Source organism: Arhodomonas sp. AD133, assembly GCF_051195215.1.
GTDB lineage: Bacteria > Pseudomonadota > Gammaproteobacteria > Nitrococcales > Nitrococcaceae > Arhodomonas.
The window spans coordinates 1-115,343 of record NZ_JBNAZM010000011.1 but is presented as its reverse complement, the minus strand read 5'-3'; the positions used below and the strand labels follow the sequence as shown (position 1 = coordinate 115,343).

Below are 115,343 nucleotides of genomic sequence, written 5' to 3'. Positions count from 1 at the left end.
GTTGGACGGGCCGGCCATGGTCCGCTCCACCGCGGAGAGGTCGAAGGTGAGTGTGCGCTCGTACTCGGCGGTTTTCAGGGCATCGCCCCACAGGCCGGCCTCCTTCGCGTAGGTCTCGACGAGCTTCACCCGGTCGTCGTCGCGGCCGGTGAGCGTCAGGTAGTCGATGGTCTGGCGGTCGATATGGAACATCGCCGCGGTGGCGCCGTACTCCGGGGTCATGTTGGAGATGGTGGCGCGGTCTCCCACGGTCAGGGCCTCGGCGCCCTCGCCGAAGAACTCCAGGTACGCGGAGACCACGCGCTCGCGGCGCAGGAACTCCGTCAGCGACAGGACGATGTCGGTGGCGGTGATGCCCGGCTGCGGCTTGCCGGTGAGCTCGACGCCGACGACGTCGGGCAGGCGCATGTAGGAGGGCTGGCCGAGCATGACGCTCTCCGCCTCCAGGCCGCCGACACCCACGGCGATCACGCCCAGCGCGTCCACGTGGGGGGTGTGGCTGTCGGTGCCCACGCAGGTATCGGGGAAGGCCACGCCGTCGCGCGCCTGCACCACCGGCGACATCTTCTCCAGGTTGATCTGGTGCATGATGCCGTTGCCCGGGGGGATGACGTCCACGTTGTCGAAGGCCTTCTTGGTCCAGTCGATGAAGTGGAAGCGGTCCTCGTTGCGCCGGTCCTCGATCTCGCGGTTCTTCCTGAAGGCGTCCGGGTCGTAGCCGCCGCACTCCACGGCCAGGGAGTGGTCGACAATGAGCTGGGTCGGCACCACCGGGTTCACCTTGGCCGGGTCGCCACCCTTCTCGGCGATGGCGTCACGCAGGCCGGCGAGGTCCACCAGCGCTGTCTGGCCGAGAATGTCGTGGCAGACGACCCGTGCCGGGTACCAGGGGAAGTCCAGGTCGCGCCGGCGCTCGATGATCTGGGTGAGCGCGGCGGTGAGCTGTGACGGATCACAGCGGCGCACCAGATTCTCCGCCAGCACGCGCGACGTGTAGGGGAGCTTGTCGTAGGCACCCGGGCGAATGTCTTCGACCGCGGCCCGGGTGTCGAAGTAATCGAGGTCGGTGCCCGGCAGGGACTTGCGGTATTGGGTGTTCATGGCGTCGTTCTTCCAGCTTCCTGGCCGTGCGGACCGGCGTGGCCGCCGGCTCGGCATGTACGATCAGGGGCCCGGCGCGGCTCCCTCGCGCCGGCGGCCCGCTTGCCCCGGATACGTGCCGTCCCTGGCGGACCCGGATGGGTGGCGTGGCTCGGTGCCGCACGCGCGGGGGAGATTGGTCAGTCGCGCTCGTCGATGGGGATCCACTGCTGCAGATCCGGGCCGGTGTAATCGGCGCTCGGGCGGATGATGCGGTTGCTCGCGCGCTGCTCGAAGACGTGGGCGCACCAGCCGGTCACTCGCGACATCACGAAGATGGGAGTGAAGAGCTTGGTGGGAATGCCCATGAAGTGATACGCGCTCGCATGGAAGAAATCGGCGTTGGCGAAAAGCTGCTTCTCCCGCCACATGACCGCCTCCACCCGCTCGGAAACCGGATAGAGCACAGTGTCGCCCACCTCCTCGGCGAGGCACTTCGACCACTTCTTGATGATGGCGTTGCGCGGGTCGTTGTCGCGATAGATGGCGTGGCCGAAGCCCATGATCTTGTCCTTGCGCTCGAGCATGCCGAGGATTTCGCGCTCGGCCTCGTCGGGGTCGGACCACTGCTCTATCATCGCCATCGCCGCTTCGTTGGCGCCGCCGTGAAGCGGCCCCCGCAGGGAGCCGATGGCCCCGGTGATGCAGGAATGCATGTCCGAGAGCGTCGACGCGCACACCCGTGCGGTGAACGTCGAGGCGTTGAACTCGTGCTCGGCATACAGGATGAGCGAGGCGTGCATCACCTTCTCGTGGGTGGCGTTGGGCGCCTCGCCGTGGAGCAGGTGGAGGAACTGCGCACCGATGGAGTCATCGTCAGTAGCCGGATCGATGCGCTCACCGTCGTGGGAATAGCGATACCAGTACGTGATGATCCCCGGCAGTACGGCGAGGAGGCGATCGGCGACCTCCTGCTGCTCGTCGAAGCTCTGCTCGGTCTCGAGGTTGCCGAGCATGGAGCAACCCGTACGCATCACGTCCATCGGGTGCGCGTCGGCCGGGATGCGCTCGAGCACCTCCTTGAGCGCATCGGGGAGCTGGCGCAGCCCCTTGAGACGGCGCTTGTAATCGGCGAGCTCGCCGCTTGTGGGCAGCTTACCGTAGAGGAGCAGGTAGGCCACTTCCTCGAACTCGGCGTGCTCGGCGAGATCGTGGATGTCATAGCCGCGGTAGGTGAGCCCCGTTCCCTTGATACCAACGGTACACAGGGCGGTCTCGCCGGCACTGGTGCCGCGCAGGCCGGCACCCGTTTTCTTCTCTGCCATGTTGCCTCTCCTTCGCGATCGATGTTCGGATCCGCGCCGCGGCGCGATCACCGCGCGTGGATCAGTCGTCGCCGCGCGCGAACAGCTCGTCGAGCTTGCGCTCGTAGTCATGGTAGCCGAGCACGTCGTAGAGCTCGTCCCGAGTCTGCATCATGTCGGTGACGCCTTGCTGCGTGCCGTCGCGGCGAATCGCCGCGTAGACCTGCTCTGCGGCGCGACTCATGGCACGGAAGGCAGACAGCGGGTAGAGCACCAGGCCGGCACCGGCGTCGCGCAGCTCGTCCACGGTGAACAGCGGGGTCCTGCCGAACTCGGTGATATTCGCGAGCACCGGAACCGGCACCCGGCCCGCGAACGCCTGGAACTCCTCGAGGGTATGCAGCGCCTCCGCGAAGATCATGTCGGCGCCGGCGTCCACGTAGGCGTTGGCACGCGCCACCGCGGATTCCAGCCCCTCGCTGGCGTGCGCGTCCGTGCGCGCCATGATCACGAATTCCTCGTCGACGCGGGCATCCACGGCGGCCTTGACGCGATCGACCATCTCGCCGGTGGACACCAGGGCCTTGCCGGGGCGGTGGCCACAACGCTTCGCCTGCACCTGGTCCTCGATATGCACGGCGGCGGCACCGGCGCGGCCAAGCTCCCGGATCGTTCGGGCGATGTTGAAAGCGCCTCCCCAGCCGGTGTCGATGTCCACCAGCAGGGGCACGTCGCATACGCCGGTGATACGGCGCACATCCTCGGCGACGTCGGCGAGCTGGGTGATGCCGAGATCCGGCAGCCCATAAGACGCGTTGGCGACGCCGCCGCCGGAGAGATAGATGGCGCGGAAGCCGGCGCGTTCGGCCAGCAGCGCCGAGTAGGCATTGATGGTGCCGGCGACCTGGAGCGGACGCTCCTCGGCGACGGCCTGACGGAAACGGCGGCCGGCTGACTCGATGGTAGGCATGGTTTTTTCTCCCTCGTCACGGGGCGCAGCGCGCCCTGGGGATCAGCGGCGGATGGCGCAATCCGGCGCAGCCGCCGCAGCGTCGGATCGCCAGTTTACGCTAACGTAAAACCGTTTCCCAAATCACTTTAAAAACAATGTCTTAAAAAACAATTTGAGGGATTATCCGCTTACACCGGATCGCATGGATCTATCGGTATTGGAAAACACAATAATGCGCGAATCCGTGCATTGACGGCGGCACTAACTTCTCTTGCAAAATACTAATCCGATCACAGGTAATGCCACGCTTTCGCCCACAAAAAAGCCGCCCGAAGGCGGCTTCTCCACGGTCGGTGCGTTTTCAGCCAACTCAGTTCGCCTTGTGAATGGCCCGTTTGTCCACCGACAGGGCGGCCTCGTGCACGGCCTCGGAGAGCGTCGGATGAGCGTGGATGGTGCGCGCCAGATCCTCCGAGCTCGCCGAGAACTCCATGGCGACCACTGCCTCGGTAATGAGCTCCGACGCCTGGGGGCCACCGATGTGTACGCCCAGGATGCGGTCGGTCTCGGCATGGGCGAGGATCTTCACCATGCCCACGGGGTAATCCATCGCCCGGGCACGGCCGGTGGCGGCGAAGCCGAAGGTGCCCGACTTGTACGGCGTTCCCGCCTTCTTGAGCTGGGCCTCCGTCTTGCCCACCCAGGCGATCTCCGGATGCGTGTAGATCACCCAGGGGATGGTTTCGTAGTTCACGTGCCCGGGCTGACCGGCGATCAGCTCGGCAACCATCATGCCTTCCTCGCTGCCCTTGTGGGCGAGCATCGGGCCGCGGACCACGTCGCCAACGGCGTAGACGCCCGGGATGTTGGTCTCGCAGTGGTCGTTGACGTGGACGAAACCGCGCTCGTCGGTCAGCAGCTCCACGTCGTCATGGGAGAGGCCCTCGGTGTTGGGCCGGCGACCCACGGCGACGATGAGTTTGTCCACCTGGATGTTCTGCTTGCCGTCCTTGTCCTCGTAGTGCACCGAGACGGTCTTGCCCTTGCGGGTCTCGGTCACGCGGCAGCCAAGTCGGATATCCAGCCCCTGCTTCTCGAACTGGCGCTTGGCGTCGCGTGCGACCTGCTGGTCCACCGGCGCCAGGAACTCGTCCTGGGCCTCGAGCAGCACCACCTTGGAACCGAGCCGGTTCCACACGCTGCCCATCTCCAGGCCGATCACGCCGGCGCCGATGACGCCCAGGCGCTTGGGCACCTCGGAGATCTCGAGCGCAGCGTCGGAGGTGAGGATGCGCTCCTCGTCCACCGGCGCCGCACCGATGTCGATGGGCTTGGAGCCGGTGGCGAGGATGACGTTCTGTGCCTGCAGGGTCTGCGCCTTGCCCTTGTGCGGCGTGAACTCCACACGCCGCTCGGTGAGCAGCTTCCCGTGGCCCTGCAGCCACTCGATCTTGTTCGCCTTGAACAGCTGCCGGATGCCACCGGTGAGATCGGCGACGACCTTGTCCTTGCGGCTGATCATCTGCGGAACGTCGAGGCTCACGCCCTTGACGTTGATGCCGTGCCCGGCGAGCTCCTCGTTGACCTTGTGATACTGCTCGGAGGAGTCGAGCAGCGCCTTGGACGGGATGCAGCCGACATTCAGGCAGGTGCCCCCCAGCGCCGGCTCGCCGTCCTTGCGGCGGAATTCGTCGATGCAAGCGACGTTCAGCCCCAGCTGCGCGCAGCGGATGGCCGCGACATAGCCGGCCGGCCCGGCGCCGATGACGATGACGTCGTAGGAATTGGCCATGTTGTCTCCTGTTGTCTGGTGTCGTTCCGTGCGCTCGCTCAGACCTCGAGCAGCAGGCGTGCCGGATCCTCGAGCATGTCCTTGATCGTGACCAGGAACTGCACCGCTTCGCGGCCATCGATGATGCGATGGTCGTACGAATGCGCGAGGTACATCATGGGTACCGCCTTGACCTCGCCATCGACCACCATGGGCCGTTCCTGGATCTTGTGCATGCCGAGAATGCCGCTCTGGGGCGGGTTGATGATAGGCGTGGACAATAGCGAGCCAAAGATGCCGCCGTTGGTAATGGTGAAGGTGCCCCCGGTGAGCTCCTCGATACCGATCTTGCCCTCCTTGGCGCGCTTGCCGAAGTCGGCAATGCTCTCCTCGATCTCCGCATAGGAGAGCTGGTCGGCGTTGCGCAGCACCGGCACCATCAGCCCACGTTCGGTGGACACGGCGATGCCGATGTCGTAATAGCCGTGGTAGATGATGTCCTTGCCGTCGATGGAGGCATTCACGGCGGGGAAACGCTTCAGTGCCTCCACGGCAGCCTTCACGAAGAAGGACATGAAGCCCAGCTTGATGCCGTGGGACTTCTCGAAGCGGTCCTTGTAGCGCCCGCGAAGCTCCATGACCGGCTGCATGTTCACCTCGTTGAAGGTGGTGAGCATGGCGGCGGTCTGTTGCGCCTCGACGAGACGCTCGGCGATGCGCTGGCGCAGGCGGGTCATGGGCACGCGCCGCTCGGGGCGCTCGCCGGGCGCCTCGGTCGCGGGGACTTCCGGCGAGCGCTTGGCCTGCGGCGATGCATCACTGCGGCGCCCGGCGGGCTCTGGCTCGCGCGGGCGACGCTCGGCGGTCTCGGCCTCGGTGCTCGCCTCGCCCCCGCCATTGTCCAGATAACGGACGACGTCCTCCTTGGTGATGCGCCCTTCGCGACCGGTCCCCTCGATCCGGGCCGGATCCAGATCGTGCTCGGCGACCAGACGGCGTACCGCCGGCGAGAGCTCATCGTTGACTTCCGCCGGCGCGGCGTTCGCCTCGCTCGCCTGCGACGCAGATCCAGCCGCTTCCGCCTCGGGCCCCTGGGACGCCGCCTGGGCAGTTTCCTCGGCCTTGGCTTCTCCGCCACCGGCAGCCGCCGCCCCGCCTTCGCCCAGGGTGGCGATGACTTCGTCGGCGGTGACCGTGTCCCCGTCATTCTTGAGTATTTCGCCGAGCACGCCGTCCTCCGGCGCCGGGACCTCGAGCACGACCTTGTCGGTCTCGATGTCCACTAGGTTCTCGTCGCGCTCGACGGCGTCACCGGGCTGCTTGTGCCAGGTGACCACCGTCGCCTCGCTGACGGACTCGGGCAGTGCGGGTACCTTGACTTCGATGCTCATCGATTCCTCGCTTGTTATCCCCTGTGGCCTGGCGGCCAGGCCTCGATTCGTCCGGCGAAATACTCAGTCGAGCGCCGTTTCGACCAGACGGCGCTGTTGATCGTGATGCAGCTTGGCGTAGCCGGCCGCCGGGGACGCCGAGGGGTCCCGGCCAGCGTACGCAAGCGTCTGCTCCCGCGTCAGGCAATTCACCAGGTGGTGACGGATCTGATACCACGCGCCCTGGTTCTTGGGCTCCTCCTGGCACCAGACGATGTCCTTCGCCCCCTTGTAGCGCCGCTTGAGCAGGGCAGCGAGCTCCTTCTCGGGGAAGGGATAGAGCTGCTCGACGCGCACGATGGCGACATCGGTCTGCTCGCGCTTGCGTCGCTCCTGAAGCAGATCGTAGTAGACCTTGCCGCTGCACAGGACGACGCGCCGGATGTCCTTCACCTTGAGATCGTCGATCTCGTCGACCACCACGTGGAAATGGCCGCGGGAGAGATCGTCGAGCACGGAGGTGGAGAGCTTGTGCCGCAGCAGTGACTTGGGCGTCATGACGATAAGCGGCTTGCGTCCGGGCCGGAGCAGCTGCCGACGCAGCATGTGGAAGAACTGCGCCGGCGTGGAGGGCACGCACACCTGGATGTTGTGCTCGGCGCACAGCTGCAGGAAGCGCTCCAGCCGGGCCGAGGAGTGCTCGGGTCCCTGGCCCTCGTAGCCATGGGGGAGAAACAGGGTAAGGCCGCACAGCCGGCCCCACTTCGCCTCACCCGAGCTCAGGAACTGGTCGATGACGACCTGGGCACCGTTGACGAAGTCACCGAACTGCCCCTCCCAGACCACCAGGGTTTCCGGATCGGCGGTGGCGAAGCCGTATTCGAAGCCGAGCACAGCCTCCTCGGAGAGCAGCGAGTCGATCACCGTGAAATTCGACGGGTCCGTGGAGATGTCCTTCAACGGCACGTGGGTGCTGCCGTCGCGGGCATTGTGCAGCACAGCATTGCGATGGAAGAACGTGCCGCGACCGGAGTCCTGGCCGGTGAGACGGACATTCCAGCCCTCTTCCAGAAGGCTGGCGTACGCCATGGTCTCGGCGAAGCCCCAGTCCATGGCGAGCGCACCGGCGGCCATCTTGCGCCGGCTCTCCATCATGCTCGCCACCCGCGGGTTGAGCTCGAAGCCCTCGGGCAGGCGCTGAAGATTCTCCTGTAACGCGCGGATACGCTCCAGCGACACCGCAGTCGCCACCTCCCGCTCGCCGCCGTCGTTGAAGTACGGCGTCCAGTCGACGGCGTACTCGTTGTGCACGGCATCGAGGATGCGCGGCGCGACGATTCGGCCCTCGTCCAGGGCGTCGCGGTAGTCGCGCTCGAGCTGCTTGACGATGTCGGCCTCCACCGCTCCGGCCTCCTGGAGGCGCTCGGCGTAGCGCTTGCGCACCGGGGTGTGCTGCTTGATCTTCTGATACATCATCGGCTGAGTCGCCGACGGCTCGTCCGCCTCGTTGTGACCGTGCTTGCGGTAGCAGATGAGGTCGATGACCACGTCGCGCTTGAAGCGCTTGCGGTAGTCCATCGCGAGCTGGGTGACAAACAGCACCGCCTCGGGATCGTCGCCGTTCACGTGGAAGATGGGCGCCTGCACCATCTTGGCGACCTCGGTGCAGTACAGCGTCGAGCGCGTATCCAGCGGGTTCGAGGTGGTGAACCCGATCTGGTTGTTGACGATTACGTGCACCGTGCCACCGGTGTAGAAGCCACGTGCCTGGGAGAGCTGGAAAGTCTCCATGACCACGCCCTGACCGGCGAAGGCGGCGTCACCGTGAATGAGCACCGGCAGCACCTCGTCGCCCTCGAAATCGCGCCGGCGCTGCATGCGCGCGCGCACCGATCCCTCGACCACGGGATCGACGATCTCCAGATGCGAGGGGTTGAACGCCAGCGCCAGGTGCAGCGGGCCGCCATCGGTCATGATGTCCGAGGAGTGGCCCATGTGGTATTTCACGTCGCCGGCGGTCGCCTTCTCCAGCTCGTAGTCCCCCTCGAACTCCGCGAAGAGATCCTTGGGCGACTTCCCGAGCAGGTTGACCAGCACGTTCAGCCGGCCACGGTGGGCCATGCCCAGCACCAGCTCCCTGACCCCCTGTGCGCCGCCGCGCTGGACCACTTCGTCGAGCAGGGGGATCAGGGTCTCGCCACCCTCCAGCGAGAAGCGCTTCTGCCCGACGTACTTGCTGTTCAGGTATTTCTCGATGCCCTCGGCGGCGGTTAGCCGGCGTAGCAGCTCGATGCGACGCTCGGCGCCGAGATCCGGGCGCGCACGCGGCTTCTCCAGGCGCTCCTGGATCCAGCGCTTCTGCACCGTGTCGGTGATGTGCATGTACTCCGAGCCGATCTTGCCGGCATAGACCTCCTCGCACAGGGCGATGATCTCGCGCAGCGTCTGCCGCTCGGCGGTGAACAGCGACCCGGTGTTGAATGTCCGGTCCATGTCGGCCTCGGTGAGACCGTGGTAGACCGGGTCCAGATCGGGCACCTCGGGCTTCTCGCGCAGCTCGAGCGGATCGATATCCGCGAGCTGATGCCCCCGGAAACGGTAGGCATTGATCAGGCGCAGCACCGACGCCTGCTTCTGTGCGACTTCCGGCGCCATCGCTTCGGCAGCGGCACCGTTACCGCCGCGCTGTCGCCCGATGCGCTCGAACTCGGCGACGATGGGACTGTGCGGGATGTCCTTTCCGGTTACGCCCTCACCCGCTTCGAGTCCCTGGAAGTATCCCCGCCATTCGGCGGGCACCGAGTCGGGATCGCTGAGATAGGCTTCGTAGAGCGCCTCGATATACGTCGCGTTGGAACCGCTGAGATACGAGTTGCGCAGAAACCGTTCAAAAGCACCATTCATGGGAAGTTCACCTGGCGATTTGCGCGCGTGTGCAGAGGACGACTACCGATAATGGTAGCCCGGCGCCCGGGCTTGCCGGCCGATGCGGCAGGACCCGCACGCGAGTGGGAGAGAGGGGAAAACCGCCGGGGCAGCTGCCCTGCGATCACGGGCTGCCGGCCCGGGAGGGCCGGGTGCGGCCGTTCGCCGCCGTCCGAATCTTCGGGACCGGATGCACTCGCTCCGGAAGCGCTCATCTCGCTGTGTGCCCGACGTTTGCTGCCCAGGAAGAGTGGCGCGCGCTCAGCACTCACCCAATCTCCGGGAGCGTGCTCAAGCGCAACACACCCTTAATACGATACGCGGGGCCGACCACAGGCGCAACAGTGGCGCGGGTTTAGGCGCAACATGCGACCTCTGACGGAGCCGCACCCGATCAGGGGCGACCGAATTCTTACCTAACAGTCAGCTTTCGGTCGCTTTGTCGCCAGCCGCTGTCGGCAAAAACCGGGAGAAGATGAGCCCTAGCTCGAAGAGAAGCCACACCGGCAGCGCGAGTAGTATCTGAGAGATGACATCCGGCGGTGTGAGCAGCATGCCGACGGTGAACGCGGCCACGATGACGTAGGGACGCTTGGCCCCGAGGTCGGCGCGGGTGGTCACGCCGCTGCGGATGAGCAGGATCGTGGCGATGGGCACCTCGAACGCCGTGCCGAAGGCGAAGAACAGCGTGAGCACGAACGAGAGATACTCGCCAATGTCGGTCATCATGGCCACGCCCTCGGGCGTGACCCCGGCGAAGAAGCGAAACACCAGCGGAAAGACGACGAAGTACGCGAACGCCATGCCCAGGTAGAAGAGCACCACGCTCGAGCCCAGCAACGGCCAGACCAGTCGGCGCTCGTGGCGGTAGAGTCCCGGGGCGACGAAGGCCCACACCTGATAGAGGATATAGGGCACGCACAGGAATAACGCCGAGACCAGCGCAAGCTTCAACGGTATAAGGAAGGGCGTCGCCACCTGTGTGGCGATCATCTGTCCTCCCTCCGGCAGCACCGCCTGCAGCGGGCCGGAAAGCCAGTGATAGAGCGGCTCGCGTACCGGATAGAGCAGCAGGAAGACGGCGAGCGTCACCACGACGATCCGCAGCAGCCGGCTGCGCAACTCGAGGAGGTGACTGAGCAGGGGACGGTCCTCGTCCACGGCGTGTTCGTCGCGAGGGTCGGCGCTCATCGCTCGGCCTGGTCTCCTCGGTGTTGCGTGGCATCGTCATCGCCGGTGGATGTGCCGGCCTGGTTGCCGGCCTGCGCCGCACCGGCGGCTTCCTCGACGCCCTGACGGGCGCGCTCGGCCTCGGAGCGCACACTGTCGGTCGTGCTCTGCACGCCTTCGCGGAGGTCGCGCTCGGTATCGCGTAAAGCGCGCTGCGTATCGCGCAGACCCTGTGCATTGGCCTCGCGCTCGATTTCGTCGCGCACGGAGTAGAACGTGGCGCGCGCCCGACCCACCCACAGGCCGAGCGTTCGCATCAGCCCCGGCAAGCGCTCCGGGCCGACCACAATCAGCGCGATCACGCCGATGACGAGCAGCTCCCAGAAGCTGACGTCGAACATTGCCAGCCGCCGACGCTAGGAGGTGTGGTGGCGATCGCGAGAAGCGTCGGTGTCGTGACCGGCGTTCGCCTCGCTCTCGTCACCGCCTTCCAGACGCTGCTCGCTGGGAGCGTCGCTGTCGCGCTTTTGCTCCTGCTCGCCCTCGTTGATGGCGCTCTTGAAGCCCTTGATCGCACCGCCAAGGTCGCTGCCGACGTTGCGCAGCTTCTTGGTACCGAACAGCAGCAGCACGATGACCAGGATGAGCAGGAGAGACCAGATGCTGATACCACCGAAACCCATGGGGAACCCTCCTGAGGGAATACGGCCGCTATCAGGCAGGCGGCGGCCGATGTGTGTTGATGGGGCCTGTGTCGATCAGTCGCTGCCCTCGTCGCGCGCAGCCTTCTCCTCGAGGCCGGAGAGGCCGAATCGACGACCGAGCTCAGCGAGGACGTCGGCCGGCCCGAGATCATAGTGGGCCAGCATTACCAAAGTATGGAACCACAGATCCGCGGTCTCATAAACCAGATGCTCACGATCCCCGTCCTTGGCGGCGAGAACCGTCTCCGTGGCCTCTTCGCCGACCTTCTTGAGAATATGGTCAGCGCCCTTGGCGTAGAGCTTGGCGACGTACGACGCCTTCGGATCATCGCCCTTGCGCGCCTCGAGCACGGCCGCCAGACGATTGAGAACATCCTCGTCGCTCATCCATCGCCTCCGTAGATCGACTCCGGATCCCGCACCACCGGATCGGCGGATGCCCAGCCGCCGCCGTCGAGCCGGCGATAGAAGCAGCTGCGCCTTCCAGTATGACAGGCAATGCCACCCGCCTGTTCGACTTTCAGCAACACAACGTCGCCGTCGCAGTCGATTCGAAGCTCGCGCACGCGCTGCACGTGTCCGGACGATTCACCCTTGTGCCACAACCGCCCGCGCGAGCGGGAGTAGTACACCGCCTCACCGAGCTCGGCGGTGCGGGCAAGGGCCTCGCGGTTCATCCACGCCATCATCAGAACGCGGCCGTCGTCGGCGTCCTGGGCGATCGCCGCCACCAGGCCGTCGTCGTTGAAACGTACCTCGTCCAGCCAGCTCATCGCCGCACCTCGATACCGCGTTCGGCCATGTACGCCTTGGCCTCGCCGATGGAGTACTCGCCGAAGTGGAAGATGCTCGCCGCGAGCACGGCATCGGCATGACCGTCGAGCACCCCGTCGACGAGATGCTGGAGAGTGCCGACGCCCCCGGAGGCGATGACCGGCACACCGGTCGCCTCCGAGATCGCCCGTGTGAGCGCGCAGTCAAAGCCGGCTTTGGTGCCATCACGGTCCATGCTGGTGACGAGCAGCTCACCGGCACCGAGCTCGGCCATGCGCGCCCCCCATTCGACGGCATCGATGCCGGTCCGGCGACGGCCACCGTGGGTAAACACTTCCCACCGGGGCGGCTCGCCATCGGCACTCACGCGCTTGCCATCCACCGCCACGACGATGCACTGCGAGCCGAAGCGCTGCGCCGCCTCGGCAACGAATTCGGGACATTTCACCGCGGCGGTGTTGATAGCGACCTTGTCGGCACCGGCGTTGAGCATGCGGCGCACGTCGGCGACCTCCCGGATACCACCGCCGACGGTCAACGGAATGAATACCTCGCTCGCCACCGCCTCCACCACGTCGACGATGGTCTCGCGCTCCTGGTGGCTGGCGGTGATGTCGAGAAAGGTGATCTCGTCGGCCCCGGCACGGTCGTATTCCCGCGCCACCGCCACCGGATCGCCGGCGTCGCGGATATCGACGAAGCGCACACCTTTGACCACCCGCCCGGCGTCCACGTCCAGGCAGGGGATGATGCGCTTAGCCAGTGCCACGGGTAAGCTCCAGCACGGCGCGCTGGGCCTCGGCGAGATCCAGGCTGCCTTCGTAGAGCGCCCGGCCGACGATGGCGCCGTCGATGCCGTCACCGGCAGCGTCGCAGAGAGCGCGCACATCATCCATGGTGCTCACGCCGCCGGAGGCGATAACGGGAATGTTCACGGAACGCGCGAGTGCTGCGGTGGCGGCCGCATTCACGCCTCGCATCATGCCGTCGCGGCCGATGTCGGTGAACACGATCGCCTCCACGCCGGCCGCCTCGAAGCGCTGCGCCATCTCGGCGGCGGTTCGCGTGGAAACCTTCTCCCAGCCGTCGGTGGCCACCATTCCGTCCTTGGCGTCGAGGCCGACGATGATGTGGCCGGGAAACTCGTCGCAGGCGTCGTCCACGAACGCCGGACGGCGCACGGCCTGGGTACCGATAATGACGTAGTCCACGCCGACGTCCAGATACGTCTGGATCACGTCGAAGCTGCGGATGCCGCCACCCACCTGAAGCTCGACGTCGGGATACGCCTCGGCGATGCGGCCGATGATATCGGCATTCACCGGAAACCCGGCCACCGCGCCGTTGAGGTCCACCAGGTGGATGCGCCGGGCACCGGCCTCGATCCAGCGCCCGGCCATCGCCACCGGATCATCGGAGAAGACGGTTTCATCGTCCATGCGCCCCTGGCGCAGACGTACGCATTTGCCGTCCTTGAGGTCGATTGCGGGAATCAGAAGCATGGTCTTGTCCAGATCGTTATACGGTTCCGTCCCATCGGAGGAAATTGGCGAGCAGCGTCAGGCCCGCATGGTGACTCTTCTCGGGGTGGAACTGGGTGGCGAAGACGTTCTCGCGGGCGAGCGCGCAGGCGAACTCGCCGCCGTAGTCCGCCGTCCCCACGACGAGAGTCGGGTCGGCGGGCTCGGCATAGTAGCTGTGAACGAAATAGAACCACTCGCCGTCGGCGACCCCGGCCCACAGCGGATGATCGCGGCTGTGGCGGACCCGATTCCACCCCATGTGCGGAATTTTCAATCCCGAAGCGACATCGAAATGCTCACGGAAATGCCGGATGCGCCCCGGATAGCGCCCGAGCAGCTCCACGCCGTCGTTCTCGTCGCTCCACTCCAGTAGCACCTGCATGCCCATGCAGGCGCCGAGAAACGGCTTGCGCGTCATGGCCTCGCCGAGCACGTCCACGAGCTCGTGGGTATGCAGCGCACTCATACAATCACGGGCCGCACCCTGGCCGGGGAAGACGACCCGCTCGGCAGCCGCGATGGTCTCGGCATCATCGGTCACCCGCACCGCTTCGGCACCGGCGTGTTCCAGTGCCTTCGCCATGGAGCGCAGGTTGCCCATGCCGTAGTCGACGACAACCGTGGCCCCCATGCCTAGGCCCTGCTGACGCATCGCGGGCACGCCGCGCCGGCGCCCTGTTGGCGCAAGTCAAGGCGGCGCGAGCGTAGCGTAGCGGCACTACGTAAGGGAGCGCCGACGTAGGATAGCGCCAACTGGGCGCCGGCCCTCCGGGTTTGGCTTGTCAGCCGCCCAGGCGGCGTTGCTCGTCGCTTATTCAGAATCACTAAACTTCACTCCTTGCGCCTTCCTGCACGGCTGACAAGCCTAGCGCGGCGCACTCGCAATACGTCAGCAGGTCCTACAGCACGCCCTTCGTGGACGGCGTGGCGCCCGCGAGACGCGGATCACTCTCCAGCGCCATACGCAGCGCCCGCCCGGTGGCCTTGAACACCGTCTCGGCGATGTGATGAGCATTGCGGCCACGCAGATTGTCCACGTGCAGCGTTATCCAGGCGTGGTTGACCAGGCCCTGGAAGAACTCGCGGAAGAGATCGACGTCGAACTCGCCGATCCGCGCGCGGGGAAATTCCACATGGAACTCGAGCCCCGGTCGGCCGGAGAAGTCCACCACCACCCGCGAGAGCGCCTCGTCGAGGGGGCAATAGGCGTGACCGAAACGGCGGATGCCCTTCTTCTCGCCCACTGCCTGGGCGAGCGCCTGGCCAATGGTGATGCCGACGTCCTCGACCGTGTGGTGCGCGTCGATGTGGAGATCGCCCTCGGCCTCGACGGTCAGATCGATAAGCCCGTGGCGGGCGATCTGGTCGAGCATGTGCTCGAGGAAGGGCACCCCGATAGCGAGCCGCGATTCACCGCGGCCGTCCAGGTTGATGTCGACCCGGATGCGGGTCTCCAGCGTGTCACGCGCGACGCTTGCGCTTCGATCAGCCATGGTTGAAGAATCCAAAGAATCCGCAGGACTGCTTGTCGCGCGGAGCATACCACGCCGCGCACAACAAGGGCCTGTTGACCTGCCCCGGTCATTCGCGTTGCCGACTGCCGGCGCCCGCACGGGTGGCTGCTTCGCGCCGCACGACGATACCCATGACCGGCCTGGGAGCATACTAATCTTCTCAGAGGTATTGTCGTGCGTCAGCCGGACTGTGCGCCGATGGGGCAAGGCGCGAGGCGCGCGGTGTAGCCGGGCACCATGAGCGGCGAGCAACGCAGACCCCATCGGCGCACAGTCCGGCCCGAAGGGAGCGCCACAGCGGCCCGGTGGCGGCGTTGCGCTCGCTTGACGTGACCCGGCCACGCCGGCGCGAGCGCGCCTTGCCGATAGACCTTCTGAACAGTGTTGACGGCAGTCTGCGTGCGCGAGGCGATCAGCTGGCGGCCGCAGGGACCTGCAGCCGGAAAGTCACGGGTCCGTCGTTGACCAGCGCCACGCGCATGTGGGCACCGAAGCGCCCGGTCGCCACGTGTCGGTGACGCGCCCGCGCCGCCTCCACGAGCACGGAGAACAGCCGCTCGCCCTCATCCGGGGAGGCGGCAGTGGAGAAACCCGGCCGGGTTCCTTTGCGGGTATCGGCGGCCAGAGTGAACTGAGGCACCAGCAACAGACCGCCGTCGACATCGGCCAAGCAGCGGTTCATGCGCCCCCACTCGTCCTCGAAGACCCGGTAACCCACGAGCCGCTCGGCCAGCCGCACCGCGGCAGCATCGTCGTCACCGCGTTCGACCCCGACCAGTACCAGCAAGCCGTGGGCTATGCGCCCGACGCAGTCACCAGCGACGGTGACCTCCGCTTCGGTGACCCGCTGCAACAACCCGATCATCCTGTATTCACTCTGTAAGTAATTTCTTACATTGGGTGTCAATGTTGCCCGACAGCGACACCCGGACCACCGTGGCATTCTACTCCTGCACTTGCCAGAGACGGCGAGTCACCGCGGCAGCGGAGGCTGCGGCAAGAAGAACAACGACACACGGACGTGGCGCACGCCCGGCAGGAGCCCCCCAACCTCAGGACGAGGGCGCGCGCAGATCACCTCCAGCCAAGTGAACCTGACCGCCGGTGCACGGAACGCGCCGGCTTTTTTCTTTCCGGCGCCTGCCCCCATTGTCCTTTTGTCCTTTCAGGAAACGCTGAACAGTACTCGTCGTCCCCTGAGGCGCGATCGTCACCGGTGCGGGGCGACGGGGGCCAAGCGCTGACCCCCGAGCGCATCATCACTGCTTGTCGCTGTCGCTATCGCTATCGCTGTCACCACCGGTCGCCGACGTCGCCTGCTTGGCAGCCTGCTCCCAGGCGTCGAGAACCTGCTGGGCGTTGCGATACCAGGGCATATCGCGCACCGCCGGCTGCATCTGCTCCGTGCGTTCCAGCCAGTTGCGCCAAAGCTCGCTCTGGGCCTCCGTCCACGCACGCATCATCTGCTGCATCTGCGTCGCCCAGCCACTGGGATCGGCGCCGCCAGAGAGGCCGCCGATCCACTGCTGCTGGCGCTCGAGCGCTTCGCGCACAGCCTCCTCCCAGGCCTCCACCTGGCGTTGCTGCACCGCGCGCATCTCTTCCCAGGAACCCGTGCCGGCACCACCGCCGCGCATGGCTTCGAACCACTGGTCCCAGAGGCGACGCTGCGTCTCGGTCCATGTCGACATCGCCTCTTCCATCTGTTTCTGCCAGTCCATAACGCCTCCTTCGCTGATTGCCTCTAGAGCAAGTAGAGCCATAGGGCAAGTGTAGAGCAGAGGCCGGGGATCTGACGGACTCGGTGACTCAACCCTCGCGCTCGAGCCGCCGCAGACGCACCTCCAGCTCGCGGACGATCTGCATGTCACCACGCTCCCGCGCGGCGGTCAGCCCCTGCCGGTAGCTCTCGGCAGCGGCATCGAGCTCGCCGGCCTTCTGCTGGAGCCGGCCGAGCGCACGCCAGGCTGCGGAGTAACCGGCGTCCTGCGTGACCGCGGCCCGCAGATGCGACTCCGCCCGCTCGCTGTCCCCGGCCTTGGCATAGGCATTGCCCAGCGTCAGGCGCAGCATGGCGCTGTCCTGACCGCGGGCGAGCATGGCTTCCAGGGCGTCGATGTTCATAAAGGCCAGTAGAAAGTGAAAAGTGGAAAGTTTAAAGCGCTAAAGTTCCCTGTGGGGGTCTCATCAACCGCTTTCAACTTTCGACTTTAGACTTTTAACTCCACTCTCTAGCGCCGCCAGAACGCCGGCGTGAAAAGCACGAGCAGCGTAAAGATCTCCAGCCGGCCGAGCACCATGGCGAAACACATCAGCAGTTTCGGGCCGATGCCCACGCTGGCGAAGTTCGCCGCAACGTCTCCCAGCGCCGGGCCCAGGTTGTTCATGCCCGATGCGGTGGCGGAGAAGGCGGTGACCTGGTCGAGGCCCATCGCCATGAGCAGCAGCATGATCGCGGAGAACAGGGCCACGTAGGCGCCGAAGAACCCCCACACGGCGTCGGTTACGCGCTCGTCCACCGGTTTCGCGCCAAGCTTCACCGGCAGTACCGCCTGCGGGTGAATCAGGCGCAGGATCTCGCGGCCGCCCTGGCGCATGAGCAGCAACACGCGCACGACCTTGATGCCGCCGGAAGTGGAGCTGCCGCAGCCGCCGACGAAGGCGAGCAGCAGCAGCAACACGGGCACGAATGCCGGCCATAGGTGATGTCCCGTGGTGGTGTAGCCGGTGGTGGTGGCGAAGGAAACCACCTGAAAAATCGCGTGGTGCCACAGATCCGGATCTTCAATGCCATGGCCCGACTCGTAGAGGAACAAGCCACCAGTGACCAGCACGCAGGCAGCGATCACGAGGCCCACGTAGAAACGCAGCTCCGGATCCCTCAACCACGGCTGCACCGAGCGCCAGCGCCAGACCAGGAAGTGCAGCGAGTAGTTCACCGCCGAGATGAACATGAACACCACGGCGATCATCTCGATGAGCGCGCTGTCGAAGTAGCCAACGCTCTCGTCATGAGTGGAGAAGCCTCCGGTGGCGATGGTGGAGAACGCGTGGCTGATAGCGTCGAAGGCATCCATGCCCGCGAGCCAGTAGGCGAGGGCACAGACGATGGTAAGCCCGAGGTAGATGTACCACAGCGCCTTCGCGGTCTCGGTGATGCGCGGCGTGAGCTTGGCGTCTTTCACCGGGCCGGGCAGCTCGGCGCGATAGAGCTGCATGCCGCCGATGCCGAGCATGGGGAGAATGGCGACGGCCAGCACGATGATGCCCATGCCGCCGAGCCACTGTAGCTGCTGGCGGTAATAGCGGATGGACATCGGCAGCTCGTCGATACCGACGATCACCGTAGCGCCGGTCGTGGTCAGTCCCGAGATACTCTCGAACAGGGCATCCGCCACGCTCATGCCCGTGCGCTCATCGAGCAGAAACGGTACGGCCCCCGCCATGCCGAGCACCACCCAGAAGAGGGCGACAATGAAAAAGCCGTCGCGCGTGCGCAGCTCGCGCTGGAGCTTACGCACCGGCAGCCACAGCGCGGCGCCGATGACCACCAGCAGGCTCGCGGTACTGATGAAGGCGGTGACGGCGCCGTCGTCGATCAGCGCGGAAAGCAGCGCGGGCGGAAGCATGGTCAGGCTGAAGACCATCAGCAGCACGCCCAGAATGCGCTGAACGGCGTCGAAACGCATCAGAGGAACGTAACTGCGACCTGAAAGAGCTTCTCGACGTCAGTGAGGCGGGTCTTGTCCACCAGAAAGAGGATCACGTGGTCTTCGGACTCGATCACCGTGTCGTGATGGGCCATGATCACCTCGTCCCCCCGTACGATCGCACCGATGGTGGTGCCCCGCGGAAGACGGATCTCGTCGATGCGCCGGCCGACCACCGCCGAGCTCTTGGCGTCGCCGTGGGCGACCGCCTCGATGGCCTCGGCCGCCCCACGCCGCAGACTGTACACGTTGACCACGTCGCCGCGGCGGATGTGTGCGAGCAGGCTGCCGATGGTGGCGTGCTGGGGCGAGATCGCCACGTCGATGTCCTCGCTGGACTGCACCAGATCCACGTAGGCGGGGCGATTGATGAGCGCCATGACCATGCGCGCACCGAGCCGCTTGGCGAGCATCGCCGAGAGGATATTGGCCTCGTCGTCATTGGTCAGGCCGCAGAAGACATCCGTGTTCTCGATGTTCTCCTCGAGCAACAGATCCTCGTCCGCGGCGTCCCCGCGGAGAATGATCGTCTTCTTGAGCTCTTCGGAAACCAGTCGGCAACGGCGGTCGTCGCGCTCGATGATCTTGGTCTGGAAGCGCCCCTCCAGGGACTGCGCGAGCCGTTTGCCGATGTTGCCGCCGCCGGCGATCATGATGCGCTTGACCGGCTTCTCCAGCCGCCGCAGCTCGCTCATGATGGCGCGAATATTGCGCCGCGCGGCGACGAAGAATACCTCGTCGCCGGCCTCGATCACGGTGTCGCCCTCGGGAATGATGGCCCGGCCGCGCCGGAAGATTGCCGCCACCCGCGCCTCGATGGCGGGCATGTGCTCGCGCAGGGCGCGCAGCTCGTGGCCCACCAGAGGACCACCGTAATACGCGCGCACGGCGACCAGGCGCACGTTGCCGCCGGCGAAGTCGAGCACCTGCAACGCCCCCGGGTGCTCGATGAGCCGTTTGACGTACTGGGTGACGAGCTGCTCCGGACTGATGATCACGTCGATGGGCATCGCGTCCGGGGAGAACAGCTGCGGACAGGAGAGATACTCCACCGCGCGCACGCGGGCGATCTTCGTGGGGGTATTGAACAGCGTATCGGCGACCTGGCAGGCGATCATGTTCGCCTCGTCGGAATCGGTCACCGCGATGATCATGTCTGCATCGTCCACGCCGGCGCGGGTGAGCACGTCCGGGTAGGTCGCGCTGCCGACGACCGTACGCAGATCGAGACGGTCCTGGAGATCCTGCAGCACGTGCGGACTCACGTCCACGACCGTGATGTCGTTGTCCTCGCTGGCGAGGTTCTGCGCCACGGTGCTGCCCACCTGCCCGGCGCCGAGAATGATGATTTTCATGGGCTCGCTTCGTGAGAACTCAGAAGTTGGAAGAAGCAGATTGAAAGCGGAAAGTCGGCAGTAGCAAGTGACCGGGGAGTGCCACCCCATGAAGTACTTCGCGGACTCGGAACGCGCGCCCTGCGGCCCCCGGCTTTCAACTTGCTACTTTCCACTCGTCAGCTTCCACTCGTGCGCGCCGCGCTCACCCCGCCTCCTTCGGATCGATCCCCAGGGCGCGCAGCTTGCGGTAGAGATGGGTGCGCTCCATGCCCGTCAGACGCGCGAGCTGGGCGACGCTACCCTCGGCGCGCTTGAGCTGGCGCTGGAGGTACTGGCGCTCGAACGCCTCCCGGGCCTCGCGCAGCGGCAACTCGAGCCAGAGGTCCGGCGACGGCGAGGCCTCCGAAACATGCACCCCCTCGGCGAGGACCCGCTCGATCTCGTCGACATCGATATCCAGCCCGTCGCCGAGCAGTAGAAGCCGCTGAACCAGGTTGCGCAGCTCACGGACATTGCCCGGCCAGTCGTGGTTGCGCAGGCGATTCTGGGCCGCCACGGTGAAGCGCCGGTAGGTCAGGCCTTCGCGCTCGACCAGATGATCCACATAGAAGCTCACGAGCTCGGGAATGTCTTCGACATGATCGCGCAGCGGCGGCACGGTAACGGGCACGACGCTCAGCTGGTAGTAAAGGTCTTCGCGGAATCGACCGCTACGGACCTCGGCCTCCAGGTCGCGGCCAGCGACGGCGATCACCCGGCAAGCCAACGGAAGCTGCTCGGTACTGCCGACGCGCTGGAACCCCCCGGCATCGAGCGCGGAGAGCAGACGCGTCTGCGCGCTCTCGCCGAGATCCTCGACCTCGTCGATCAACAGGGTGCCGCCCGCAGCCGCCTCCAGGCGCCCGGCACCGGCACGACCGAATAGCTCCTCGGCGGCGGCCTCCTCGGCAACGCTCCCTCCGGCAAGCTCCACCAACGGCCCGGGGTGGGCGCGCAGGCTGTGCAGATAACGCGCGAAGGTCTTGCGGCCGCTGCCGGGCTCGCCGCTGACAAGCACCGGCGAGCGCGCCTCGGCGAGGCGCTTGGCCTGCTCGCGCAAGCGGGTCATCACCTGACTGCGTCCCACCGGGACCAGGGTGGGCCAGGACGCCGGTGCCGCCTCGCTGTAGCGCCCCCCCGCGAGCGCTTCCTCCACCGTTGCCAGAAGCTTACCCATGGACAGTGGCTTCTCCACGAAGTCCACCGCGCCGAGCCGCGTCGCCTCCACGGCCGTCTCCACCGTACCGTGGCCGGAAATCATCACTACCGGGAACCGCGGGCCTTGGCCCTGGACCCATGCCTTGAGCAGCGAAATGCCGTCCTCACCAGGCATCCAGATATCGAGCAGCGCCAGATCCGGGCGACGCTCGGCGAGTGCGGCCCGTGCCTCGTCGGCGCTCGCCGCCGTGGTCACCTCGTAGCCCTCGTCCTCGAGAATCTCCTGGACCAGCTCGCGGATATCGGGTTCGTCGTCCACCACTAGCACGTGGGCGGTCGTCATCGCGTCTCCTCGATCTCGGGCCATCTCGCCGCCGCCGAGGGCTCACCTCCGACCGGCAGGCGCACGGTGATCTGGGCTCCGGCGCGCAGGTTGCGCGCCGAGATAAACCCATTATGTTCCTCTACGATCTTCTTGACGATGGCGAGACCCAATCCCGTGCCCTTGCGCTTGGTGGTGACATAGGGCTCGAAAAGCTGATCGAGCACATCGTCGGCGAAGCCCGGGCCGTTGTCCCGCACCCTGAGCTCCACCATACCGGCGTAGCGCCCTTCGCCGGCGCGGGTGGATACCGTCACCTGACAGCCTCCGCGCTCGGTCGCCGCCTCCAGGGCATTGCGGAACAGGTTATTGAGCAGCTGGCGCAGGCGGCTGGGATCGGCGCGCAGCGATGGCAGCCCGTCGCTGAGCTCGAGCGCGAAACCCGGCTCGCCGCCGTCGCCGCGGTGAAGCTCCACCACGTCGTGTATCAGCGCATTCAGATCCACGTCCGTCAAGGCGAGCCGCGGCGGACGCGCATACTCCGAGAAAGCATTGACCATCGCCTTCATGGCCTCGACCTGGTGAATGATCGTGCGGGTCGAGCGCTCCAGTACCTCCGCCTCCACCGGCGCCAGCCGATCGTGAAGCTTGTGGCGCAAGCGTTCGGCGGAGAGCTGGATGGGCGTGAGCGGGTTGCGGATCTCGTGGGCGAGACGTCGCGCCACCTCGCCCCAGGCCGCGTCGCGCTGCGCCTGGATCAGAGCGGTCACGTCATCGAAGACGATCACGTGGCCGCCAGCGGTACGGCCACCGGGCAGAGCGGCACCGCTGCACATGAGCACCCGTCGGCCCTCGCTGGTGTCCAGGGTGAACTCCTCGCGCCACTCCGCGCTCTGCGCCGCCGCACGCGCCTCCACCAGCTCGACGAACGGCGTGAAATCCGGGTGGTGCTCCACCAGCCCCCGCAGACGACCGCCCGCGGCCTGGGCGAGAGGAACGGTGAGGATATCCACCGCCGCCTGGTTGTAGGTGCGCAGGCGCCGGTCCTGGTCCAGCGCGAGCACACCGGAGGACAAACGCGAGAGAACGGTCTCGAGGTAGGCGCGCTGAGCCTCGGCGAGCACCTGTCCACGGCGTGCCTCGTCACGGGCCTGGGCTACCCGGCGGCTCATGTCGTTGAACGAGCGCACCAGAAAGCCGAGCTCATCGCGACCGGCGGCGGGCAGCTGGGTGCCGTAGTCGCCTTCCGCGAGCGCCTGGGTACCCTCTGCGAGGCGGCTTATGGGCGCGACCAGACGCCGCGCCAGGTAAAACGCCGACCAGACGGCGAAGAGCAACGACATCAGCAGCACCAGCGAGAGGGTGAGGATGAAGCTGTTCTTCAGAGGCCCGCGCAGGTAGGCGAGCTCGCGGTACTTGGCAAAGGCGTCCTGGACGTCGCCGGCGAGCTCGTTCAGCCGCGGCGAGATCGGGAACAGCGCCTGGAGCACCCGGCGGTTCTGGGGATTGTCCGGGTTGGGTGCCGGCACGGCCGCACGTATGTTGAGGCCACTGCCCTCGATAGGATCGAGGCTCACGTAGGGACGTCCCTGGCGTAGCTGCAGCAGTACCTCCTCCTCCGGCCGGTTCGGCAGAATGCCCTCCGTCTCGCGCGTGCTCGAGGCGACCACGCGGCCATTGCTGCCGAAAAGGGTCAGCTCGGCGGCGCCCATGCGCTCGCGCATGTCCCCCACCGCGAACGTGACCAGCCCTTCCGGGGTAGTGGCGAGGTCGTCCGCGGCGTTCTGTACGCGCTTGAGCAGATCGCGCATCCGCAAGTCGAGCGACGCCTGGGAGAGGCTCAGGGCGTCGTCCAGGGCAGCCTCAACGCGCACGTCGAACCAACTGTCGATGCCACTGCGCAGAAACTGCATGGAAAAGGCGTAAACCACCAGACCGGGCACCACCGCGAGCACGGCGAACAGCGCCATGATCCGTCCGGTGAGCTGGCTGCCGGGGCGACGTTCCCGCAGCGCACGCAGAAGCCGGTAAACGTTTGCGGCAATCACCGTGACCAGCGCGATCAGTGCCACCGCGTTGAACAGCAGCACACCGACGTAGAACTGGCCGAAAACCGCCGAGTTCTCGGTGGTGGCGTTGAGCAGGTACAGCGAGGCGAGGAGCACCAGGCAGAGGAGCAGGCGCAGCAAACCCTCGCTTTTGAGCCAACTCAGGAGTCGTGCAACGGCCATCGCTGCCAGTCACTCGCGAGTTGCCACTGGGGTGAAATGTAGGCCATCGCGCGCAGCGGGCGGGGCAGGGCGTCGGTGTCGAGGCTCGCACGCACCGCGACGGTGTAGGCCACACCCGCCCGCAGCAGCTCGGCATCGATTATCGGCAGCGAGCGCACGCGGCCAACCTCGTCGAGCAGGACCCGCAGGCTACGGAAACTCCGCGACTCGCCACTGTTCAGTCGCACGAGCACATACCGCTCGCTCAGAGCGTGGTATCGCAGCCGATAACGCTGGGCGAGCTGTGCGACGGTTTCTTCCCACCAGATCCAGCGGGGTTGCAACACCTCGATATCGAGACGCAGCTCCAGGGCGACGCCATTGCGCAGCGCCTCCTCCGCCGCATCGCTCAAGCGGTAGTCCACGCGCAGACCGAGATACCAGACAGCATCGCGGCGGGAAACCTCGCCGTCGACGATCGCCACATGCCCCCCGGCAGCGCTGGCGGCGGTGGTAGCAACCAGCACGATCAGCACGGCGAATGCGGCAGCGCGCAACCTCATCAGCGCTTGTCGAAACACGCGTAGTAGAAACCGTCCATGCCTCGCTCCCCCGGCAGAATCTGATGGCCGACGCCGGTGCTGCGCCCCACCGGCAACCCCGGCGCCACCGGGACGGCACCCGGGGTCTCGGCAGCGAACGCGGCGGCCACCGCCTCGTTCTCGGCGCGCAGGATGGAACAGGTGGCATAGACCAGCCTACCGCCGGCGGCCAGCAGCGGCCACAACGCACGCAGCAGCCGCATTTGCCCGGTGGCGAGGCGCGGAATGTCATCGCCACGGCGCAGCCACTTGATGTCGGGGTGCCGGCGGATTACCCCGGTTCCCGAACAGGGCGCATCCACGAGTATGTGAGTGAACGGCTCGCCGTCCCACCATGCGCCCGGCTCGGCGGCATTGCCGATACAAAGCGCAGCCTGTAAGCCCAGCCGCTCTAGGGTCTCGCCGACCCGGTCGAGGCGTTCACCGTCGACATCCAGCGCCAGCAGGCGCTGCTCCGGCTCACATTCGAGCAAGTGCGCGGCCTTGCCACCGGGGGCCGCACAGGCATCGAGCACCCGTGCCCCCGGAGACACCGCCAGCAGCTTGGCCGCGAACTGTGCCGCGGCATCCTGCACAGACACGCGCCCATTGTCGAAGCCGGGCAACTCGCCGACGGCCACGGGGCGGTCCAGCGTGAGCGCGTCCGCGAGCCCCGCGACCGGCCGGGCGGTGAAGCCGGCATGGATCAGCGCCTGCAGGTAGTCGGCCCGATCACCCTGGCGCCGATTGACCCGTAGCGTCATCGGCGGCCGGGCCAGGCTCGCGCGACGGATGTCGGTCTGCTCGAGGGGCCAGTCCGCCGCGATGGTGGCATTCAGCCATCCGGGCATCGACGACGCCACCGCCGGATCGCGATCGAGCTGCCGGAGAAGCCGCTCCCCCTCACGCTGAAAACGCCGCAGACAGCCGTTGAGCACCCGGGCCGCCCATGGGCGGTCGAGCGCCCGGGCCACGGCCACCGTCGCCGACACCGCGGCGTGAGGCGGAATCCGCGTTTCCAGGAGCTGGTAGAGGCCGACTTCCAGCGCTGACTTCAGGATACGGTCACGGCGCTTGAGCGGGCGGGCGAGCAATGTATCGGCCAGGGCGGCCAGCCGGCCGTGCCAGCGCAGGCTCCCGTAAGCCAGCTCGCGCGCGAGCGCGCGGTCGGCGCCGCCGAGCTCTGCCTCCTGCGCCGGCATGGCATCCGCCAGCGAACGCCCTTCATCCACCACCGCATGCACGAGGCAGACGGCCGCCAGACGCGGCTGAACACCGCGCTCATCCGAGGCGGACACCGGCACCCAGATCCAGGCCGTTCAGCAACGTCGCCGCCGTCTGCCGGCGGCGCCCGGGCGCCTGCAGCTCGAGCAGTCGCAACACCCCGTCGCCGGTGGCGACGTCGATGCCCTCGCGCCCGGCCGAAACGACGGTGCCGGGCTCACCAGCCTCGCCGCCGGCGCGAACCTCGGCGCGCCACAGGCGTAGCTCGCCGCCCGGCCAGCGCGTGCGCGCCACCGGCCACGGATCGAATGCACGAATGCGCCGCTCGATGGCCGCGGCCGGGGACCGCCAGTCCACCCAGGCCTCATCCTTGTCGAGCTTCTCTGCGTAGGTGACACCGGTCTCCTCCTGGGGCCGGGCTTCCAGCCCGCCCCCCGCCCAGGCGGGCAGCGTCTCGGCGATGAGCTCCGCCCCCAGGGACGCGAGACGATCGTGGAGACTTCCGCCGGTGTCGTCGGCGGCGACGGCTGTCTCCGCGCAGGCGATCACCGGACCGGTATCGAGCCCCGGCGCCATACGCATGATGCATACGCCGGTGCGCTCGTCGCCAGCCAGCAGGGCACGCTGGATCGGCGCCGCACCGCGCCAGCGCGGCAGCAGGGATGCGTGGATGTTGAGACAGCCGTGATGCGGAATCGACAGCACCGCGCGCGGCAGAATCAGGCCGTAGGCGACCACCACCATCACGTCCGGTTCGAGCCCGGCGAGCGCCGCGCGTTCGTCGGCGTCCCGCAGTGTCTCGGGCTGGCGCACCGGCACACCGGCGGCCTCGGCGGCCTGCTTGACCGGGCTCGGCCGCAGCCGCCGCCCGCGACCGGCGGGACGGTCCGGCTGGGTGTAGGCGGCAACGATTTCGTGGCCGGCCGAACGCAGGGCCTCGAAGGCGGGGACCGAGAATTCGGGGGTGCCGGCGAAAACGACGCGCAGACGGCTAGCCATGCGCGTCACCCGGCGGCGCTGGCGGGCTGCCCGCCGCCCTGGCGGGCGAGCTTCTCGAGCTTGCGGCGAACGCGCTTGCGCTTGAGCTCGGAGAGGTAGTCCACGAAGAGCTTGCCCTCGAGGTGATCCATCTCGTGCTGGATACACACCGCGAGCAGGCCCTCGGCCTCCAGATCGAAGGCCTCGCCATCGCGCCCGATCGCCCGCACGCGAATGTGCTCGGCGCGGTGCACGCTCTCGTAGTAGCCCGGCACGGACAGGCAGCCTTCCTCACTCTCGGCGTCCCCGTCGCGCGCGATGATCTCCGGGTTGATGAACACCCGCGGGTCGCTGCGGTCGTCGGAGACGTCCATCACGATCACGCGGCGGTGGACGTCGACCTGGGTAGCGGCCAGACCGATGCCCGGTGCCGCGTACATCGTCTCGAACATGTCGTCCACCAGGCGGCGAACCTCGTCGTCGACTTCGTCCACGGGCTCCGCCACCGTGCGCAGGCGCGGATCGGGGTAATGCAGGATGTCGAGTTTGGGCATGGCGGGTCCGTTGCGGGTTGCGCTTGATCGCTGCTAGTCTAAATCGACGCTAAATCCACAAAATGATAACGGACACGGGGCGCCCGTCGCCAGCGCGTGGCGGATCCGTTACAGGGACAGTCCATGCTGAAGCACACCCTAGCCTGGGCGCTTGGCGCCCTGATTGCCGCCGGCACGGCCTCGGCAGACGAGAGCATGCTGCGTGACGACCATCCGCAGCGCTATACCGTTCAGCCGGGGGATACGCTCTGGGACATCTCCGATCGTTTTCTCACCGAGCCCTGGTACTGGCCGGAGATCTGGCACGAGAACCCGGAGATCGACAACCCGCACCTCATCTATCCGGGCGATGTCATCCGGCTGACCCTGGTCGACGGTGAACCCCGTCTGACAGTCGAGCGCGGTGGCGGCACCGTCAAGCTCTCCCCGGAAGTCCGGGTGGAAGAGCTCGACGACGCGGTGGCCACCATTCCGCTCGGGGCAATCCGACCGTTTCTCACCGGTGACCGGGTGGTCGATCCCGGCGTGCTGGAGGATGCCCCCTACGTCGTTGCCGGCGGGGACGAGCGGGTAATGAGCGCCGCCGGCGACCGCGTTTATGCACGTGGAATGCCGGGGGACCCCGCCGAAGACTGGGACGTGGTCCGCCGCGAGGAAGCCTTCGTCGACCCGGAGACCGGCGACACGCTGGGCGTTCTGGCTCGCCGCATCGGCACTTCCGGGATCGAGGCATCCGGCGACCCGGCGACGCTGCGCCTCGCAGAGGTGAACCGTGAGGTACTCGCCGGCGACCGCCTGCTGGAACGCCTGGACAGCGAGTTCCGCAGCCACTTCACGCCGCGCGCTCCCGACGCGAACGTCCGTGGCGTGATCATGTCGGTGATGGACGGCGTCAACCAGATCGGGCAGTTCGACGTCGTCGCCATCAATCGCGGCACCAGCGACGGACTCGCCGTCGGCCACGTGCTCGCCATAGACGAGAAGCCGCGCACGGTCGACGACCCGTACGCGAAAGGCGACGAAGAAGCCGTCACCCTGCCACCGGAGAAACAGGGTGAGCTCGTGGTCTTCCGCACGTTCGACCGCATGAGCCTGGGACTCGTGATGGAAGCCACCCGCGCGATGGCGGTGGGTGATACCGTTCGCAACCCCTGATGCCACCGGAAACGGGGGCCACCGGCCAGGCGGACACCACGGAAGTGGCCGCCTGGCTGCGCCTGCTGCGAACGCCGGGGGTCGGACCGAGTACCTACAACGCGATCCTCGCCGCCTTCGACTCCCCTGCACACTTCTTTGACGCCGACGCCGCGAGCATCCGCGCGGCGGCTCTCGACCCGGATCTGCGCGCCAGCGCGCCGGATCGGGAAGACGCGGACATCGCCGCGGATCTCGCCTGGCTAACAGCGCCGGACCACCACCTCATTACCCGCCACGACCCGCACTATCCGGAGCAACTCGCCGCCATCGCCGATCCGCCGCCGCTGCTGTTCGTCGCCGGTGCCGCGGCGCTTCTCCAGCGCCCGCAGCTCGCGATCGTCGGCAGCCGCAAGGCGACCCGGGGCGGGCTCGACAACGCCCGGGAATTCGCCCGTCACCTCGCCGGCAACGGCCTGGCGATCACCAGCGGCCTCGCGCTGGGCATCGACGGGGCGGCCCACCGCGGCGCGCTATCGGCCCCCGGGGCAACAGTCGCGGTCACCGCCACCGGACCGGACCGGATCTACCCGGCACACCACCGCGACCTTGCCCGGGAAATCGCCGGCGGTGGCGCCATCGTGACCGAGTTTCCCACCGGGGTACGGGTACGTCGCGAACAGTTTCCACGCCGCAACCGTGTGATCAGCGGCCTGGCACTCGGTGTGCTGGTGGTGGAGGCCGGAGTGCGCAGCGGCTCGCTGCTCACCGCCCGCCACGCCCTGGAACAGGGCCGCGAAGTCTTCGCCATCCCGGGCTCGATTCACAACCCGCTCGCCCGTGGCTGCCATGCGCTGATCCGGCAGGGAGCCAAGCTCGTGGAGTCCGCGGCCGACGTCTTCGACGAGCTGCCCCCGTTGCCCATCGCCGAGGCCCCGGCAGACACCCGCCCGACGGCCGCCGGTGCGGAGGACGCAACGGCCGGTGCCGGCGACGCCGAACCGGCGCTCAACGACGACTACCAGGCGCTGCTGGAGGCGCTCGGCCACGACCCGGTGTCCTTCGACGTGCTCGCCGAGAGGGCTGGATTGACGGCCGATACGCTTTCCTCCATGCTGCTGATACTCGAGTTGAAAGGCTATGTAACGGCCTCCCCCGGCGGACGCTATGCCCGCCTGCGCTAGGTAACCATCGGCCAGGGAAAGCCGGCGGAACCGCGGAAATGCGACGACTGCACAAGGCGCGCGGATGAAAGAGAACGTTTTCGACCTCCTGATGTACCTGTTCGAGAACTACTTCTATAACGAAGAGGAACCCGAGCCGGACAGGGAATCACTGGAGTCGGAGCTGTTCGAAGCGGGCTTCAGCCGTTCGGAGATCCGCAAGGCATTCGACTGGCTGGACGCCTTGGCGCGCAGCCGCGAGCTGCCCCCCGTCAGCGCCGATACACTGCATTCCGTGCGCGTATTCAGCGAGCGCGAATGCAATCGCCTGGACACGGAGGCGCGAGGATTCGTGTTCTACCTCGAGCAGGTCGGCATCCTCACGCCCAACAGCCGGGAACTGGTGATCGATCGCCTGATGGCACTCTCCGACGAGGAGACGGACCTAGACACGGTCAAGTGGATCGTGCTCATGGTGTTGTTCAGCCAGCCCGGTCAGGAAGAGGCCTTCGCCAGCATGGAGAATCTGGTTTTCGACGGCCCCAACAAGCTCATCCACTAGGATGGCGGGACGTTGACAATCGGCTCCGGGGCATTAGCTTCTCGAATAAACCCGAATTAATCCATTTCAGCGCATACCGCTATGGCGTCGCCGGTGAGCGCCGGAGACGAATTTTCTATGGGAAAAAATCTGGTCATCGTCGAGTCGCCGGCGAAGGCGCGCACCATCAACAAGTATCTGGGCAAGGACTTCGAGGTCCTCGCCTCCTACGGCCACGTGCGCGACCTCGTGCCCAAGGAAGGCGCGGTGGATCCGGACGACGACTTCCGCATGCGTTACCAGACGATCGAGCGCAACGCCAAGCACGTGGAGGCCATCACCAAGGCCACCCGCAAGGCCGACGCCGTCTACCTCGCCACTGACCCCGACCGCGAGGGCGAGGCGATCTCCTGGCACCTCTACGAGCTGCTCAAGGACAAGGGCGTGGTGGACGAGAAACCCGTCCACCGGGTCGCCTTCTACGAGATCACCAAGCCGGCCATCCAGGAAGCCATCGCCCATCCGCGCGGGCTCTCCGAGGATCTCGTCAACGCCCAGCAGGCGCGACGCGCGCTGGACTATCTGGTGGGCTTCAATCTCTCGCCGCTGCTGTGGCGCAAGATCACGCGGGGTCTGTCCGCGGGCCGCGTTCAGAGCCCGGCGCTACGCATGATCGTCGAGCGCGAGCAGGAGATCGAAGCGTTCGAGCCCCGGGAATACTGGACCGTCGAGTCCGACCTGGTGCAGAAGAACGAGCCGTTTACCGCCAAGTTGAGCCGCCTCGACGGCGACAAGGTCGAGCAGTTCACGCTGACCAACGAGACCCAGGCCACCGACGCCACCCGGCGGCTCGAGGAGGCTGCCGGCGGGGTGCTGCGCGTCACCAACATCGAGAAGAAGCAGCGCCGGCGTAACCCGGCCGCGCCGTTCATCACCTCGACGCTGCAGCAGGAGGCCTCGCGCAAGCTGCGCTTCTCCGCCCAGCGCACCATGCGCGTCGCCCAGCAGCTCTACGAGGGGATCGACACCGGCAGCGGCGCCATCGGCCTGATCACCTATATGCGTACCGACTCGGTGGCCCTCTCCCAGGAGGCGATCGGCAATCTGCGCGGCGTGATCACCGAGCGCTACGGCGAGAAGATGCTGCCGAAGTCGCCGAATCAGTACCGCACGCGCGCCAAGAACGCTCAGGAAGCGCACGAGGGCATTCGCCCGACGGACGCGAAACGTGACCCCGAGAGCCTCAAGGGCCACCTCTCGGAGGACCAATACAAGCTCTACGACCTGATCTGGAAGCGTTCAGTCGCCTGCCAGATGATCCACGCCACCATCGACACGGTGGCCGTGGACCTTGCCGCGGGCGACGTCGGCGTCTTCCGCGCCACCGGCTCGACCATCCGCGACCCGGGGTTCATGACCGTCTACATGGAGGACACGGACGACCCCAAGGGGCCAGCGGACAACAAGGAGCGCATCCTGCCGCCGCTCGTCGAGGGCGACGAGGTCACGCTCAAGGCCATTCGCCCGGAGCAGCACTTCACCGAGCCGCCGCCGCGCTACTCGGAGGCTAGCCTGGTGCGGGCGCTGGAAGAGCGGGGTATCGGCCGCCCGTCCACCTACGCGGCGATCATCTCCACGCTGCAGCAGCGCGGCTACGTGGAGATCGACAATCGCCGGTTCTTCCCCACGGACACCGGCCGCGTGGTGGCGAAGTTCCTCACCGACCACTTCGACCGCTACGTGGACTACGATTTCACCGCCCGGCTCGAGGACGACCTGGACGCCATCTCCCGCGGCGAGCGGGATTGGGTACCGGTACTGCGCGAGTTCTGGAACCCCTTCCGCGAGCGAGTCGAGGAGAAGGCCAACGTCTCGCGCGCCGAGGTGATGCAGGCACGCGAGCTCGGTACGGACCCCAAGAGCGGCCGACCGGTGCAGGCCCGCCTGGGGCGTTACGGCCCGTTCGTGCAGATCGGCACCCGCGATGACGAGGAAAAGCCCCGCTTCGCGAGCCTGCGGCAGGGGCAGAGCATCGAGACCATCACCCTGGACGAGGCGCTCGCGCTCTTCCAGCTGCCCCGGGACCTCGGCGAGACGCCGGAGGGCGAAGAGCTCCAGGTCAACATCGGCCGCTTCGGCCCCTACGTGCGTTTCGGCAGCAAGTTCGCCTCCCTCAAGAAGGACGACGACCCGTACACCATTACCCGCGAACGGGCACTGGAGCTGGTCGCCGAGAAGAAGGAAAACGAGGCCAAACGCACGATCAAGGAGTTCCCCGAGGACGGTATCCGGGTACTGCGCGGACGCTTCGGACCTTACATCACCAACGGCAAGAAGAACGCCAAGATTCCGAAGGACCGCGAGCCCGCCGAGCTCACCGTGGACGAGTGCCGCGAGCTCATCGCCAATGCTCCGGAGAAGAAGGGTGGCCGCCGACGAAGCACGACCCGGCGCAAGTCGAGCTGACCGCGTAGCCGTCACCGCCACACCGGGCTTTCGTCAGCGTGCGGCGGCGCGGTGCCTGCGTGGCGGCGGCGTCATCGCCTACCCGACGGAGGCAGTCTACGGTCTCGGCTGCGACCCCGGCGACCCGCGAGCAGTCGGCCGCCTGCTCGCGCTGAAGCACCGTCCCGTGAGCAAGGGGCTCATCCTCATCGCCGACCGAGTCGAGCGGCTGGCGGGCTGGGTGGATGCAGCAGCGCTGGCGAGCCGACAGGTACATGCCGACTGGCCGGGGGCGGTGTCGTGGGTGCTGCCGGCCGGACCACTTGCCGCATACTGGATCACCGGCATCCACGACAGCATCGCCGTACGCGTGACGGCTCACCCCGGTGCCGCGTCACTCTGCCGTGCCTGGGGCGCACCGCTGGTCTCCACCAGCGCCAACCCCGACGGCCGGGCCCCCGCCCGCACCGCCTGCCGCGTGCGAGGCTACTTCGACAACCGCCTGGACTACATCCTGGGCGGCCCCACCGGCGGCCGCAGTGCCCCGAGCCGGATCCGCCGCTGGCCCGACGGTGCCGTCCTGCGTCCCGGCTGACCCCCACGATCCCCGTTAATCGCTCATTGAACGGGCGGAGACAGCGACGCGTCGGGACTACCGGATGGCGCGCACGACCGTACGTGGACAATCTCGAAGAGCATTGGTTCGGCATTCGCCATTTCACCGACCGCCCGCATGTGCGGGATAGCGCTGGGATCCTGGAGCATCGCCTCGAAATCGTCACGGCTTCGCCATTGCGCGTAGTTCACCACCCGGGTGCCATCCTCGCTACGGTGGATATTCGCCGCGATGAAACCGGGGCGGTACTTCATCACCGTTTCTGTGGCGTGAACGAGCAGATCCACCAACTCCTGCTGACGTGACGGGGACACATCGAAAACGTTGATCAGGGTAAGCACTGGCTGCACGGGGTCGATGACGGTGACGTTCCTTGTAGCTGACATCGCTGTTTCCTTCAGTTATCAGGGTCCTGACAATGATATATCAGGTTCCTGATACAATAAACCAATGGTCACCACCTTCCCCGTCGAACAGCGGCTCGGCTATAAGATCAAGCGATTGCAGCAAGCGCTGCGTCACGCCATGGACGCGACGCTCGCCGAGTTGAATCTCACCACCGCTCAATATGCTGCGCTCTGCGCACTGGAAAACGACCCGGGTCTATCCAACGCCGAGCTGGCACGGCGCTGCTTCGTCACGCCGCAAACCATGCACCAAGTCGTCACCGGCCTCGAGCGCGCCGGCTTGCTGACCCCGGTCGCGCACTCCCGTCACAGCCGGATCCGCAGCCTCACCCTGACGGACGCCGCGCGCGACCGCCTGGATCGCGCTCACGACCGGGTGACGAACGTGGAGGCTCGTATGGCCGCTGACCTGACGAGCCACGAGCTCACTGTCACTACTCAGGCGCTGGAGAAATGCCGCAGCGCCCTGGAGGGTTACTAACCTTTGCGAAAGTATTGCCAGGTCTCAGCGCCACTGCGCGGCGGCTCGGCAAGGCGCGGGAGCGCCGGCGTGGCGAGGCTCACGTCAAGCGAACGCAACGCCGCCGAGGCGCCGCGCAGTGGCGCCCTGCGGGTGGCCGTGTGCGCCGCTGTGGACTGCGTTGCTCCTCGCTCATGTAGACCTTGCTACACCACGCTCCTCGCGCCTTGCCACAGCGGCGCACACGGTCACTGAGACCTGGCAATACTTTCGCAAAGGTTAGTACTACTACTAATCCGGTCACTAGGTAATACCGGTTCTCAATGCCCGTGTGCGCCACCGACATACCGCCGCGGCCCGTGCATCGCACCGGGCGACCACGGTAGGCTTGCCACGGTGACACGATACTGCGCCGCCGGCGGCGCGGCCCGGCCGCGGAGAGGACATGAGTGACGTCGACCCGAACACCGTACGAAGCTGGCTGAACCAATTGCAGGACCGCGTGTGCACGGCGCTCGCGGAAGCCGACGGTGGCCCGGAATTCCAGGAAGACACGTGGGAACGAGCGGAAGGCGGCGGCGGCCGGTCGCGGGTGCTCACCCAGGGCACCGTGTTCGAGCAGGCCGGCGTGAACTTCTCCCATGTCTACGGCGAAGAGTTGCCGGCCACCGCGAGTGCCCGCCGGCCCGAACTCGCAGGGCGGAGCTTCCAAGCCATGGGCGTATCGCTGGTGGTTCATCCGGAAAACCCCCATGTCCCCACGAGCCACGCGAACGTGCGCTTTTTCGTGGCCGAAAAGCCCGGCGCGGCGCCGGTATGGTGGTTCGGCGGCGGATTCGATCTCACGCCCTTCTATCCGGTCGCCGCCGACGTGCACCACTGGCACGCTACCGCTCGTGCCGCCTGCGCCCCCTTCGGCACCGATCTCTATCCGCGGTTCAAGCGCTGGTGTGACGAGTACTTCCACCTGCCCCACCGCGGCGAGGCTCGCGGCGTCGGTGGCCTATTCTTCGACGACTTCGATGAAGGCGGCTTCGATCACGCGTTCGGGTTCACCCACGCCGTAGGGGAAGCCTTCCTCGACGCCTATCTGCCCATCGTCGCACGCCGGCGCGGCACCCCATGGACCGAGGCCGAGCGGCGCTTTCAGCTCTACCGCCGCGGGCGTTACGTCGAGTTCAATCTGCTCTTCGACCGCGGCACTCAGTTCGGAATCCAGTCCGGCGGGCGCACCGAGTCCATTCTCATGTCCATGCCGCCCCTGGCGCGCTGGGAATACGGTTTCACCCCGGAGCCGGGCAGCCGCGAAGCGGAGCTCACCGACTACTGGCTCCAGCCCCGCGACTGGCTCGAGGAGCTTCGGGAAACGGCATAAATAACCCGGACTTTTTCCGCTGCGGCGCAACATAAACCGCCACCGAACCCCCTTCGGACAACTCTTAAGCCACTGATATTTTTCGATTTACCCGAGAATACCGTGGCCGTTCTTTCATAAGATTTGTGCCTGCACCTCTCAAATAAACCGGCGACACGGCTACTAGCATTACGGTAGCTTGGCGACACGCAGTCGACCTGCGAATTTGCAAGGCACTTCCGGACTGCAGCAAGGCGGTTCGGGAAGGTGCACAGGCGGCTGTCTATACTCGAATTCCAGAGAGCGCCCCCCGCATCACGGGAGGGGAGAGAATCCGCGCCGGCAGCGGGCCAACCGTGCCCGACGAGACGCCGCAGACTGAGAACCGCCCCGAGCCGCAAAGCGACGCCAGGGCGGCGATCCGAGAGGTGAGACCATGGCTGCACGCATGAAACCCACGCCCATGCCGGGTGATGCCGACCCCCAGGAGACTCAGGAGTGGCTCGAAGCGCTCGAAGCGGTGCTCGAATACGAGGGTACCGAGCGCGCGCATTTCCTGCTCGAGGCCCTGGTGGACAAAGCGCGTCGCCGCGGCGGCCAGCTGCCATTCAAGGCGACCACCGCGTACCAGAACACGATTCCGCCACAGCAGGAAGAGAAATCCCCGGGGGATGCCGCCCTGGAGTGGCGCATCCGGTCGCTGCTGCGCTGGAACGCAATGGCCATGGTGGTTCAGGCCAACCGGGACCGGGAGGGCATCGGCGGCCACATCGCCAGCTATGCCTCCTCGGCGACACTCTACGAAGTGGGCTTCAACCACTTCTGGCATGCCCCGTCCAAGGATCACGGCGGCGACCTGGTCTTCATCCAGGGCCATTCGGCGCCCGGCATCTATGCCCGCGCCTATCTCGAGGGGCGCCTCAGCGAGGATCAGCTCCACAAGTTCCGGGGCGACCTCATGGAAGGCGGACTGTCCTCGTATCCGCATCCATGGCTGATGCCCGATTTCTGGCAGCTACCCACCGTGTCCATGGGCCTCGGCCCGATCATGGGCGTCTACCAGGCGCGCTTTCTCAAATACCTGCACAACCGCGGCATCGCCAACACCGAGGACCGCAAGGTGTGGGTGTTCTGCGGTGACGGCGAGATGGACGAACCGGAGAGCCTCGGCGCCATCGGCGTGGCCGCCCGCGAGGGCCTCGACAACCTCATCTTCGTGATCAACTGCAACCTCCAGCGCCTCGACGGACCGGTGCGCGGCAACGGCAAGATCATCCAGGAGCTCGAAGGCGAGTTCCGCGGGGCCGGCTGGAACGTGCTCAAGGTGGTCTGGGGTTCCTACTGGGATCCGCTGCTCGCCCGCGACACCAAGGGCCTGCTGCGCCAGCGCATGGAGGAGTGCGTCGACGGCGAGTACCAGAACTTCAAGGCCAAGGGCGGCGCCTACACCCGCGAGCACTTCTTCGGGAAGTACCCGGAGCTCAAGGAAATGGTCGCCAACATGACCGATGACGATATCTGGCGCCTGAACCGCGGCGGCCACGATCCGCACAAGGTCTATGCGGCCTACGCGGAGGCCGTGAAGCACAAGGGCGAGCCCACGGTGATCCTGGCCAAGACGGTGAAGGGCTATGGCATGGGTGAGGCCGGCGAGGGCCAGAACATCACCCATCAGCAGAAGAAGATGGCCGAAGACGCGCTGAAGGCGTTCCGCGACCGTTTCCAGATCCCGGTACCGGACGACAAGGTCGCCGACGCGCCGTTCTACAAGCCCGACGAGGACAGCCCGGAGATGAAGTATCTGCACGAGCGCCGCAAGGCCCTCGGCGGATACTTGCCGGCCCGTCACGAGAGCGCCGAGCCGCTCGCCACGCCGGACCTGGACGCATTCAACGTCCTGCTCAAGGACAGCGGCGACCGCGAGATGTCCACCACCATGGCGTTCGTGCGGGCACTGTCGGTCATCGGACGCGACAAGAAGCTCGCCCGCCACCTGGTGCCCATCGTGCCCGACGAGGCCCGCACGTTCGGCATGGAGGGGCTGTTCCGCCAGCTCGGCATCTACTCCCCCAAGGGCCAGCTCTACGAGCCCCAGGATGCCGACCAGCTCATGTACTACCGCGAGGACAAGAAGGGCCAGATCCTCCAGGAGGGCATCAACGAGGCCGGTGCCATGTCCTCGTGGATCGCCGCGGCGACCTCGTATGCCAACCACGGCATCGAGATGATCCCCTTCTACGCCTATTACTCGATGTTCGGCTTCCAGCGTGTCGGCGATCTCGCCTGGGCGGCCGGCGACATGCAGGCGAAGGGCTTCCTCATGGGCGGTACCGCGGGACGGACGACGCTGAACGGCGAGGGTCTGCAGCACGAGGACGGCCACAGCCACCTGATGTCCGCGGCCATCCCCAACTGCGTCTCCTACGACCCGACCTACGCCTACGAAATGGCGGTCATCATCCAGGATGGCCTGCGGCGGATGTACCAGGACCAGGAAAAGGTCTTCTACTACATCACCATGATGAACGAGAACTACCACCAGCCGGCGATGCCCGAAGGCGCTGAGGAAGGCATCCGGCGTGGTATGTATCTCTTCGCCGAAGGCGGCAAGGGCAAGACCCGCGTCCAGCTCCTGGGCTCGGGCACGATCTTCCGCGAGGTGGTGGCCGCCGCCGAGCTGCTCAAGGAGGACTGGGGCGTCGAGGCCGATCTGTGGAGCTGCCCGTCGTTCACGGAGCTGCGCCGCGACGGTATCGACTGCGAGCGCTGGAATATGCTCCACCCCGACCAGAAACCGCGGCAGAGCTGGGTGGCCAGGCAGCTCGAGGGGCACAAGGGCCCGGCAATTGCCGCCACCGACTACATGCGCTCGTTCGCCGACCAGATCCGCCCGTACGTGGATCGCCGCTACGTGGTTCTGGGCACCGACGGCTACGGCCGCTCGGATACGCGCGAGGCGTTGCGCCGTTTCTTCGAGGTGGACCGCTACTACGTCGCGGTCGCCGCGCTGAAGGCCCTCGCCGATGACAGCGAGATCGACGCCAAGAAGGTCACCGAGGCCATCAAGAAATACAACATCGACGCGGATGCGCCCAACCCGGTGACGGTCTGAACCGTCACCGCCACCCCGGGGCGGGCCACAAGCCCGCCCCGTTTGCATGCGCACGCCGCACCGCCGATCTGGAGGAAGATTCCGTGGCAGAGGTAAAAGAAATCAAGGTCCCCGACATCGGTGACTTCGACGAGGTGGACGTCATCGAAGTGCTGGTCAAGGCCGGGGACAGCGTCGAGGCCGAAGACTCGCTGATTACCCTGGAGTCCGACAAGGCCACCATGGAGGTGCCCTGCCCCGAGGCCGGCACCGTCACCGAGGTGCTGGTCAACGCCGGCGACAAGGTTTCCGAGGGTACTGCGGTCATCAAGCTCGAGTCAGCCGCTGCGGGCGAAACCGCCTCGGGCGGCGACGATACCGCCAAAGCCGATACGTCGGCGACCGCCGCGAACGACGCCGGCGACGACGACGCGGCAGCGGCAACCGCCCCCGAGCCCGCAACCTCGGGCGGCGGTGGCGTCGAAGAAGTGAAAGTGCCGGACATCGGAGACTTCGACGAGGTGGACGTCATCGAGGTCCTGGTCTCGGCAGGGGACAGTGTCGAGGCCGAGGCATCGCTGATCACCCTGGAATCCGACAAGGCCACGATGGAAGTGCCCTCGCCCAAGGCAGGCAAGATCACCGAGGTCCTGGTGAGCGCGGGGGACAAAGTCTCCGAGGGCACACCCATCGCCCGAATCGAGACCGCCGGCGGCGGCGCAGCCGCCGCACCGGCGGCGAACGAGCAACCGGCCCCGCGCCCTGAGCCCGAGCCGGCGGCCAAGGCCGAAACCGGCACCAACGGCACGGTCACCCCCGGCCCCAGCGTCGGTCGTTCGCTGGAAGCGGATCACGAGCCCATCGAGCAACCCATCGAGCCGGAGCGCCAGAAGCTCGCTCACGCCAGCCCCTCGGTGCGGCGCTTCGCCCGTGAGCTCGGTGTCGACCTCGGCCAGGTACGGGGCACCGGCCCCAAGGGGCGGATCACCCAGGATGACGTTCAGGGCTTCGTAAAGGGCGTGATGCAGGGCGGTGGCGGCGCCGGCAGCACTGCGCAAGCCCCGGCGCCCGTTCCCGGCGGCACCGGGCTGCCGCCGATTCCCGAGGTGGATTTCTCCAAGTTCGGCGAGGTCGAGGAGAAGCCGCTGTCGCGAATCAAGCAGAAGAGCGGACCGCATCTGCACCGCAGCTGGGTCAACGTACCCCACGTCACCCAATTCGACGAGGCGGACATCACGGAGATGGAGGCCTTCCGCAAGACCGAGAAGGACGCTGCGGAAAAGGCCGGCGTGAAGCTTACGCCACTCGCCTTCCTGGTGAAGGCCTCGGCCGCGGCGCTCAAGCGCTTCCCGGAGTTCAACAGCTCGCTGAAGCCCAGCGGGGACGCGCTGATCCTCAAGCATTACGTGAACGTGGGCGTCGCCGTGGATACGCCCAACGGCCTGGTGGTGCCCATCGTCAAGGACGCCGACAAGAAGGGCATCTACGACATTGCCGGCGATCTGGCCACCATCAGCGGCAAGGCCCGCGACGGCAAACTCGGCCCCAGCGACATGCAGGGGGGCACCTTCAGCATCTCGAGCCTCGGCGGCATCGGCGGCACGGCGTTCACGCCCATCGTGAACGCGCCGGAGGTAGCGATCCTCGGGGTTTCCCGCTCGGAGATGAAGCCCAGGTGGAACGGCAAGGACTTCGAGCCGCGGCTGATGCTGCCGCTGTCGCTGTCGTACGATCACCGCGTGATCGACGGCGCCGCGGCGGCGCGATTCACCACCTACCTGGCGCAGCTCCTCGGCGATCTGCGCCGGCTGGTACTGTAACCGGGTATCTATAGCCACTGTGGCGCTGGGTGGCAGGGGGGGCGGTCTCGGCAGACACGCCGTGAATATGTCCCTGTAGGCTCGTAGGTCACCGTCCAGGCGACCTGCGGTCCGCCGAGATCAGCCCGCCCCCTGCCACCCGGCAACCGCAGCAGGAATGACTCCGAACCTCGGTGGGTCGGTCACACCGATCCACCCACCCAACAAGGGAAAGCGATCCATGGCAGACGTGAAGGAAGTCAAAGTCCCCGACATCGGCGACTTCGATGCGGTGGACGTCATCGAGGTGCTAGTCGCGCCCGGCGACACCATCGAGCCCGAGCAGTCGCTGATCACCCTCGAGTCCGACAAAGCGACCATGGAGGTACCGTCGCCGGTCGCCGGCAAGGTCACCGAGCTCAAGGTCAAGGTGGGCGAGAAGGTCGCCGAGGGCGATGTCATCCTGCTCGCCGAGGTAAGCGGCGAAGCCGGGGATGAGCCGGGCGGCGAAGCAGAGACCGAAGCGGGGGCGGAGAAACCGGCTGCCGCCGCAGCCGGCGGCGAGACTGCGCCGGCGCAGGGGCCAACACGGGCCGACACGGGCCCTGCTCCCGAAGACGCCGACTGCGACATGCTCGTCATCGGTGCCGGCCCCGGCGGCTACTCCGCCGCCTTCCGCGCCGCCGACCTGGGGCTGAAAACCATCCTGGTGGAGCGCTACCCGAGTCTCGGCGGCGTCTGCCTCAACGTGGGCTGCATCCCCTCCAAGGCGCTGCTCCACGCCGCCAAGATCATCGACGAGGCGGAATTCTTCGCCGAGAACGGCCTCGAATTCGGCACGCCCAAGATCGATCTGGAGAAACTGGGTGCGTGGAAGGACAAGGTCGTCGGCAAGCTCACCGGCGGACTCAAGGGCCTCGCCAAACAGCGCAAGGTCGAGGTGGTGACCGGGCAGGCACGGTTCGTCGACGACCACCGCGTCGAAGTGGTGGATGACAACGGTGAGAATCGTCCGCTGACCTTCCGCAACTGCATCATCGCCGCCGGATCGCGACCGGCCGCGCCGCCGGGCTTCGATCTCGACCATCCGCGCATCATGGACTCCACCGACGCGCTCAAACTGGAGGACATTCCCGAGCGGATGCTGGTGGTCGGGGGCGGCATCATCGGCCTGGAGATGGCGACCGTCTACGACGCCCTGGGCTCGAAAATCACCGTCGTGGAACTCCTCGACGGGCTGATGGCCGGCGCCGATCGCGACATCATCAAGCCGTTCCACAAGCGCATCGGCAAGCGTTACGAGAACATTTTCCTCAATACGAAGGTCACCGGCATCGAGCCCGGCGACGACAGCGTCAAGGTCACCTTCGAGGGCGACAAGGCACCGGCGGAGGACACCTTCGACCGCGTGCTGGTCTCCGTGGGTCGGCGGCCGAACACCGATCTGCTCAACCTGGAGGCCACCGGCGTGGAGGTGAACGAGCAGCGCTGCATCGCCGTGGATGAGCACCTGCGCACCAGCGTGCCGCACATCTACGCCATCGGCGACATCGTCGGCCAGCCCATGCTCGCCCACAAGGCCGTGCACGAGGCTCACGTCGCCGCCGAATGCGCCGCCGGCGAGAAGAGCGCCTTCGATGCCCGCGTGATTCCCTCGGTGGCCTATACCGACCCGGAGGTGGCCTGGGTCGGCCTCACCCAGGAGGAAGCCAAGGCCCAGGGCGTCGAGGTGGAGGTGGCCTCCTTCCCCTGGGCGGCCAACGGTCGCTCCCTCTCCCTCGGACGCGAGGAGGGCATCACCAAGCTCATCTTCGACGCCGAGACCGAGCGGGTGCTCGGCGGCGGCATCGTCGGCCCCAACGCCGGCGATCTCATCGCCGAGGTGACACTCGCCATCGAGATGGGCGCGGACATGCACGACATCGGCCTGACCATCCACCCGCACCCGACGCTCTCGGAGACGGTGGGCATGGCTGCCGAGGCTGCCGCGGGCACCCTCACCGACCTCTACATTCCGAAGAAGAAAAAGCGCTAGAATGTGACACACGCGTGACGGTCGGGGCTATGAGCCCCGACCGTCGTGTCAGTTCAGCGAACGCGCCGGTGGGGCGGCGCTCGCCGCGAGCGGGCGCTGGGGGCGGTGCAAGACCCACGGAGCGCCACCGCTATGCCCTCTATCGGCTTGCGCCAGCATTTGCGCACCCTCACGCCGACCCTCATCCTCCTTTACGCGCCGGTCCTGGCGCTGCTGATCGTCGTTGTCGCCCTGCGCATCGGCTACGCGGTGCCCATGGCGAACCTGACCCGCGATCCGGCGCAAGTGCTCGGCGTCAGCCCGTTCGCGGGGGCGGTGTCGAATATCGGTATCCTGCTGTGGTGCGCAAGCACGGCGATCTGCCTGTTCGCGGCCCTCCTCGCCCGCCGACACGGCGCGCGGCGCACTCCCATATTCCTTCTCGCCGCGGGAACGATGACACTAGTGCTGCTCCTCGACGACCTCTTCCTGCTCCACGACATCGTCCTGCCCAAGGGGCTCGGGGTCTCCGAGGAGGCCGTGTACGCCGGCTATGCCGCAATGATCGGCGCCTTTATCACCCTGTTCCATCGGGACATCCGCGCCAGCGACTACCCGCTGCTCGGCCTGGCGCTCGCGTTTTTCGCCGCCTCCCTCGGCTTCGATATGCTTCAGCAGTGGGTGACACCGCCGGGCGCCTTCCTGCTGGAGGACGGCAGCAAGCTCATGGGCATCGTCAGTTGGGCGGGGTATCTCATCCGCACGGCGAGTGCGCGGTTGAAGCAGGCGATGCCCGTGGACACGCGGGTACCGGAGTCGGTAACGGCCGGAACCTGAGCGGGGGCCCACGCCCCCGCTCAGATGAGCTCAGGCGGAGGCGTCGCTGCCGGCATCCTCGGTCGACGCCGCCATCGCGGGGGCTCGGCCGTAGACGTCGCCGAAACGCACGATGTCGTCCTCGCCCAGATAGCTACCGGACTGAACCTCGATCACCTCGAGCGGAATCACGCCGGGGTTCTCGAGACGGTGGCGCACACCGAGCGGAATATACGTGGACTGATCCTCGGTGAGCAGGAACGTCTCGTCACCCCGCAGCACACGGGCAGTGCCCCGCACGACGATCCAGTGCTCGGCGCGGTGGTGATGCATCTGCAGCGACAGCTGCTGGCCCGGATTGACGACAATGCGTTTGACCTGAAAACGCTCGGCGTTGGCGACCCCCTCGTAAGATCCCCAGGGCCGGTAGACACGCCGATGGAAATCGCTTTCCTGGCGGCCGTCGGCCTTCAGGCGCTCGACGATACGCTTGACGTCCTGCACGCGTTCACGTGGCGCCACGAGCACGGCGTCCGCCGTCTCCACGATGACGTGATCCTCGACGCCGACGGTAGCGACGAGACGGCCCTCGGAACGGATGTAGCAACCCTGTGTATCCTCGGCGATGACGTCGCCGTGAATGACATTGCCGCCGTCCCCGGCTTCCGCCACGGCGTGCAGCGTCGCCCAGCTGCCGAGATCGCTCCAGCCGCAGTCCAGTGGCACCACCGCCGCGCGCTCGGTATGCTCCATGACCGCGTAGTCGATGGACTCCGCCGGACAGGCGGCGAAACGCGCCTCGTCCAGGCGCAGGAAATCCAGATCCTCGGTCACGGAGGCGAACGCGTGCTCGCAGGCCTCCAGGATGTCCGGCCGCAGGCGTTTCAACTCCTCGAGATACGTGCGCGCCCCGAGCAGGAAGATGCCGCTGTTCCAATAGTACCGCCCGGAGGCCAGATAGCCTTCGGCGGTGGCCTCGTCGGGTTTCTCGACGAACTGCTCGACGCCACGCACCGGCTCGTCCGAATCCGCCGCGCGAATATACCCGTAACCCGTCTCCGGATGCGTCGGCACGATACCGAAAGTCACCAGCCGACCGTCGGAGGCCGCGGGCATGCCGGCGGTCACGGCGGCACGGAAAGCCGCGTCGTCGCGCACCAGGTGGTCCGACGGCATCACCAGCAGCACGGCCTCGGGGTCCTTGGCGAGTGCGCGGATCGCGGCGACGGCGACCGCAGGCGCCGTGTTCCGGCCCACCGGCTCGAGCACCAGATCGAAGGAGTCGACGCCGGCCTCGCGCAGCTGCTGGGCGACCAGAAAGCGGTGCTCCTGGTTGGCCACGGCGATGACGCCGTCGCTGTCAGGCAGCCCCGCCGCGCGCAGCACCGATGCCTGGAGCATGGTGTTGTCCCCTTCCAGGGGCAGGAACTGCTTGGGGTACCGGCTGCGGGACAAGGGCCACAGCCGCGTGCCCGACCCGCCACACAGAATCACTGGATGCAGCATGATTGCCTCCCTTACTCAGCCGCCGGAAATGCATCGAGCCGCCCTAACAGCTCGGCGGTCTTCTCCTCCATGAGGGTGCGATCGCCGCGGGACTCGACATTGAGCCGGACCACCGGCTCGGTGTTGGACATGCGCAGATTGAAACGCCAATCGGAGAGCTCGATGCTCACCCCGTCGGTATGGTCGACGCGCACCGCGTCCACGCCGTAGTCGCGCTCGATGGCCGCGATCACGGTGGCCGGGTCCGCTAGGCGACGGTTGATCTCCCCGCTCGCCGGGAAACGGTCAATCCGCTCGTCGACGAGCTGCGACAGCGGCTTGCCGGTGCGGCCGATGAGCTCGGCGACCAGCAGCCAGGGAATCATGCCGCTGTCACAGTAGGAGAAGCCTCTGAAGTAGTGGTGAGCGCTCATTTCCCCACCGTAGAGCGCATCCTCGCGGCGCATGCGCTCCTTGATGAAGGCATGGCCGGTCTTGCTCTCGATGGCCACACCGCCGAACTCGCGGCAGAGATCGATGGTGTTCCAGGTCAGGCGCGGATCATGGACGATGCGCTCGCCGCCGTGCTTGCGCAGGAATGCCTCGGCGAGCAGGCCCACGATGTAGTAACCCTCGATGAACCGGCCCTGCTCGTCGAAGAAGAAGCAGCGGTCGAAGTCGCCGTCCCACGCGACGCCGAAGTCGGCGCCGCTGGCGCGCACCCGCTCGGCAGTCACCGCCCGGTTCTCCTCGAGCAGCGGGTTGGGCACGCCGTTGGGAAACGTCCCGTCGGGGTCGTGGTGCAGCCGCTCGAAGCGAAACGGTAGGTGCGGCTCGAGGGCGTCGATCACGACCCCCGCCCCCCCGTTGCCCGCGTTGACCACGATACGCAGCGGCATCAGCGCCTCGTCGGCCAGGTAGCCGAGCAGGTGTTCGACGTAGGCGTCGCGGTGATCGAGGTCCTGACGGGTGCCGCGACGTTCCACCGGCGGTTGGGGCTCGCCGGCGGCGAGCCGCTCGATCTCGTCGAGCCCGGAATCACCGCTGATCGGGCGTGCCTCGGCACGTACGAGCTTCATGCCATTGTAATCCCGCGGATTGTGGCTCGCGGTCACCATGATTCCGCCGTCCAAGCGATAATGGAAGGTGGCGAAGTACACTTCCTCCGTGCCGCACAGCCCGATGTCATGGACGTTGACGCCGCCGTCCTGCAGCCCGCGGGCGAGGGCGTCACTGATCTGCGGGCTGGTCAGGCGAATGTCGTGGCCGACCGCGACGTCAGCGGGCTCCAGGGCTGTCGCGTACGCCCGTCCTATGCGGTAGGCAAGGTCCTCGTCGAGCTGGTCGGGCACACGTCCGCGGATGTCGTAGGCCTTGAAGCACTCCAGGTATTCGCTCATTCGCGCTCACAGCTCCTTGGTGGTGGTTCGTGCCGCGACGAGCGCGGCCGGCGGCCACGCCCCTGGTCGACGGCGCATCAGAATATGCGTTCCTTCACGTGGATGAGGTCATTCGGACGAAGGGTGGTATCCCGCTCGGCATCGAGAACCTGCGTCTCGCCATCTTCACCGCGGCGCTGAATCTCGACGCGAGCGTAACTGCCCCGCGGCGTGAGGCCGCCCCCGACGGCGATGGCCTGCATCACGGTCATCCCCTCCTCCAGACGGTACCGGCCCGAGCGGTTCACCGCCCCTTCGATATAGAAGACGTCCATGCGCGGCACGGTGACCACGTCGCCGGCGCGGACGGTAACGGGATTGCGTACGCCGGCGGTGAGCCCGTCCAGGTCCAGCCGGCGGCGCTCACCCTCGCGCACCAGCACGACGTAGTCCGCACCCTCCGCGCTCACGCCACCGGCACGGGCGATCAGGTCGAGCAGTGTCGACGGCCCCGCCAGCCCATAGCGCCCGGGCTTTTTCACCTGTCCCATGACGGTCACCTGGCGGCTGACGAACTCCTCGATATGCACCGCGACCTGCGGATCGCGGAGCAAACCGCGCTCGAGCAGGCCGCGGGCGATCCGGCGTTCGGCCTCGCGCACCGTGAGGCCGCCGAGCGTCACGGCACCGAGATACGACACCCCGATGGTGCCGTCATCGCGTACCCGGGCACTGACATCGTATTCCGGACTCCCGGCCACGGTGATCGAAACCCGGTCGCCGGGCCCCAGCGCGTAGCTCTCACCGGCCTCGGGCGTTTCCTGCGCTGAAGCGAACCCCGGGAACGCAACCGTGGCGGTCACCACGGCAACGATCATGCAAAGGATTCTAGAACGCATAGCTCACTCCCGCCGAAACTTGCTCATAGTCGTAGTCACTGACAGCCCGGTTGGAATTGCGCACCTCCCGCTCGATGCCCAGACTCACGCGCAGGTTTCGCAGCGCCCGGTAGTCGACGCCCACGCCGACGGTGCGCGTGGTGTCATCGCGGCCGGCGTTGCCGACACCCGCCTCGTCATCCGCCTGGAACTCGCTGCGCTGCCAGGCGAGGCTGCCGCGCAGGGTGACATCCGGGGTCGCCTGCCAGGTGGGCTCCAGGCCGACACCGCGCGCGAGAACATAGCTGACCGCGTCGTCGTCGCGGGCCTGTAGCTCGCGCCAGCCCGACAGACGCAACCCCAGCTTCACCGTCGGCTGCCAGTCATAGGTCAGCCGCGCGGTGGTGCCGGAGAAGTCCCGGCCACGTGCCTCGTCGAATTCCCGGCGTGTATAACCGGCCCGGCCGGTCAGGCGGCTCTGCGCGGTGACCGCCCAGCCCAGCACCACGCTGTAGTCATCCTGCGCGTAATCATTGTCGATCACCGCACCATCGCCACCCTCGCGCGTGGATTCCAGGTCAGCGTCCGTGCGCTCGGCGCGCAGACCCACGCGCGAGCCCGTGGGGGATTCGTAGGCAAGTTCGGCGAAACGACTGCGCTCATGACGGTCGAGTGTCTCCCGCCGGTCATGTCCCTGGCGCTGCTCGGCCACCCCGGCGCGCACCTCCCAGTCCGGCAGGAAACGATAACCGCCGTCGGCGCTGTAGCGCCGGGTCGTCTTGATATCGCGCTCGACCGACTGGTTCTCTTCGAAGCGCGTGAGCTCGCGGGCGTAGCCGGTCTCGATGGTGCCGCCGAAGCGCCGGCCGATCTCCCAGTCCCACGCCAACTCGGCATCGCCGGCGGTGTGATCGAGCTCGTCGAAGCGCTGGTAGCGGTTGCGCTCGAGCCATGCATCCAGCCGCAGCGTCTGCAGGCTGATGGGCCAGTTCATGCGTACACCGGCGCCGGCGCGATGGATGAGATCGTCGAAATCACCCGTGTCGAGTCGTTCCTCGGCCTCGTCGTCGCCGGAGACGCGGAACGGGTTGCTGTCGTAGCGGCTGCCGGCATAGACATACGGCCCCAGCGTCTCGCCTTCGGGCAGTGGCGCCAGAGCCGGCGGTTGCGCGTGTACGGCGAACGCGACCACGCACAACGCCGCGGCGGTCGCACCCAGACGTATCTGCGACATGCACATTCCTCTTCAGTAACCGAAAGCGTGGAGATCATCGCGGCGCCGCTCGGCGAGCTCACGCAGCGACGGATCACGTTGATGGGCGAAAGCCCGGGACGAACGCACCCGTGCCACGGCCCGCTCGAACTGGTCGGCCGAAGGTGACAGGCCGCAGAACTCGCCCAGCCGCTCCAGCACGGGCGCCGGGTCCTCGAGCAGCGTCTCGTAGCGCACCTCGGTGGCGAGCTCGCCGCATTCGCCGACCTGACGCCTGGCCTCCGCGGTATACTCGCGCCACAGGGAGAGGGCCTCGTCGAGATCGGCGCACCGCCAGGACTCCGCGAACCCGCCCTTCTTGCCGATGAATCCATAGAGCCAGCGGCGCCGATGGAATCGACGCTCCGCATGGGCGACGCTTTCGGTCTGACGGCGCTGCAGACTCGCAGCCACGTCCACGCCGTGACGGTAGACGTGGATCACCCGGGCCTGCGGATAGAGCTCGCGCCACAGCGGCAGCGTGTAGGTGTTGCGGGGATCCTTCCATCCCCAGGGGCGCTGCAGCGCCGAGACGTCACCGTGGCGCAGGAACTCACGGGGCCCGAGATAGAGCACCCGCCGCGGCGCACGCAGCATGAAACGCAGGTACCCGAGCGTCACCCGACGCGCCATGGCGCTGTCTCGCAGGTGACGGAACGGCTCGGCGTTGTCCCAGGCACCGCCACACTGGTGCAGCAGCCAATCGTTGAGGCGCAGGAAATACCAGGGCTCGTGATTGATGTCCTTGCGCCAGCCGGTGAACAGACCGAGATCGTGGAGCATGCGCGTGACCAGGCTCGTGCCGGATCTGTGCATGCCAATGAGAATGACCGGCGGTATCGTCGCGTTCACGTTACTTCCCCTTTCTTTGCGGCAGGCCGCTGCGCCCAATCCAGGAGTCTCCGGGCGGCGCGCGCATAGCCTGTCTCCCAGCGCGACAACGCATCTTCCATGCGTGCGAGGATTTCACCGCGGTAGGCAGCATCCGTGCGCACGCGATGGATGAAGGCGACCGTCGCGCTCTGGCCACGCTCGTCGTCGGCGAACAGCGGGTAGCCCTCGCCCATGACCTCGCGAAAGACGCCGATATCGGACAGCAACGGCACGCACCCCTGCCAGATACCCTCGAGCACCGGCAGTCCGAAGCCCTCGTTACGGGAGAAGAACAGGCAGAAGCCGCTGCGCCGGTAAAGCGCATTGAGCGCCTCGTCGTCGAGATAGCCATGGCGCTCCAGGCTCACGTGGTTGCAACGCAACGCACCGAGGAGCTCGGCACTCTCCGCAGTATCCTTGCCGACAACGTGGATGCGCGCGGTGATGCCCTGTTCCGCACAGTAGGCCTCGAGCCACTCGCACAGGTGACAGATGCGGTCGAAGCCCTTGAGACGGTTGAGCCGCCCCACGAACAACAGGTCGATGACGTTATCGGTGAGCGCGCGCTCGGTCTCGTCGGTGCTCGGCCGCGGCTGAGCGGCGATCTTCTCCGGCAGGCCATTGGGCAGCTGCAGCCGGCGCCGGCGTGCACTGGCCGGATAATAGCGAAGCAGATCGGCCTCCCCGCTCTCGGAAATGCAACCGACAGTGCGCGTGCGCATCAGCCAGAAACGGGTCAGCAAATCCATGTACACGCGCCGCCAGAACGGAAAATGCGGCGCAGCCACGCGGTAGGTGAGGTCGTGGAGAATTGCCAGCGTGCGGTCCGCCGGCAGCCACACCGGCTGCAGGTTCGGCAGGACCACCGCGTCGTAGCGCCCGCGTCGCACCCGCGTGGGTATCTCCAGATACTTCGTCCGCAACCCGTCGCCGGCGGTGGCTATCACATTGACGGCCACCGGGGTTCCCGGATCCTCGCCGAGACGGGCGATCAGACGCTTCTCCAGTATCTCGGCGGCGTCGCCGCAGGCGAAAACGTCGATCGTGAGTGCCCGGCCCGCTTCACGGGCGGCGGCGAGAAACTCCACGAGCAGGCTTTCGGTGTAGACACTGATCCCGTCACGCCGGGCGATATAGGAAATGGCCACGACCGCGATACGGCGCGCCGAGCGCTGTTGCTCGGCGACCGTGTCCGCGCGTGGCGACGGTTCCACGGTGGGCGAGTCGGCCGTCGCCGCGGCAGCGCGCTCCCTGACGCTCACGTTTGGTTCCTCCTGTCGATGGGATGGCGGACGAAGAAGCGCAGCAGGCTGGTCACGTGCCAGCGCAGGTAACGTCCATCGCGGTGACTCTGACGGCGCGCGTCATGCACCGCGCGGACCCACGGCAGCAGGCGCACCCGCCAGCCGCCGGCCCACAGGCGCAGACACAGATCCGCGTCCTCGCAGTAGAGGCGGTACCGGGGATCGAAGCCGCCCACCGCTCGAAAGGCCGAGGCCCGCAGCAGCATGAACATGCCCGCCACCCAGTCCGGCTGGATCGGCTGGTGCGAGAGCTCGTAGTCACCCCCTCCGGCGCGGGCAAGCACGCGACGGAGTATGCGCACCGGTGTCATGCGGCGGCGGGCGCTGTCCTCGGGCGTGCCCGCCGGGCTGACCACCTGGGGCGCGACGAGGCCGTCACGCGCATGCTCGAGGCCGTCGATGAGACCGGGCAACGGATCATCGGAACAGCGGATATCGGGATTGAGAACGCAGAAATAGTCACTCGCCACGGCCTCGAAGGCCGTGTTGTGGTTTTCCGCGAAGCCCTTGGGGCGAAGATTGCGGATCACCGTCACCGGAAACGGCAGATTACGCAGTCCCGGTGGTTCGTGCTCCGGCAGATTCTGGGTCAGAACCAGATGCAGCCCGTCAGGATCCCAGCCGGCGCGAATGTCCTCGAGCAGGCCCTGCACGAGGTCCGCCTGACCGTGACTGACCACCGAGAGCAGTACCCGTGGGGCCGGTTCGCGATCCGGCCCCGGGCGCGCGTCCTCTACACTACGCGCCGCTTGTGCCGTATATGCCATGCCGTACTCCTTGTCCTCCGTGGTCGGATAGCGTGTGCCGCGCCTGAAAGGCCGCGGCATAGGCGAGGCCTGCGAAGAGGTGGTAATACTCGTGCTGCGCCACCGGGTTCACATTGGCGAAGGTGAACAGATACCCGATCGTGAGCACGGAGAAGAGGCTGCGCGGGCTGAAGCCCACGGCGAGCAGGCCCAGAGCGTAGATCAGCCCTGGCATGCCGGCGGACAGCCAGATATCGAGATAAGAGTTGAACAGCTGCGCGACGCCGCTTCCGAGACCGATGATGTCCGACGGGAAATTGCCGAAATACGCCTCGACGAAGCCGAACCCGTGGCCGAGCCACGGTGCCTCCATGATCAACTCCCAGGCGATACGCAGCGCGGCGCCACGCTCGGCCTCCCACTTGTGCTCGAGCATGCGCGCCGTGACGAGCTTTTCGTCGGCGGGCAGCCAGGCGTTGTACGCGGCGAGCGCGACCGCGCCGAGCACCGCCGCCCCCGCCAGTCGCACTGCCCACCGCCTTGCCACGCCACTGAGCTCCGGGCGTCCACGATAGGCCACCGCGGCGGCGAGACAGGCCGCCACCAGGGCGACCCAGACCGTCTTGTTGTGACTCGCCAGCGCGCAGCCGATGGTGAATGCATAGAGCGCGACGAGCGGCCAGCGCCGGGCCGGCCACTGCAGCGTCTCCATGCGCAGGGCCAGGGAGCCGAGCATGAACAGTCCGGCGAAGAACGCCAGCTCCCCCTGTTCCCAGAAGCTGCCCTTCAACCCCACCGACAGGTGGGGCGGGCGCTCGTGGATCAACAGCGGCACCGGATGCGCCTCGAGGGCAACGGACAACGCCAGCGCGAAGGCCAGCGTGAGCTCCAGCACCAGCGCCAGACGCCGTGCGCCGACCAGGGGCAGCATTCTCACGCCCACGTAGTACGCCACCGGAAAAACCGCCACGTACTTGATGATGAAGGTCATCTCCTTGACCTTCGGATAAGTCGTGAGCGTGCTCAGCGTACCCAGCATCAGGCCAACGCCCACGATCGCGAGCAACGGCCCCCAGCGCATCCGTAGCGTGGTGAGGTCGTGCAGCACGATCAGCCCGAACATCCCCGCGAGTACGATCTGGCCAACGCGCAGGTCGATCCCCACGGGGATCTTGACTGCCGGCAGCGCCAGGCTCGCCGTCACCCCCAGCGCCAGGGCAGTCCACGCACGCGTAGCCGGATCGCCGCCACGTGCCCGCGACGGCAACCGGGGCATACCCAGCGCGTGGTGGACTGCCACGGCTGTCACGCACCGTCCTCCTCGCGGACGGCGAACAGGCGATCGACGATCACGGCGTCGACCTGCCCGGTTCTCGGCGACGCGAACCAGACGTAACGGTCACCGCCGCGACGCCATGTGCCCGGCAGACGGATCACCGTGTATGCCTCGTCACCGAGCTCGCCCTGGGAGTAGGCGCCACGCTCGCCGGGATAAATGCCGGCATTGAGCCCATGATCGCCGTATCCACCGTCACTGCCCGGCACCCGCACGCGCGCGTAGATGCGCCACTCCCCCTCCCGGGGTAGCAACCGCTCCAGCGGTAGCTGGATACCCCAGGCACTGCGGTCGCCGGAGAGCCGAGCGGCCGCGCCGTTCGAGGCACCGGCCTCCGCCACGATGCGCGCGCCGCCGGCGAGGTCGAAGGACAGCTCCTGGGCCACCGGACACTCCGGCTGCTCTTCCTCCCGGCAACGCTGCGGCAGCGGTGCCGGTGTGCGCGCGATGGACAGCGCTTCCACCAACTGGCTCGGCGGATTGCCACGGCCTTCCCGGTAGGCACTCATGTCCGCCGCCTCCATGGCGGCGGCGAAGCGTTCCAGGCGCGCCTGTCGCCCGGGACTGTCGGCGAAGTCGGGATTGCTGAGGATCGCGTAATCCACGGGCATGCGAGCCGTCTGCACATGCTGCCGGTAGGCCGGCTGATCGGCGACCCGTTCCTTCGCGCGCTCGAACAGCCGGTCGGCGCGCTGGAGCATATCCGTGGTCAGGTACGCCGCCGCTGGCCCCATTTTGTCGCGCACCGGCGTGCCGGTGGCGGCGACCGTCTCCTGCAGCAGGTCGATGTAGGCACCCACCTGAGGGGCAGCGTCGCCGTAGTAACCGGCGAGGAACTCATCGATGAGTGTCTGCGGGTCCTGACCCGGCTCCCACAACAGCTGCCCCAGCAACCATGCGCGCAGGGGCGCGAACTCACTGCCGAGCGTGTTGTACGCGCCCTGGGCGAACACGCCACGAACCGCGGAGAGCCCGTTCAGCCGACGCAGATCCTGCGGCAACGCCTCGAAATCGGGAAACGGCTGAAGATAGCCCGCGAAATTGGTCATGTACGTCCACACCAGCACGCGCCCGGCAACGCGCTGCCAGCCCTCGAGATCCTCGAGAATCGGCCGGTTCACCTCCGCCGAGAGCGGGCGGGCGAAGTCCCGTTCGATGTCGGAGAACATCACCGCCATGTTCGACGGCAGGCGCATCGCCCGCGGCGGTTGCCGGCTCCAGCGGTAGGCCTGGGCGAGGATAGTCACGTCGGGGTAGTCGTCGGCCACGGCGCGGGCAATGGCCCGCACGAAGTCGAGGTAGGCGCCCGCCGGCGTGCCGTAACGCTCGATGAGGGCGGCATCCGGTGCCTCGTCATAGTAGGAATCGACGTCGGCATGCTCGATGAGCAGCGCATAATCACCGTTACCCCACTCCGCGAGCAGCTCACGGACCGCATCAATGGCGACCCTGCGTACACCCGGCTCGGCGAACCGCAGCTGACCGCCACCGAAATATTCCGGATGCTCCTCGCGGTGGCGCCCGGGAGGCACGAGGCGAAAGATGTTGCGTTTGCGCAGGGCCGTGAACGCCGGGCTGCCGGTATAGCCGGTCAGGCGCTGGCCGAAGCGCCCGTTGAGCCGGTTGTGCGCGCTATACAGTGGATCGTCCGCCTCGCGAACGAACGCCTCGCGATAGGCGAACGCCGGGCGCTCGGTGACCGTCTCCCTTGGCACGACGATGCCCTCGCGCTCGGGGACATGCGTGTAATTCGGCGCGAACCAGCGCACGCCGGCGTAACGCTCGAGAAACTCGTAGACACCGTACCGTGCACCAGTGGCGTCATTACCGACGATCCGGACGTTCCCGCCGACCGCGCTGATGCGATAGCCCTCGGCTCCGATGCCCAACGCCGGGTCGACGCTCACGCTGATGCGGGGTGTGCCAGCGCCCGTGTCGGTACGCACCGGCAGGTGAGTCCCGGTAGCGGCTTCGATATGGGCGGCGAGCTCCCCGGCCGCGTGGCGCACCATCGTGTGCGCGTTCTCGTCGACAACGATCCGGAAACTGCTGTTGCCGTCGCTCACCACGGTGACGGCCTGCGAATCCGACGCCCTGTCATCGTCGCCACCGGCACAGGCGGTCACGCTCGTGAACAGCAATGCGACCGCGAATAGCAGTGCACGCCAGACGTGACGGGTAAGTGCGGGCGCGGATGCTGCCGTGAAACGGTTCCCCCAGGTCCCCATACAGACTCCTATGTCGTGCGGCTGCGTCCCAGCAAGATGATGAGAATCGGGCGGACGCGATCGAGCTGGCCGCGGCGAATGCGATTGATCAATGCCCAGAAGAGCCCGAGCCATACCGTCGGCAGCGCCCAGGGCAGGCGGTTACGGGTAAAGCGCAGGCGATTACGCAACGCCAGGCAATCGGCGCGCAGAGAACGTTCGGGGCGGCCCGTGCTCGCTCCCTCCTTGTGGTAGACGAGGCTTTGCGGCGCGTAGGCAAGCGTGAACTCCGGCCGTCCGCGCACCGCCCAGTCGATCTCTTCGAAATAGAGGAAGTAGTCCTCGCAGAGCAGGCCGACACGATCCAGCCAGCGTCGCGAGGCGAACATGGACGCGCCGATGACGTAGGACATCTGGCGCTCGACGGCGCCGGCGTCCATCTCCCCCTGCCACCGCTGTCCGCCCCCGAGCGCGCGATGGGTGCCGAGCCATGGATTGAACCGTGCGCCGCCGTGTGCCTGCACACGAGTCGGCTCGGCCTGATCGAGCAGGGTCGACCCGCACAACCCCGCCTCGGGCGCCGCCTGAAGGCGGGTGACCAGGTGACGCAACGCTGCAGCATCCACCACCGTGTCGTTGTTGAGCAGCCAGACGTAGTCCGCATCGCCACGACGCTGGACATAACGCAGGCCGATGTTGTTGCCACCGGCATATCCCAGGTTGGCGCCGGTGTGGATGAGCGTCAGTGCCGGATCGTCATCGTCTTCGCCGGATTCCGCCATCTCCCGGTCGAGCTCGTACCAGGCGATCGGCTTGGTCACCGGCGGACGCACACAACGGCTCACCCGCGATTCGCGTGGCGGCAGGGCATCGAGCTCGCCAGCGGCCCAGCGCCGCAGCGCGTCCACCGACTCGTCCGTGGACGCGTTGTCGCAGACGACGATGCGAAAGTTCGCGTAGTCACTGCGCAACAGGCTCTCCAGGCAGGCGATGGTATCGCCCCAGCCGTTCCAGTTGAGCACCACGACATACACCCGCGGCGCCTGGCCGCCGGGATCACTGGACGCCATAGGCGTAGCCGCCATAGCGGGTCACCTCCTTGAGATCCACTTGAGTCAGGGTCACGCCGAGCATCCGGACCTGGGCGGCGAGCAGTCGGCGGTACGCTTCGGATACGGCATCCGTGGGCGTCTTGCCCGCCTGCACGGCCAGAATGGCGCCATCGCTGAGATGGCCCATCATTTCCACGTCGCTCACCGTGAGCACCGGCGCGGTGTCGATGACGATCCAGTCGAAATGCCGCCGTAGCGCGGCGAAGGCGCGCGTAAGATCGTCGGTGGCGAAGAACTCCAACGGATGCGGCGACGCGTGCCCCTTGCCCATGAGGTAGAGATTCGGGAGCAACCCGTCGCGGGCGATGCAGTCGCGCGGCCGGGCGCGGCGCAGGACGAAATCGGTGAGTCCCGGACGCTGCCAGTGGCTCGAGAGGCTGGCGCGACGCAGGTCGCCGTCGATCAGCAACGTCCGCCCGATCTGTGCATAACTGCAGGCGAGATTGCTGGACAGCGTGCTCTTGCCCTCAGCCTGGAGGGCGGAGGTCACCATGATCATCTGCGGTGCACCGGCGCGGTCCCCGACCTGCAGCCTCGTGCGGATCGCACCGACCGCCTCGGTAAAGCCCGACGCCGGCTCGAGCACGGCATAACGCGGGAGCATCGCTGGTCGGCGGAGCTCCACCTTCGGCACCATGCCGAGGCCTCGCGCCGGCAGGTGCTCCTCCACCCCCTGAGGCGTGTAGAAGCGCTGGCGCAGGTTGTTCATCAAGAACGCCAGGGCCACTGCAGCGGCGCCGCTGAGCAAGCCGGCAATGGCGAGAATGCGCACCGGATTGGGCTTGAAAGGCGCCCCCGGTGGAAGCGCCCGATCCAGAATCCGGATACCCGGGTTGCCCATGGCACCGGTTAGGTTGATTTCCTTGATGCGGCTGCGGAATGCCTCGTAGAGCTCGCGGTTGGTCTCCGCCTCGCGCTCCAGCTTGGCGAGCCCGAGCTCCACGTCGGACCGGTCCCGCAGACCTTCATTGAGATCCTTTTCCGCGGCGACGAGCCGCTCCTCACGCTGCCTGGCCTGCTCGTAGCGCTGACTGATGGATGCCACGGAACGCTCGAGCTCGGCGTCGAGCCGTGCGGACACCGACTCGAGCTCGGCCCGCACCGAGGCGACCTTGGAGGCGTTTTCGCCGTAGTGGCTGCGCAGACGTTCGAGCTCGCCACGAAGACGCGCCTGCTGCAGCTTGAGCTGCTGGATGACCGGATCCTCGAGCACCGCCGCCAGAGCATCCGGGTTCTCCGCCTCCTGAACCTGGTTGTAGAGCACCTCGACACGCATACGCTCGGAACGCGCATCGAGCAGATCCTGGGTGACGCTGGAGAGCTGCTTGCCTGTCACCTCCTCCAGGTTTCGGCTGTCGAGCAGATCATGGCGCGACTTGTACGCCTGCACCGCCTGCTCGGAGGCGGCAAGGTTCTGCCTGAGCTTGTCGAGCTGAGCGACCAGCCAATCATGCACCCGCTCGCTGACTTCGACGCGCTGGCGCTCCTGGACACCCTGATAGGCGCTGGCGACGAGATTGGCGACGCGCGCGGCGACATCTGCCGTGGGGGCCTGATAGAGCAGCTCCACGAGCTCGCTGTCCTTGCGTCGCCGTACCTGGAGATTGTTCTGAATGAGTCGCACGAGCGAGCGCCGGTCCGGTACCTCGCGTGCCGGCTCGCCGGCGTCCGTCCCGGCGGCGTCCCCGCCGCCGAGCCCGAGCATGCCGCCCGCCCAGCCCAGCGCCGTGTCGACGACGCCCCGCACCTGGTCGGCCACGCCCGGTGGCGGCATCAAATCACGGCGCTCCGCCTCGGTGAGCCGGTCGACGACCCGTTCGGCCACGGCGCGGCTGCGAATGATGTCGAGCTGCGTCGTGAAGAATGTCTCGCCGCCCGCCGGCGCCTGATTCTGCTGCAGCGACGGCACGTAAGCCGGCGGATCAGGCTGCACCTGCATGGTGAGGGAGCCCAGATACATGCGCGGCTGAAGCATCGTGTAGCCGCCGGCCGCGAGCACGGCGCTCGCGACCACGGCGACGATCAACCGGCGGCTGCGCAGCAGTACGCGCACGTACTCCATCAACCCCGGCGCAGCCGGACCGCCGGGCGGTGCCGGCGCGGCTGCGCCGCCTCCGCTGGCGGGCGGCGGCATGCCGTTCGCGGGCATGGGATGCTGCGCCTTCATGGGGTATGCAGCCGCTCGTCACGGTAGCGGCTCGCCTGCAGGTACGCCCGCGCCATCACCGGCAGCGTGGTGTTGGCATGCTGGCGGCGGGCGAGCCAGCGCACGAGCCGCGGATGCACCCGCCACGCGTAGGTCATGCCGAGACAGTACAGCCCGAACAGCGCCAGGAATGCGGCGAGGGAGACCCAGTCGGCCACGCCGGCGAGCTCGAAAGCCAGACCGGTGGCAGCGGCAACGATCGCGACGGAAACGATGACCGCAAGCGCCCGCGTTACCGGCAGACCGATACGCAGCAGGAAGTGATGCAGGTGCTGGCGATCCGCGGCCAGCGGCGAGCGCCCGCGCGCCACCCGCCTGCCCATGACATAGGCGATATCGAACAACGGCACGAGCAACAGCCACAGCCCGGTGACCGGTGACATCGCAGGCGCACGGCCCTGGGAGAGCTCGATGACGAACCAGCTAACCGCGAACCCCAGAAACATGCTGCCGGCATCGCCGAGGAACACCGACGCGCGCCAGCGCCAGGGTGAGCGCAGATTCTGGGTAAGGAATGCGAGCACTCCGGTAGCCAGTACCAGCGCCAGCGTTAGCAGCCCGCTGTCGCCGCCAGCGTAGGCGACGACGGCGAAGCCCACCAGCGCTACCAGCGCCAGTGCTCCGGAGAGACCGTCCATGCCGTCGACCATGTTGAACGCATTGATGGTGCCCACGGTGCCGAGGACGGTCACCGGTACTGCCAAGACACCGAGGGTGAGGGCGCCCCCGCCGGGCATGAGGTCACCCGCCGTGGTCAGGGTCGCCCCACCCAGCACGCTCGTGCACAAGGCGGCGAGTGCCTGCACCGCCAGTCGTGCGCGTGGCGGGAGATCGTAGTGATCGTCGACCGCTCCCATGATCACCAGCGCGGCACCCACCGGAAACAGAATGCGCACGTAATCTTCCGGCACGTTCAGCGCAAGCGCAGCCAGCAGGCACCCGAGGAATATGGCGCCGCCGCCCACCGGGGGCACCGGACGAGCGTGACGCTTGCGTGCGTCCGGCTGATCGACCAGACCGGCCAGCAATGCCTGGCGCCTGAGAAAGTCCGTCAGCAGGACGACGAACAGGAACACCAGTAGATAAGCAAACAGCTCGTTTTGCATGATGGTCGCCTCGCGTTCACGACACGACTCGCCCCCGCCCGCATGCGGGTACACCGGGGCGAGCCCGCCCTAATTGGGAATCATCTGATTCGGATCAGCAGGCCTGCTCGAAGGGGCCTGCGAGACGCTCCTGATCGAGCAGGCGCAGCAAATAGTCGCTGTAGCCGTTCGCCTTCATGGCACGCGCCTGCCGGGCGAGCTCGTGCTCGGTAATGAAACCCTGACGCCAGGCGATCTCTTCGGGGCAGGCGATCTTCAGTCCCTGGCGCTCCTCGACGATACGCACGAACTGCGAGGCGTCCGTGAGCGCCTTGTGGGTTCCGGTGTCGAGCCATGCGATACCGCGACCGAGACGTTCCACCCGCAGCTTGCCCGCCGCCAGATACTCGCGGTTGACGTCCGTGATCTCGAGCTCGCCGCGCTCCGACGGCTGGATGTCCCGGGCGATGTCGAGCACGTCGTTGTCGTAGAAATACAAGCCCGTGACCGCGTAGTTGGAGCGCGGTTGCGCCGGCTTCTCCTCGATGTCGTCGACGCGTCCGTACTCGTCGAACGCGACCACGCCGTAGCGCTGCGGGTCGCTGACGTAATAGCCGAACACCGTGGCACCATCGGTCTCGGCGGTGGCGCGCTCGAGACTCGCCTGCATGCCGTGGCCGTAGAAGAGGTTGTCGCCGAGTATCAGCGACACCGGATCGTTGCCCACGAATTCACGACCGACACGGAAGGCATCGGCAAGGCCGCGCGGCTCCGGCTGGATGGCGTAACTCACGGAGATACCCCACTGGCTGCCGTCGCCGATCAGCTCCTGAAAGGCCGCGCTGTCACGTGGTGTGGTGATGATCAGAATGTCCCGGATGCCGGCAAGCATCAGCGTGGACAGCGGATAGTAGATCAGCGGTTTGTCGAACACCGGCATGAGCTGCTTGCTCACCGCCGGCGTCAGCGGTTGCAACCGGGTACCCGAGCCACCGGCGAGAATGATGCCCTTGTAGCGCGTACCCGAATGACGGGCGTTATCGGTGTTACTAGTCATTTCGTACATCGCGTCCATTCCTGCTTCCGGGGTGCGGTACGCACCCATACCGTGAGCGATCAGGGCTGTAGGCGAACCCGGCGATGAGCGTGCGATGTGCCCGTGCCCGGCGCCCCGGGCGTCGCACCGGCGCAAACCAAAGCACGGACGATGCCAGGACAGATCATCGTCTTGATTCACCTGCACAAACCCTTGGTCCGTTGCAGTCCAAAACACCACTTTTCCGGCGAGAAAAGCGTCGCGACATGGCAACAGCCGCCGCCCTCCTCACCCCCGAAACCCCAAGCGTGGCGGCGTGCGCCACTGTCGCCGGTCCACGACCCGCATTCGGGGCAGTCGACACCGACCGCCCCGCGCGGCGGCGTGAGTCACCGACTGTGGCGCGTCGCCGCCGGTACTGCCCCGCCGGCATCCAGCGTCGTGACACCGGCATGGATCTCACTTGCCGGACTCCTCCGGGCGTGCCGGCGTCTCGGCATTGACTTCACCGCGCACTTGCGTCTGGGCGCCCGGCGGGACATCGGCGACGTCGGCACGGGCAGTGCCCTGCACCCGGCGCACTTCGCGAAAGAGGCGGTCGTGCACCCGCGCCCCCATCAGCCGCGCCCACCCGAATGCACCCGGCCCTTCTGTCACCGCGGTATAGCCGTAGCGAAACATCCCCTTGCGGGTGAGATACTCGATCAGTGCCACCTGCTGCGCCGTCAAACGTTGCTGCCACTTCAGCAGGCTGTCAGTGCGCAGGGGCGCGTGTGCCTCGCGGATGTGGCTCTGCCCCCACTGTCCATAGCCCGAGCTTTCCTGCCGGCTCGCGCCACCACGGGCCATCATGCGCTCGTCGAAAGGCTCGCCGAGGAACTCGCAGACGCGGCGCAGCGTCGTCTCCGGATCGGTCACCAGCGCCTCGTAGTGCACGATCTGCACCCGCGGGTCTCCCTCCCAGGCATTGAGCGAGCGCGTGCTGTCGCGCCAGCGTGCCGCCTGATGGGTGATGCTCGGCTCCGCCCATGGCGCCTCCAGCAGCGAGGCGACGACCGCCCTCGGATCGCGCAGCATGTAAACCACCTGTGCGTTCGGATACCAGCCGAGCACACGGGCAAGGTGCGCGTGATGTCCGGGGGTTTTCTCGCCCCAGCGCGGCTTGCCGGTGGTCGCGGCATACGCGTCCATCAGCGCGGTGAATACATTGCGGAACGTAGGTGGCTCGTCGGCGGGCAGACGCGCGCTGACATCCGCGGGGTCGACCCCCATGCGCGTGAAGTGGTGACTCGCGCTGAACGCAGCCCAGAAGTCGCGGTAGTCACTCCATCCACGTAACTCTTCATGACCATGGCGACGCACCCAGTAGCTCAGGAAGTGGGTCTCCGGGGAAACCGCGATTCCCGGATGCGCGGAGAGGAACGCGCGCATGAGCGTCGTTCCCGAGCGGGCCATACCGACGATGAACACGGGCGATTGGTCAGTCATGAGCGTGCTTCCTGGACCGGGTGGCGTTGCAGGACCTGGTGCGCGAGGGCGCGGCACTGGGCGGGAGCGACCGTGAATGCGGCGGCGACGTAGACAACGGCCCCCATGGGTACCAGCGCCAGCAACCTGGCGAACGCGCCCCAGTCCCCGGGCAACCCCGACGCGATTCCGCGCACCGCGAACGCCATCACGCCACAGCCGACCAGCGCCGGCATGAGCGCGCCGAGATAACGCCGGGGACTCAACGAGACGAGACGGTCGAGCGCGGTCCAGGTCAGCGGCCAGAGCAGATAGCCGCGCACCGCGTAGGCTGCGGCCACGGCGACGATGCCCCAGTGCACGGCGATGGCGAACGCCGCCACGTTGGCCACGGCATTGGCCGCGGTGATCAACAGCACCCACTGGGGGCGGCCGAGCGCCTTCAGGGCCGCGGGACAGAGCAGCGATATCGACTGCAATGCGGCGATGGCGGTGAGCACCTGCATCACGCTCGCGCTCGGTGCCCACTGCGGACCGAAGACAACCTCGGTGACCGCCGGCGCAAGCAACGCAAGACCGCAGAAAGCCGGAAAAGCCCCCAGCGCCATCACACGCGTCGCCTCGTAGAATGCCTCGCGCAGCCGTACCGGCTCCGCCTTCAGGCGTGAGAACGCCGAGAAAGCCACCGGCATGATGGCTTGAGGCAGGAGATCCAGCAGTATGCGGATCAGGCGATAGCCGACCGTGTAATAGCCGAGCACGGTGCTGCCGAGAAAGTAGCCGATAAGCAGATGGTCCGCCTGGCGGTTGGCCACGTTGAGGAGATTGATGCCGACGACATTCACGCCGAAACGCGCCAGTGCACGGAAATGGGGCAGGGAGAACCGCAACCGCGGACGCCATGCCACCGAGAACCACAGGCACGGCAGCTGAACCAGACGCTGGACGAGCAGCTGGGCGACGAGCGCCCACACCCCGTAACCCAGCATGGCGAGCCACAGCCCCGCCGCGCCGCCCACGGCTACCGACGCCAAGCTGATCTTGGCGATGCGTTTGAATGCCAGCTCGCGGCGCAGCAGCGCCTCATGGGTGCGCGACAGCGACGTGATGAGCAGCACCGGCCCCAGCGCACGTAGCACCGGCGCGAGCCTCGGCTCGTCGAACACGGCCGCCAAAGGACCCGCGAACAGCACGCAGCCGGCAGTCAGCATCACGCCGATCGCGAAGCTTGCCCAGAATGCGCTGTCGAGATGCGCCGGTCCCACCGCGGTGCGCTGCACGAGCGCATCCGCGAACCCCTGGTCCACGAGCATTTCGCCGAGCAGTACGAACACGCCGGCGAGGGCGACGACGCCGAAGCTCGCGGGGTCCAGAAGCCGCGCCAGCACCACGAACACCAGCAAGCGCACCGCGTGGTAACCCCACTTCTGGGCAAGGCCCCAGAAGGCCGCATGGGTGGCGGATCGACGCAGATTCATCGCGCCCCCGCCATTCGTGGTTGCGGCCCGGCATCCTCGAGAAGCTCGTCGACGCGTGTGACGATGCGCTCGACACGCCGCTCCCAGGCATTGTCCAGAGCCACACGGCGCCGCTGCTGCGCCAGCTGCGGGTCATCCTCGGCAAGCGCCTGCCCGAGCATGCGGCTGAACCCCTCGGGCTCGTCGCTGACGTGGAGGAGCTCGCGCAAGCGATCGGCAGGCGCCATGGATGTGCTCACCACCGGACGGCCGGTGGCGAGGTATTCGTAGATCTTGATGGAATCGTTGCCGCGGGTGGTCACGTCCGCGCGCTTGACGTTGATGAGAACGTCGCAGGCGGCCATGTGGCGCCGCAACTCGCCATGACGCTTGGGCCCGAGATAGTGGCAGTTGGGATGCCGTGCCCGTGCGTTGCGAACGAACGCGGCGGCGCTGGTCTCCAGCGGCCCGATGAAGACGAAATCCACCTCGGGGTGATCGCCGAGCACACGGTCGACCAGCTCCGTATCCAGCGTGCGGTTGAGCGCCCCTATATAGCCCACTCGGGGGCGTTCTTTGTCCTTCGCCGCCGGGGGCGGCGAATCGTCGACACCGACGCCGTTGGGCAGGAACTCGATACCGCTGGGCGCGTACTCACCATATGCCTCGGCAAGGCGGGGAGAGGTCGCGAATACGGCACCGCAGTCCGGCAGAATCTCGACGTATTCCTGCACCCGGGCCGCACGGCGATCCGGGTCCGTCTCCAGAGCCGGCACGTCATCGACGAGGTCGGCCAGCACCAGCTCCGCGCGGAGGTTGCGCGCCAGCTCCGCAAGACGCGGCGCTGGCGGATAGGCGAGGAGCACGGTGGGCGCTGGCCCCCTGAGCGAGCGCACCTGACGCCGCATCAGCCAATGGTTGACCGCCTCCAGCCGTTGATCGGCGCCCAGCGTGGCGAGCACAAGGCTCTTGACGGCGAGTCCGTCGTCGACGCGCACGGGTCGCGGTGACAGGGCCTTGCGCACATGCAGGCGGTACGCCCGGCGCAAACCACGATCGCGGGTGAATGCCGCGCGCACGAGATTCGCGACGAGCCCCCTGACACTCACCGCCTCCACGTGCACGACCTCGGCGACGTCGGACAGCTTGGCCAACGCCCGCGCAAACGCCTCATTGCGCCGGTGGTAGAACCCCCAGTCCGCCTGCCGCCAGTACACGACGAAGCGCAATCGGGGCGTGGGCGAATCATTCATGAGCCGGGTATCCCAGATAGGCATCGAGAGTGGTGCGAGCGATCGTGTCCCAGTCGAAGCCCTCGGCCCGGGCACGACCCGCAGCCCCGAGCGCGTCCAGGTCGGCGGTCACGGCGCGTTCCATGGCGCCGGCCAGACCGTCCGCCGCATACGGGTCATAGAGCAGGGCACCGGCATCGTCACCGAGCATTTCCTCGGCGCAGCCACAGCGCGGCATGACCACTGCACGGGCGAACGAAATCGCGAGCATGGCGCTGCCGGAGGTGAGAATGTCCCGGTAGGGCAGCACCATGGCGTCGGCGGCGGCGAGGTAGACGCCCACGTCTTCGTCGGGAATGAACTCGAGCACCAGCTGAATCCTCGGGTCCTCGGCGGCACGGGCCCGCAATGCGGCGGCCGTGGCGTCGTCCCAGGGGCGGCCGGCGATCAGGAGCCTGGCGCCGGGCGAGTCCAGCCGCGCGAAGCAGTCGAGCAGCTCGAACACCCCCTTGTACGGGCGGATCTGGCCGAAGTGGAGAAACACCGGCCCGTCGGCCTCGATCCCCAGGCGCTGGCGCGCCTCGTCCCGGGACATGCCGTCACCGTACGCACCGATGAAGTGGCCGTGCGGCGCCTGCGTGAGCACGGGCGAGTCGACCGGCAGCCGGTACGCATCGGCGATTTGCCGACGCGCAGCGCCGCAGTGCACGATCACCCGCTTGTACAGACGCGTGGCAAGCCGTCCGCAGGCAAGCTCGATGCCCGGCTGGCGACGTTCGTGCTCGAGCAGGTTATGCGCCGTCCACACCACGGAGACCCCACGCAAGCGCAGCGTCAGAAGCTCGCCGAGAAACCGGGTCGCCTTGGCGAGCGTACGCAGTCGCGTCGCCCCGACCACGAGGCGGTGAGTCCAGTGGAGATGAAGCACGTCTACCGGGCCGTGGCGACGCACGGCCCCGAGCAGTGGCAGCACGCCCGCCGGATTAGCGAGCCGGACTCTCGCGCCACGGCGCTCCAGCGCCGAACGCAACTGCCGCTGGTACGGGTTGCCCTTGCTGGCGTCGGGGAGCATGAGCACACGCGGCGCGCTCACGGGCGCATCGCGGGTTACGGTCGATGCCGTATCCGCACCGGGCTCGTGGAAAGCAGGGCCAGCGTCATCCCGACCCTCGCGCCACACCGTGCCACTGGCACCATCATGCATGGTTGACGACCTCCTTCTCCGTCCATAGATCGAGAGGAAACGCGCGCCGCAGCGGCTCGGGATCGAAATCGAGCGGTGGCTCGCCGCCACGCGACAGCCCCTCGGCGACAGTGGTCGCCGGCATGAACGTGTCACGCCCGCTGCCGCGGTAGTAATCCTCGTACTTGAACAATGACTCGCGTTCGGACAGCCGAAGCAGCCGCGCGGGGATGCCGAAGGCCTCGGCAATGATCAACCCGTGCAGCGACGCCGAAAGCACCAGCCGACTGTCCAGGATGCGCGTGACGAAACGCCGCCAGTGAACGAGCGGCGAAATCACCCGGTCGCGCTCGACGCCGGCCGCCCGCAGCCCCGCGAGGTCGTGCATGTGGGGCACGATCACGTAGTCCTGCTTCCCCCGGCACGCACTGGCCAGGTCCGGACAGAGCACCGGCAACAACAAGGCCGGGTCGCCATACACCGGCGGGCACTCAATGCCGCGACGCGCCAGGAACTCGCGCGTTAGCGGACCTCGCACGGCGCGCACGTCCAGATTGCGAAAGCGGTGGCGATCGGCCTCGATCTTGCCGTTCACCCCCGATCCCCACACCACGTCGCCGTCGCTGGCGAAATGCAGCACGGAGCCAATCGCAAATAGCCGCCCGGTGCCCGGGCGCTTGTCTCTCAGTCGTAGCCGATACCCACGGAGCATGCGCTCGACGAGCACCGGGGAGAGATAATCCCCGGCGTTCTCCCGCCGCCATATACGCAGGCGCCGGCTGGGCGGCGACCACCAGAACACATGCTGTCGGTCAGACCGGTCAAAACGTCGCATCCTGCTCGTCTCCAACCCGTCCCCCTTACGTCGCGACGCAAGCTAGCACGGCGCGGCAGCGCAACAATTGCACACGGCGATGACGGTTACCCGGGGTCACGGAAAGGCCGCTCGCAGCAACGCGACCGGGGGGTTGTCCCCTTATGGCGACAGCCATACGGATGGGCGTCGACCGCTGTCGGGATATCTGCCAAGATGCTTGGTAACGCGAAGGATTGGTAATGCGACCTTCCGCCGCCATCGTCAACGCGCGGGGTCGCACGCAGGGCCCGGCTCCGCCGGTTCACTGATCTCGGCACGGAACACGCGCAGCATGCCGCCGTCCGCCCGTATTGTCGCCACAGGTCACTACCTGCCTTCGCGGCGGGTGACCAACGACGACCTACGCGCCCGCGCCGAGGCGGCGCAGACCATAGACCGGTTCGAGGCGACGACGGGTATCCGTCAGCGCTGGCACGCCGAAGCCGACCAGGCCACCTCCGATCTGGCCCTGGCCGCTGCGCAGCAGGCACTGGAGCGGGCCGGACTCGCCCCCTCGGCGCTGGATCTCATCGTTGTCGGTACCGACACACCCGACTACATCACGCCCGCCACGAGCACCGTGCTGCAGGCGAAACTCGGGGCCCACCGGGCCGGAACGTTCGATATCGGCTGCGCCTGCGCCTCGTTCCCGAGCGCGCTGGCCACGGCGCATGGACTCATGGGCGCCAACGCGGGTGTCCGCCACGCGCTGGTGACCGGCGCCTACCTGATGAGCCGGCACGCGGCCGAAGACGACCTCATGAGCTTCTTCTACGGCGACGGTGCGGGCGCCGCCGTGGTGACCGCCGGTGATCAGCCCGGCGTTCTCGGCGCCGCCTTCGCCGCCGATGGCCGTTATGCCGGCTACTGGGGCATCGACGCCGGCGGCACGGTGGAGCCCGTCACCGAGCAGGCGCTCGCTGCGGGTCGGCACCGCGTTCGCGTCAAGGAGCGCTACCCGCCGGAAATCAACGAGCAGGGCTGGCCCGCCCTCGTGCGCACCCTCGCCGAGCGTTGCGGGTTCAACATCTCCGCCATCGACCACGCGGTGTTCACCCAGGTCAACCGCAGCACCATCGATCACACCTGCGCCGAGCTCGGGCTGCCGAGGGAGCGCGCCATCACTGTGATGGAGCAGTGGGGCTACACCGGTTCAGCATGCGTGCCCATGGCCCTGGACCAACTGGTCACCAGCGGCCATGCACACAGCGGGGAGCTGGTCGTGATGGTGGGGTCCGGGGTTGGCTACAACATGGCGGCGGTGGCGGTGCGTCTCGGCGACGACCTCGTCAGCGGCTAGTGTCCAGGACACTAGCCTGCAACACCATCGGCACACTAAGCTTGAGCCGTAGCGGCGCCGTGGCACCGAACCAGCGGCGCGATGACTGACATTCAGGGAGAAGCCATGCGACAGGCGAGCGAAGAACAAGCCCGCGGGGAAGCCATCGAGGCAATCGCCGAGCGCGTACGCAAGCGCTGGAAGGGCGACGACACGACCGTGGTCACCAGTTTCGTTCGCCAGTATTACGAGGACGCCTCGCCGGAGGACATCGCCGAGCGCAGCGAGGCCGACCTCTACGGCGCGGCGCTGTCACACTGGCACCTCGGCCAGCGACGGCGCGCCGAAGAGGTGCTGATCCACGTCTACAACCCCGACACCGAGCAGCACGGCTGGCAGTCCACGCACACCGTCTGCGAAGTGGTGGCGCCGGACATGCCCTTCCTCGTGGACTCCGTGTCCATGGCTTTGAACCGGCTGGGCCTGACGATCCACCTCATCATTCACCCCGTGCTCACCATCCGCCGAGACGGCGACGACCGCGTCACCGAGGTGGTCGATGCGCAGCAGGCGCGGGGGGCGGTCAACGAGGCGTGGATGCACTTCGAGGTGGACCGCCAGAGCGACCTCGAGGATCTGACGCGTATCCGCGAGGAGGTCGCCGCGGTTATCGAGGACGTGCGGGTCACCGTCGCCGACTGGAAGGCCATGTCCGCGGCGATGGAAAAGGCCACCCGCGGATTGCGACGGCAACCGCCGCCGGTGGACGCCGATTACCGTGACGAGATCGAGGCGTTTCTCAGATGGGTGCGCGACGATCACTTCACGTTCCTCGGCTACCGGCGCTACGACCTCAAGCGCCGGGGCAAGCACGAGGAGTTGCGCGCCGTCGCCGGGACCGGTCTCGGCATTCTGCGCCAGAGCGACGGCGCCGAACAAAGCTCGGAGAGCTTCGCGGCGCTGCCAGAGGCAGTGCGCGCTCACGCGCGCGATCCCGAACCGGTAATACTGACGAAGTCGAGCAGCCGCGCGACCGTCCACCGCCCCGGCTATCTCGACTACATCGGGGTGAAACGCTTCAACCGCGCTGGCGAGGTGATCGGCGAGCACCGGTTTCTCGGCTTGTACACGTCGGCCGCGTACCATCGCAACCCGCGCACGATTCCCCTGCTGCGACGCAAGATCGACGACATCTTCCGGCGCACGAACCTCCGGCCCAACAGCCACGCGGGCAAGGCACTGATCAATATCCTGGAGACCCACCCGCGCGACGAGCTCTTCCAGGCCACCAGCGAAGAGCTCTACGAAACCGCCAAGGGGATCCTCCACCTCCAGGAGCGCCAGCAGGTACGGCTTTTCGTGCGCAACGACCCCTACCGGCGGTTCGTCTCCTGCCTCGTGTACTGCCCGCGCGACCGCTACAACACCGAGGTGCGCGAGCGCATGCAGCGCATCCTCATCGAGACGTTCTCGGCTTCCAACGCGGAGTTCACCGTCCAGCTCTCGGAGGCGGTGCTCGCGCGCATCCACTTCATCGTGCGTCTTTCCGACACGGGCCAGCCGGAATACGACCACACCGAGATCGAGCAGCAGCTCGCCGACACCCTGAGAAGCTGGCGTGACAACCTCGCCGACGCGGTGCTCGACTATTTCGGCGAGGCCCGGGGCACCCGCCTGCTACAACGTTACCGCGATGCCTTCAGCGCCGCCTACCGCGAAGACACCAACCCTCGCGCGGCGGTTCATGACGTCGAACGCCTGGAGCGCGTGCGCACGCGCGACGACCTGGGCATCAACCTCTACCGCCCCCTGGAGGCACCGGAGGGGCTGCTGCGTCTGCGCCTGTACCAGACCGGCCGCCATATCGTGCTCTCCGACGCCCTGCCCGTACTCGAGAACATGGGCGTGCGCGTTGTCGACGAGCGCCCCTATGACGTCAGCCGCCAGCGCAGCGAGCCGTGCTACATCCACGACTTCGGCCTGCGCTACTCCGGTGCCGGGCAGCTCGAGACCGAACGCGTACGCGAGATCTTCCAGGAGGCATTCGCGGCAGTCTGGCACGGCCACGCCGAGGACGACGGCTTCAATCGGCTGGTGCTCGCCGCCGGGCTCACCTGGGAGCAAGTGGTCATTCTCCGCGCCTACGCGCGCTATCTGCGCCAGGCGGGCACCGCCTTCAGCCAGCAGTATCTGGAGGAGACTTTCGCCCATAACCCGACGATCACCCGGCGGCTGGCGGCGCTGTTCGCCGCACGCATGGACCCGGACACTGCCGACAGCGAACGCGCTACCGAGCTCGGCGAGGAAATCGAGGGCCTGCTCGACGAGGTCACCAGCCTCGATCAGGACCGAATCCTGCGCCGCACGCTGGCGGCCATCCAGGCCACCCTGCGTACCAACTACTACCGTATCGACGCCTCGGGCCGACGGCACGAGTTCGTCTCGTTCAAGCTCGAGCCGCGCCGGATTCCGGGAATCCCCAAGCCCGTGCCCGCCTACGAGATCTTCGTGTATTCGCCCCGGGTCGAAGGTGTCCATCTGCGCGGCGGCAAGGTCGCCCGCGGCGGCATCCGTTGGTCGGACCGGCGCGAGGATTATCGCACCGAGATACTGGGGCTGATGAAGGCGCAGATGGTCAAGAACGCGGTGATCGTCCCCGTGGGCGCGAAAGGGGGGTTCGTGTGCAAGCAGCTGCCGGACGACCGCCAAGCGATGTTCGAGGAGGTGCTCGACTGCTATCGCTGGTTCATTCGCGCACTGCTCGATGTCACCGACAACGTGGTCGACGGGGAGGTCGTCCCGCCGCCCCGGGTGCTGCGCCATGACGACGACGACCCCTACCTGGTGGTCGCCGCCGACAAGGGCACGGCGACCTTCTCGGACTACGCCAACGAGCTCGCCGACGAATACGGTTTCTGGCTCCGCGACGCTTTTGCCTCCGGCGGCTCCACCGGCTACGACCACAAGAAGATGGGCATCACGGCCCGCGGTGGCTGGGTGGCCGTGCAGCGCCACTTCCGCGAGCTCGGCCGGGACATTCAGCGCGAGCCGTTCACCGCCGCCGGTATCGGCGACATGTCAGGCGACGTGTTCGGCAACGGCATGCTGCTGTCCGAACAGACACGACTCATCGCCGCCTTCGACCACCGCCATATCTTCATCGACCCGGACCCGGATGTGGCGGCGAGCTACGCCGAGCGCCAGCGCCTGTTCGCATTGCCGCGCTCCTCGTGGGACGACTACGACCGCAGCGTCATCTCGCGGGGCGGCGGCGTGTGGCCGCGGTCGGCGAAATCGATCCAGCTCTCCAAGAGCGCGCGCGCCGCACTGGGGCTCGACACCGGCGCCCGCCTCACCCCCCATGAGGTAATCAGCGCCATCCTGCGCGCGCCCGTCGATCTGCTGTGGAACGGCGGCATCGGAACCTACGTCAAGGCGTCTCACGAGGCACATACAGATGTCGGCGACAAGACCAACGATTCGGTGCGCGTGGATGCCGGCGAGCTGCGCTGCCGCGTCATCGGCGAAGGCGGCAACCTCGGTGTCACGCAGGCCGGTCGGGTCGAGTTCGCCACCCGCGGCGGACGCATCAACACCGACGCCATCGACAACGCCGGCGGCGTCGATTGCTCCGACCACGAAGTGAACATCAAGATTCTCCTGAACCGTGTGGTCGACGCCGGCGACCTCACTGTCAAACAGCGCAACGAGCTGCTCGCCGGGATGACCGACGAAGTCTCCCGCCTGGTGCTCGCCAACAACTACCGACAAACCCAGGGGCTGACGCTGCTCTCCGAACGCGCCGCGGAGCTACTCGACGAGCACGGACGATTCATGCGCGACCTCGAGCGCAGCGGCCAGCTCGATCGCCACGTCGAGGAGCTCCCCAACGATGACGAGCTCGCCGAGCGCCACAAGGCAGGCCGGGGGCTGACCCGGCCGGAGCTCGCCGTGCTGCTCGCCTACGCCAAGATCGAGGCGTTCCCCGCGCTCGTCCACTCGGATCTGGTGGCCAGCGACTACCTCGCCGCCGAGCTCATGCGTTACTTTCCGCAGCCGCTGCGCGAGCGCTTCCGCGGCCCGCTGGAGACTCATCCGCTGCGAGCGGAGATCATCGCCACGGTGACCACCAACCATATCGTCAACCGCATGGGCGCGACCTTCCTCTACCGCATCCGCTCGAGTACGGGCACGGACTTCGCCGACGCCGCGCGCGCCTATTTCGTCGCCCGTGACGTCTACGGGCTGCGCGAGCTCTGGCACGAGGTGGACGCGCTGGACAACCAGGTGCCGGCATCAGTGCAGTCGCTGCTGCTCGATCATCTCTGCGACCTCCAGGAACGGGCAACACTGTGGCTGCTGCGCAACCTGCCCTCACCGATTCACGTGGAAGAGACGGTGGCTCGCATCCGTCCCGCAGTGGCGGAAGTGGCCGAATCGCTCGACAGCCTTCTGCCCGATGAGGACCGGCGCATTCTCGAATCCGACGTCGAACGCTTCACCCGGGAGGGAGTCCCCGAGGAGCTCGCCCGGCGCATCGCACGGCTCGAGCCGCTGTATGCGGCGCTCGACCTGGTCAAGGCGGCACGCGAGACGAATTCCCCTCTGCGCGATGCCGCCGCCGTGTACTTCCACGCCGGCACCCGGCTGGAGCTCGCCTGGCTGCGCGAGGCCATCGCCGAACACGAGGCCGGCGACCCCTGGCAGGAGCGTTACCGCGCCGGGCTCGAGGAGGAGTTCTACGTCCAGCTCCGGCGTGTCGCGATCGCGGTGCTCCGCGGCATAGGCCCCGAGGAGGACACCGACACGGTGCTCTCACGCTGGATCGCCAACCATGAAGCCATGGCCGAGCGCCTCGCACGCACCGTCACGGAGCTGCGCAACGCCGCGCAGGCGGATCTGCCGATGCTCGGGGTGGCGTTGCAGGAGCTTCGCAACCTGGCACAGGCCGCGGAAGCCGACGAGATAGTCACGGACGACACGGCGGTGACCGCCCCTCGATCCCTCGTCACCGGCGGGACGAGCTGACGCCCCGCCGCCCCACCCAATCACCGACGACGACAGGTATGACCGACGACGCCATTGATCTCAATTACGACGCGAGCGGCGACGGCCCGGCGTTGTTGTTGCTCCACGGGCTCTACGGTTCCGGCAACAACTGGCGACGCTACGCCCGCCGGTGGTCCGAGCATTACCGGGTGCTGTTGCCCGATCTGCGCAACCACGGCCGCTCCCCCCACAGCGAGCGCATGGACTACCCCGCCATGGCGGCGGACCTGCTCCGTGTGCTCGAGCGCGAAGGTCTGGAACGGGCGACGGTGCTCGGCCACAGCATGGGCGGCAAGGTGGCAATGGCGTTGGCACTGACCGCGCCGCAGCACGTCGCCGGGCTGATCGTCGCGGACATGGCACCGGTCACCTATGAGAATCGCGGGCACGATGCCATTCTGGCGGCCATGCAGGCGGTGGATCTGGATGCAGTGACCAGCCGCGCCGACGCGGACGCCGCCCTCGCGGAAGCAGTGGACTCGCCGATGGTGCGGCAGTTCCTGCTCACCAACCTGGAACGGGGGACCGAGGGCTGGCGCTGGCGGCTCCCCCTGGAGACGCTGCGGCAGGCGCTACCCACGATCCAGGGCTGGCCGGCGCTCGATGGCCGCTGGGAGGCGCCGGCGCTGTTCGTTCACGGTGAACGCTCCGACTACGTGGACGCGGCTGGCCGCGAAGCCATCGCGAGCCACTTCCCGGAGGCGCGGGTGGAGAGCATCGCCAGCGCCGGACACTGGCTACACGTGGAAACGCCGGATGCTTTCACCGCCGCCGTGGAACGCTACCTGGGTGACTGACCTGTCACTCAATAGAAGTGGTTTCTAAAAATTTGCGCCCTGTGGTACAGCCCGCCACAGGGCCCGTATAATCTTCCTTTTGCCTCCGGGCCTGTCCTCACTGCGGAACCAAGGTAGAAACAATGTCCGAAGACTTCCGAGAAAGCGCGCTGGAGTATCACCGCCTTCCAGTGCCCGGCAAGATCGCCGTCACCCCCACCAAACCCCTCGCCAATCAGCGCGATCTGGCACTCGCCTACTCCCCCGGCGTCGCCGCCGCGTGCGAAGAGATAGCCGACAACCCGGCGCTCGCCAGCGCGTATACCGCGCGGGGCAATCTCGTGGCCGTGATCACCAACGGCACCGCAGTACTCGGGCTGGGCGCCATCGGCCCGCTGGCGAGCAAGCCGGTGATGGAAGGCAAGAGCGTGCTTTTCAAGAAGTTCGCCGGTATCGACGTGTTCGACATCGAGATCGACGAGCGCGACCCGGACAAGCTCGTGGAGATCATCAGGAGCCTGGAGCCCACGTTCGGGGGCGTGAACCTGGAAGACATCAAGGCGCCGGAATGCTTCCAGGTCGAGGAGAAGCTCCGTGAGCAGATGAACATCCCGGTCTTCCATGACGACCAGCACGGCACCGCCATCACCACTGCCGCAGCCATCTACAACGGCCTGCGCGTGGTCGGCAAGCGGTTCGAGGACGTCAAGCTCGTCGCCTCCGGCGCCGGCGCCTCCGCCATCGCCTGCCTGGACCTGCTCGTCTCCATGGGCCTCAAGCCCGAGAACATCATCATCAATGACTCCAAGGGCACCGTCTACAAGGGCCGCAAGGAGTACATGGACCCGCGCAAGGAAGGCTATGCCGCCGATACCCCGGCGCGCACCCTCGGCGAAGCCATCGAGGGCGCGGACATCTTCCTCGGCCTTTCCGCCCCGGGGGTGCTGAAGCCCGAGATGGTCAAGCGCATGGCCGACAAGCCGCTGATCATGGCGCTCGCGAACCCGACCCCGGAGATTCTCCCGGAAGAGGCCCAGGAAGCCCGCCCGGACGCGGTCCTCGCCACCGGCCGTTCGGACTACCCCAACCAGGTCAACAACGTCCTGTGCTTCCCCTTCATCTTCCGCGGTGCCCTGGACGTGGGCGCGACCAGTATCAACGAGGAGATGAAGAAGGCCGCCGTCAAGGCCATCGCCGACCTCGCCATGGTGGAATCCTCGGACGTGGTGGTGGCAGCCTACGGCGGCAAGCCGTTGAAGTTCGGCCCGGACTACCTCATTCCCAAACCCTTCGACCCGCGGCTGATCACCCGCGTCGCCCCCGCCGTCGCCAAGGCGGCAATGGACTCCGGCGTCGCCACCCAGCCCATCGAGGACTTCGCCAGCTACCGCCTGCGTCTCAACCAGTTCGTCTTCCAGTCCGGCCTGGTGATGAAGCCGATCTTCGAGCGCGCCCGCCAGGATCCGAAGCGCGTGGTCTATGGCGACGGCGAGGAAGAGCGGGTGCTGCGTGCGGTACAGGTCGTGGTCGACGACGGCCTCGCCAAGCCCATTCTCATCGGCCGCCGGCGCGTCGTGGAGATGCGGCTGAAGCGCCTCGGTCTGCGCCTGGCCATTGACGACGATTTCGAGCTCTGTGACCCGGAGGACGATCCGCGCTACCGCGAGTACTGGACGCTTTACCACTCCCTCATGGAGCGCCGCGGCATTTCCCCGGACCGCGCCCGTCAGATCGTGCGCACCCGCAACACCGTGATCGCGGCGCTGATGATCAAACGCGGCGAAGCCGACGCCATGCTCGGCGGCATGGTCGGCCGCTACGAGCGCCAGATCAACTACGTGGAGCAGGTGCTCGGCCGGCGCCCCGGCGTGCGCAATCTCGCGGCCATGAACGCGATCATGTCACCCAAGGGGACGCTGTTCATGTGCGATACGTACGTGAACCAGGACCCCACCGCGCACCAGATCGCGGAGATGACCATCCTCGCCGCCGACGAGATCCGCCGCTTCGGCATCACCCCGAAGGTCGCGCTGCTCTCGCACTCGAGCTTCGGCACCTCTTCGGCGCCGAGCGCGGATAAGATGCGCGAGGCGATGGCGCTCATCGAGGACCGCGACCCCACGCTCGAGGTGGAAGGCGAGATGCACGGCGATGCGGCGATCAACGAGCAGATCCGCCACCGCATCTTTCCCAATTCCCGCTTGAAGGGCCAGGCGAACCTGCTCATCATGCCGGGTCTGGATGCAGCCAACATCGCCTTCAATCTGCTCAAGACCGTCTCCGACACGGTATCGGTGGGCCCGATCCTGCTGGGCGCGAACCAGCCGGCGCACATCCTCACCCCGTCGGTGACCGTTCGCGGCATCGTCAACATGAGCGCACTGGCGGGCGTCGAAGCCGCGATGGCCCAGGCGAGCGCCGACTGACGCCGGCCGCCGACGCCGCGGCGCCGGCAGAGCGCCGCGGCGGGGCGCCCCGCCGTGCTGGGAAACACTAGGAGCCGAGCGTGAGCACCACTACCCACGCACCCATCGGTGTGCTGCTCACCAACCTGGGCACACCGGACGCCCCCACAGCCAGCGCGCTGCGGCGATACCTTGGCGAGTTTCTCTGGGACCCGCGCGTGGTGGAGGCCCCCAGGCCGCTGTGGTGGCTCGTCCTCCACGGCGTCATTCTGCGGACCCGGCCGCGGCGCTCCGCCGAGGCATACCGACAGATCTGGACCGACGAGGGCTCACCCCTGCTCAACATCACCCGGCGCCAGGCGGAAGCAGTCCGCCGTTACGTGGCCGAGCGCACCGGTCGGCCTATCCCGGTCGCGGTGGGCATGCGCTACGGCAACCCGTCCATCGAGGCGGGGCTCGCGGAGCTAGAGCGCGCCGGTGCGGAGAAGATCGCGGTTCTTCCCCTCTACCCCCAATACTCGGCGACCACTACCGCATCCACCTACGACGCAATCGGCGCGGCGCTCGCCCGCCGCCGCCGCGTGCCGGACCTGCGCGTCATCCGCGACTACCACGACCACCCCGGTTACCTGGACGCGCTCGCCGCCTCCATTGCCGAGCACTGGCACGTCTACGGCCCGGGGGATATGTTGTTGTTCTCCTTCCACGGCATCCCCAAGCAGTACGTCCAACGCGGCGATCCCTACCCGGTTCAGTGCGCGAATACCGCACGCGGGGTGGCCGACCGGCTGGGGCTCGAGCGGGGGCAGTGGAAAGTGACCTTCCAGTCGCGCTTCGGCCCTCAGCAGTGGCTCAAGCCCTACACCGACGCCACGCTCCAGCGACTGGCACGCAACGGCACCGGCCGCGTCGACCTGATCTGCCCCGGCTTCGCCGCCGATTGCCTGGAGACACTGGAAGAGAACAACATCGGCAACCGCGACCTCTTTCTCAAGGCCGGGGGCGAGTCATTCCACTACATCCCCTGCCTGAATGAACGCCCGGACCATATCGCCGCCCTGGGGGAGCTCGTCCTGCGGGAGCTCCAGGGATGGCTGGCACCGCCCGAACCAGCGGCGAACGACGACGTATTCGGTGTCGGACGCCATTAGCGCTTGGCCGGCAAGAGGAGAACGATCCATGACCCAGGCGATCCGAGTACACGAGCACGGTGGCCCCGAGACCCTGCACTGGACCGGAGTGGACGTACCCGCCCCCGGTCCCGGCGAGGCGCTCGTGCGCCATACCGCCATCGGCGTCAACTTCATCGACGTCTACTTCCGCACGGGCCTGTACACGCCCCCGGGCCTGCCTTTCACGCCGGGCATGGAGGCCGCCGGCGTGGTCGAGGCGGTGGGCGAGGGTGTTCAGGAAGTCTCTCCCGGTGACCGGGTCGCCTACGCAGCCGGGCCGCCGGGCGCTTACAGCGAGGCACGGGTCATCGCCGCCGACCGCCTGGTGTCAGTGCCCGAGTCCATCAGCGACGAACAGGCCGCGGGCATGATGCTCAAAGGGCTCACGGCGCAGTACCTGCTGCGGCGCACCTACCGCGTGCAACCCGGTGACACGGTACTGATCCACGCCGCCGCCGGTGGTGTCGGCCTCATCGCCTGCCAGTGGGCGAGCCACCTCGGGGCAACGGTGATCGGCACGGTGGGCAGCACGGAGAAGGCGCGACTGGCCCAGGCTCACGGCTGTGCACACCCCATCCGCTACAACGAAGAGGATTTCGTCGAGCGGGTCCGCGAGCTCACCGGCGGGAAGGGGGTGGCCGCCGTCTACGACTCCGTGGGCCGGGATACGTTCCTGCGCTCGCTCGACTGTCTGCGCCCGCTGGGCACTCTCGCGAGCTTCGGCCAGTCCTCAGGATCCGTGGCGCCGCTGGACCCGGCCATGCTCGCCCAGAAAGGATCCCTGTTCCTCACCCGGCCGACGCTGTTCACCTACATGGCACAGCGCGAGGACCTGCTCGCCAGCGCCCGTGAGCTTTTCGACGTGGTGGAACGCGGCGCGGTACGCATCGAGGTACGCCAGCGCTTCCCCCTGGCCGAGGCAGCGGAAGCGCACCGGGCACTGGAAGCGCGGCGCACGACCGGCTCCACCGTGCTCACGCCCTGACGGGGTTTCGGGTTTCGGGTTTCGGGTACCAGGTTACAGGCCCCGAGAGTGCGCGACGGCGTATACCGGCTTCACACGAGCGCAGCGAGCTCGCAACCGGCACGACCCATTCGCAGCGCAGCCGCTAGTCGAGTCGTACCCCGGCGTTGATCAACGCCGGGGAAAATAACGGAGAGGCGGACGGCGCTTGGTGCCGTCCGCCCTACGACCCCGCCGACGAGGCGGGCGCCGCCTCTTCATCCGCCTGCACCTCGGTCTCGGCCCTGGCGGGCAACGCCGGCACTGCCACGGACGGACGGCCAAGGCCGGCATCCAGGGCTCGCTGCCACGCGTTGCGGGCGAGCTCGGTCTCGCCGAGCTGGTGGTAGAGATCCCCCAGCAAACGTTCGGTGGCGGCATCGCCACCACGCGCGACCGCTGCCTCCAGACAGCTGCGGGCGCGGCCCCAGAAGCCCGCTCGCAAGGCCTGCAAGGCCGCGGCACGCAACAGCACCGGATCCTCAGGACGCCGCTCGAGCCATTTCTCCGCCTGGCCATACGCCTGATCCGCGGGAATACCGTCGAGCTCGCCCCAGACCGCCACCAGGCGATCGTCCCAATCGCGACGCAGCCAACCACGCAGCAAATCCGCCGCCGTGGCCGAGTCGTTGGCGCGAATCAGGCAACGGGCGTAAAACGCCCGCAGCTCCGGGTCCTGGCGCTGGGCGCGCGTCAGGCCCTGCCACACAGAGGCGAGGCGTTGCTCGCCGCCGGGTGCCACCGCTGCCTCCAGGCGCTTGCGTGCCAAGCGTGTCTCCAGGCCGGCGAGCTCGTCACTGGTGAGGGCATCGTGACGGCGCAGCTCGGGCAGGAGGTCGGCGGCACGCTCCCAGTCCTCGAGCTCGACGGCGCAGCGGTAGAGCAGACCGAGCACGCGGCGGTTGCCAGGCGCGCGTTCGTGCAACCACGACAGCGTCGCCAGCGCCTGCTCCCACTGCTGGGATTCGAGCTGGAACTGTGCCTGGAGCAGCCCCACGGCGACCTCGGCGCCGGTTTCGCTCTCGTCGGCGAGTGTCAGGAACCGGTCGCGCGCATCCATGTCACTGCGCCGGTGCGCCGCGATAGCGGCCAGAAGGTAGTGGAACAGGGGCAGACCGTCCACGTCCGGGTGACGCGTAAGCATCCGCTCCGCCTGCTCGTAGTGCCCTTCGGCGAGCTGAATGAGACCGTTGACCAGCTCGTCACGGCCCCGGCTGCGCCGGCGGCCGCGCCACCAGCGCCGCAGGCCCCGGGGCGTGCGGATCACCCGGACCACCGTGCCCCAGACCACGGTGAGCAGGAACCAGGCAACGAGCAGAATAGCCGCGAAGAGGATGAGGCTGGTCTGAACGGAATATTCATCCACCTTGAGGATCACGAAGCCGTCGTGATCCCGCAGCCACAACGCGGCGGCCACGCTCGCGACGAGGAGCAGCAGTATGGCGAAGAGCTTACGCATGCGACGCCTCCCTCTCAGTCGAACTGGCGGACCGGCGCGAGGGCCGATTCGATCTCGGGCAACTGGGAACGCACCGGCTGCTCGGCCAGTGCCGTCAGCTGCTCGATCGCGTCCGCCACCGCCGGGTCATCGGCGTCGAAGAAACGCCGCAGCCATTCCTGCGTCCGCTCGAGCGAACTGCGATAGATCTCGGCCCGCCCTTCAACGGCGGCGAGTCGCGCCGTGTAGAGCTGCAGCTTGACGTTCTCCCGCAGGAAGAACCGCTCGCTTGCGGGGCGCAACGGCACGACCTCGCGCTCCGGACCGGAGACGACCACCAGCTCGCCGAGAGCGTTGCTGAACTGGTGCCAGGCTCGGCCGACGGCGTCGTCCGTCGTTTCGCCGACATCGCCGGTGCCCTCATCGGTGGTTTCCGGCAGTGGCGCCGCGCCGGAACGCAGAGCGAGGTCGTCAATCTGCCCGGCCAGCGCCGTGAGTGCCTCGGAGATGTCGTCGGTCTTGGGCTGCTTGGCCGCGAGCAGGGCGTCGATGGTTTCACGAATGGCCTTACGCTCGGCGATGGCCTCGCCACCCAGAGCGGACAGCAGCTCATCGGCTTCCTTGAGAGCGCCCAGCGCCGCGTCGGCGTCGCGATAGTAGCGCACACGATGCACCGCGACATTGGCGAGGTAGGCGGCCTCGGAACGGCGCCAGTCATCACGGCTGACCTGCGCCATTTCAGCGATACGGTCCATTCTCGCGGTGATGTCGGACTGGGTCTGACGCACACCCTCGATGGCCTCGCGCACGCCAGCAATCGCCTGGTCGCGCCCGGCCGTGCGCTCGTCGAGGCTCGACACGCGCCCCCTCAGCTCGGCGATACGTTCTTCGAGGGCGTCGGTCGCTTCGCCGAGGCGGTCTGCGCTTACCAGCGCGCGCTGTGAATCCGCGAATGCCTGATAGCGTTGCCACCCCCACCAGCCGCCGGCCAGCACGACCACCAGTGCGAGCAAAGCGATGACGAACGCTGCGATCGCGAGCCCGGTGCCGCTGCCACCACCCGCCGGTGCCGCAGTGCCCGGAGGCGTTGACGCTTGCGTCCCGGTTGCCGTCCCACCGGAGGAATCCGACGCACCCGGTGTTCCGGATTCGTCAGCCGATTCGACAGCGCTGTCCTCCCGCGGAGGAGTCTCCTCGTGCTTGTCGTTGTCTCGTTCAGTCATGCGTGGCTCCCTGTGGATTCCTGCACCGCCTTCTGCAGCGCCTCGACGAGGCCCTCGTCACCGGGGCGGGCCGCGACCGCCGGGGTCGCGCGAAAGCCCCGCGCCACCGCACGCTCGGCGATACGCGGGGAAACGGTGATCAGGCGGCTGGCGCACAGCGCCGGCCGGCCGTCCGCCCCGACCAGGGCGAACAGATGCTCCAGCCCGGTCAGGCTGGTCACGATTGTGTACTGCAGCCGCCCGCACTGCCAGCCCGCAACCGCGGTACCGGCGTCGACGTCCGGCTGCGCTCGCTCGTAGACCGGAAGCTCGGTGACCGTAGCGCCGCGCTCGAGGAGGCCGTCGGGCAGCACCCTGCGGCCGCCACTGGCCGTGAGAATGACACAGTGGCACCCGGCGAGTGGCGCCAGCGCGGGCTCTTCCAGGAGATCGACGCCACCACCACCAGTGGCAGGGCACACGTCCACGCCCCATCCCGCATCGGTCAGGGCCCGCGCCGTTCCCGGACCCACCGCCGCCACTCGCGCACTCGACGGCCGCTCGAGGCGGAGGGTGCGGCATCGGGCGACGGTCACGTCGACAGCGCTCGGACTGACGAAGATCAGCCAGTCGGCGTGCGCGAACGCCTCACGCAGAGCGGCGTCGGTCGCGGAATCCGCGATTGGCCGGATTTCGATGGTCGGCAAAGACACCACCTCGGCGCCAAGCTCGCGCAGGCGGCGGGCGAGACCCTCGCCCTGCGCCCGCGGGCGGGTGACCACCACGCCCACCCCGGCGAGCGCAGCGGTCATGCGTCCGTGGCCTCCGCGAGCAGCTCGCCCGCGCCGCGGTCGAGCAGTTCTCCGGCGATACGGTGGCCCAACATGGCAGCGTCGGCACGCGGTGCACGGCCCTCGGCGCGCAGGACGCGGCGACCGTCCTGCGTGCCCACCAGCGCCCGCAGCCACAGCTCGTTACCCTCGAGCAGCGTGTAGGCGGCGATTGGCACGTGGCAGCTCCCTTCGAGGCGCTGGTTGACCGCACGTTCGGCACAGACGCGGTCATAAGTATCCCGGTGGTTCAACGGTGCGATCAGCGCGTTGAGCTCGGAATCATCCTCGCGGCACTCGATGCCGAGCGCGCCCTGGCCCACCGCGGGCAGGCTCTCCTCCGGCGGCATGACGTAACGAATGCGCTCGGCGAGCTCGAGGCGTCGCAATCCGGAGGCAGCCAGTATGATGGCGTCGAACTCGCCGGCGTCCAGCTTTCCGAGACGGGTCTGGACATTGCCCCGCAGCGTGGCCACCCGCAGATCCGGCCGGCGCTCGCGAACCTGGCACTCACGACGCAGACTCGCGGTCCCCACGCGGCTGCCCTCCGGCAGCGCGTCCACGTGATCGAAGCGGTTGGAGACGAAGGCGTCACAGGGATCCTCGCGCTCGAGAATCACCGGCAGGTGCATGCCCTCGGGCAACTCCGCGGGCACGTCCTTCATGGAGTGCACCGCGATATCCGCCCGACCCTCGAACATGCCCCGCTCGAGCTCCTTGACGAACAGCGCCTTGCCACCGATCCGGGCGAGCGGCGTGTCGAGTACCTGGTCGCCGCGCGTGGTCATCCCCACCAGCTCGACCGTGAGCCCGGGATGCGCCCGCCGTAGGGCATCGGCGACGTGCTCGGCCTGCCAGAGAGCGAGCGGGCTCTTTCGGGTAGCGATGCGAACCCGATCGCGGGACATGGAATGCCTCGTCAAGAAACGGAATGGGCCCCATAGCATGCCACGACCGGACGGCCGCCTGAAATCGGACATTGGACAATCGGTGGGAGCGCGGCGGCATCGAATGCCGGAAGCGATATGGCACGCCGGGAGGAACGAGAGGGATATCCCGCCTTCTGCACGACGATCCGTTGGGATCGTGCGACTTCCCAAAGGTCCGGGCAGCAGGCGTCGATGTCACTGTATGGCGACTGATGGGCGATGGCGACTCACGGACACGACAAGCGCGACATGCAACGCGGTGAATGCACCGGTCTCCCCCCTTGCAAACGCCATCGCGATTGGGGGTAAACGCCGGGGACCGAAACACGCCTAGTCCAGCTCGCGTTTTTGCTCGCGGAGCATGAGGTTACGGGTGGCTTCGGCAGCGTCCACGGCGCCGGACAGCAACGCGTGGACCTGTTCGCAGATGGGCATCTCGACGCCACGGGCGGCAGCCAGAGCATGGAGCTCCCGCGCCGTGCGCAGCCCTTCCACCGTCTGTCCGATCTCGCGCTCGGCGGCGGCCACGTCGAGCCCCCGGCCGAGGGCGAGGCCCATGCGGCGGTTCCGCGACTGGTCGTCGGTGCACGTGAGGATGAGATCGCCCATCCCGGCGAGCCCCATGAACGTGTGATCGTCGGCCCCCATGGCGCGACCCAGCCGGCGCACCTCGGCGAGCCCGCGGGTGATGAGTCCGGCACGCGCATTGGCGCCGAAACCAAGCCCGTCGGCCACACCGGCGGCGATGGCGAGCACGTTCTTGACCGCGCCGCCGAGCTCCACGCCCACGAGGTCGCTACTGGTATACACGCGGAAGTGCTCACAGTGGAAGGCCGCAGCGAGCCGCGCCCCCACGTTCGCATCGGCGGCGGCCAGGGTGATCGCCGTGGGCAGGCCGCGCGCGACCTCGGCGGCGAAGCTCGGCCCCGAGAGCACCGCGAGCGGCGTCTGCGGCAGTGCTGCGGCCGCCACGTGATGAAGCAGTCCGCCGGAGTCGGCATCGAGGCCCTTGGTCGCCCACAGCAGTGGCGTGCGGGCATCGAGCCGGTGCGCGAGCTGGGCGACGAGCGCCGCGAAGGCATGACTGGGCACAGCGATCAACACCCAGTCCGCACCGGCGAGCGCGGTATCCAGATCGGCAGATACCGCCAACCCTTCCGGGAACGCGGCATCCGGAAGGTGGCGGCGATTGCGGCGCTCACGCGCGAGGCGGTCCACGTGCCCGGGGTCATGTCCCCAGAGCGTCACCGCGGCGCCATTGCCCGCGAGCACCAGCGCCAGCGCCGTGCCCCAGGAGCCGGCGCCGAGGACCGCAACCCGTTCCGGGCCGCCACTCATGCCGTCAGTGTTGCTGTTGCGCGCCTTCAGCGGCAGTCTCGCCCTGCTGCTGACGGGCACGCTGCTGCGCGTAAAGGGCGTCGAAGTTCACCGGGGCGAGCACCATCGGCGGGAAACCGCCCTTACCGGTGAGGTCGGAGACCGCCTCGCGGGCGTAAGGAAACAGCGTGCCCGGGCAGAAGCTTCCGAGGAGACGATCGCGGGTCTCGTCGTCGAAGCCCGCGAGCGTGAACACGCCAGCCTGCTGTACCTCGCAGAGATACGCACTCTTGCCGTCGATCTTGGCGGTAACGGTCAGTCGAATGACGACCTCATAGGTGTTCTCCCCGACCTCACGGTGCTGGGTGTCCAGCTCGACATTCGCCTCGGGCCGCCACTCGCTGCGGAACACGTCCGGCGTGCTGGGGGACTCCAGCGAACAGTCCTTCAGGTAGATCTTCTGGATCGCGAACTGCTGCTCGCTGCCCTCGGCGGCCGCGCCGTTGGCTTCGTTACTCTCGGCCATGGTTCCTCCTGATCACAGATGCGCTTGGTAACGCGCTCAGCCCCGCCCTTCGGTGGGCAGGCCGCGGTCACGCCAGGCGGCGAAGCCGCCGCGCAGTTGGTAGACGGGCTCGAGCCCCATCCCACGCATTGACGCCACCACCCGCGCGATGCCACCGGCCTCGCCGTAGGCGATCACCGGGCGGCCACGCAGGCGCTCGAGACGCTCGCGGTGTTGCTCGAGATGGCTCTGGGGCACGTGCACGGCACCGGGCAGGTGGTTCGACACGAACGCGTTGTCATCGCGCACGTCCACGAACACGGCGTCCTCGCGATTGTAGAGCCGGGTGGCAGCCTCGGGGTCCAGAGCGTCGCGGCCCTGCAGCTGTAGGTAGACCTCGTTGGCAATGAGCGCGACGATCACGCCCACCAGGGCGAGAACCAGGAGCCAGTGATTGGCAGCGAACTCGAGCAGCTTGTCCATCGGAGCCCGTCAACGTCGTCGTGGATGTGGCCCCACCCGGGGCCGTGGTACCCATCCTCCCAGAGGTCGTCCCCGCCCCGTGGTGGCAAAGGCGACGCCACGGCCATGCATTCGTCCGCGAAAGCTGACGCATGACGCTGCCTCTGAGAGGATTGGTAAACTGCGCATTATACGCACCACCCGAGCCGATGAAACGACACCCTCACCTATTGATCGCCGCCGCGCTGATCGTGGCAACGGCCGCGCCCGCTCAGCAGCAGGAGCTCACGGACACACGCGAGCGCCTCGAATCCGTGCGTGGCGATATCCGCGCCCTGGAGCGAACCCTCGCGGAGCGCCACCAGCGCGCCGAAGGGCTGGACGCGGAGCTCGCCAGCCTGGAGCAGGAAGTGGCGGCGGCGGCGCGGGCGGTACGCCGCAGCGAGGAGGCGATCGCCGAGCAACGCGAACGCCTGGAGGCGTTGCGCGCGCGCGAGAGGGCCGAGCGCAAACGCCTCACCGAGCAGCGCGCGTTTCTCGCCGAACAGATCCGTGCCTCATGGCAGGCCGGCGAGACCCCGTTCCTGCGCCTGCTGCTCAGCCAGGAACAACCCGACCGCATCGACCGGCTCGCGGTGTACTACCGCTACTTCAATGAGGCACGGGCGGCGCGCATCGAAACCGCGACCGCAGCCCTGGAGAGTCTCGCCGCACTGCGCGACGAGATCGAAGCCTCACTCACGGAGCTGCAAGAACTGCGCAAACAACGCGGCGAACGCCGCGCCCTGCTCGCCGATCGTCTCGACGAGCGCGAAGCGGTCCTCGCCAAAGTCCGAGCCCGCATCGAGGACGATGACGCCCGTCTCGCGCGACTGCGCAATGACGAGTCGCGCCTCGGCGAGCTGGTCACGGAGCTGCGCACGCGACTCGAGCGGCTGCGCGAGCGCCGCGCGCAACGCGAGGCAGCCACCGCCGAGCCCGGGCGTATCACCCGCGGCGAGGGAAATTGGCCGGTCGCCGGAAAGGTCATCGCCGATTACGGCAGCCCCCGCCTTGGAGACCTTCGCTGGTCCGGCGTGCTCATCGGCGCCGACACCGGCACCCCGGTACACGCCGTCGGCGCGGGGGAGGTGGTTTTCTCCGACTGGTTGCGTGGGGTTGGCCTGCTGCTCATCATTGATCATGGCAACGGACGGCTGAGCCTTTATGGGCATAACCAGACGCTTTATCGGGAAGCCGGTGAGCGCGTGCGTGCCGGCGAAGTCATTGCGGCGGTGGGTGCCAGTGGCGGTCAGCGTCGCAGTGCGCTGTACTTCGAGGTGCGGGTGGACGGTGAGCCGGTGGACCCGCTCGCCTGGCTGAAACAGCGCGACACCCGCGGATAAACAAGGAACGAGACGATGCGATTTTCGAGGACGCTCTACACCCTCTCGGCCGGTGTGCTGCTCGGTTTTCTCCTCGCGGCGGCCCAACAGGTACTCGCCGAACGGGAGGCGCCGGCACAGGAAGTGCCGCTGGAGGAGCTGCGGACCTTCACCGAGGTCTTCAGCCGCATCCAGGACGGCTACGTCGAGTCAATCGGTGACCGCGAGCTCATCGAGAACGCCATCCGCGGTATGCTCTCGGGCCTGGACCCGCATTCCTCCTATCTCGACCCACAGGAGTACGACGACCTCCAGGCCGGCACGAGCGGCGAATTCGGTGGACTCGGTATCGAAGTCGGCATGGAGAACGGCTTCGTGAAGGTGATCGCCCCCATCGACGACACGCCCGCCGACCGCGCCGGTGTGCAGGCGGGAGACCTCATCATCCGCATCGACGGTCAGCCGGTTAAGGGCATGTCCCTCAATGAGGCGGTCACGCTGATGCGCGGCGAACCAGGTTCGAAGATCACGCTCACCGTCGTGCGCGACGGCCGCGAGCAACCCTTCGACCTTATGCTGGAGCGAGCGGTCATCCAGGTGGAGAGTGTCAAGACGCGGATGCTCGCTCCCGGCTTCGCGTACCTGCGCATCAGCCAGTTCCAGCAGCGCACGGGTGAGGACGTGCTCGAAGCCGTCGACCGGCTCAAACGCGAGGCCGACAACGACCTCCAGGGCATGGTCCTGGACCTGCGCAACAACCCGGGTGGCGTACTCAACGCCGCCGTGGAAGTGGCGGACGCCTTCATCACCAACGGCCGCATCGTCAGCACCCGCGGGCGCCTGGAGCGCGCCGAGATGAGCTTCAGCGCCACACCCAACGACGCCCTTGGCGGCGCTCCCCTGGTGGTACTGGTCAACGGCGGTTCCGCCTCTGCCTCGGAGATCGTCGCCGGCGCCCTCCAGGATCAGGGCCGGGCAGTGGTCATGGGCCGCAAGACCTTCGGCAAGGGCTCGGTTCAGACCATACTGCCGCTACAGGACGGCGCCGCCATCAAGCTCACCACCGCGCGCTACTACACGCCGGACGGGCGCTCGATCCAGGCCGAAGGCATCGTGCCCGACGTCCCGGTGGCCGAGGTCACGGTGAGCGAGCGCGAGGACAATGGCCCGCGTCCGCTCGCCGAAGCCGACCTCACCCGTCACCTGGCAGGCGATGGCGAGCAGACGGACGCGGAACGCGCCGCCGAAGAGATCCGCCTGGTGCGCGAGGACTACGCCCTGGCACAGGCCCTGAACCTTTTGCGCGGTCTCGATATCCTGGCCCGCACGCGGTAATGCATCGCCGCGTGGGTGAACGGCTCGGCCGCCTGCTCGGCGGCCTGCTGGTGCTGCTCGCGCTGCCGGTGGCGGCCCAGACACCGCGTATCGCGGTGATCATCGACGACCTGGGCGACCGCCCGGCCGACCTGGCGGTGGCCGACCTGCCGGGCCCGGTCACCTGCGCGATCCTCCCGGGAAGCCCCATGGGACGACGGATCGCGGAGGCGGCCCACGCCGCCGGCAAGGAGGTGATCCTGCATCAACCCATGCAGGCGGTGGGCGACAATGCCGGCGGCCCGCGCGCGGTGGACCTGGACATGCGCGAGCACGCGGTGCGCAGAACCGTCATGGCGAATCTCGCGGCCATCCCCCACGTGGCCGGCCTCAACAATCACCGCGGCAGCCTCATCACCCGCCACCCCGGCCACATGACATGGGTCATGCGGTTGCTGGCTGAACGCGGCGACCTTTACTTCGTCGACAGCCGCACTACCGCCGACACCGTCGCCGAGCGCATGGCCCGGGAGCAGCGCGTACCGGTGGTCCGGCGCGACGTCTTTCTCGACAACCGCCGCGAGCCGGCGGCCATACGCGAGCGTTTCGCGGAGCTCCTCGAACGCGCCCGCCGGCAAGGCACGGCAGTGGCCATCGGGCACCCTTACCCGGAAACGATCATGGTCCTGCGCGAGGCACTTGCCCGGCTGGCATCCCGCGGCGTTACGCTGGTGCCAGCGAGCGCTCTCACCGAACGCATGGAATCCGAGGAGGAAACGAGACAATGGCATGCGTCCTGGTCCCCCTCGCCGAAGGCTGCGAGGAGCTCGAAGCGGTAACCGTCATCGACCTGCTGCGCCGCGCCGGTATCGAGGTCACCGTCGCCGCGCTGGCGGACGGCCCCGTGACGGCGAGCCGCGGCGTGGTCCTGGAGGCGGACACCACGCTCGCCTCGGTGCTCGCCGACGATTTCGACATGATCGTGCTGCCCGGCGGCGGCGAAGGTGCCAAGCGCCTCACCGCGGACGAACGCGTGCGCGACCTCCTCGCCCGCCACGCCGAGAGCGGTGGCTGGACCGCGGCGATCTGCGCCGCCCCCAGCGTGCTCGCCGGCGCCGGGCTGCTCGCCGGGCGGCAGGTGACGAGCTTCCCCGGCTGGCTCGACGAGGTCGCGGACATCACCTACCTGGAGGAGCCGGTGGTGACCGACGACCGCGTGGTCACCTCCCGCGGCCCAGGCACCGCCATGGACTTCGCCCTGGCGCTCATCGAGCACCTGGAGGGTACGGCGACGGCGGCGGGCGTGGAGGCCAAGCTCCAGCGCCCGGCCGCGCACCAGCGTTATGCCGATACGTGAGTGCCTAGTATCGAGTTTGAAGTTGAACGGGCGGGGCGAACGGCGACGGGAACGTATGCCGCCAGGGAGGGCGGCATACGAGCCTACAGGGACGTACTCGCGGCGCCTCCCGGCGGCGTCCGCCCCGCCCATCCGTGGCAGAGCATTCGAGTTACCCGTCCACAAACTCGATACTCGAATCGTTCAACCCGCTCCACGTTCACCCCAGTTGTTCGGCCGGTGCCGCCACCGCCGCCGATGTCTCCATGTCGATCCCATACCAGCGGCAGTAGGCCGTATACATCTCCCGCAGCCATGCGTGGGTCTCGGCGACGGCATTGAACGTGTAGACGTGGAAACCGGCGAGTCCGGAAACCGGGTCGTCCACCGCCGGCACCAGCGACCAGATGAGCTCGTCTGCGCGGTAGACGCTGGAGTGCATGAGCCGTCCGACGAGGCCATGCTGGCGCCGCAGCACACGCGTTGACGGCCCCAGCCCCAGGCGCAACGCTAGCGTGAGCATCCGCTTTCGATCCAGCACGCCGGGCAGTCCGGCATAGACGGGCAGCCCGAAGCCACGCTCGCGCTGCCCACGCAGCCACGCAAGCAACGGTTCGGCCTCGAAGCACAACTGGGTAACCGCGTAGTCCGCGATCTTGGCCTTCGCGGCCAGGGCCGCATCGAGGTGGGTGTCGTCGAGGCTGTGGTGCCCCTCCGGATAGACCGGGACACCCAACCGACGTGGACGTGGAGCCATCTCCGTGATGGTCTCGATGAGCTCCGTACCGCCGGCAAACGCGCCCACGGGCTGCTGGGTGTCCCCGCCCACCACGAAACAGTCGCCGATGCCCGCCGCGGCGATACGGTCCAGGATGGCCTGGAGGTGCGCACGGTCACGCACCAGCCGCGCGGCCAAGTGGGGCACGCTGTGGAATCCGTCGGCGGCGAGCGCCTCGGCCGCTTCCAGGGTACGCTCGATGCCGTGCCGTGGCGAGCAGGTCACCGTCACCGTGGCCCCGTGCGGCAGGGCCTGCGCCTGCTCGCGCATGCCCCGCAACGGGATCAGCTCGTAGCGGGGCGCAGCGAGGGCATGACCGCCCTCGCCCGCCACCGTCGCCGTCGCCGTATGGCGATTCGCCTCACTCATCCCTTCGGCGTCTCCTTGCGCGGGTCATGGAATGGCTTGGGCACGACCACCGCATCCTGCACGCCGGTGTTCGCCTCGATGCGCAGCTCGGTGCCTATCTCGGCATGCTCGACGGGCACCATGGCGTAGCCGATGTTCTTCTCGAGCCGCGGCGAGTGCGTCGCCGAGGTGACCTTGCCGATGCGTTGGCCGGTGGCATCGTACACCGGGAAGACATCGATCATGGTGCCATCGGTGAAATGCCCCACGCTCGGGCCGTCGATCTCCACGCCCACGAGCTTGCGGCTGACGCCCTCGCGCTTGATGCGCTCCAGCGCCGCCCGGCCGATGAAGTCATCGTTGCCGCGCATATCCACCATCCAGTCGTAGCCCATCCCCACCTCGAAGGGATTGGTGTCGTACCAGATGTCGCAGCCGAAGGCGAGGATGGCCCCCTCGATGCGGCGGATGTGGCAGGGGCCGATCACCTGTATGCCATGGGGTCGGCCGGCCTCGAACACGCGCTGCCAGAGCTGCTCACCGTAGCGGCTCGCCTCGCGCAGGTAGATCTCGTAGCCGATCTCCCCGGAGTAGCCGGTGCGCGAGATCACCACGGACATGCCGTCGATCTCCGCGTCCATGCAGTAGTAGTAGGGAATCTCCAGCACGCGCTCGCCGAAAAGATCCACCATCACCTGCTTGGCCTTGGGCCCCTGCACCTGCACCGGCGCGACGTCCACCTCCTGGATGGTCACGTCGAGCCCGGAGTTCAGCGCAACACCCTGGCACCACAGGAGCACATCGCTGTCGGCGAGCGACAGCCAGAAGCGGTTCTCCTCGATGCGCAGCAGCACCGGGTCGTTGATGATGCCGCCGTCGGGCGCGGTGACGAAGACGTACTTGCACTGACCGACCTTGCACTTGCGCATGTCCCGGGGCACCAGGCGCTGGGTGAACTCGAAGGCGTCCGGGCCGCTGATCTCGATCTGGCGCTCCACCCCCACGTCCCAGAGGGTGACGCCCTGCACCAGCGCCCAGTACTCGTCCACCGGGTCGGTGTACAGCCGCGGGTGATAGTGATGGTTGTAGACGCTGTACTTACGCACGCCGTGCCGGCGTGAGGCGTAGAAGAACGGCGATTTGCGGATCCGCGGATAGAGCAGGATCTCGGGGGCCTCGTGGCTATGCGTGACGCTCTCGACGACCTGGGACATGGGCTCATCCTCCTTACACTTGCGTACGGGCGTCTCGCCCTTTGAGCCGCGGACCGACACCGCTGTGTGACCGTCCGTTGCAAGCAAGCTAGCCCCACGGCGCTCCCGCCATGGCGCCGTGGACGACGGCCATTTAGGCGTGTGCGCCACCGCGTGCCGCGGTGTCGCGCACGGAGAAATCGGCGTCGCCGCCCCCCGTCGCAGCCACGCAAGTGGCCGTCGCCGCCGGAAAGCGGCGGACACGGCGCTTTCACTACTGTGAATGTCAAGTCACGAGGCGACGGCGCTCGACGGCGTCGCCCCACTGGGCGGTCAACGGGAGTGAGAGGCCATGGCGAGTCTACCCAAGCATGCGGACGTCGTGATCATCGGCCAGGGCGGCATCGTCGGCGCCTCTGTGGCCCACCATCTGATCGAGCAGGGCTGGCAGAACATCATCGGCCTGGAGAAGTCCGCGATTCCCTCGGATATCAGCTCCACCTCCCACGCGTCGGATTTCTGCTTCATGACCGCCCACGACAAGATGTCGTGCTACACCACCACCTACAGCCGCCGCTTCTACGAACAGCTCGGCCATTACAGCCGCATCGGCGGCATGGAGGTGGCCCGGGTGGGCGACGACGAGCGCATGGAGGAGCTAAAGCGTAAGGTGGGCTCCGGCAAGGCATTCGGCACCAACGTCTCGCTGATCGACCCGGCCGGGGCCAAGGAGCGCTTTCCGCTGTTGGAGCAGAGCGCCATCCAGGGCGCCATGTGGGATCCGGACGCGGGCTTGGTGATTCCCCGCTCCCAGCGCGTCGCCGGTTTGCTCATCGAGGAGGCGGTGGCGAGCGGCAAGCTTCGCACCTTCGCCAACACCCCGGCCCTCGCCGTTGACGTGCAAAACGGTCGCGTCTGCGGCGTGGAAACCCGCAAGGGCTACATCGAAACGCCGCTGGTGGTGCTCGCAGCCGGCATCTGGGGGCCGTTGGTGGCGGAGATAGCGGGCGCACGGCTGCCGCTGATGCCCATCGAGCATCCGCTGCTCTTCTTCGGGCCCTACGACGCCTTCGCCGGCACCGGCAAGGAGATCGGCTACCCGCTCTTCCGCGATCAGGGCAACTCCTCGTACATGCGCGACACCGGCGACCCTACCACCTCCGAGGGCGGGCAGATCGAGTGGGGCTACTACGAGCAGGTGGCGCCCCGGCTGGTGCACCCGCGGGACATCGCCGAGCCCACGGAGGCGCGGCTGTCGCCGTCCATGCGCGATCTTCACGCCGATCAGGTGATGCACGCCTACGAGCGGGCAATGGAGGTGATGCCCATCCTCGGGGATCTCGGCTGGGACGAGAAGCACTCGTTCAACGGCCTCATGTCCATCACGGTGGACGGCGGCTCCCTCGTGGGCGAGTCCCCGGAGACGCGCGGGCTGTGGTTCTGCGAGGCGGTGTGGGTGAAGGACGGCCCGGGCATGGGCAAGGTGCTCGCCGACTGGATGACCACCGGGCGCCCGGCGCTCGATCCGTTCGGCATCGACATCGCCCGCTTCTACCCGGTGCAGAAGACACCCGCCTACGTCTACGGACGCTGCGTCGAGACCGGCAGGAAGATCTACAACCCGCCGGTGCACCCGCGCGAGCCCTACGAGAACGGGCGCAACCTGCGCCGCAGCCCATTCTGGCCCCGGGAGGTCGAGCTCGGCGCCCACTTCCTGGAGGCGGCCGGCTGGGAGCGCGCCCACGGCTACGCCGCCAACGAGCACCTCCTCGACGTCTACCGCGAGCGGGTACCGGTGCGCGAGGCCGAGTGGGACAACCGCCACTTCTGGCGGGTCTCCAACGCCGAGCACCTCGCCCTGAGCGAGAACGTGGGCATGGTGAACCTCTCCCACTTCGCCATCTACGACGTCTCCGGCCCGGACGCCGAGGCCTTTATGGAGTATCTTTCCGTGGCGAAGGTGGGCGGTCATCAGCCCATCGGCAAGGGCGTCTACACCCACTTCCTGGATGCCGTTGGCGGCGTGCGTTCGGATCTCACCGTCATCCGCCTCGCCGCGGACGCCTACCGCGTGGTCTGCGGCGGCGACACCGGCCACCGCGACCTGGTGTGGATGCAGCGCATGCGCAAGGACCGCGGTTTCCGCGTGCACTTCGAGGACCGCAGCGACGCGCTCGCCACGTTGGGACTATGGGGCCCCAACGCGCGAACGACGCTGCAGGCGGTCGCCGACGACCCCACCGGTCTCGACCCCGAGCGCTTCCCCTTCGCCACCGCCCGGGAGATCCGGGTGCGCGGCCTGCCGGTGTGGGCGTTCCGCATCTCCTACGTGGGCGAGCAGGGCTGGGAACTCTACGCGCCCTTCAGCTACGGCCTTGCACTGTGGGATCTGCTCTACGAGCAGGGCGTCACCCCGGTGGGGATCGAGACCTACGCCAACACCCGGCGGCTGGAGAAGAGCCTGCGCCTGCAGAACGTGGATCTGCTCACCGAGTACAACCTCTACGAGGCCGGCCTCGCCCGCCCCAAGGTCAAGGCCGCGGACTTCCACGGCAAGGCGGCGTACGTCGAGCAGCGCGAGCGCGAGCACCAGCCGGCGTACCTCTGCACCATGACTCTGCAGGACAACGTGGATGCCAACGGCGTCGCCCGCTACCCGGTGGGACAGTGGCCCATCCTCGACCCGGACACCGGCGCGGTGCTGGTGGACGCCGCCGGGCGGCGCTCCTACACGACCAGCGTGGTCTACGGGCCCTCTGTCGGCGCCAACATTGCCCTGGGCTATCTGCCGGTGGAGTACGCCCAGCAGGGGCGCACGCTCACCATGGAGTACTTCCAAGAGCACTATCCCCTTCGCGTGGAGGCGGTGGGCTACCGCGCCCTCTACGACCCGGACAACGAGCGCCCGAAGTCCTAGGGACCGGCCGTGGGAGAGAGCCACCATGCAGCGCTATTCCGCCTTCCACCTCGCCGGCCACGCGCTGCGCGGACACCGCCACTGGCGGCCCGCGTGGCGCACGGCCGCCCCCAAGCGCCGTTACCGCGTGATCATCGTCGGCGGCGGCGGCCACGGCCTTGCCACCGCCTTCTACCTCGCCAAGGAGCACGGCATCACCGACGTCGCGGTCCTCGAGCGTGGCTGGATCGGCGGCGGCAACACCGGGCGCAACACCACCATCGTGCGCTCCAACTACCTCTGGGGCGCCTCGGCGGGCCTCTACGAAAAGGCCATGCAGCTCTGGGAGGGGCTTTCCCGGGAAATCAACTTCAACGTCATGTTCAGTCAGCGCGGCGTACTCAACCTGGGGCACAACCTCCAGGACATGCGCGACATCCGCCGCCGGGTGAATGCCAACCGCTTGAACGGTATCGATGGCGAGGTACTGGACACCGAAGGGGTCAAGCGGCTGGTGCCGTTCATCAACACCGGGCCGGACATCCGCTACCCGGTACTCGGCGCCTCCTACCAGCCGCGCGCGGGCATTGCTCGCCACGATGCCGTCGCCTGGGGCTTCGCCCGCGCCGCCGACAACCTGGGCGTGGACATCGTGGAGAACTGCGAGGTCACCGGCATTCGCCGCGACAACGGCCGTGTGGTGGGTGTGGATACCAGCCGCGGGCCCATCGACGCCGAGCGGGTGGGCGTGGTGGTCGCCGGCCACGCCGGGGTGCTCGCGGAGATGGCGGGCTTCCGCCTGCCCATCGAAAGCCACCCGCTGCAAGCGCTGGTCTCCGAGCCGCTCAAACCCGTGCTCGACACGGTGGTGATGTCCAACGCCATCCACGTGTACGTAAGCCAGTCGGACAAAGGCGAGCTCGTCATCGGCGCGGGCATCGACGGCTACAACGGCTACGGCCAGCGCGGCAGCTTCCAGGTGATCGAGCACTTCCTCGCCGCGCTGCTGGAGCTCTACCCCCTATTCAGCCGCCTGCGCCTGCTCAGGCACTGGGGCGGCATCGTGGACGTCTGCCCGGACGCCTCGCCCATCATCGGCAAGACGCCGGTGGGCGGGCTCTACTTCAATTGCGGCTGGGGCACCGGCGGCTTCAAGGCCACACCGGGCTCCGGCTGGGTGTTCGCTCACACCATCGCCCACGACGAGCCCCATCCCATCAACGCTGCGTTTGCACTGGACCGGTTCGAGCGCGGGGCGCTGGTGGACGAGCATGGGGCGGCGGCGGTGGCGCACTGAGGGGCGCGGCGATGCCTCGCGGTAGCGGCTGGCAACTTCGCAACCGTGCTTCGGCAGTAGTAACGCCTCGGCACGTCTCTGGTAGCACCGTAGGGTGGGTGAAGCGAAGCGCAACCCACCGCCCAAGAGCTCGGCGCCGGGAGCGCGGAACACTACTGACGTTCGTGCTGCCCACATCGACGCCGACGTTGGCGGATTGCGCTTCGCTACATCCGCCCTACGCGCTGCCACGGCGACGGCATGGACCACTCGCAACTTTCAACCTTCGACTTGAAACCGAGGCCACCATCCCATGCTCCTGATCGACTGCCCCTGGTGCGGCCCCCGCGACGAGAGCGAGTTCACTTGCGGCGGCGAGGCGCATATCCGCCGGCCGCCGGAGCCGGACGCCTGCTCCGACACGGAATGGGCGGATTATCTTTTCATGCGTAGCAACCCCAAGGGCCGCCACCGTGAGCAATGGGTACACACCCACGGCTGCCGCCGCTGGTTCAACGTGGAACGCGACACCGCCACCTACGTGATTCACTCGGTCTACCGCATGGACGAGGCACCGCCGGGAGGTGAGGCATGAGCCAGCCGCAGCGTCTGGCAAGCGGCGGGCGAATCGCCCGCAACCGGCCGCTCGCGTTTACTTTCGACGGCCAGAGCTACACCGGCTACGCCGGCGATACCCTCGCCTCGGCGCTGCTCGCCAACGGCGTGGGCGTGGTCAACCGCAGCATCAAGCTCCATCGCCCGCGGGGCATCGTCGGCCGCGGGAGCGAGGAACCCAACGCCATCCTTCAGATCGGCCGCGGCCCGGCGACGCTGGCCGACCAGCGCGCCACCCAGACGGAGCTCTACGAGGGGCTCGATGCGTGGCCGGTGGTGGGCCGCACCGGCCATGATCCCCAGGCAGCGTTCGGTGCCCTGGCGCCGCTCATGCCGGCGGGTTTCTACTACAAGACTTTCATGGCGCCCCAGGGCTGGTGGGAGCGCTACGAGCAGGTGATACGCCCGGCGGCGGGTAGCGGCATCGCCCCGGAAGGCCCCGACCCGGACGTCTACGACCGGGTCTACGCCCATTGCGACGTCCTCGTCGCCGGTGGCGGGCCGGCAGGACTCGCCGCGGCACTCGCCTCCGCCCGCAGCGGCGCGCGTGTGATCCTCGCCCACGAGCAATGGGAGTTCGGCGGCGGCCTCCTCCACGGACACGCCCGCCTCGACGGCGTCCCGGCGGCCGACTGGGTGGTGGCAGTGCTCGCCGAGCTCGCCGCCCATCCGGAGGTGACAGTGCTGCCGCGCACGGCGGTGTTCGGGCTCTACGACCACGGTTACGCGGGACTGGTGGAGCGGCTTACCGATCACCTGCCACCCGCACAGCGCAGTGGTCCCCGGGAGCGCTACTGGCGAGTGCGGGCGCGGCAGGTGGTGGTCGCCGCCGGCGCCATCGAGCGGCCTATCGTCTTCGCCGACAACGACCGCCCCGGCGTGATGACCGCCTCGGCGGTGACCACCTACCTGCGCCGCTATGCCGTTGCACCCGGAAGCCGTGCGGTGGTGTTCACCAACAACGACAGCGCCTACGCCTGCGTCACCGCCCTCGGCGAGGCGGGGATCCCTGTGACCGTCGCCGATGCCCGCGAGCAACCGGGCCCGCTCGCCGATGCCGCACGCGCACGGGGCGTGACCGTGCATGCCGGTACCGCGGTGGCGGCCGTCCAAGGCACACGCGGAGTAAGCGCGGCCACCATCACCGATCTCGCCGGGCGCCATGCCCGCCGGCTGGATTGCGATCTCGTGGCGGTCTCCGGCGGCTGGAACCCGTCGGTGCACCTGCACTCCCACGTGCGCGGCGCCGTCGCCTACGACGCCACGCACGCCATGTTCGTGCCTGGCGACGGCCCGGTGCATGTGCACTGCGCCGGTGCCTGCCGGGGCGCCTTCGACCCGGCGGCGGCCATCGCAGAGGGCGCCCGGGCCGGTGCTGCCGCCGCTGGCGCGGCAGGCTTCACCGCCCACGCCTTCGAGCCACCACACGCGGACGATGCCGACCCGGGCCCCGGCCACCTGCGCGTGCTCTGGCGCGCCCCGGAACCGGCTGGCCGCCACCGCCCGGCGTTCGTGGACCTGCAGAACGACGTCAAGGTCGCCGACCTGGCACTGGCGGTGCGAGAGGGCTATCAGGCCATGGAGCACGTCAAGCGCTACAGCGTGCTCGGCTTCGGCACCGACCAGGGCCGGCTCGGCAACATCGTGGGCGCCGGCATCGTTGCCGAGCTCCGCGGCGAGGACGTGGGCGAGGTGGGCACCACCACCTTCCGCCCGGCGTGGACGCCGGTAACCTTCGGCGCCCTCATCGCCGAAGAGCAGCGCGAGCGCTTCGACCCGGTGCGCACCACGCCCATGCACGAATGGCACGCCGCCCACGGCGCGCGCTTCGAGGACGTGGGTCAGTGGAAACGCGCCTGGTACTACCCCCGCGAGGGCGAAGACATGGACGCCGCCGTGCGCCGCGAGTGCCTCGCGACGCAACGCGGCATCGGCGTGCTCGACTACTCCACCCTGGGCAAGATCGACATCCAGGGCCCGGACGCCGCGGAGCTGCTGAACCGGGTCTACACCAACGGCTGGAAGAGCCTCAAGGTGGGGCGCTGCCGCTACGGGCTGATGCTCGACGAGAACGGCATGGTCTACGACGACGGCGTCACCGCGCGCCTCGGCGAGCAACACTACCTCATGTCCACCACCACCGGCGGCGCGGCGCGGGTACTCGCCTGGCTGGAGCGATGGCTGCAGACCGAGTGGCCCGAGCTCGACGTCTATCTCACCTCGGTGACCGATCACTGGGCCACGGTCTCTCTGGCCGGTCCCCACAGCCGCGATCTGGTAAACGATCTCGGCACGGACATCGAGCTGGACCCGGAGGCCTTCCCGTTCATGAGCATCCGTGAGGGCCGCATCACCGGTATCGAGGGACGTATCCAGCGGGTGAGCTTCAGCGGCGAGCTCACCTTCGAGCTAAGCGTGCCCGCCGACTACGGGTTGTGGCTATGGCAGCGGGTGATGGCCCTGGGCGAGCGTTACGGCGCCACCCCCTACGGCACCGAAACCATGCACGTGCTGCGCGCGGAGAAGGGCTTCATCATCGTCGGGCAGGACACCGACGGCTCGGTGAGCCCCATCGACCTCGGCATGGCGGGGCTCGTCAGCGGCAAGAAGGACTGCCTCGGCAAGCGCGCCCTCTCCCGCCCCGAGCTCCAGCGTCCCGACCGCCCGCAGTTAGTGGGGCTGCAGCCGGACGACCCCGAGCGCGTCGTCCCCGAAGGCGCCCAGCTCATCGCAGAGCCCGGCGAGCCGCCGCTCGCCATGGAGGGCTGGGTAACCTCCAGCTACTTTGGCGCACGAATCGGTCGCAGCTTTGCCCTCGCCATGGTCAATGGCGGGCGCGAGCGCCACGGGGAGCGTCTGCATGCCTGGGACGTGGACACCGGGGTTATCCCGGTAACCGTCACAAAACCGGTGTTCTACGACTCGTGAGCGGGAGGTCCCGATGAACGAAGAGCCCGTGCGCAACCGGCCGCTGGCATCCGTCACACCGCTGACGGCGGACTCGACCCGGATCGCCCCGTGGCAGCCGGGGGGCATGCTCAATCTGCGTGGTCCGGCGCAGCAATCGGGATTCACCGACGCCGTGGCGCAAATTGCCGGCACGCCGCTGGCGGTGGTCCCCAACACGTTCACCCGCACCGGGCCGCTCACCCTGCTCTGGCTGGGCCCCGACGAATGGCTGCTGGTCGCCGACCCGGACAACGCCGCCCCCCGGGAGGCCCTTGCCGAGGCCCTGCACGGCCAACGCGCCGCGATCACGGCCGCCGACTGCAGCTACGCCGGTATCGAGCTAACCGGCCCGGATGCCACTGCCCTCCTCGCCCGCGGTACCCCTGTCGACCTGCACCCCAGTCGCTTCGCGCCCGGGTCCTGCGCGCAAACCCGCCTCGCCAAGGCGACCGTCATCCTGTGGCGGACCGACGAGGCCCTGCGCATGCTGGTACGCCGCAGCATGGCGGGCTATCTGTGGCGGTGGCTGGAAGTGGTGAGCGAGCGCGTCGAACGCGCAACTATAGCGGCACGCTAGAAGTCGCAAGATCATGCCCCGCCTGCAATCGTAGGATGGATGCCGCGAAGCGGAATTTGCCAGAGGAAAGTTTACTAATCTTCTCAGAGGTATTGTCATGCGTCAGCCGGACTGTGCGCCGATGGGGCAAGGCGCGAGGCGCGCGGTGTAGCCGGGCTACATGAGCGGCGAGCAACGCAGACCCCATCGGCGCACAGTCCGGCCCGAAGGGAGCGCCACAGCGGCCCGGTGGCGGCGTTGCGCTCGCTTGACGTGACCCGGCCACGCCGGCGCGAGCGCGCCTTGCCCCCGAACCGCTCTGGCGCTCTGACACATGACAATACCTCTGAGAAGATTAGTAAAGCCGAACGCTTCAAGCGGGTGGCGCCGGTGCCGCTTTCCCCCGCTTTTCTCTTTCAACTTTTCACTTTCCTCTCTTCATCTACTCGGAACCCGAATCCCGCAGGGACGCACCAGCGCTGGGTGGCGCCGGAATCAACGGCGCGGTCAGACGCTCGCGCCGGCGGTGACGCTCATGGCTCGGGGAGTAGCCAAAGCGGTCGTGATAGCACTTGGTGAAGTGCGGCGGCGAAACGAAGCCGCAGGCAAGCGCCACGTCGGTGATCGGCATCTGCGTCTGCTGCAGGAGCTGACGCGCCCGTGTGAGGCGCAGATCCATGTAGTAGCGGGTCGGGGGGCAGCCCAGGTAACGCTGGAACAGCCGCTCGAGCTGACGCCGCGATATGTGGGCATGGCCGGCGAGCTCGTCCAGACTCAGAGGTTCGTGAAGGTTCGCCTCCATCAGGGTCACGACCTCAACGAGCTTGGGCTGGCTGCTGCCCAGGCGCACCTTCAGCGGCGTACGCTGACGGTCGGCGACATCGCGGATACGCTCGTGGAGAAACTCCTCGGCGATGCCCTCGGCGAGGTCCGGCCCCTGCTGCCGGCTGATGAGATGCAGCATCATGTCGAGCGGCGCCACCCCCCCGGAGGAGGTAAAGCGGTCACGGTCGAGCACGAACATCTCCGAGGTGAACACCACCGCCGGAAACAGCAACGCCTCGTGGATGCTCGAGATATGCTCCCAGTGGAGGGTACAGCGATAGCCGTCGAGCACCCCGGCACGCGCGAGCACGTAGCCACCCGTGCACACCGCTGCCAGGGGCACGTTGCGATGCGCCATGCGCCGTAACCACGAAAGCATGTCCCGATGGCAGTACTCCTGGACATCGACACCCGCGCAGACGACGACGAGATCCAGTGGCAGAGGCTCCTCCAGCGCCGTTTCGGCAGCCACCGACAGACCGCTGCTCGCGGACACGGCGCCCCCGTCGCAGCTCAGTATGTGCCAGGTATAAAGGCGCCTGTCGGCGAGCTGGTTGGCCATGCGAAACGGTTCCAGCGCCGAGGAGAACGCAATCTGCGAGAAACCCGGTACCAGCAGGAAACCAATGTCATAGTGGCTGCCCTGTGGCGACGTCGCCTTGTTCATCGACGTTCCTGCCCTTGTCTATGTACGCCCGCATCGAGTGTATGTCTCCTTATCCCCGCCACGGCCCGGCGCTGCTTGCGCCGGGGCGGCACGCAATTGTCCGTCAGCGGCATGCCTCGCTCACATCGATTGTGTCTTTTACGTATAGCACCCTGTGAGGAAACGACAATTCCTTTAAAAACAGATAGTTGGACGCAGTGGGCGGATTGTCGCCACAACCACGACGCAAGGCGCAGACGGGCAAACGCCGGCGGTCGGCTCGGCGGATAATGTCAATCGTCGCGATCCCCATGGGCACACACGCGGCAGGAGGAATCAGGTATGGCGACGAGTCCGGACTACATGGCCGATCAGACCGGCGGCCCACTCCCCGACAACCTCACGATCGCTCGCCGCGCCGACCGACGACCGATCATGGAGATCGCCGCGCGCCTAGGACTCGACGCATCGTACGTGGAACCTTACGGGCATGACGTGGGCAAGGTGGATCTACGCGCCCGCGAGGCCCTCGCCGGCCGCTCACCGGCCCGCTACGTAGTGGTTTCCGCGATCACACCGACACCGCTGGGCGAAGGCAAGACCACCACGTCCATCGGACTGGCCCAGGGCTTCCATCACATCGGCCATAGCGCCACGGTCGCCATTCGCCAGCCATCGATGGGCCCCACCCTGGGCATCAAGGGCGGCGCCGCGGGTGGTGGGTACAGTCAGGTGGTGCCCATGGAGCGCATCAACCTGCATCTCACCGGCGACATCCATGCAGTCACTGCCGCGCACAACCTGCTCGCGGCAATGGTGGACAACCATCTCCATCACCGCCGCGGAATCGATCTCGATGCCGAGAGCATCGTCTGGCAGCGTGTCGCGGACATAAACGACCGGGCACTGCGCAGCATCGTCATCGGCCTCGGTCCACGCACGGACGGCGTCACCCGGCAAAGCGGTTTCGAGATCACTGCCGCCTCCGAGGTCATGGCTGTGCTAGCCCTTGCCGATTCAGTGGTGGATCTGCGCCGTCGGCTCGGCCGTATGGTGGTCGGCTACACCCATCGCGGCGCCCCGGTCACCGCCGAGGATATCGGCGCCGCCGGTGCCATGACCGCTCTGCTCAAGGAAGCGCTCAAGCCGAATCTGCTGCAGACGCTCGAGAACACGCCGGCACTCATTCACGCCGGCCCCTTCGGCAATATCGCCCATGGCAACTCTTCGGTCGTCGCCGATCATATCGGCATCCGCGGCGGGGATTTCCTGATCACCGAAGCGGGTTTCGGCGCGGACATGGGCGCCGAGCGGTTCTTCAATATCAAGTGCCGCGCTTCGGGCCTGGTGCCGGATGCGGCGGTGCTGGTGGCCACCGTGCGCGGGCTCAAGTTCCATTCGGGACGCTTCAAGGTCGTTCCGGGCAAGCCCCTGCCCGCAGGCATGCAGGCCGAGAACCCGGACGACGTGCGCGCCGGCGTGGCCAACCTGGTCAAGCAGATCGATAACGTCCGTGCCCACGGCGTCACCCCGGTGGTCGCGATCAACGCGTTCCCGAGCGACTACGACTCCGAGCTCGAGGCGATCCGTGAAGCCGCGGAATCCGCCGGCGTCCGTGCCGCGATATGCACGCATGTGCGTGACGGCGGCGCGGGAGCGGCCGAGCTCGCCGAGGCGGTTGCCGAGGCCGCCCAAGCAGGCAGCGACTTCCGGTTTCTCTACCCCAGTGAAATGGCACTCGACGCCAAGATCGAGCGCATCGCCACGCGCATCTACGGCGCCGATGGGGTGGCGTTCAGCGCCGATGCACGCCGCCAGATCGACACCTACCAGCGCCAGGGCTACGGTGATCTGCCCGTCTGCATCGCCAAGACGCACCTGTCGCTGTCCTCGGACCCGTCACTGCGCGGCGCACCCACCGGGTGGACGCTGCCGGTGCGCGAAGTGCGACTGTCCGCCGGCGCGGGGTTCGTTTATGCACTGTGCGGCGACATACGCACCATGCCGGGACTCGGTGCCGAACCGGCCGCCGCCAGTATCGACGTGGACGACAACGGCGAAATCACGGGGCTGTTCTGATGGTCGCTGCCCGCAACGCATCCGCGACAGGCTGGTCCTCGGCAACCGTCCCGGCGCTGCTCGACGCCCTCTCCGCCCGCCGCGCCGACCCGGCCGGTGGGGCGGGGGCAGCGATGGGCGTCGCCACGGCCGCCGCGCTGGTGGCGATGTGCGCCCGGTTCGCCGATCGCCAGCGCAGCGACCACGCGGCGCTGGCGGACGAGGCCGAGCATGTGCAGGCAAAGGCGCTCGAATTGCTGGAAGACGACGCTGTTGCCTTCGCCCCGGTGCTGCAGGTGCGGCGTTGGGGAGACTCGGGCGCCCTGGAGGCGGCGCTGGAGAACGCCTGCCGCACGCCCATGGCCATCCTCGAGGCCGCCACCCGGCTCGCCGAGCTCGGCGACGCACTCGCGCGCACCGGCAATCCACGCCTCGCCGGAGATGCCCGGGCAGCCACCTGCCTCGCCGTCGGCGCAGGCCACGCGGCGGCCGCATTGATCCGCGAGAATCTGGGGGCGGACGCCGACGAGCCGCTCATGGAATGCGCTCAGGCGATGGAGGCGACACTGGACGCTTACCGCCAGGGCTGACGTACCCCGCACTCGTCACCGCCGGCGACAAGTGTCTGGGTGACAAAGAATTTCTTGATCGTCACGGAAACCTGCGTAGGCTGGTGTCACGTCTGTCACCGAGCCTGGCCGGCGGCACTGCCATACAGTGAACGGCGCCGGCCCGTACAGCCAGGAAGGACCGTGCGATGACGCAAGCAAGCCCCGTTACCCCGACGGAGCGTCTGTTCGAAGAGGACGCCTACGCCACCGAGGGGCGGGCGACGGTGGTCGAGGTACATCCCCAGGGCATCATCCTCGACCGTACGCTATTCTACGCCGAAAGCGGCGGCCAGCCGGGGGATACCGGCACGCTACACCTTCCGGACGGCCGCGAGCTGGCGGTCCGGGATACCCGCTACCTGCCGGGCAAGCTGCGCGTGGTTCACGTGCTGGACGACCCCCAGGCCGTTTCTCTCGGCACCGAGCTCGCCTTCACCGTCGACTGGGACCGTCGCTACCGCCACATGCGCATGCACACCTGCCTGCACGTACTCTGCGGGCTCGTGGATGCGCCGGTGACCGGCTGCTCCGTGAACGCCGCTCGAAGCCGCCTGGACTTCGACCTACCGGAGAGCGTGTTCACCCGCGAGACGCTGGACGAGCGACTACAGGCGGAAATCGCCGCGGACCGCCCGGTGCGGCACAGCTGGCACACCGGCGCCGAGGTGGCGGCAGCGCTCGCGGACGCACGCACGGTGAAAGCCCCGGCGGTGAGCGACGACACCGCCGTGCGCATGATCGAGATCGGCGGGCTCGACCTTCAGCCCTGCGGCGGCACCCACGTGCGCAGCACCGGCGAGCTCGCGGGCCTGCGCATCGGCAAGATTCAGAAAAAGAGCAAGCACAACCGGCGGATCAGCGTCGTGGAAGACGAAAGTTAGAAGTTTCAAGTGGAAAGTCGAAAGTGTCGGGCATTCTCCCGCTTGGGACTTGCTACTTGGAGCTTTCCACTTACTCTCACTCACTCCCGCGGCCAGGCAGTGAGCCAGAACAGGCCGCCGAGTGCGCCGAGGATCAGGCTCACCAGGGGGGCGCCGGCGGTGACCATGACCGGCGTGTAGCCGTCCAGCCCGGCGACGATGAACGCCGATAGCACGAGGCTTCCGCCGACCACCGAGGCGAAGGCGCGCCGGCCGTTACGGCGGATGTCGGCACGCAGGCCCTCCAGGGTGCGCTCCTGTTCGGCCATGCGCTCGCGCAGCTCGCCGGCCTCCGAAAGCGCGGCGTCCACCCGGCCGGGAAGCTGCGGGAGGTATTCCCCCCACTTGGGCAATTCCGTGCGCAGGTTGCGAATGAGCGCACGGGCGCCGAGCTGCTCGCGCATCCAGTGCTCCATATAGGGCTTGGCGGTGCGCCAGAGATCGAGCTCCGGATAGAGATCACGGCCGAGCCCCTCGATGGCGAGCAGCGTTTTCTGCAGGAGCACGAGCTGCGGCTGCACTTCCATGTTGAATCGCCGCCCCGTCTGGAACAGCCGTAGCAGAAGCGCACCAAAGGAAATCTCGCCGAGGGGGCGCTCGAAGATGGGTTCACAGACCACGCGCATGGCCGCCTCGAACTCGTCGATCCGGGTATCCGCCGGCACCCAGCCCGACTCCACGTGCAGCTCCGCCACGCGCCGATAATCACGATTGAAGAAGGCGAGGAAATTCTCGGCGAGGTACTTGTGGTCACGCGGGCCAAGGGTACCGATGATGCCGAAGTCCACGGCGATGTAACGCGGTGTGTCCGGCTCGTTGGGGTCGACGAAGATGTTGCCCGGGTGCATGTCCGCGTGAAAGAAACTGTCGCGGAATACCTGGGTGAAGAAGATCTCCACGCCGCGCTCGGCGAGCGCCTCGAGGTCCACGCCGGCCGCACGCAGCGCTGCCACACGGCTGATGGGAATGCCGTGGATGCGCTCCATGACCATGACGTTGGTGCGCGTGCCGGGCCAGTAGATCTCGGGCACGTACAGCAAATCGGAGCCGTCGAAGTTGCGCCGAAGCTGGGAGGCGTTGGCCGCTTCGCGCATGAGGTCGAGCTCGTCATGGATGGTCTTGTCGAACTCCTTGACCACCTCGACCGGGCGCAGACGATGCGCCTCGCGCCAGTAGCGGTGGGCGAGCCGGGCCACCGTGTAGAGCAGCTGCAGATCGCCGTCGATGGTACGGCGGATGCCCGGACGCACGACCTTGACCACCACCTCCCGGCCGTCGTGAAGCTCGGCGGCATGCACCTGGGCGATGGAGGCTGAGGCCAGGGGCTCGGCCTCGAAACGGGCAAAGACTTCCTCCAGCGGTGTGCCGTACGCCTCTTCGATGATCGTCCGTGCGGACCGGCTGGGGAAGGGCGGTACACGGTCCTGCAGCCGTGCGAGCTCCTCGGCGATATCCGATGGCAACAAATCGCGCCGGGTGGAGAGAATCTGCCCGAACTTCACGAATATCGGGCCGAGATCCTCCAGCGCGTTGCGGATACGCACGCCACGCGGTGGTTGCTGGCGTCGGAACCAGCGCCAGGGCATGAATACGGCGAGGAAACGCAGCGGCCGGAACAGGTGCGTGGCAAGGATGACCTCGTCCAGACCGTGCTTGATCAGGATGAGATTGATGTAGAACAGGCGGAGGATCAGCCCCGGCCGCAGTATCACGCGCCCCCCTCCCCGACGCGGGCGCGCTCCAGGCGGCGAATACGGGCCTCGAGACGATCGCTGTCAGTACGCAGGCGGTCCACGTCGGCGATGAATGCCTCCATCTCGGCAAGCGGCGGAATCAGGCCCCGCTCCTCGGTGACATACTCGCCCAGGTTGGTGATGAAGGTCTCCACGCCGTGGCGCAGCCAGTCACGGCCGCCACGCACACCGCGGCCGACCTGATGGGCGACGATGTCGCCGGTGATCCCGGCGAGCTGCTCCTCCCAGTCCACGTCGAGCTCGGCGACGAGTCGGCGGGTTTCCTGAATGACACCCACGTCGCCCCGAAAGGTGACGTCGCGACTGCGTTCGCCGCGGGAAAGGGCCAACGCGGCCAGGCCGGCAGCGGTGGCCTCCAGCTCGGCATCGTCGGCCGCGCGCTCGTCAGGCTGCAACAGGCGCAAACCGTCGGACTCGAAGTACACGCGCAGCGCCACGGCGGGCTCGACCAGGCGTACCGCGAGGGTTCTACCCGCCAGCGGCGCGAGCCGTTCGGGCGTTGCCGGATCGAGTCGCAGTACGCGATTGAGCGCGTGCTCGATAACACGCATCAGGCCACTTTGGAGCATGCCGGGAATCGCCACCATCGGATCAATAGACGTAGCCGCGGTGGATCGCCACCACCCCGCCCGAGAGATTGGTGTAATCACAGTCCTCGAAGCCGACCTGTTCCATCATCGACTTGAGCGTGGCCTGGTCCGGGTGCATGCGGATGGATTCGGCGAGGTAACGATAGCTCGCCGAGTCGCCGGCGACGACCCGCCCCATGAACGGCAACACGTGAAACGAGTAGGCATCGTAGAGCGGTTGCAGAGGACGCGCATAGAGACGGGAGAACTCCAGCACCACCAGGTGCCCGCCGGGCCGAAGGACCCTGCGGATGGCATCCAGGGCGCGCTCCTTGCGGGTGACGTTGCGCAGGCCGAAGGCGATGGTCACCCGATCGAAGCTCTCGTCCGGAAAGGGAAGCTGCTCGGCGTCGGCAAGAACGTAGTCGATATTGCCCACCGCCCCCTCGTCGATAAGCCGATCACGGCCCCGGGCGAGCATCGCCTGGTTGATGTCCGAGCACACGACCCGCCCCTCGGAACCGACCCGGCGGGAGAGGGCGAGGGTGAGATCGCCGGTGCCGGCAGCGAGATCGAGCACCCGATGTCCGCGGCGGGCGCCGACGAAGTGCATCGTCTGCCACTTCCACAGGCGATGCAGGCCGAACGACATGAGGTCGTTCATGACATCGTAGCGGTCGGCCACGGACTGGAACACGGAGCCGACGCGGCGGGTTTTCTCCGCCACAGGCACGTTCTGGTAGCCGAAATCGGTGGTATCGGTGTCCTTGGACACGCCGCTCGTCACGGGTTAATCCTCGTCGGGGTTGTACCGGCGTCGATGCCCGGCGTCCGCTAGGGCGTCGAGATACTCCTGCCAATAGCGGTTCCGGTTCGCGCCCAGATCGTAGAGTAGGTCGAAGGAGTATATCCCCGACGAGTGGCCATCGTCGAAGGCGAGGCGCACGGCGTAGTTGCCCACGGGCTCCACGCTGGTGATGGCCACGTCCTCCTTGCCGGTGACGAGCACTGCCTGCCCGGGACCATGGCCCCGCACTTCCGCCGACGGCGAATAGACGCGCAGATACTCCGCCGGCAGCTCGAAGCGCGAGCCGTCGTCGAAGGCCACCTCGAGCACCGCCGAGCGGCGGTGCAGGCGGATCTCGGTGGGCGTACGCCCGGTGTCGGTGCGGGGTGGACGCTGCATAGGCCGAGTATCAAGCGGCAAGTCCAAAGTGCCAAGACGGGGTACCCGCTTGTCACTTGCGACTTTTCACTTTCCCCTCTTAAAGGATGTACCGACTGAGATCCTCGTCCCGCGCCAGATCGCCGAGGTTCCGATCGACGTAGGCGGCATCGACGGTCACGGTCTCGCCGCTGCGGTCCGGGCCCTCGTAGGAGATCGCTTCCAGCAGCCGCTCCATGACAGTGTGCAGGCGGCGGGCACCGATGTTCTCGGTGCGCTCGTTGACCTCCCAGGCCACCTCAGCGAGACGGGCGACGCCGTCCTCGGAGAACTGCAGATCGAGCCCCTCGGTACCCATCAGTGCCTGGTACTGGCGCACCAGCGAGGCGTCCGGCTCCGTGAGGATGCGCACGAAATCCTCCACGGACAGCGCCGCGAGCTCCACGCGGATGGGCAGTCGCCCCTGGAGCTCGGGAATGAGGTCCGAAGGCTTGGAGAGGTGGAACGCCCCCGAGGCGATGAACAGGATGTGGTTGGTATTCACCATGCCGTGCTTGGTGGAGACCGTGGAGCCCTCCACCAGTGGCAGCAGATCGCGTTGCACACCCTCGCGGGAGACGTCGCCGCCAGCGCCGCTCTCACCGCGCTTGGCGACCTTGTCGATCTCGTCGAGGAAGACGATGCCGTTTTGCTCCACGCGCTCGATAGCGGCCTGCTTGACCTCTTCCTCGTTGACGAGGTTGGCGGCCTCCTCGTCCTCGAGGAGCTGGCGCGCCTCACGGATGGCAACCTTGCGCGTCTTCGTGCGCTGCCCGCCCATGTTCTGGAACATGCTCTGGAGCTGGTTGGTCATCTCCTCCATGCCGGGCGGGGCCATGATGTCGACGCTGGGGCCCTGGGCGTTGAGCTCGATCTCGATCTCACGCTCGTCGAGCTCGCCCTCGCGGAGCTTCTTGCGCATCTTCTGCCGTGTCGACTCGGCGCTCGGGTCGTCCTGCTCCCAGCCCCGGGCGCGGGGCAGCAGGGCATCGAGAATGCGCTCCTCGGCGGCGTCGGCAGCCTTGACGCGCACCTGCTCCATCGCCTCCTGGCGGGTCAGTTTGATGGCGTTGTCCACCAGGTCGCGGACGATGGACTCCACGTCCCGGCCGACGTAGCCCACCTCCGTGAACTTGGTCGCCTCCACCTTCATGAACGGCGCGCGCGCGAGCTTGGCGAGCCGGCGCGCGATCTCGGTCTTGCCCACACCGGTGGGACCGATCATGAGAATGTTCTTCGGCGTGATCTCGGCGCGCAGGCTCTCGTCGACCTGCATGCGGCGCCAGCGGTTGCGCAGCGCGATGGCCACCGAGCGCTTGGCCTCGGCCTGGCCGATGATGTGCTTGTCCAGCTCCTGGACGATCTCTCGCGGGGTCATCTCGGACATGGTTGCTGCTGCTCCGGCGTCACTCGCCCAGCTCTTCAATCGTGAGGTGGCGGTTGGTGTAAATGCAGATGTCGGCGGCGATGGTCAGCGACTGATCGACGACCTCGCGCGCCGAAAGCTCGGTGTTGTCCGCGAGCGCGGTGGCGGCGGCCTGGGCGAAGGCACCGCCCGAGCCGATGGCGATGAGGTCGCGCTCGGGCTCGATGACGTCGCCGTTGCCCGAGATCATCAGCGTCGTCTCGACGTCGGCGACCACCAGCAGCGCTTCCAGCCGCCTAAGAGCGCGGTCGGAGCGCCAGTCCTTCGCCATCTCGACCGCCGCGCGCGTGAGGTTGCCGCGGTGCTTCTCGAGCTGCCCTTCGAAGCGCTCGAACAGCGTGAAGGCGTCGGCAGTGCCACCGGCGAATCCGGCGATGACCTTGTCGTGAAAGAGCCGGCGCACCTTGCGCGCGTTCCCCTTCATCACGGTGTTGCCGAGCGTCACCTGACCGTCGCCGCCGAGTGCGACCCGGCCGTTGCGGCGCACGGCGAGGATGGTTGTCCCTTCGAATTGCTCCACGTCGGACTCCGAGAACCGTTGGATGTATGGCGATCGGGCGGCGATTGTACAACGGTGGGGGGCTGAATTCGGGGTTTCAAGTTCCGGGCGGCGGGTTTCGCGATAGCGCGAGGAGGGCACGGCCACGCCCACGCCGTGCGCCGCCATGACTGTAGACACCCGATCACTCACCCTCGGCGGCGTCTCCCCGGCGCCGTCGCGCACGGGGGTGCGCGCGATCGTAGACCTCGGCGAGATGCTGGAAGTCCAGGTGCGTGTAGATCTGGGTGGTTCCAATATTGGCATGGCCGAGAAGCTCCTGGACAGCGCGCAGATCCCCGGAAGACTCCAGCAGGTGAGTGGCGAAGGCGTGGCGCAGCATATGAGGGTGTACCGGCCGGTGCAGCCCCTGCTGGCGAGCGAGGGCTTTTACCCGCTGCTGGATGGAGCGGTGGGCGAGTCGCCGGCCACGGCGGCTGACGAACAGCGCCGGCTCGTCCGCGGGCGCCAGGCTCGTGCGCACGGCGAGCCAGGCGCGTACCGCCTGTCGGGCGAAACGCCCGACGGGCACGATACGCGTACGCGCGCCTTTGCCGGTAACACGCAGGCTATCAGGGTCGCCGGCGACGTCCGCGGCGTCCAGCGCGGCCACCTCGGCGAGGCGCAGGCCGCTGCCGTAGACCAGCTCGAAGAGCGCCCGGTCGCGCCGCGCCAGCGGATCGTCGCCGGTTTCCACGTCGAGCAGGCGCGCGGCCTCGTCCACTGCCAGCGTCTCCGGCAGGCGCCGGCGCACCTTGGGCGGGCTGATGTCCGCTGCCGGATCGTAAGCCACCGCGCCCTGACGGAGCAGATAGCGATAGAGGCTGCGGATGGCGGCGAGGACACGTGCGAGCGATCGCGCGCCAAGGCCCCTGCGGTGACGCGCGGCGATGTAGTCGCGGACCACACCCGCGTCCACCGCGGCCCAGTCGGTGAACCCGACCTTGCGGCAGTGCGCGGCGAAGCCCTCGAGATCCCGGCGATAGTGGTGGGAAGTGGCAGCGGCGAGGCCGCGCTCATGGCGCAAATGGCCGACGAACGCCGCGATCCCCGCGGCGAACGCGTCCTCAGCCATCGCCGTCGAGCCCGAGACGCAGCTGCCTCGCCACGAGATCACCGAGACGCTGGAGGAAAACAGTCCCCAGATCACCACGATAGCGCTGAGGGTCGTGGCTGCCGATGGCGATCAGGCCGTGCACCGGGTCGTCCTCCAGCGGGATCACCGCCGCGGAACGCATCTCCGCGCCGATCTCGCCGAACGCCGCCTGCATCTGCTCGCCGGTGAGCCGGCCGACCACCGGGCGCTGCCCGCGGAAGAGCTCGCGCAGGCGTCGCGCCTCGTTGCCGTCGGCAGGGTATCGACGAATATTGAGCTCGGGCAGGGCGTCTCCGAGCAGGGTGATCTCCACCGAATCGGCGCGGAAATCGCTGCGTAGAAGCTCGCCGAGCGCCACCAGCACGTTCTCGCTACCACGGGCCTCGAGCAGTTCCAGGGTCAGGCGGTGAAGCTGCTCGGAGACCCGGTCGTTCTCGCGGGCCACCCGCAACAGATCGTCCAGGCGAGCGCGCAGCCGGCGCCGGTCGTCGCGCAGGATCTCCACCTGGTATTCCAGCAGCGAGATCGCGGGCGCCACATCGTGGGGGATCTCGAGCTGGGTGAGCAGCTCCCGGTGACGCAGGAAGAACGAGGGGTGTGCCGCCAGATAGTCGGCGATGCGACGCTCCTCCTGTTCGTCCATGTCGCGCTCATGCTCGGCGTGCTCGCTCATCGCGTGCTCTCTCCCTCCGCCGGGGGCAGCGGCATGACGCCGTCGAAAACGTGCACGGCCGGACCGGTCATGTACACGGCTTCGTCTCCTCCCTGCCAGTCTACCACCAGCGTGCCACCGCGCAGGTCGACACGTACGTGGGAGTCCACGAGCCCGCGCAGGCGGGCGGCCACCACCGCGGCACAGGCCCCAGTGCCGCACGCCAGGGTCTCGCCCGCGCCCCGTTCGTAGACACGCACGCGAATGTGGCCGCGGTCGACGACCTGGAGAAAGCCGGCATTGACGCGGTTGGGGAAATCGCCGTGCGCTTCGATATGGGGCCCGATTTCGGTGACCGGTACCCGGTCCAGGTCGTCGACCACCAGCACGGCATGGGGATTGCCCATGGAAACCGCGCTGATCTCGAGCTGCGCGCCATCCACCAGCAGCGGATAGGTCACCGCCTGCTCCCGGGCATTGAACGGGATGGCCTCGGGGTCGAGCACCGGCATGCCCATATCCACGCGCACCATGCCGTCGGCCTGCATCGTCACCGTCGCGAGGCCGTTGACGGTCTCGATACGCAGGGTATCGGCCTCGGTGAGGCCGCGCCGGCGGAGAAAGTGCGCGAGACAACGCACGCCGTTGCCGCAGTGCTCCACCTCACTGCCATCGGCATTGTAGATACGGTAGCGGAAATCGGCGTCATCGCGGCTCGGCGCCTCGGCGAGCAATACCTGATCGCAGCCCACCCCCAGCCGGCGATGGGCGAGCGCGCGAACCTGCGCGCCGGTCAGGCTGACCGGCTCGGTGACCGCATCGATGACGATGAAGTCGTTGCCGAGCCCCTGCATCTTGGCGAAGCGAAATTCCTGCATAGTGACATCCGTCAGCGCACCAATGCGTAGATGAGAAGCGCCACAAGCGCGAGCCCGGCAATCACCGCGCGTGCGCTGAGGCGCTGGCGACCGCCGTCGACGCGGGCAACGCGTACGAGCCGGCTCCACAGCTGCCAGCCGAAAAAGATCAGTACCGGTACGAGCAGCAGCAGCGGGGCGTCGCTGGGGGCCATTGTGCGATGCTCCGGTCAGTCCCGCGGCAGCGCTCGCTCGCCAGCCCATAGCGCCGACCATGCTTCACGCTCTCGCACTACATGGACGCGCTCTCCGTCCACCAGGATCTCCGGCGGACGCGGGCGGCTGTTGTATTGGGAGGCCATGACGAAACCATACGCCCCGCAGGAGCCAACAGCCAGCAGATCCCCTTCCACCAGCGCGAGCTCGCGGTCACGGCCGAGAAAATCCGCGCTCTCGCAAACCGGGCCGGCAACGTCGTAGCGCCGCGGCGTGACATCGGCACGCGGGCGCACCGGGTCGATGGCCTGCCAGGCCTGGTAGAGCGCCGGGCGCAGCAGGTCGTTCATGCCCGCGTCCACGATGGCGAAGTCGTGACCGGCGTTGTTCTTGAGATATTCCACACGCGTCAGCAACACGCCGGCATTGCCCACCAGGGTCCGTCCAGGCTCGAGCAGCAGCCTCAGCGGCCGGTCGCCGATGCGCTCGCGCAGTGCTCCGGCATACTCGGAGAACGCGGGCGGCGCTTCATCGCGATAGCGGATGCCGATGCCACCGCCGATATCCAGATGCTCCAGCTCGATACCCTCCGCGGCGAGCTCGTCGACCAGAACCAGCAGGCGGTCGAGCGCGTCGGCAACGGGCTCGACGCGGGTGAGCTGGGAACCGATGTGGCAGTCGATGCCCGCCACACGGACACCGGGCAGCGCGGCGGCCTTGCGGTAGACCTCGCGCGCGCGGTCGACGGCGATGCCGAACTTGTTCTCCTTGAGCCCGGTGGAGATGTAGGGGTGGGTCTCAGCGTCCACGTCCGGATTCACCCGCAGGGACACCGGCGCCACCACGCCGTGGGCCCGGGCGAGGCGGTCGAGACGCTCGAGCTCGGACTCGGATTCCACGTTGAACGCGAGTATGCCCACCTCCAGGGCGCGGGCAATGTCCGGCTCGCTCTTGGCGACACCGGAGAATACCACCTTGCCGGGATCGCCACCGGCGGCGAGCACGCGCTCGAGCTCGCCGCGGGAGACGATGTCGAAACCGGAGCCCAGCTCCGCGAGCAGGCTCAGGACGGCGAGGTTGGAGTTGGCCTTGACCGCATAGCAGATCAGGTGATCCTGTCCGGCGAAGGCGGCGTCGAACGCCTGCCAGGCGCCCTCGATGGCGGCGCGCGAGTAGACATAGCAGGGCGTGCCGTGCTCGTCGGCGATGGCCGCGAGCGGCACGTCCTCGACATAGCGCTCGCCGTTGCGGAGCTCGAAGGGCATAAGGGATCGTTCCTCGATATCAGGCGGTGTCAGCGGGCTGCTCGGGGTCCTCGCTCGGCAGGTACAGATCGCCCTTGCGCCCGCAGCCGGCGAGTGCCAGCGCGGCGGCGAGGGCGAGCGCGATCCAAACGTATCGATGGCGCATGCGGCCTCCTGCGAACAGCGAGCTTCGCAGTATAACGGCCAAGGTCGCCGACGTTCATGTTTGGAGCTCCCATTCTTTGACGCGGTACCACCGCGTCAAAGCCCCGCGATCTCCGGAACAATGTCTACGGCCCGGGAAGGAGCCAATGGCCTCGGCAATCGTTTGGGGCATCTCCGCGACGACGGTGGCACAGGCGTGTGACGTTCCCCACGCAAAGACGCCGCCTTGTTCGCGCGCGACAGCGCGCTGCAGGAAATCGCGTAGGTCGGCTGCACTCGGCAGCCGACATCTCTGCGCCCGGCACGTCCCTGAGTGTCAACGTCACACCCGACAGTAGCCGAAGAGGAACGTGTGTAACATCTGGGCACTGACTTAGGAGCAAGACGCTGTGACGAAGAACGAGGAAGTCCTGACCGAGCCGAGCTTGGAGCGCCGCACCCGCCGGCGGTTCAGCGCAGCCGAGAAACAACGACTGCTGAGCGAGCACGAGCAGCAGCCACACGGCGAGAAGGGCGCATGGCTGCGCCGCAACGGCCTGTATGCGGCTCAGCTGGCCGAGTGGCGTCGCACGCTCGGTGAAACGGGTCGACAGGGCCTGGAGCCGGGCAAGGGCGGCCGCAAAGCCCGGGACCCGAAGGACCGGGAGATTGAGAAGCTCAAGCGGCAGAAGGCGAAGGCGGAGCAGCGCGCACAGCGGGCGGAGGAGCTTGTCGATCTGCAGAAAAAGCTCTTCGCGCTGATCGAGGACCACAACAGCGAGAGCTCGCCATGAGGGTCCTGGGTCAGCGCTCCCCGAACATGCCGCGCGCGCTCGCCTGCGATGCGCTACGCCTGTCGCGGACCGGCACCTACCCCAGGGCGAAGCGCTACCGTCGACGCCCTGCGCCTCAGGTGCAGCCGCGTCAGCTGAGTGGCGAGGAGCGCGACCAGATCAAGGCGCTGTTGAATAGCGAGGCCAACCAGGACCGCAGCGTCCGTGTGGTCCACGCCCATGAGCTCAACGCCGGACGGATACTGGCGTCGGTGTCCACGATCTACCGCGTCCTGCGGGCCGATCGCCAGGTCATCGAGCGCCGGGCTCAACGGCCCGCCCAGCGTCACCGCATCCCGCGAGTCGAAGCCGAGCAGCCGAATTCGGCATGGACGTGGGATATCAGCAAGTTACCGACCACCACACCGCGGGTCTATCTGAACCTCTACCGTAAGCGCCGTTAAATCGACGCTCTTGCCTCAGTCGTATTGGGCGACTTTTTTCGAAGCGGGTAACCCGGCATTCCACGGCAACAGCGCTTCCAGCTTTTCGAGCGTATCGGCCTCGGCGATGCGCGCCAGCACGTGGTCGATGTAGGCTGAGGGCTCAAGGCCGTTGGCTTTGGCCGTTTCGATCAGCGAGTAGCAGGTGGCGCTGGCGTGGGCACCCTGAGCGGTATCGGCG

Annotated in this window: 98 protein-coding genes and 1 pseudogene (1 of these 99 running past the window's edge); 31 read left to right on the top strand and 68 right to left on the bottom strand. The window is 67.5% G+C overall.

Annotated elements, in window-relative coordinates; genetic code table 11:
* The 26 genes and pseudogenes from acnD to def form a co-directional block, all read right to left on the bottom strand.
* On the bottom strand, positions 1-1,101 hold the start of the coding sequence (gene acnD / locus ACPEES_RS09200) for a Fe/S-dependent 2-methylisocitrate dehydratase AcnD (RefSeq protein WP_435103170.1). Its footprint begins 1,512 nt before the window's first position; only the first 1,101 of its 2,613 coding nucleotides appear in the window; it begins with the start codon at positions 1,099-1,101; its stop codon lies beyond the left edge, outside the window.
* A 179-nt stretch (positions 1,102-1,280) separates the two neighbouring features.
* A complete protein-coding gene (gene prpC, locus ACPEES_RS09195; RefSeq protein WP_435103169.1) occupies positions 1,281-2,405 on the bottom strand; it encodes a bifunctional 2-methylcitrate synthase/citrate synthase in 1,125 nt (374 codons plus the stop codon).
* Between the two features lie 61 nt (positions 2,406-2,466).
* Positions 2,467-3,354: a methylisocitrate lyase gene (prpB, locus tag ACPEES_RS09190; RefSeq protein ID WP_435103168.1), complete on the bottom strand. Its 888-nt coding sequence runs from the start codon at positions 3,352-3,354 to the stop codon at positions 2,467-2,469.
* 352 nt (positions 3,355-3,706) lie between these two features.
* Positions 3,707-5,128: a dihydrolipoyl dehydrogenase gene (lpdA, locus tag ACPEES_RS09185; RefSeq protein ID WP_435103167.1), complete on the bottom strand. Its 1,422-nt coding sequence runs from the start codon at positions 5,126-5,128 to the stop codon at positions 3,707-3,709.
* Positions 5,129-5,166: 38 nt separating this feature from the next.
* A complete protein-coding gene (gene odhB / locus ACPEES_RS09180; RefSeq protein WP_435103166.1) occupies positions 5,167-6,498 on the bottom strand; it encodes a 2-oxoglutarate dehydrogenase complex dihydrolipoyllysine-residue succinyltransferase in 1,332 nt (443 codons plus the stop codon).
* A 63-nt stretch (positions 6,499-6,561) separates the two neighbouring features.
* The gene (locus tag ACPEES_RS09175; RefSeq protein WP_435103165.1) at positions 6,562-9,381 is read right to left on the bottom strand and encodes a 2-oxoglutarate dehydrogenase E1 component; all 2,820 of its coding nucleotides are present in this window, start codon (positions 9,379-9,381) and stop codon (positions 6,562-6,564) included.
* Between the two features lie 447 nt (positions 9,382-9,828).
* Positions 9,829-10,593 (bottom strand): annotated as a pseudogene (gene tatC, locus ACPEES_RS09170) (twin-arginine translocase subunit TatC); the annotation flags it as partial.
* On the bottom strand, positions 10,590-10,973 hold the full coding sequence (gene tatB / locus ACPEES_RS09165; RefSeq protein ID WP_435103164.1) for a Sec-independent protein translocase protein TatB: 384 nt from the start codon (positions 10,971-10,973) through the stop codon (positions 10,590-10,592). The pseudogene tatC and the gene tatB, both read right to left, overlap by 4 nt.
* 15 nt (positions 10,974-10,988) lie before the next feature.
* Entirely contained in the window at positions 10,989-11,255 is a 267-nt protein-coding gene (tatA, locus tag ACPEES_RS09160; RefSeq protein WP_435103163.1) for a Sec-independent protein translocase subunit TatA, read from the bottom strand.
* A 75-nt stretch (positions 11,256-11,330) separates the two neighbouring features.
* Positions 11,331-11,663, bottom strand: coding sequence for a phosphoribosyl-ATP diphosphatase (locus ACPEES_RS09155; protein WP_435103162.1), 333 nt, complete (start codon positions 11,661-11,663; stop codon positions 11,331-11,333).
* Entirely contained in the window at positions 11,660-12,049 is a 390-nt protein-coding gene (gene hisI, locus ACPEES_RS09150; protein WP_435103161.1) for a phosphoribosyl-AMP cyclohydrolase, read from the bottom strand. Before hisI ends, ACPEES_RS09155 begins: the two co-directional genes overlap by 4 nt.
* Positions 12,046-12,819, bottom strand: a complete 774-nt coding sequence (hisF, locus tag ACPEES_RS09145) for an imidazole glycerol phosphate synthase subunit HisF (RefSeq protein ID WP_435103160.1) — start codon at positions 12,817-12,819, stop codon at positions 12,046-12,048. Before hisF ends, hisI begins: the two co-directional genes overlap by 4 nt.
* A complete protein-coding gene (hisA, locus tag ACPEES_RS09140; protein ID WP_435103158.1) occupies positions 12,806-13,552 on the bottom strand; it encodes a 1-(5-phosphoribosyl)-5-[(5-phosphoribosylamino)methylideneamino]imidazole-4-carboxamide isomerase in 747 nt (248 codons plus the stop codon). The genes hisF and hisA overlap by 14 nt, the downstream gene beginning before the upstream one ends.
* Before the next feature lie 16 nt (positions 13,553-13,568).
* Complete coding sequence (hisH, locus tag ACPEES_RS09135; protein WP_435103157.1) at positions 13,569-14,204, bottom strand: imidazole glycerol phosphate synthase subunit HisH; 636 nt, start codon at positions 14,202-14,204, stop codon at positions 13,569-13,571.
* A gap of 268 nt (positions 14,205-14,472) precedes the next feature.
* Positions 14,473-15,066 (bottom strand): imidazoleglycerol-phosphate dehydratase HisB, encoded by a 594-nt coding sequence (gene hisB / locus ACPEES_RS09130; RefSeq protein WP_435103156.1) that lies wholly within the window; start codon positions 15,064-15,066, stop codon positions 14,473-14,475.
* Between the two features lie 433 nt (positions 15,067-15,499).
* Positions 15,500-15,952, bottom strand: a complete 453-nt coding sequence (gene dtd / locus ACPEES_RS09125; protein ID WP_435103155.1) for a D-aminoacyl-tRNA deacylase — start codon at positions 15,950-15,952, stop codon at positions 15,500-15,502.
* Positions 15,953-16,346: 394 nt separating this feature from the next.
* On the bottom strand, positions 16,347-16,808 hold the full coding sequence (locus tag ACPEES_RS09120) for a hypothetical protein (protein ID WP_435103154.1): 462 nt from the start codon (positions 16,806-16,808) through the stop codon (positions 16,347-16,349).
* Positions 16,809-16,896: 88 nt separating this feature from the next.
* Positions 16,897-17,211, bottom strand: coding sequence for a tetratricopeptide repeat protein (locus ACPEES_RS09115; protein WP_435103153.1), 315 nt, complete (start codon positions 17,209-17,211; stop codon positions 16,897-16,899).
* Positions 17,212-17,318: 107 nt separating this feature from the next.
* Positions 17,319-18,776 (bottom strand): TrkH family potassium uptake protein, encoded by a 1,458-nt coding sequence (locus ACPEES_RS09110; protein WP_435103151.1) that lies wholly within the window; start codon positions 18,774-18,776, stop codon positions 17,319-17,321.
* Positions 18,776-20,152: a Trk system potassium transporter TrkA gene (trkA, locus tag ACPEES_RS09105; protein WP_435103149.1), complete on the bottom strand. Its 1,377-nt coding sequence runs from the start codon at positions 20,150-20,152 to the stop codon at positions 18,776-18,778. Before trkA ends, ACPEES_RS09110 begins: the two co-directional genes overlap by 1 nt.
* 184 nt (positions 20,153-20,336) lie before the next feature.
* Positions 20,337-21,674, bottom strand: a complete 1,338-nt coding sequence (locus ACPEES_RS09100; protein WP_435103147.1) for a sigma-54-dependent transcriptional regulator — start codon at positions 21,672-21,674, stop codon at positions 20,337-20,339.
* On the bottom strand, positions 21,671-23,884 hold the full coding sequence (locus ACPEES_RS09095; protein WP_435103145.1) for an ATP-binding protein: 2,214 nt from the start codon (positions 23,882-23,884) through the stop codon (positions 21,671-21,673). Before ACPEES_RS09095 ends, ACPEES_RS09100 begins: the two co-directional genes overlap by 4 nt.
* Positions 23,863-24,426: a DUF4390 domain-containing protein gene (locus ACPEES_RS09090; RefSeq protein WP_435103144.1), complete on the bottom strand. Its 564-nt coding sequence runs from the start codon at positions 24,424-24,426 to the stop codon at positions 23,863-23,865. The genes ACPEES_RS09095 and ACPEES_RS09090 overlap by 22 nt, the downstream gene beginning before the upstream one ends.
* Complete coding sequence (rsmB, locus tag ACPEES_RS09085) at positions 24,426-25,742, bottom strand: 16S rRNA (cytosine(967)-C(5))-methyltransferase RsmB (protein WP_435103143.1); 1,317 nt, start codon at positions 25,740-25,742, stop codon at positions 24,426-24,428. The genes ACPEES_RS09090 and rsmB overlap by 1 nt, the downstream gene beginning before the upstream one ends.
* A complete protein-coding gene (gene fmt / locus ACPEES_RS09080) occupies positions 25,726-26,667 on the bottom strand; it encodes a methionyl-tRNA formyltransferase (protein WP_435103142.1) in 942 nt (313 codons plus the stop codon). The genes rsmB and fmt overlap by 17 nt, the downstream gene beginning before the upstream one ends.
* 5 nt (positions 26,668-26,672) lie before the next feature.
* On the bottom strand, positions 26,673-27,200 hold the full coding sequence (gene def, locus ACPEES_RS09075) for a peptide deformylase (protein WP_435103141.1): 528 nt from the start codon (positions 27,198-27,200) through the stop codon (positions 26,673-26,675).
* A 123-nt stretch (positions 27,201-27,323) separates the two neighbouring features.
* On the opposite strand from def, the gene ACPEES_RS09070 reads away from it, so the two are divergent.
* The 5 genes from ACPEES_RS09070 to ACPEES_RS09050 all read left to right on the top strand — a co-directional run bounded on the left by ACPEES_RS09070 (position 27,324) and on the right by ACPEES_RS09050 (position 33,078).
* Positions 27,324-28,355, top strand: coding sequence for a LysM peptidoglycan-binding domain-containing protein (locus ACPEES_RS09070; RefSeq protein WP_435103140.1), 1,032 nt, complete (start codon positions 27,324-27,326; stop codon positions 28,353-28,355).
* Positions 28,355-29,518: a DNA-processing protein DprA gene (gene dprA, locus ACPEES_RS09065; RefSeq protein ID WP_435103139.1), complete on the top strand. Its 1,164-nt coding sequence runs from the start codon at positions 28,355-28,357 to the stop codon at positions 29,516-29,518. Before ACPEES_RS09070 ends, dprA begins: the two co-directional genes overlap by 1 nt.
* 64 nt (positions 29,519-29,582) lie before the next feature.
* On the top strand, positions 29,583-30,059 hold the full coding sequence (locus ACPEES_RS09060; protein WP_435103138.1) for a DUF494 family protein: 477 nt from the start codon (positions 29,583-29,585) through the stop codon (positions 30,057-30,059).
* Between the two features lie 117 nt (positions 30,060-30,176).
* Positions 30,177-32,504, top strand: coding sequence for a DNA topoisomerase I (locus ACPEES_RS09055; protein WP_435103137.1), 2,328 nt, complete (start codon positions 30,177-30,179; stop codon positions 32,502-32,504).
* The gene (locus tag ACPEES_RS09050; protein WP_435103136.1) at positions 32,464-33,078 is read left to right on the top strand and encodes an L-threonylcarbamoyladenylate synthase; all 615 of its coding nucleotides are present in this window, start codon (positions 32,464-32,466) and stop codon (positions 33,076-33,078) included. Before ACPEES_RS09055 ends, ACPEES_RS09050 begins: the two co-directional genes overlap by 41 nt.
* A 23-nt stretch (positions 33,079-33,101) precedes the next feature.
* On the opposite strand, the gene ACPEES_RS09045 is transcribed toward ACPEES_RS09050, so the two are convergent.
* A complete protein-coding gene (locus tag ACPEES_RS09045; RefSeq protein WP_435103135.1) occupies positions 33,102-33,485 on the bottom strand; it encodes an antibiotic biosynthesis monooxygenase family protein in 384 nt (127 codons plus the stop codon).
* A gap of 64 nt (positions 33,486-33,549) precedes the next feature.
* Between ACPEES_RS09045 and ACPEES_RS09040 the strand changes: the two genes are divergently transcribed.
* From ACPEES_RS09040 to ACPEES_RS09015, 6 genes are all read left to right on the top strand, one after another.
* Positions 33,550-33,987 carry a MarR family winged helix-turn-helix transcriptional regulator gene (locus ACPEES_RS09040; protein WP_435103134.1) on the top strand — a complete coding sequence of 146 codons (438 nt, stop codon included), beginning with the start codon at positions 33,550-33,552 and terminating at the stop codon, positions 33,985-33,987.
* Between the two features lie 424 nt (positions 33,988-34,411).
* Positions 34,412-35,341: an oxygen-dependent coproporphyrinogen oxidase gene (hemF, locus tag ACPEES_RS09035; RefSeq protein WP_435103133.1), complete on the top strand. Its 930-nt coding sequence runs from the start codon at positions 34,412-34,414 to the stop codon at positions 35,339-35,341.
* A 415-nt stretch (positions 35,342-35,756) separates the two neighbouring features.
* A complete protein-coding gene (aceE, locus tag ACPEES_RS09030) occupies positions 35,757-38,432 on the top strand; it encodes a pyruvate dehydrogenase (acetyl-transferring), homodimeric type (protein WP_435103132.1) in 2,676 nt (891 codons plus the stop codon).
* An 83-nt stretch (positions 38,433-38,515) separates the two neighbouring features.
* Positions 38,516-40,231: a dihydrolipoyllysine-residue acetyltransferase gene (gene aceF / locus ACPEES_RS09025; protein ID WP_435103130.1), complete on the top strand. Its 1,716-nt coding sequence runs from the start codon at positions 38,516-38,518 to the stop codon at positions 40,229-40,231.
* 220 nt (positions 40,232-40,451) lie between these two features.
* Positions 40,452-42,245: a dihydrolipoyl dehydrogenase gene (lpdA, locus tag ACPEES_RS09020; RefSeq protein ID WP_435103128.1), complete on the top strand. Its 1,794-nt coding sequence runs from the start codon at positions 40,452-40,454 to the stop codon at positions 42,243-42,245.
* Between the two features lie 132 nt (positions 42,246-42,377).
* Complete coding sequence (locus ACPEES_RS09015) at positions 42,378-43,061, top strand: hypothetical protein (protein WP_435103127.1); 684 nt, start codon at positions 42,378-42,380, stop codon at positions 43,059-43,061.
* Positions 43,062-43,091: 30 nt separating this feature from the next.
* Here the strand turns inward: ACPEES_RS09015 and ACPEES_RS09010 are convergent, their stop codons facing one another.
* The 18 genes from ACPEES_RS09010 to ACPEES_RS08925 all read right to left on the bottom strand — a co-directional run bounded on the left by ACPEES_RS09010 (position 43,092) and on the right by ACPEES_RS08925 (position 66,113).
* Positions 43,092-44,546: a mannose-1-phosphate guanylyltransferase/mannose-6-phosphate isomerase gene (locus tag ACPEES_RS09010; protein ID WP_435103126.1), complete on the bottom strand. Its 1,455-nt coding sequence runs from the start codon at positions 44,544-44,546 to the stop codon at positions 43,092-43,094.
* A gap of 11 nt (positions 44,547-44,557) precedes the next feature.
* The gene (locus ACPEES_RS09005) at positions 44,558-45,925 is read right to left on the bottom strand and encodes a phosphomannomutase (RefSeq protein WP_435103125.1); all 1,368 of its coding nucleotides are present in this window, start codon (positions 45,923-45,925) and stop codon (positions 44,558-44,560) included.
* 77 nt (positions 45,926-46,002) lie between these two features.
* Complete coding sequence (locus ACPEES_RS09000; RefSeq protein ID WP_435103124.1) at positions 46,003-46,803, bottom strand: polysaccharide biosynthesis/export family protein; 801 nt, start codon at positions 46,801-46,803, stop codon at positions 46,003-46,005.
* The gene (gene epsL / locus ACPEES_RS08995; RefSeq protein ID WP_435103123.1) at positions 46,793-48,016 is read right to left on the bottom strand and encodes an XrtB/PEP-CTERM-associated polysaccharide biosynthesis outer membrane protein EpsL; all 1,224 of its coding nucleotides are present in this window, start codon (positions 48,014-48,016) and stop codon (positions 46,793-46,795) included. The genes ACPEES_RS09000 and epsL overlap by 11 nt, the downstream gene beginning before the upstream one ends.
* A gap of 12 nt (positions 48,017-48,028) precedes the next feature.
* Positions 48,029-48,886, bottom strand: coding sequence for a sulfotransferase (locus tag ACPEES_RS08990; RefSeq protein WP_435103122.1), 858 nt, complete (start codon positions 48,884-48,886; stop codon positions 48,029-48,031).
* Complete coding sequence (locus ACPEES_RS08985) at positions 48,883-50,169, bottom strand: glycosyltransferase (RefSeq protein ID WP_435103121.1); 1,287 nt, start codon at positions 50,167-50,169, stop codon at positions 48,883-48,885. The genes ACPEES_RS08990 and ACPEES_RS08985 overlap by 4 nt, the downstream gene beginning before the upstream one ends.
* The gene (locus ACPEES_RS08980) at positions 50,166-50,978 is read right to left on the bottom strand and encodes a glycosyltransferase (RefSeq protein ID WP_435103120.1); all 813 of its coding nucleotides are present in this window, start codon (positions 50,976-50,978) and stop codon (positions 50,166-50,168) included. The genes ACPEES_RS08985 and ACPEES_RS08980 overlap by 4 nt, the downstream gene beginning before the upstream one ends.
* The gene (locus tag ACPEES_RS08975) at positions 50,950-52,266 is read right to left on the bottom strand and encodes an O-antigen ligase family protein (RefSeq protein WP_435103119.1); all 1,317 of its coding nucleotides are present in this window, start codon (positions 52,264-52,266) and stop codon (positions 50,950-50,952) included. The genes ACPEES_RS08980 and ACPEES_RS08975 overlap by 29 nt, the downstream gene beginning before the upstream one ends.
* Positions 52,263-54,521 carry a DUF4838 domain-containing protein gene (locus ACPEES_RS08970; protein WP_435103118.1) on the bottom strand — a complete coding sequence of 753 codons (2,259 nt, stop codon included), beginning with the start codon at positions 54,519-54,521 and terminating at the stop codon, positions 52,263-52,265. Before ACPEES_RS08970 ends, ACPEES_RS08975 begins: the two co-directional genes overlap by 4 nt.
* 8 nt (positions 54,522-54,529) lie before the next feature.
* Positions 54,530-55,585 (bottom strand): glycosyltransferase family 2 protein, encoded by a 1,056-nt coding sequence (locus ACPEES_RS08965; protein ID WP_435103117.1) that lies wholly within the window; start codon positions 55,583-55,585, stop codon positions 54,530-54,532.
* Complete coding sequence (locus ACPEES_RS08960) at positions 55,557-57,779, bottom strand: GumC family protein (RefSeq protein ID WP_435103116.1); 2,223 nt, start codon at positions 57,777-57,779, stop codon at positions 55,557-55,559. Before ACPEES_RS08960 ends, ACPEES_RS08965 begins: the two co-directional genes overlap by 29 nt.
* On the bottom strand, positions 57,776-58,924 hold the full coding sequence (locus tag ACPEES_RS08955; RefSeq protein ID WP_435103115.1) for an undecaprenyl-phosphate alpha-N-acetylglucosaminyl 1-phosphate transferase: 1,149 nt from the start codon (positions 58,922-58,924) through the stop codon (positions 57,776-57,778). Before ACPEES_RS08955 ends, ACPEES_RS08960 begins: the two co-directional genes overlap by 4 nt.
* A gap of 94 nt (positions 58,925-59,018) precedes the next feature.
* Positions 59,019-59,960, bottom strand: coding sequence for a glucose-1-phosphate thymidylyltransferase RfbA (gene rfbA / locus ACPEES_RS08950; RefSeq protein ID WP_435103114.1), 942 nt, complete (start codon positions 59,958-59,960; stop codon positions 59,019-59,021).
* Positions 59,961-60,398: 438 nt separating this feature from the next.
* Positions 60,399-61,427, bottom strand: coding sequence for a sulfotransferase family protein (locus tag ACPEES_RS08945; protein ID WP_435103113.1), 1,029 nt, complete (start codon positions 61,425-61,427; stop codon positions 60,399-60,401).
* On the bottom strand, positions 61,424-62,884 hold the full coding sequence (locus ACPEES_RS08940) for a lipopolysaccharide biosynthesis protein (RefSeq protein WP_435103112.1): 1,461 nt from the start codon (positions 62,882-62,884) through the stop codon (positions 61,424-61,426). Before ACPEES_RS08940 ends, ACPEES_RS08945 begins: the two co-directional genes overlap by 4 nt.
* Positions 62,881-64,116 (bottom strand): glycosyltransferase, encoded by a 1,236-nt coding sequence (locus ACPEES_RS08935; protein WP_435103111.1) that lies wholly within the window; start codon positions 64,114-64,116, stop codon positions 62,881-62,883. The genes ACPEES_RS08940 and ACPEES_RS08935 overlap by 4 nt, the downstream gene beginning before the upstream one ends.
* Positions 64,109-65,299, bottom strand: coding sequence for a glycosyltransferase (locus tag ACPEES_RS08930; RefSeq protein WP_435103110.1), 1,191 nt, complete (start codon positions 65,297-65,299; stop codon positions 64,109-64,111). The genes ACPEES_RS08935 and ACPEES_RS08930 overlap by 8 nt, the downstream gene beginning before the upstream one ends.
* Complete coding sequence (locus tag ACPEES_RS08925; RefSeq protein WP_435103109.1) at positions 65,292-66,113, bottom strand: polysaccharide pyruvyl transferase family protein; 822 nt, start codon at positions 66,111-66,113, stop codon at positions 65,292-65,294. The genes ACPEES_RS08930 and ACPEES_RS08925 overlap by 8 nt, the downstream gene beginning before the upstream one ends.
* Before the next feature lie 79 nt (positions 66,114-66,192).
* Between ACPEES_RS08925 and ACPEES_RS08920 the strand changes: the two genes are divergently transcribed.
* The 6 genes from ACPEES_RS08920 to ACPEES_RS08895 all read left to right on the top strand — a co-directional run bounded on the left by ACPEES_RS08920 (position 66,193) and on the right by ACPEES_RS08895 (position 77,800).
* Entirely contained in the window at positions 66,193-67,434 is a 1,242-nt protein-coding gene (locus ACPEES_RS08920) for a 3-oxoacyl-ACP synthase III family protein (RefSeq protein ID WP_435103108.1), read from the top strand.
* Between the two features lie 105 nt (positions 67,435-67,539).
* Positions 67,540-72,441 (top strand): NAD-glutamate dehydrogenase, encoded by a 4,902-nt coding sequence (locus ACPEES_RS08915; protein WP_435103107.1) that lies wholly within the window; start codon positions 67,540-67,542, stop codon positions 72,439-72,441.
* A 38-nt stretch (positions 72,442-72,479) separates the two neighbouring features.
* Positions 72,480-73,259 carry an alpha/beta fold hydrolase gene (locus tag ACPEES_RS08910; protein ID WP_435103106.1) on the top strand — a complete coding sequence of 260 codons (780 nt, stop codon included), beginning with the start codon at positions 72,480-72,482 and terminating at the stop codon, positions 73,257-73,259.
* A 122-nt stretch (positions 73,260-73,381) separates the two neighbouring features.
* Entirely contained in the window at positions 73,382-75,664 is a 2,283-nt protein-coding gene (locus ACPEES_RS08905) for an NADP-dependent malic enzyme (protein ID WP_435103105.1), read from the top strand.
* An 80-nt stretch (positions 75,665-75,744) separates the two neighbouring features.
* A complete protein-coding gene (gene hemH, locus ACPEES_RS08900; RefSeq protein ID WP_435103104.1) occupies positions 75,745-76,794 on the top strand; it encodes a ferrochelatase in 1,050 nt (349 codons plus the stop codon).
* Between the two features lie 28 nt (positions 76,795-76,822).
* On the top strand, positions 76,823-77,800 hold the full coding sequence (locus ACPEES_RS08895; RefSeq protein WP_435103103.1) for a quinone oxidoreductase family protein: 978 nt from the start codon (positions 76,823-76,825) through the stop codon (positions 77,798-77,800).
* A gap of 202 nt (positions 77,801-78,002) precedes the next feature.
* Here the strand turns inward: ACPEES_RS08895 and ACPEES_RS08890 are convergent, their stop codons facing one another.
* From ACPEES_RS08890 to ACPEES_RS08860, 7 genes are all read right to left on the bottom strand, one after another.
* A complete protein-coding gene (locus ACPEES_RS08890) occupies positions 78,003-79,277 on the bottom strand; it encodes a heme biosynthesis HemY N-terminal domain-containing protein (RefSeq protein WP_435103102.1) in 1,275 nt (424 codons plus the stop codon).
* A gap of 14 nt (positions 79,278-79,291) precedes the next feature.
* The gene (locus ACPEES_RS08885) at positions 79,292-80,479 is read right to left on the bottom strand and encodes a uroporphyrinogen-III C-methyltransferase (RefSeq protein WP_435103101.1); all 1,188 of its coding nucleotides are present in this window, start codon (positions 80,477-80,479) and stop codon (positions 79,292-79,294) included.
* Positions 80,476-81,270, bottom strand: coding sequence for a uroporphyrinogen-III synthase (locus ACPEES_RS08880; protein WP_435103100.1), 795 nt, complete (start codon positions 81,268-81,270; stop codon positions 80,476-80,478). Before ACPEES_RS08880 ends, ACPEES_RS08885 begins: the two co-directional genes overlap by 4 nt.
* The gene (gene hemC, locus ACPEES_RS08875; protein WP_435103099.1) at positions 81,267-82,196 is read right to left on the bottom strand and encodes a hydroxymethylbilane synthase; all 930 of its coding nucleotides are present in this window, start codon (positions 82,194-82,196) and stop codon (positions 81,267-81,269) included. Before hemC ends, ACPEES_RS08880 begins: the two co-directional genes overlap by 4 nt.
* Before the next feature lie 351 nt (positions 82,197-82,547).
* Positions 82,548-83,555 (bottom strand): NAD(P)H-dependent glycerol-3-phosphate dehydrogenase, encoded by a 1,008-nt coding sequence (locus ACPEES_RS08870; protein ID WP_435103176.1) that lies wholly within the window; start codon positions 83,553-83,555, stop codon positions 82,548-82,550.
* Between the two features lie 4 nt (positions 83,556-83,559).
* A complete protein-coding gene (gene secB, locus ACPEES_RS08865; RefSeq protein WP_435103098.1) occupies positions 83,560-84,060 on the bottom strand; it encodes a protein-export chaperone SecB in 501 nt (166 codons plus the stop codon).
* 36 nt (positions 84,061-84,096) lie between these two features.
* Positions 84,097-84,522 (bottom strand): rhodanese-like domain-containing protein, encoded by a 426-nt coding sequence (locus ACPEES_RS08860; RefSeq protein WP_435103097.1) that lies wholly within the window; start codon positions 84,520-84,522, stop codon positions 84,097-84,099.
* 188 nt (positions 84,523-84,710) lie between these two features.
* Between ACPEES_RS08860 and ACPEES_RS08855 the strand changes: the two genes are divergently transcribed.
* From ACPEES_RS08855 to ACPEES_RS08840, 4 genes are read left to right on the top strand one after another with little or no spacing between them, the layout of a single operon-like run.
* Positions 84,711-85,886, top strand: a complete 1,176-nt coding sequence (locus ACPEES_RS08855) for a murein hydrolase activator EnvC family protein (protein ID WP_435103096.1) — start codon at positions 84,711-84,713, stop codon at positions 85,884-85,886.
* 15 nt (positions 85,887-85,901) lie between these two features.
* Positions 85,902-87,200, top strand: a complete 1,299-nt coding sequence (locus tag ACPEES_RS08850; protein ID WP_435103095.1) for a S41 family peptidase — start codon at positions 85,902-85,904, stop codon at positions 87,198-87,200.
* Positions 87,200-88,018 (top strand): divergent polysaccharide deacetylase family protein, encoded by an 819-nt coding sequence (locus tag ACPEES_RS08845; protein ID WP_435103094.1) that lies wholly within the window; start codon positions 87,200-87,202, stop codon positions 88,016-88,018. Before ACPEES_RS08850 ends, ACPEES_RS08845 begins: the two co-directional genes overlap by 1 nt.
* Positions 87,964-88,536, top strand: a complete 573-nt coding sequence (locus tag ACPEES_RS08840) for a DJ-1 family glyoxalase III (protein ID WP_435103093.1) — start codon at positions 87,964-87,966, stop codon at positions 88,534-88,536. Before ACPEES_RS08845 ends, ACPEES_RS08840 begins: the two co-directional genes overlap by 55 nt.
* Before the next feature lie 199 nt (positions 88,537-88,735).
* Here the strand turns inward: ACPEES_RS08840 and ACPEES_RS08835 are convergent, their stop codons facing one another.
* Positions 88,736-89,662: a methylenetetrahydrofolate reductase gene (locus ACPEES_RS08835; protein WP_435103092.1), complete on the bottom strand. Its 927-nt coding sequence runs from the start codon at positions 89,660-89,662 to the stop codon at positions 88,736-88,738.
* Positions 89,659-90,855, bottom strand: a complete 1,197-nt coding sequence (locus ACPEES_RS08830) for a glycine cleavage T C-terminal barrel domain-containing protein (protein ID WP_435103091.1) — start codon at positions 90,853-90,855, stop codon at positions 89,659-89,661. The genes ACPEES_RS08835 and ACPEES_RS08830 overlap by 4 nt, the downstream gene beginning before the upstream one ends.
* A gap of 331 nt (positions 90,856-91,186) precedes the next feature.
* Between ACPEES_RS08830 and ACPEES_RS08825 the strand changes: the two genes are divergently transcribed.
* The 5 genes from ACPEES_RS08825 (at position 91,187) to ACPEES_RS08805 (ending at position 99,147) form a co-directional block, all read left to right on the top strand.
* Entirely contained in the window at positions 91,187-93,751 is a 2,565-nt protein-coding gene (locus ACPEES_RS08825; protein WP_435103090.1) for a GcvT family protein, read from the top strand.
* Between the two features lie 25 nt (positions 93,752-93,776).
* Positions 93,777-95,027 carry a sarcosine oxidase subunit beta family protein gene (locus ACPEES_RS08820; RefSeq protein WP_435103089.1) on the top strand — a complete coding sequence of 417 codons (1,251 nt, stop codon included), beginning with the start codon at positions 93,777-93,779 and terminating at the stop codon, positions 95,025-95,027.
* 292 nt (positions 95,028-95,319) lie between these two features.
* On the top strand, positions 95,320-95,601 hold the full coding sequence (locus ACPEES_RS08815; RefSeq protein WP_435103088.1) for a sarcosine oxidase subunit delta: 282 nt from the start codon (positions 95,320-95,322) through the stop codon (positions 95,599-95,601).
* Positions 95,598-98,549 (top strand): sarcosine oxidase subunit alpha family protein, encoded by a 2,952-nt coding sequence (locus tag ACPEES_RS08810; RefSeq protein ID WP_435103087.1) that lies wholly within the window; start codon positions 95,598-95,600, stop codon positions 98,547-98,549. Before ACPEES_RS08815 ends, ACPEES_RS08810 begins: the two co-directional genes overlap by 4 nt.
* Positions 98,550-98,562: 13 nt before the next feature.
* Positions 98,563-99,147, top strand: a complete 585-nt coding sequence (locus ACPEES_RS08805; protein ID WP_435103086.1) for a sarcosine oxidase subunit gamma — start codon at positions 98,563-98,565, stop codon at positions 99,145-99,147.
* Positions 99,148-99,568: 421 nt separating this feature from the next.
* Here ACPEES_RS08805 and ACPEES_RS08800 read toward each other — a convergent pair whose 3' ends face one another.
* Entirely contained in the window at positions 99,569-100,618 is a 1,050-nt protein-coding gene (locus tag ACPEES_RS08800) for a GlxA family transcriptional regulator (RefSeq protein WP_435103085.1), read from the bottom strand.
* A gap of 321 nt (positions 100,619-100,939) precedes the next feature.
* Here ACPEES_RS08800 and ACPEES_RS08795 point away from each other — a divergent pair, with 321 nt between their 5' ends.
* The 3 genes from ACPEES_RS08795 (at position 100,940) to ACPEES_RS08785 (ending at position 104,147) form a co-directional block, all read left to right on the top strand.
* Positions 100,940-102,676, top strand: a complete 1,737-nt coding sequence (locus ACPEES_RS08795; protein ID WP_435103084.1) for a formate--tetrahydrofolate ligase — start codon at positions 100,940-100,942, stop codon at positions 102,674-102,676.
* Entirely contained in the window at positions 102,676-103,245 is a 570-nt protein-coding gene (locus tag ACPEES_RS08790; RefSeq protein WP_435103083.1) for a cyclodeaminase/cyclohydrolase family protein, read from the top strand. The genes ACPEES_RS08795 and ACPEES_RS08790 overlap by 1 nt, the downstream gene beginning before the upstream one ends.
* A 167-nt stretch (positions 103,246-103,412) precedes the next feature.
* Complete coding sequence (locus tag ACPEES_RS08785; protein WP_435103081.1) at positions 103,413-104,147, top strand: alanyl-tRNA editing protein; 735 nt, start codon at positions 103,413-103,415, stop codon at positions 104,145-104,147.
* 80 nt (positions 104,148-104,227) lie between these two features.
* Here the strand turns inward: ACPEES_RS08785 and ubiB are convergent, their stop codons facing one another.
* From ubiB to lptM, 12 genes are all read right to left on the bottom strand, one after another.
* Positions 104,228-105,898, bottom strand: a complete 1,671-nt coding sequence (ubiB, locus tag ACPEES_RS08780) for a ubiquinone biosynthesis regulatory protein kinase UbiB (RefSeq protein WP_435103080.1) — start codon at positions 105,896-105,898, stop codon at positions 104,228-104,230.
* On the bottom strand, positions 105,895-106,509 hold the full coding sequence (locus tag ACPEES_RS08775; RefSeq protein ID WP_435103079.1) for a ubiquinone biosynthesis accessory factor UbiJ: 615 nt from the start codon (positions 106,507-106,509) through the stop codon (positions 105,895-105,897). Before ACPEES_RS08775 ends, ubiB begins: the two co-directional genes overlap by 4 nt.
* A 22-nt stretch (positions 106,510-106,531) precedes the next feature.
* Complete coding sequence (gene ubiE / locus ACPEES_RS08770; protein ID WP_435103078.1) at positions 106,532-107,296, bottom strand: bifunctional demethylmenaquinone methyltransferase/2-methoxy-6-polyprenyl-1,4-benzoquinol methylase UbiE; 765 nt, start codon at positions 107,294-107,296, stop codon at positions 106,532-106,534.
* Positions 107,297-107,299: 3 nt separating this feature from the next.
* The gene (locus tag ACPEES_RS08765; protein ID WP_435103077.1) at positions 107,300-107,695 is read right to left on the bottom strand and encodes a gamma-butyrobetaine hydroxylase-like domain-containing protein; all 396 of its coding nucleotides are present in this window, start codon (positions 107,693-107,695) and stop codon (positions 107,300-107,302) included.
* 79 nt (positions 107,696-107,774) lie between these two features.
* On the bottom strand, positions 107,775-109,100 hold the full coding sequence (gene hslU, locus ACPEES_RS08760) for an ATP-dependent protease ATPase subunit HslU (RefSeq protein ID WP_435103076.1): 1,326 nt from the start codon (positions 109,098-109,100) through the stop codon (positions 107,775-107,777).
* 19 nt (positions 109,101-109,119) lie between these two features.
* On the bottom strand, positions 109,120-109,659 hold the full coding sequence (gene hslV / locus ACPEES_RS08755; protein ID WP_435103175.1) for an ATP-dependent protease subunit HslV: 540 nt from the start codon (positions 109,657-109,659) through the stop codon (positions 109,120-109,122).
* 163 nt (positions 109,660-109,822) lie between these two features.
* Positions 109,823-110,752, bottom strand: coding sequence for a tyrosine recombinase XerC (xerC, locus tag ACPEES_RS08750; RefSeq protein WP_435103075.1), 930 nt, complete (start codon positions 110,750-110,752; stop codon positions 109,823-109,825).
* Complete coding sequence (locus tag ACPEES_RS08745) at positions 110,745-111,446, bottom strand: DUF484 family protein (protein ID WP_435103074.1); 702 nt, start codon at positions 111,444-111,446, stop codon at positions 110,745-110,747. The genes xerC and ACPEES_RS08745 overlap by 8 nt, the downstream gene beginning before the upstream one ends.
* Positions 111,443-112,303: a diaminopimelate epimerase gene (gene dapF / locus ACPEES_RS08740; protein ID WP_435103073.1), complete on the bottom strand. Its 861-nt coding sequence runs from the start codon at positions 112,301-112,303 to the stop codon at positions 111,443-111,445. Before dapF ends, ACPEES_RS08745 begins: the two co-directional genes overlap by 4 nt.
* A gap of 11 nt (positions 112,304-112,314) precedes the next feature.
* Positions 112,315-112,497, bottom strand: a complete 183-nt coding sequence (locus ACPEES_RS08735; RefSeq protein ID WP_435103072.1) for a hypothetical protein — start codon at positions 112,495-112,497, stop codon at positions 112,315-112,317.
* A 15-nt stretch (positions 112,498-112,512) separates the two neighbouring features.
* Positions 112,513-113,763 carry a diaminopimelate decarboxylase gene (lysA, locus tag ACPEES_RS08730; RefSeq protein WP_435103071.1) on the bottom strand — a complete coding sequence of 417 codons (1,251 nt, stop codon included), beginning with the start codon at positions 113,761-113,763 and terminating at the stop codon, positions 112,513-112,515.
* 19 nt (positions 113,764-113,782) lie between these two features.
* Positions 113,783-113,908, bottom strand: coding sequence for an LPS translocon maturation chaperone LptM (gene lptM / locus ACPEES_RS08725; protein ID WP_435103070.1), 126 nt, complete (start codon positions 113,906-113,908; stop codon positions 113,783-113,785).
* 388 nt (positions 113,909-114,296) lie between these two features.
* Here lptM and ACPEES_RS08720 point away from each other — a divergent pair, with 388 nt between their 5' ends.
* Together ACPEES_RS08720 and ACPEES_RS08715 are read left to right on the top strand one after the other, a co-directional pair.
* Positions 114,297-114,680 (top strand): hypothetical protein, encoded by a 384-nt coding sequence (locus tag ACPEES_RS08720; RefSeq protein ID WP_435103069.1) that lies wholly within the window; start codon positions 114,297-114,299, stop codon positions 114,678-114,680.
* Positions 114,677-115,123 carry a hypothetical protein gene (locus ACPEES_RS08715; protein WP_435103068.1) on the top strand — a complete coding sequence of 149 codons (447 nt, stop codon included), beginning with the start codon at positions 114,677-114,679 and terminating at the stop codon, positions 115,121-115,123. The genes ACPEES_RS08720 and ACPEES_RS08715 overlap by 4 nt, the downstream gene beginning before the upstream one ends.
* Before the next feature lie 15 nt (positions 115,124-115,138).
* Here the strand turns inward: ACPEES_RS08715 and ACPEES_RS08710 are convergent.
* Positions 115,139-115,343 (bottom strand): transposase domain-containing protein (locus ACPEES_RS08710; RefSeq protein WP_435103067.1); only part of this gene is annotated, 205 nt, incomplete at its 5' end.

Excerpts from the sequence above, each read along its gene's own strand:
- hemF (WP_435103133.1), top strand. The coding sequence starts at position 34,412 with ATGAGTGACGTCGACCCGAACACCGTACGAAGCTGGCTGAACCAATTG.
- ACPEES_RS08940 (WP_435103112.1), bottom strand. The coding sequence starts at position 62,884 with ATGAATCTGCGTCGATCCGCCACCCATGCGGCCTTCTGGGGCCTTGCC.
- ACPEES_RS09100 (WP_435103147.1), bottom strand. The coding sequence starts at position 21,674 with ATGACGACCGCCCACGTGCTAGTGGTGGACGACGAACCCGATATCCGC.
- ACPEES_RS08945 (WP_435103113.1), bottom strand. The coding sequence starts at position 61,427 with ATGACTGACCAATCGCCCGTGTTCATCGTCGGTATGGCCCGCTCGGGA.
- tatB (WP_435103164.1), bottom strand. The coding sequence starts at position 10,973 with ATGTTCGACGTCAGCTTCTGGGAGCTGCTCGTCATCGGCGTGATCGCG.
- ACPEES_RS08920 (WP_435103108.1), top strand. The coding sequence starts at position 66,193 with ATGACGGTTACCCGGGGTCACGGAAAGGCCGCTCGCAGCAACGCGACC.
- ACPEES_RS08915 (WP_435103107.1), top strand. The coding sequence starts at position 67,540 with ATGCGACAGGCGAGCGAAGAACAAGCCCGCGGGGAAGCCATCGAGGCA.
- ACPEES_RS08955 (WP_435103115.1), bottom strand. The coding sequence starts at position 58,924 with ATGCAAAACGAGCTGTTTGCTTATCTACTGGTGTTCCTGTTCGTCGTC.
- ACPEES_RS08925 (WP_435103109.1), bottom strand. The coding sequence starts at position 66,113 with ATGCGACGTTTTGACCGGTCTGACCGACAGCATGTGTTCTGGTGGTCG.
- ACPEES_RS09115 (WP_435103153.1), bottom strand. The coding sequence starts at position 17,211 with ATGAACATCGACGCCCTGGAAGCCATGCTCGCCCGCGGTCAGGACAGC.
- prpB (WP_435103168.1), bottom strand. The coding sequence starts at position 3,354 with ATGCCTACCATCGAGTCAGCCGGCCGCCGTTTCCGTCAGGCCGTCGCC.
- hemC (WP_435103099.1), bottom strand. The coding sequence starts at position 82,196 with ATGTCCCGCGATCGGGTTCGCATCGCTACCCGAAAGAGCCCGCTCGCT.
- ACPEES_RS09015 (WP_435103127.1), top strand. The coding sequence starts at position 42,378 with ATGCCCTCTATCGGCTTGCGCCAGCATTTGCGCACCCTCACGCCGACC.
- ACPEES_RS08965 (WP_435103117.1), bottom strand. The coding sequence starts at position 55,585 with ATGGCGGCTACGCCTATGGCGTCCAGTGATCCCGGCGGCCAGGCGCCG.
- hisB (WP_435103156.1), bottom strand. The coding sequence starts at position 15,066 with ATGGCTGATCGAAGCGCAAGCGTCGCGCGTGACACGCTGGAGACCCGC.
- lpdA (WP_435103167.1), bottom strand. The coding sequence starts at position 5,128 with ATGGCCAATTCCTACGACGTCATCGTCATCGGCGCCGGGCCGGCCGGC.
- ACPEES_RS08805 (WP_435103086.1), top strand. The coding sequence starts at position 98,563 with ATGAACGAAGAGCCCGTGCGCAACCGGCCGCTGGCATCCGTCACACCG.
- def (WP_435103141.1), bottom strand. The coding sequence starts at position 27,200 with ATGCCCAAACTCGACATCCTGCATTACCCCGATCCGCGCCTGCGCACG.
- ACPEES_RS08850 (WP_435103095.1), top strand. The coding sequence starts at position 85,902 with ATGCGATTTTCGAGGACGCTCTACACCCTCTCGGCCGGTGTGCTGCTC.
- ACPEES_RS08795 (WP_435103084.1), top strand. The coding sequence starts at position 100,940 with ATGGCGACGAGTCCGGACTACATGGCCGATCAGACCGGCGGCCCACTC.
- ACPEES_RS09005 (WP_435103125.1), bottom strand. The coding sequence starts at position 45,925 with ATGAGCGAATACCTGGAGTGCTTCAAGGCCTACGACATCCGCGGACGT.
- ACPEES_RS08970 (WP_435103118.1), bottom strand. The coding sequence starts at position 54,521 with ATGGGGACCTGGGGGAACCGTTTCACGGCAGCATCCGCGCCCGCACTT.
- ACPEES_RS08815 (WP_435103088.1), top strand. The coding sequence starts at position 95,320 with ATGCTCCTGATCGACTGCCCCTGGTGCGGCCCCCGCGACGAGAGCGAG.
- ACPEES_RS08715 (WP_435103068.1), top strand. The coding sequence starts at position 114,677 with ATGAGGGTCCTGGGTCAGCGCTCCCCGAACATGCCGCGCGCGCTCGCC.
- odhB (WP_435103166.1), bottom strand. The coding sequence starts at position 6,498 with ATGAGCATCGAAGTCAAGGTACCCGCACTGCCCGAGTCCGTCAGCGAG.
- ACPEES_RS09155 (WP_435103162.1), bottom strand. The coding sequence starts at position 11,663 with ATGAGCGACGAGGATGTTCTCAATCGTCTGGCGGCCGTGCTCGAGGCG.
- lysA (WP_435103071.1), bottom strand. The coding sequence starts at position 113,763 with ATGCCCTTCGAGCTCCGCAACGGCGAGCGCTATGTCGAGGACGTGCCG.
- ACPEES_RS08895 (WP_435103103.1), top strand. The coding sequence starts at position 76,823 with ATGACCCAGGCGATCCGAGTACACGAGCACGGTGGCCCCGAGACCCTG.
- trkA (WP_435103149.1), bottom strand. The coding sequence starts at position 20,152 with ATGAAAATCATCATTCTCGGCGCCGGGCAGGTGGGCAGCACCGTGGCG.
- hisA (WP_435103158.1), bottom strand. The coding sequence starts at position 13,552 with ATGCTTCTGATTCCCGCAATCGACCTCAAGGACGGCAAATGCGTACGT.
- lptM (WP_435103070.1), bottom strand. The coding sequence starts at position 113,908 with ATGCGCCATCGATACGTTTGGATCGCGCTCGCCCTCGCCGCCGCGCTG.
- ACPEES_RS08860 (WP_435103097.1), bottom strand. The coding sequence starts at position 84,522 with ATGGACAAGCTGCTCGAGTTCGCTGCCAATCACTGGCTCCTGGTTCTC.
- ACPEES_RS09045 (WP_435103135.1), bottom strand. The coding sequence starts at position 33,485 with ATGTCAGCTACAAGGAACGTCACCGTCATCGACCCCGTGCAGCCAGTG.
- ACPEES_RS08810 (WP_435103087.1), top strand. The coding sequence starts at position 95,598 with ATGAGCCAGCCGCAGCGTCTGGCAAGCGGCGGGCGAATCGCCCGCAAC.
- dprA (WP_435103139.1), top strand. The coding sequence starts at position 28,355 with ATGCCACCGGAAACGGGGGCCACCGGCCAGGCGGACACCACGGAAGTG.
- prpC (WP_435103169.1), bottom strand. The coding sequence starts at position 2,405 with ATGGCAGAGAAGAAAACGGGTGCCGGCCTGCGCGGCACCAGTGCCGGC.
- ACPEES_RS09010 (WP_435103126.1), bottom strand. The coding sequence starts at position 44,546 with ATGCTGCATCCAGTGATTCTGTGTGGCGGGTCGGGCACGCGGCTGTGG.
- rfbA (WP_435103114.1), bottom strand. The coding sequence starts at position 59,960 with ATGACTAGTAACACCGATAACGCCCGTCATTCGGGTACGCGCTACAAG.
- ACPEES_RS09090 (WP_435103144.1), bottom strand. The coding sequence starts at position 24,426 with ATGAGGTTGCGCGCTGCCGCATTCGCCGTGCTGATCGTGCTGGTTGCT.
- ACPEES_RS08880 (WP_435103100.1), bottom strand. The coding sequence starts at position 81,270 with ATGACCGCTGCGCTCGCCGGGGTGGGCGTGGTGGTCACCCGCCCGCGG.
- ACPEES_RS09055 (WP_435103137.1), top strand. The coding sequence starts at position 30,177 with ATGGGAAAAAATCTGGTCATCGTCGAGTCGCCGGCGAAGGCGCGCACC.
- secB (WP_435103098.1), bottom strand. The coding sequence starts at position 84,060 with ATGGCCGAGAGTAACGAAGCCAACGGCGCGGCCGCCGAGGGCAGCGAG.
- ACPEES_RS08800 (WP_435103085.1), bottom strand. The coding sequence starts at position 100,618 with ATGAACAAGGCGACGTCGCCACAGGGCAGCCACTATGACATTGGTTTC.
- ACPEES_RS09095 (WP_435103145.1), bottom strand. The coding sequence starts at position 23,884 with ATGGCCGTTGCACGACTCCTGAGTTGGCTCAAAAGCGAGGGTTTGCTG.
- ACPEES_RS08980 (WP_435103120.1), bottom strand. The coding sequence starts at position 50,978 with ATGGCATATACGGCACAAGCGGCGCGTAGTGTAGAGGACGCGCGCCCG.
- xerC (WP_435103075.1), bottom strand. The coding sequence starts at position 110,752 with ATGGCTGAGGACGCGTTCGCCGCGGGGATCGCGGCGTTCGTCGGCCAT.
- lpdA (WP_435103128.1), top strand. The coding sequence starts at position 40,452 with ATGGCAGACGTGAAGGAAGTCAAAGTCCCCGACATCGGCGACTTCGAT.
- tatA (WP_435103163.1), bottom strand. The coding sequence starts at position 11,255 with ATGGGTTTCGGTGGTATCAGCATCTGGTCTCTCCTGCTCATCCTGGTC.
- ACPEES_RS08735 (WP_435103072.1), bottom strand. The coding sequence starts at position 112,497 with ATGGCCCCCAGCGACGCCCCGCTGCTGCTGCTCGTACCGGTACTGATC.
- epsL (WP_435103123.1), bottom strand. The coding sequence starts at position 48,016 with ATGTCGCAGATACGTCTGGGTGCGACCGCCGCGGCGTTGTGCGTGGTC.
- ACPEES_RS08930 (WP_435103110.1), bottom strand. The coding sequence starts at position 65,299 with ATGCATGATGGTGCCAGTGGCACGGTGTGGCGCGAGGGTCGGGATGAC.
- hisH (WP_435103157.1), bottom strand. The coding sequence starts at position 14,204 with ATGGGGGCCACGGTTGTCGTCGACTACGGCATGGGCAACCTGCGCTCC.
- ACPEES_RS08845 (WP_435103094.1), top strand. The coding sequence starts at position 87,200 with ATGCATCGCCGCGTGGGTGAACGGCTCGGCCGCCTGCTCGGCGGCCTG.
- ACPEES_RS08910 (WP_435103106.1), top strand. The coding sequence starts at position 72,480 with ATGACCGACGACGCCATTGATCTCAATTACGACGCGAGCGGCGACGGC.
- ACPEES_RS08960 (WP_435103116.1), bottom strand. The coding sequence starts at position 57,779 with ATGAAGGCGCAGCATCCCATGCCCGCGAACGGCATGCCGCCGCCCGCC.
- ACPEES_RS09000 (WP_435103124.1), bottom strand. The coding sequence starts at position 46,803 with ATGCGTTCTAGAATCCTTTGCATGATCGTTGCCGTGGTGACCGCCACG.
- fmt (WP_435103142.1), bottom strand. The coding sequence starts at position 26,667 with ATGGCTAGCCGTCTGCGCGTCGTTTTCGCCGGCACCCCCGAATTCTCG.
- hisI (WP_435103161.1), bottom strand. The coding sequence starts at position 12,049 with ATGAGCTGGCTGGACGAGGTACGTTTCAACGACGACGGCCTGGTGGCG.
- dtd (WP_435103155.1), bottom strand. The coding sequence starts at position 15,952 with ATGATCGGGTTGTTGCAGCGGGTCACCGAAGCGGAGGTCACCGTCGCT.
- ACPEES_RS08775 (WP_435103079.1), bottom strand. The coding sequence starts at position 106,509 with ATGCTCCAAAGTGGCCTGATGCGTGTTATCGAGCACGCGCTCAATCGC.
- ACPEES_RS08835 (WP_435103092.1), bottom strand. The coding sequence starts at position 89,662 with ATGAGTGAGGCGAATCGCCATACGGCGACGGCGACGGTGGCGGGCGAG.
- ACPEES_RS08840 (WP_435103093.1), top strand. The coding sequence starts at position 87,964 with ATGGCATGCGTCCTGGTCCCCCTCGCCGAAGGCTGCGAGGAGCTCGAA.
- dapF (WP_435103073.1), bottom strand. The coding sequence starts at position 112,303 with ATGCAGGAATTTCGCTTCGCCAAGATGCAGGGGCTCGGCAACGACTTC.
- ACPEES_RS08825 (WP_435103090.1), top strand. The coding sequence starts at position 91,187 with ATGGCGAGTCTACCCAAGCATGCGGACGTCGTGATCATCGGCCAGGGC.
- ACPEES_RS08745 (WP_435103074.1), bottom strand. The coding sequence starts at position 111,446 with ATGAGCGAGCACGCCGAGCATGAGCGCGACATGGACGAACAGGAGGAG.
- ACPEES_RS09060 (WP_435103138.1), top strand. The coding sequence starts at position 29,583 with ATGAAAGAGAACGTTTTCGACCTCCTGATGTACCTGTTCGAGAACTAC.
- ACPEES_RS09070 (WP_435103140.1), top strand. The coding sequence starts at position 27,324 with ATGCTGAAGCACACCCTAGCCTGGGCGCTTGGCGCCCTGATTGCCGCC.
- hslU (WP_435103076.1), bottom strand. The coding sequence starts at position 109,100 with ATGTCCGAGATGACCCCGCGAGAGATCGTCCAGGAGCTGGACAAGCAC.
- ACPEES_RS08885 (WP_435103101.1), bottom strand. The coding sequence starts at position 80,479 with ATGACTGAACGAGACAACGACAAGCACGAGGAGACTCCTCCGCGGGAG.
- ACPEES_RS08890 (WP_435103102.1), bottom strand. The coding sequence starts at position 79,277 with ATGCGTAAGCTCTTCGCCATACTGCTGCTCCTCGTCGCGAGCGTGGCC.
- ACPEES_RS08820 (WP_435103089.1), top strand. The coding sequence starts at position 93,777 with ATGCAGCGCTATTCCGCCTTCCACCTCGCCGGCCACGCGCTGCGCGGA.
- ACPEES_RS09120 (WP_435103154.1), bottom strand. The coding sequence starts at position 16,808 with ATGGACTGGCAGAAACAGATGGAAGAGGCGATGTCGACATGGACCGAG.
- ACPEES_RS08790 (WP_435103083.1), top strand. The coding sequence starts at position 102,676 with ATGGTCGCTGCCCGCAACGCATCCGCGACAGGCTGGTCCTCGGCAACC.
- ACPEES_RS08830 (WP_435103091.1), bottom strand. The coding sequence starts at position 90,855 with ATGTCCCAGGTCGTCGAGAGCGTCACGCATAGCCACGAGGCCCCCGAG.
- ACPEES_RS09040 (WP_435103134.1), top strand. The coding sequence starts at position 33,550 with ATGGTCACCACCTTCCCCGTCGAACAGCGGCTCGGCTATAAGATCAAG.
- ACPEES_RS08935 (WP_435103111.1), bottom strand. The coding sequence starts at position 64,116 with ATGAATGATTCGCCCACGCCCCGATTGCGCTTCGTCGTGTACTGGCGG.
- ACPEES_RS08765 (WP_435103077.1), bottom strand. The coding sequence starts at position 107,695 with ATGCAGCGTCCACCCCGCACCGACACCGGGCGTACGCCCACCGAGATC.
- ACPEES_RS09110 (WP_435103151.1), bottom strand. The coding sequence starts at position 18,776 with ATGCGTTTCGACGCCGTTCAGCGCATTCTGGGCGTGCTGCTGATGGTC.
- ACPEES_RS08855 (WP_435103096.1), top strand. The coding sequence starts at position 84,711 with ATGAAACGACACCCTCACCTATTGATCGCCGCCGCGCTGATCGTGGCA.
- ACPEES_RS08870 (WP_435103176.1), bottom strand. The coding sequence starts at position 83,555 with ATGAGTGGCGGCCCGGAACGGGTTGCGGTCCTCGGCGCCGGCTCCTGG.
- ACPEES_RS08905 (WP_435103105.1), top strand. The coding sequence starts at position 73,382 with ATGTCCGAAGACTTCCGAGAAAGCGCGCTGGAGTATCACCGCCTTCCA.
- ACPEES_RS09175 (WP_435103165.1), bottom strand. The coding sequence starts at position 9,381 with ATGAATGGTGCTTTTGAACGGTTTCTGCGCAACTCGTATCTCAGCGGT.
- ACPEES_RS08785 (WP_435103081.1), top strand. The coding sequence starts at position 103,413 with ATGACGCAAGCAAGCCCCGTTACCCCGACGGAGCGTCTGTTCGAAGAG.
- aceE (WP_435103132.1), top strand. The coding sequence starts at position 35,757 with ATGGCTGCACGCATGAAACCCACGCCCATGCCGGGTGATGCCGACCCC.